Genomic DNA, 115,343 nt, shown 5'->3' on the forward strand with positions numbered 1-115,343 from the left:
AGCAAATGTCCGGATCTGTTCTTCCATCAGCTTGTCATTACTGCGGGCAGCAAGTGCCGCTACACTGAGTTTATCCGGATTGGATTTAACCACATCCAGTGTCTGCGTACCAATAGAACCGGTCGACCCCAAAATAGCAATGGATTTCATATTTCCTCCCGATTAGTGAAGCATCACGAATGTAATGAAATAGTAAGCAAGCGGTACAGAAAAAATCAAACTGTCGCAGCGGTCGAGTACGCCGCCGTGTCCGGGGAAGAAATTCCCCGAATCCTTGATTTCGCAGTTACGCTTAAGAATCGACTCCACAAGGTCACCGAGCGGTGCAAAGATGGCTACAACAAGGCTCAGTATAAAAACTTCCAGCACAGGAAAACGCAGCCAGCAGGTCCCCATGAGCATAATCATGACAACAGAACCAATGAAGCCCCAAACGGCGCCTTCAAGCGTCTTGTGCGGGCTGATGGCAGGTGCCAGAGGGTGTTTTCCCATAAGGCGGCCCCCGAAATAAGCAAAGGTATCGCTCGCCCAGGTGCCGAACATTACTGTCCACAAAAGGGCTTCCCCCAGGGACATGGTGCCCCATATCGGCACCTGATAAACAGCACCCGTGAGTTCCCGCATCATGATGACATGAGAAAAAGGCAGGCCGATGTAGACAATCGCAAGGCAGGATAAAGCTGAGTTTTCAGCCCACTTGCCGCGGGCATAGTGATAGAGGCCGTTCAACAGTACAAAGAGCACAGAAATCGTAATAATCGGCGTCAGAAGATCTGCTCTTCCAAACGCTGCAGCAACAATCTGACAGATAATCGACAACACAGCAAATTTTTCATAAAGCACGTACCCAATTTTCTTAAGCATGTGCTTGTACTCCAGCCAGGCAACGAGTCCCAGCAGCAGGACACCGGCCGCAAAAGGCAGACCGCCCAGCTTGATCAGAGCCAATGCGATAGGAATCGCAATGAGAGCCGTGCGTATTCTTTGTCCCATAACTTCTTTATTTCCCCTTCTTCTTAGACAGCCCGCCAAAACGGCGATCCCGTTTTTGGTAGCTTAAAATAGCCTCTTTAAAGAGAGCTTCTGAAAAATCCGGCCAGTAGGTCGGCGTTGTCCAGATTTCCGAATAGGCAATCTGCCACAGCAGAAAGTTGCTGACGCGCAGATCTCCGCCGGTACGGATCAGAAGATCCGGCATCGGCAGTCCTCTGGTATAAAGATGATTTTCAAAAATTTCTTTTGTTATCTGATCAGGCGCCAGCGAACCCTCTTTCACTTCCGCGGCAATTTCGCGCACGGCATGAAGAATCTCATCCTGACCGCCATAGTTGATTGCAACATTAAGCTGAATGCCCGTATTATTCTTTGTGTCTTCCACGGCTTCGTCCATCTTTTCAAGGACAACTTCGGGCAGGCCTTCCCGACTGCCAAGAAAACGCATCCGTACCTGATATTTCTTGAACTCATCCAGTTCTTTCGTCAGGTACTCAACGAGCAGGTTCATTATAAAACGGACTTCCGTAACAGGCCGTTTCCAATTTTCTGTTGAAAAAGCATATGCCGTAAGCGCTTCAATCCCGAGCGAATCGGCGTATTCTACGATGCGGCGCAGCACGCGGGCTCCGGCAGCATGACCGAAAGTTCTGGGTTTCCCTTGATTTTGTGCCCATCTTCCGTTGCCATCCATAATAATGGCCACGTGGCGTGGAATTTTAGCTGCATCCAAATCGGGGTCCGCACAATGGGGGACGAATGTTTGAGGAGTTTCCGCTCTTTGATTGCGCCTTAAAATTTTATTCAGCATGTTCTGTTTTCCCCTATAAAAAATGAGCGCAGCCTGCAAATGCGGGCTGCGCATTGCGCCTAAAGACTGAGATTAGTCAGCAGCTTTAATAGCGCCTACCGGACAACCGCCGGTGCAAGCATCGCAGTCGATGCAAGTAGCTTCATCAACTTTGTACTTGCCATTGTCTTCAGAGATTGCGCCTACGGGGCAGGTACCAGCGCAGGAACCGCAGCCGATGCAAGCGTCTTGATCAATCTTGTGTGCCATGAGCAGTGCACCCCCTTTCAAATTGACAACCGACAATTAATAGTAATTTATGGTCAGGCCCGATAATCTGCTTAAGTACATAAGCATGATTGTCAGACCAGACTAGCTCTTTGCGGCGGAAAAAAGGCTCCGCCCGTTTGACCTCAACGGTCCACCCTGCTTCTTCTGCCATTTTAAGGGCCAGAGGCAGCGGTCTTGCCAAAAGGTCAGGTACTTGGGATGCACTCATCAAACCGACATAACTTCCTTTTCTTTCTTCTCAAGGACTTCTTCAATCTGTTTGGTAAACTTATCCGTCATCTTTTGGCTGATGTCCGTAGCATCCTTGGCATCATCTTCCGTGATTTCTTTTGCTTTCAGAGCCTTCTTGACGCCATCATTGAAGTCACGGCGAATATTGCGGATTTCTACGCGGGAAGCTTCGCCCTTTTTGTTGACGACCTTCACCAGTTCTTTACGGCGTTCTTCCGTCAGAATCGGCAGACTGAGACGAATCACAGTGCCGTCGTTGTTCGGATTGATGCCGAGGTCACTTGTCATAATGGCCTTTTCAATGGCCTTCAGCAGAGATTTATCCCACGGCTGAATCATAATCATACGCGGTTCGGGAACCGAAACGTTGGCCAGCTGGTTTATCGGAGTCGGGGTTCCGTAATAGTCAACCTTGATTCGATCCAGCAAAGCCGGCGTAGCCCGGCCCGTACGAATGGCAGCCAGTTCAGAACGTAATGCCTTGACCGCATTCGTCATTTTTTCTTCACTTTTTGTCTTTAATTCTTCAATCGTAGCCATCAAAGTCCTCCTACCAGGGTTCCGATTTCCTCCCCTGCGGCAGCCCTCATAATATTCCCTTTCTGGTCGATATTAAACACGACAATGGGAATATGGTTGTCCATGCAGAGGCTGATTGCTGTGGAATCCATGACACCCAATTCTCTTTGGATGACATCCATGTAATCCAGATGATCAAACTTCTTGGCATTCGGGTTAACCTTTGGATCACTGTCATAAACACCGTCAACGCCCTTCTTTGCCATCAAGATAGCGTCGGCTTCAATTTCAGCGGCTCTCAGAGCTGCCGTAGTATCCGTAGAAAAGTACGGGTTACCGGTACCAGCCGCAAAGATCACGACACGGCCCTTTTCAAGGTGCCGTATAGCACGGCGGCGGATATACAGTTCAGCAATCTGTCGCATTTCGATAGCCGTCTGTACACGAGTAGGTACGCCGCGGTTTTCCAAAGCATCCTGTAAAGCCAGGGAATTGATAACTGTAGCCAACATGCCCATGTAATCGGCAGTGGCTCTGTCCATACCTTTGGAGCTGCCCGAAAGTCCTCTCCAGATATTGCCGCCGCCATTGACGACTGCGACATCCAGCCCACTTTCACGTACAGCTTGAATCTGACCGGCAATGCTGTCTACCGTTACGGGATCGATACCAAAGCCTTTATTTCCAGCTAAAGCCTCTCCGCTAAGTTTGAGAATTACGCGTTTGAATTTTCTTTTTGCCGACATCAAACTGTCCCTCCCATGGATTCTGACACGTGCAAAATAACCTAATGCCATTATATGAGAATTTGCCTGTTCATGCAAGGATAAATCACCTATCAGAACAATAATTCATCTGCTGTATCTTCTTACGGATTATGAGCTGTCCTTTGTCTTCCTGAAAAATATAGCGTGTCAGCCTGAAAATACTGCAGGCCATCTCCTTCTGCAGCAGCATGAATCCGGCCGAATCTTCTCAAAAAATAAGGGAACACCGTACAGTGTCCCCTTATATTGTGTTTTAAAGAAAAGCTTATTTGTTCATGAAGCTCTTCACTTCAGCAGCGAAGTCTTCCTTCTTCTTTTCAATGCCTTCGCCCAGCTGATAACGCACGAATCTCAGAGCCTTGGCACCATGTTCCTTCAGCAGGCCGCTGATGTTCTTGTCATTATCCATAATGAATTCCTGGTCAACGAGGCAGTTTTCCTTATAGAACTTCTGGAGACGGCCCATAACCATCTTTTCAATGATCTTTTCAGGTTTGCCTTCGTTTCTAGCCTGTTCGGACAGTACTTCTTTTTCATGGTTCAGTACATCTTCCGGAACCTGGGTACGATCCAGCCAGGAAGGAGCAGCAGCAGCAATCTGCATTGCCACGTGCTTAGCCACTTCTTCATCGCCGCCTTCGAGTTCAACCATAGCGCCGATCTTGCCTGCGCCATGAATGTAATGGCCCAGCGTATGATCGCCGTATTCATATACCGTGAAGCGGCGGAGATCAATCTTTTCACCAATCTTGGCAACAGCTTCGGTCAGTACTTCGCTGACTTTCTTGCCCGTGCCGTTGAATTCCTGATTCTTCAGGGCATCCATATCAGCCGGCTTGTTTTCGGCAATGTGCTTTGCCAGAGCCTTAACCATGTTCTTGTATTCATCCGTGTTGGCCACGAAGTCGGTTTCGCAGTTTACTTCTACGAGAGCAGCTACTTTGTTGGCTTCATCGATGTAGCATTCTACAATACCTTCAGCAGCTACGCGGCTTGCTTTCTTGGCAGCCTTGGAAAGACCTTTCTCTCTCAGATAGTCAATTGCTTTATCCATGTCACCGTCGGTAGCAGTCAGGGCCTTTTTGCAGTCCATCATGCCTGCGCCGGTACGACTACGCAGTTCTTTTACCATACTAGCAGTAATTTGCATGCTTATTCCTCCTAAAGATGATATCCCGTTATCCTAAAGTGGATTACTCAGCCTTTTCGTCCGTTTCTTCAACCTTGGCTTCTTCTTCAGCAGCGACTTCTTCTTCATCCACAGCGCTTGCCTTACCTTCCAGGATAGCGTCAGCCATCTTGCTGGTCAGGAGACGTACGGCACGGATAGCGTCGTCGTTTGCAGGCATCAGATAATCAATTTCATCCGGATCGCAGTTGGTATCAACCGTTGCAACCACAGGGATGTGGAGCTTACGGGCTTCCATGATTGCATTGTGTTCCTTGCGCGGGTCAATAACGAAAATAGCATCCGGCAGCTTCTTCATATCTTTGATACCGCCGAGGTATTTTTCCAGTTTAGCCATTTCATGGCGGAGAACGATGACTTCCTTCTTAGGCAGTACATCGAAAGTGCCTTCTTCTTCCATCTTTTCGAGATCATGCAGTCTCTTGATACGGGTCTGGATGGTCTTGAAGTTGGTCAGCATGCCGCCGAGCCATCTTTCGTTGACATAGAACATGCCGGCTCTTTCAGCTTCTTCCTTGATAGCGCTCTGAGCCTGCTTCTTGGTGCCGACGAACAGGACTTTACCGCCCTGGGCAGCGAGATCACGCAGGAATGCATAGCATTCTTCTACCTTCTTAACAGTCTTCTGCAGGTCAATGATGTAGATACCATTGCGTTCCGTGAAGATGTAAGGAGCCATCTTCGGGTTCCAGCGTCTGGTCTGATGACCAAAGTGAACACCTGCTTCTAAGAGTTGCTTCATTGATACAATTGCCATAATACTTCCTCCTGTTTTTACCGCCGCAGCTATTTTCCGAATTCCCTCCGAAAAGGACAGTAACGTCAAACGCTGCGTGTGTAGTGTATATTGCTGTGAGTTCACAGCCAAGTGAGATTATAGCACAAAATAGGAATGTCGTTCAAGGGGCAAATCAGCATCACGCGTAAAAGTGGGTGATGCTGCGAAGCTGTGGCCGCCGGAGGCGGCTTGTCGGCAAATTTGTAAGGACTGCGGCAAAATGGAATGGAAAACAAAAATCGCTTTTGGCCTTTGGCTTTTAGCATACAGCCCCAACGGTACGACCTGTCGGCCTAAATGAAATACAAAAACAGGAACTGTAAAGGTACTTTGTAGAAATTCTTCACAATTCCTGTTTTTTCATTAATTCACAGCAAACCGTTTACGGTTTGCTTCTTACAGAGCGACCCGCCACCTGGTGTGCTCCCCGTCAAGCGGAGACTAAAACATTTCAAAATCCTGCTTAAAAATGTATCATTTCTTACATATTCTTAAACAGCACTGGCATAGAAATTGTGGAACGCTATCGGGGACATTCTCATCAGTTTACGTTGAGTTCTCTTTGTATTGTAATATAGAATGTAATCCCGGATATCCCACTCCAGTTCTTCGATACTGTAGTATGTATGCATATAGATTCTTTCCCGCTTTAACATTCCCCAGAACCCTTCTATTGGGGCATTATCAAGGCATCTGCCGGTTCTGGACATACTTCTTGTTAAGTTGTACTGTTCCGCCATTTCCAGATATTCATTGCTTGTATATTGAAAACCCTGGTCTGTATGGACCAATGGATGTGCATTGGGATTCTGTTTGAAGGCTTTCCTGAAAGTCTCCATAACAAGAGGTGTATCATTACGGTCACTCATCGCATAGGATACAATTCTATGGTCATATAGATCTAAAATCGCGCTTAAATAGAGATGTTTAACAATATAAGTTCCACTGACAGGGCCTGGAATGTTAAGCCGGAATTCGGATACATCTGTCACCCACTTCTGGTCAGGCATGTCTGCATGGAATTTCCTGTTCAGTACGTTCTCTGCTTTGCGTGGACTGTCCTTACCCACACAGCTGTGGGTGCAGCCCTTTGGTCTCCACTTAATCTGGGAATGAATATGCAGCTTACGGAAAAGACGGTAACACCGTTTATCAGAGATATCGATGTTGCATTCTTCCCTTAATTTATCAGCCATCATGCGGTATCCCGCTTCAGGATATTTAATATGAAGCCTGAGAATATGGCAGCAGATCCCCTTGTTTATGAGCTCATTCAGGCTAAGGGGCGTCTTGCGCCAGCTATAGTAGGCAGAGGGGGAAACGTGCAGGATAGCACAACACTTTTGCACGGAAGCCCCATTTTCCTCGCAAACCTCTTGAATCGCTTCATACTGCTTACGATTACGAGTCAACGAAAGCGATTCCTTTTCGTCAACTCGTCCAGTTTTTTTAGAAGCAAAATCTCCAATTCGAGATCCTTGACTTTTTGTCTCAGGCGCACCAGTTCCTCATCTTTTGTTTCCTTGTGGGAAGGATCCATCGGTTTCTTCTTGGGTCTGCCCTGATGGTTGGCCAGTCCTGAATTCCCGTCCTTTTCGTAGCGTTTAACCCAGTTGTAGACCTGACGATAGGAATAACCGTATTTTTCGGCTACAGAACGGTAATCACGGTTGGATTCCAGACATTCCTTGACGATTTTGCAGCGTTCTTCAAGGGTACTTGCCTTACCTTTCATGGATTTATCACATCTCTCTTGATAAGCGTAAGAATCTAATTCTCCATGAATATTATAATGCTTAACCCAGTCTGCAAGAACCCTGGGGGAACGGATCTTGTATTTCTTACAGATTTGAATGTAGCTGCCTTTACCATTCAGATAATCCTCAACGGCATTTTCCATAAGGGAAAGGGGATAGGTTTTCTTTCCCTTTTTCGGGGAAAAGGCTTCTGCGCCCTCGTTCTTGTAATTCATTACCCAAACAGAAACGTTCTGCCGCCGGATACCAAGGTTTTTAGCCACTTGGTAGGTGTTGGATCTGTGTTCAAGGATATCTTTGACAGCATTGAGTTTAATCTCAGGAGAGATGAATTTATTATTGCTCTTTACCATGACATGCCTCCTTAAAACATTGACATAATTTTTTTCTCCGTCTTAAGGGGAGCATATCAACCGGCGGCCTGCGGGTTTATTGGATCTTTGCCAGTACTTCGTTTTTCAGGGCTTCTGCTTTTTCTTTCCAGTCTGCACCGGCCGTGCCGCCGCCCTGGGCAGTAGCATTACCACCACCGCCGCGGCCCTCAAAGGCTGTATTGGCCATCTGGCAGATTTCACGGCAGTTGATGGAAGAACCTTTCGGTGCCGCAAACTGATACATCAGACGATCGCCATTTTTGAGAATGATTCCTGCAAAGACATTTTTCTGGGCGGAAACGAGTTTCATTATGCTCTTGCCGTCCGCAGGAGATCCCGTCGTCTCAATCCAGACAAATTTAGTTCCGTCCGGAAGTACAGGAGCTTTTTCGAGAATTTCCGGAAGTTCGTGTTTAAACAGCGCCTGAGCTTTTTCTCTTACCTGGGAGTGCAGATCAAGGATTTCCTGGTGCATCTTCTTTACGGCATCAAGTACTTCTTCAGCCTTTACAGACAGCACATTGCTCGTTTCTTCCAGGATGTAATTCCGTTTGTACATTTCTTCCACGGCACGGCGTCCGCAGAGAAATTCTATCCGGCTGCCGCCTTTATGACGAACAAAACGAATGACCTTCACGCAGCCGACCATACCTGTAAAAGGAGGATGCGTACCGCAGCAAGTACAGGTATCACCGTTTTTAATGTCGACAAGGCGCACGGTGCCGCGCAGTTTATCGTTTTTCTTGCGAAGATTGAAGCGGCCAAGTTCTGTATGCTGTACGTAATGCAGGGTAATCGGATTATTTTCCCAGATGGCCTGATTCGTCAAAAGCTCTGCCTTTTTGACCTCTTCCTCAGTCACTTCTTTATCGAGATCGATAAAGACACTTTCTTCATTCATATGGAAACCGACATTGTTCGCTTTGCAGGAAGACCAGAACGCATAAGACAGCATGTGTTCCCCGCAGTGCTGCTGCATCCGGTCGAGGCGAATGTCCCAATTCAGTTTAACCGTAACTATCATACCTGTCTCTATTGCCTTATGGGTCCAGTGCCAGACGTTCTCGCCCTCTTCAGAAGCATAATACACAGGAACATCATTCAGCCATCCCTGGTCGGAGAGCTGCCCGCCGCCTTCCGGGAAAATGACGGTTTTATCCAGCAGAATTTCAAAATGATCGTCTTTCTGGCGGCATTCGGTCACTTTGGAAACACAAGACTTCAGCATCGAATCATTTTCATAAAGTTTCTCTGTCATAAAAATTCACCCCTACCTTATCTCCCTTTCGGAACTCCACATGGATGCGGCCGCTTGCTTCCCAGGCACGAATGTTGCAGCGATGCTGCCCGCGAAGAATGGAAGTAAGTCGTTCCGGACAAGTAATAATCATATTATAATTCCCATCGGGCTGCGCTTCAATAAGCGATTGGATAGAAATTCGATATTCATAGGATCGTACCAGTTCCCCGAAGGCCGGATGAAACGGCCCGTCAAGGATGTGCCCGGGAGCGCACAGTTCCTTATCGGGCTGCAGACCCATGCGAATGACTTGGATGTTATGTGCTTCCAGGCGTTCATGCAGATAGGCCGTCTGAACCACGGCTTCTTTCAGGGATAACGGTGTATATTCGCCTTTTTGATACCATGAAGCAAGCTTAGTTCCGGCAATGACAAGGAGCGGATAGATTCTTGCACAGTCTGGTGCCAGTTCACAAACTTCATGACACGTCCGGCGAAGACTTTCCCAATCCTGCCCGGGCAGCCCGACCATGAGCTGAAGCCCGACGGAAAAACCATACTGCCGGAGAAGCGCCGCAGCATCTTTTACGTCGCGTGCGGTATGGCCCCTTTCAGCGCGTTTTAAGACTTCATCATCCAGTGACTGCACACCAAGTTCTACGGTTTTCACGTGAAAAGCTTTCATCTGCTCCAGAATTTCCGGCGTAATGGCATCGGGCCGAGTGGAAAGGCGCAGTTCTCCAAAAAGGCCCTCCTTACGCTTATTATCAGCGAGAGTCAGTAACTCCTTCTGTCTTTCCAGAGGAAGCGCCGTAAAGGAACCTCCGAAAAATGCCAGCTCATTCCGGGAGCTTGGTTTCACCCACTGCTCCGCTTCGGCAATCTGCCTTTTGGCAGAAGCAAGGCTGTTATCCTGCTGACCATTGATGACCTGCTGATTACAGAACACGCAGCGATGGGGACAGCCGGCAAAGGAGATGAATACGGGAATAATAGTATGTTTATTTTCAGCCATGCCGTCTTTTCCTTTCTCTCCTATTTTAAAAAATACACCGCTAAAACGCATTGCTTCACGTTCTAACGGTGTATGGTTCATTTTGAAAAATTCTTAAAGGCGACTCTCGCTGCATACTGCTCGGCGGCTTTTTTGGTCCGTCCTTTGCCGGTACCACATTCCTTGCCGTTCACTAAAACTTTCATGATAAAGGTGCGGTTGTGCGGAGGCCCTTCCATGGCAGACAACTTGTATTCGATATCCACCGGGCCGTCTTTCTGGACCAGCTCCTGGAACTTTGTCTTGTAGTCGCGGCTGATGCCGCCGTCAGTGAGTTCCGGAATCCGCCGGATCAAAAGTTCGTAGAGGAGTTGAGAAGCTTTTTCATATCCCTCATCGAGGTAGTACGCCCCAATTACGGATTCAAAAGCATCAGCCAGGATGGAAGGATTCTTCTCCCCGTCAAGATGCTGCTCCCCTTTGCCAAGGAGCAGATACTGCCCCAGGTGCATATCCGCTGCCAGCTCGGCCAGTGTTTCCTCGCATACCAGAAAGGCACGAAACTTGGAAAGCCTGCCTTCATCCATTTCAGGATGCTGCTTATACAGATATGTGCTGACAACAAGACTCAGCACGGAGTCACCCAAAAATTCAAGACGCTGATTGAATTCCGGACGCTTTTCTGCCTTTACTTCGTACGCATAGGAAGAATGGGTCAGCGCCGTGTCCATAAGCGACAGGTCCTGCATCGTAATATGGAGACTGTTTAGAAATTCCGTCAGCGCTTCTTCACGCGCTTTCTTCATCAGCCTTTATATTTACGGAAGCAGATGCTGGCGTTATGGCCGCCGAAGCCAAAGTTGTTGGACAGAACCACATCCACATCTGCCTTGCGGGCGACATTCGGAACATAGTCAAGGTCAAGACCTTCTTCTACGTCTACATCTTCATAGTTGATGGTCGGAGGAATGATGCCGTTTTCAATGGTCAGCACGGAAGCAACGGCTTCCATACCGCCGGCAGCACCCAGCAGATGGCCCGTCATGGACTTGTTGGAGCTGATAGGCACCTTCTTGGCACGGTCGCCGAAAATCTTCTTGCAGGCAATCGTTTCGTTCCGGTCATTGGCATGGGTAGAAGTACCATGTGCGTTGATGTAGCTGACATCATCCGGCGTAATACCACCGTCTTTGATAGCAGCCATGATGCAGTCAGCCTGCATTTCAGCAGTCGGTTCAGGAGCAGTGATGTGGTAAGCATCGGAATTGAAGCCATACCCAATCAGTTCAGCATAGATATGAGCGCCTCTCTTCTTGGCGTGTTCCAGTTCTTCCAGTACGATGATCCCGGCACCTTCGCCCAGGACAAAACCGTTTCTTTTCTTATCGAACGGGCAGGAAGCTTTTTCCGGCTCGTCATTGTTGCGGGACAAAGCCTTCATGTTTTCAAAACCGGCAATGGCCAGTTCCGTAACGGCAGCTTCTGCACCGCCGGCCAGCATCACATCTGCATCCCCGTATTGAATGGTACGGAGAGAATCACCGATGCAGTTGGTACCCGTTGCACAAGCCGTGACAATAGCCGTGTTCGGGCCCTTAAGACCCAGGGTAATAGCAATCTGGGCAGCCGACATATTCGGAATTTCCATAGGGATGAAGAACGGGCTGATGCGGCTCGGGCCCTTTTCTGCCAGCTTCTGAGAAGCTTCCAGGAAAGTTTCCATACCGCCGATACCTGAACCTACGCAGACACCGATACGCTTCGGGTCTTCGTCTTCCATCTTCAGTCCGGAATCTTCAAAAGCCATCTTGCCGCAGGCTACAGCAAACTGAGTTACACGATCCATCCGTCTGCCTTCCTTACGGTCACCATAGTTGGCAAAATCAAAGTTCTTGACTTCACCGGCAATTTTTACAGCCGTCCGTTCCGGGTCAAAACGGGTAATCCGGGCGATACCGGACTTCCCTGCAATCAGGTTCTTCCAAAACTCATCCTTGCCGATACCAATAGGAGTGATGGCGCTGACACCTGTTACTACGACTCTACGCTTCAAAAGGATCACCTCATTATAAAGATTGACTTAATTCTGCTTTTAATCTTCTAAAAATTTCATGAACAGGAAGAATTTCTTTGATTTTCCACATATTGGCGCCGGTAAAAACAAGGCCAGTTTCCAAATCTCCCTGTTGAGCTCGCGTCAGGGCCCGGATGATGCAAAAACTCCGGGAACAATGCTTCAGGCAGCGGTCGCACTTTTCCGGTGCGGGAGCGCGCCCTTCCAAAATGGCCTTGGAGAAAGGACTGAGGACAGCTCTTCCCTTAAAACCAACCGGACTATCTATCTGAACCACGTCATCCTTGGTCATTTTCAAATAAAATTCTTTCAATGCCGGTGCACCGTTGGATTCCTCACTGGCTGCAAAACGGCTGCCCATCTGGACTCCGCTTGCTCCCATATGAAGAAGATCCGCCACATCCTGGCCTGTAATAGCGCCGCCTGCAGCGATCACTGGAATCTTCACAACGGATAAAATTTCCGGCAGAATATCTTTTATCGAACGCTGGGTTCCCAGATGACCACCGGCCTCTGTGCCTTCTACCACAATGGCGGAAGCGCCCAGGCGTTCAGCAATTTTCGCTAATTTAGCATATGAAACAATGGGAACAATGGGTACCCCATATTCCCTGCCGACAGAAAACATATCACGGGAAAAGCCTGCGCCGGCCACAATCAAATCGACTTTTTCCTCGGCTGCGGTTGTGATAAGTCCCTTAAACTCACGCGCCGCCACCATCGCGTTGATACCAATCATTCCCTTGCCGTTGGATAATTTCCTGGCAAGGCGGATTTCTTTGCGCAGTTGGTCAAACGGCAGACCGGAAGCAGCAATCAGGCCAATACCGCCTTCATTTGCCACCGAAGCCGCAAGTTTCGCCGTAGACAGGCGAATTGCCATACCACCCTGTACAATAGGCACCGTGGCAACTTTATCACCAATCTTAAGCTCTGGCAATTTCAAGAAAACTCCCCCAATCAGGATGAAAAAGATCATGGATAAAGTTCGGAAAGTCCCCGCAGGGACCTTCCGAATTCTGGTGACAAATTATTTGTCTGCTTTATCCAACAGTTCAACTGCATCTTTCACGGTACGGATCTTTTCAGCAACATCATCGGGGATTTCAGTATTGAATTCCTCTTCAAATGCCATGATCAGCTCCACAATGTCCAGGGAATCAGCTCCTAAGTCATCGATGAAAGTAGAGTCCATCTTTACATCATCAGGATCAACGCTCAGCTGATCAACGGTGATTGCCTTTACTTTTTCAAAAGTACTCTGTTCGCTCATTCCATTCACCTCCCTTCAATCTCCATCCATTAATCATACTACATTACCATGCCACCGTCCACATTTAAAACCTGGCCGGTTATATAAGCAGCTTCTTCCGAAGCAAAGAAAGAAACTGCATTGGCAACATCTTGAGGCTGGCCCTGCCGTCCCAGAGGAATGGCAGTCAGCATCTGGCTCTGCACTTCATCGCTCAGCACCTTCGTCATATCGGTTGCAATGAACCCGGGGGCTACGGCATTGACCGTAATACCGCGGGAAGCGACTTCCTTGGCTACCGCCTTGGTAAAACCAATGACACCGGCTTTGGCAGCGGCATAATTGGCCTGACCGGCATTGCCCATCTCTCCGACTACGGAGGCCATATTGACGATACGACCGCTCTTCTGCTTCATCATGGTCCGCATAACGGCCTTTGTGCAGTTGAAAACGCCCTTCAGATTGGTAGTCAGCACGGCATCCCAGTCTTCTTCCTTCATGCGCATGAGCAGTCCGTCACGGGTGATTCCGGCATTATTGACGAGGATATCCAGACGGCCCATCTCTTTAACGACGGATTTGACCATTTCCTGGCAGGCATCGGTGTCAGCAACGCTGCATTTGCACAGCATAACTTTGCGCCCGAGTTTGCGGATTTCTTCTGCCGTAGCCTCGGCAGCGGCCGTATTGCCGGCGTAGTTTACTGCGATATCGGCCCCAGCCTTAGCAAGGGTAAGAGCAATAGCCCGACCGATTCCGCGGGAAGCCCCCGTTACCAGTGCTACTTTGCCAATCAAAGTCATTTTATCTGACCTCCTTCAATTTAGCAAGAGATTTTTCCAAACTATCCATATCTTCCACGTTAAGCGCCGTGTAGGAACGGTCTACTTTACGAATGAAGCCGCACAGGGTCTTACCGGGTCCGACTTCCACAAACGTATCTACACCGTCTGCCATCATGTTGCGAACGGTATCTTCCCACAGAACGGGGCTGGCAGCCTGTTTTACGAGCTGCTTGCGGATTTCATCGCCCTTGGTTTCCGGTTTAGCCGTTACATTGGCATAGACAGGAATAGCAGCATCCTTGATATCAATTTTATCGAGTACTTCAGCAAGTCTGTCTGCGGCAGGCTGCATCAGGGCACTATGGAAAGGTGCACTGACGGCGAGCATAATGGCACGCTTTGCGCCAGCTTCCTTCATGGCATCAGCCGCTTTTTGAACCGCTTCCGTGTGGCCGGCAATAACAACCTGGCCCGGGCAGTTGAAGTTGACAGCTTGTACGCATTGACCGGTCTTGGCAGCGACATCGGCGCAGATAGCTTTGATTTTTTCCGTATCAAGAGCAATGATGGCAGCCATGGCACCCTGACCGACAGGAACCGCTTCCTGCATAAAACGGCCTCTTTGACGAACCGTACGAACGGCGTCAGCAAAGCTCATGGCACCGGCGGCCACAAGAGCGGAATATTCTCCCAGGCTATGACCGGCAGCCACAGCGGGTTTCACACCATTTTCTTCCAGAACTCTGAGAGCAGCAACACTGCAGGTCAGAATAGCGGGCTGTGTGTTATAGGTCAGACGCAGCTGATCCTCCGGGCCCTTGAAGATCAGGTCCGTCATAGAAAAGTCAAGTGCCTCATCAGCTTCCTTGAAAACATCTTTCACGACGGCATAGTTATCGTACAGTTCCTTCATCATGCCGACTTTCTGCGCTCCCTGTCCAGGGAACATAAAAGCAATTTTACTCATGATTTTGCCTCCTTGTTTTTTTGCCATCTTACAGCCAGTGATCCGTAGGTCAGACCGGCTCCAAAACCGACCATGACCACATGATCATCTTTATGGATGCGGCCCTTGTCCCATGCCTCGCAAAGTGCAATAGGAATGGAAGCCGCTGATGTATTGGCATACTCATTCACATTGACTACAATTTTCTCCATTGGGAAATTCAGTCTCTTTGCAGCGGATTCAATGATTCGCAGGTTTGCCTGGTGCGGAATCAGCAGATCAATATCCGCCACTGTCAGGCCCGCTTTCTTTAGAACATCCAAAGTGCAGCGGGGAACCGTCTTTACGGCAAATTTAAATACTTCCGAACCGTTCATATGAAGGAAATGTGCCCCCGCATCAACCGTCTCATGGGAGGCCGGTCTGCGCGATCCGCCGGCAGGAAGGTTCAGGAATTGTCCTCCGGATCCCTGCGCGCCGAGGCTTACCGCCAAGATTCCGTATCCCGGTTCCACACGGCCGAGAACAACGGCTCCGGCTCCGTCTCCAAAGAGGATGCAGGTACTGCGGTCCTTCCAGTTCAGAATACGGGAGAGAGTCTCCGCGCCTACCACAAGGATGTGGCGATAAAGTCCGGAAGCAATCATCTGGCTCACAACGGCGCAGGCATAGACGAAACCGGAACACCCTGCCGCCAGGTCAAAAGCGGCTGCATGGGATGCTCCCAAACGGTCCTGCAGCATGCAGGCCACGGACGGAAACTTCATATCAGGCGATTCGGTAGCAACAACAATCAGGTCAAGCTCCTCTGCAGTAATCCGGGCATCAGCAAGCGCCCGTTTTGCTGCTCTGAAGGCAAGATCAGAAGTGGCTTCATCAGGGGCGGCAATATGCCGCCGAACGATACCAGTACGGGTCCGAATCCACTCGTCACTGGTATCCATCAATTTTGCAAGGTCAAAATTCGTAAGAACTTTTTCCGGGACATCATATCCCATACCGAGAAATCCGACTCCAAATGGGGTCATTACTTTAGCTCACCACTTTCGTCTTCATCGTGCATGATTTCTTTGCGAATACGGCCTACTACATCTTTTTCCGTCAGTTCCATGGCCACACGAACGGCATTTTTGATGGCCTTGGCTTTGGAACTGCCATGACAAATAATAAACGGTGCACGGACGCCCAGTAAAAGAGCCCCGCCATATTCAGAAGCATCCATTTTGTGCTTCATCTTTTCAAGAGCAGGTTTCATCAGGAGCGCACCCAGTTTTGCCATGATGCCGCTCGAAAAAATGGTATTCTTGAAAATATCTACAATGGCAATGCCCAGGCCTTCCATGGTCTTCAGGACCACGTTCCCTGTAAATCCGTCACAGACAACCACATCGACCGTGCCCTTATTGATGTCACGGCCTTCCACATTACCAATAAAGTTAATATGTTTCTCCTGTTTCATCAGCGGATACGTGGCAAGTGTCTGTTCGTTGCCCTTCGTTTCCTCTTCGCCGATATTAAGGAGCCCGACGCGGGGATTTTTGATGCCAAGCTGAAGCTCTGCATAAACCGATCCCATAATGGCACTCTGCACCATCTGCTCCGGCTTCGTATCAACTTTAGCCCCGGAATCAAGCAGCACAGTAGCACCCGTAATACTCGGAATCACCGTTGCAATGGCCGGACGTTCAATGCCTCTGATACGGCCGAGGCCGAACAGGGCCGAAGCCACGGCAGCACCTGTACTTCCTGAAGAGACGAGAGCATCGCACTCCTTTTCATGGAGCAGATGCGTAGCCACCACGATGGAGGCATCCTTCTTTTTCTTGACACTGATGCCAGGGTGTTCTTTCATCTCAATTACCTGACTGGCATGATGGATAGAAACTTTCGGATTGTTTTCCTGGTGTTCCTTTTGCAGTTCAGCTTTGATGACATCCTGATCACCGACCAGGACGACCTCACAGCCGTACTCCCCTACTGCTTCCAAAACCCCTTTGATGATTTCAGCAGGACCATAGTCGGTCCCCATAACATCAACCGCGATTTTCATTTTCCTGATTCCTCTCTTCAGGCAAGGCTGTGATCAGGAACTTCGCTCTGAAAACTTCCTTTCGGTTGTTCCTGATTTTCACCCAGATTGTATACTTATCTTCTTGTTTCCTTTTTACTTCAGCTCGAGCAACGAGCACGGAACCACTGTAGACGGGGATCTTATACTTGACATTAGCCACCCCGGTCACTGCGGCCGGAGCATCGATCACGGCAAGTGCCAGTGAATTTGCCTGTGCGAACATATACTGCCCGCGGGCAACACCCGTCTTTTGCAGGACCATCTCTTTGGTGACAGTCATCATGGAAATCCCGCTGACTCCGATTTCCAGGTCAATCAGTTCACCGACAATATCGTCACTCGTGATGGACTGCAGCTTTTTCTGGGCATTCTCGGCCATATACCGCGTTCTTTCACGCAGTTCCGGAATGCCAAGAGCCAGCCTGTCAAGACGAATGGTCTGGATACTGACGTCAAACTGTTCGGCCAGGTTCTCATCAGTCAGAAAGGGATTCTTCGCAAGAAGCGTCTGCAATTTTGTTTGACGAAGCTTTTTATTTGCGGCAGAGCCCATAACTTTCACCTACTTTTAGTACCTAGTCCTAACAACAGACATTATTATAAGGTGATAAACCATAAATTGCAACTTTTCAGGCCTTATTGTCACATATAGTTTACAGTATGGAATAGAAAAAGGCCAGAGCGTGGAGAAAAAGTACCGGCAGTACGGCCTTTGGCCGAAAAAGCAGTTGGTGACTAATGCCGTAGTACAGACAGGGCCTCTGTAACGCAATGATGCAATGAAGCCATGAAGCTGCGGACGGCTTCACTTCTGACCTGCAGCAGCGCAATCCGACTTCTGTCGGGAATAAAATGAGAATTATAAACCGCTTTTGCAGGTTAGTCGAATTTAAGAACATGTTTTGTCAATATCGCTGCTCTCAGTGGCAATCTACGGCCAGCGGATTAATTAATAGTTTTTCTCCCCCCCTCTGTGGTTATTTCTTTTTCCGACTTCGTGGAAGGAGATTGCGTGCTCTTTTTCGCCGTAGTGATAACCGGATTTCCATCCTCCACCACTTCGTGGTTCTCCTTTTCAAAGCCACTGCGTGGCGTGAAAGGAGGTTGTAGAAGATAAGCAAACCTCCTTCGTCGGTTTCAGGATGGCCAAGCTTTGGCTTGGCCTACCAAGAAAGCTTTCCTCCCCCACTGCGTGGTCCTTCCTTCCGACTGCGTGGAAGGAGGTGGCAGAGGATAAGCAAACCTCCTTCGTCGGTTTGCTTTTAATAAAAAAAGCGTACCGCCAATCGACGGTACGCTCTTTTATTCATAGACTTATTCCTCTTCGGTCTTGACAACTTCCTTGCCATCGTAATACCCACATTCAGGGCATACATGGTGCGGACGCATCAGCTCGTGGCATTGCGGACATTCAACCAAGCCAGGAGCAGTCAGTTTCCAATTAGCGCGACGGGAATCGCGGCGAGCTTTAGACATCTTTCTCTTTGGTACTGCCATTGTTGTACACCTCCTACACTCAACCTATTTCTTGAGCAATGCCTCGAGAGCCTGTAATCTAGGATCAATGGATCTCGTTTCACAATGACACGGCGTCACGTTTCTGTCGGCTCCACAGACCGGACAGATACCCTTACAGTCCGGTTTGCACAGTGCTCGTGCAGGAACAGAAAGCAGAAGGGACTCCCTCAAAGCATCCGTAACATCAACCATATCAAACTTATAGGTCATGGCATCTTCCTCCAGGCCTTCCGTCCCTTCGGGATAATACCGTTCGTCAAGGTCTGCCGTCAGATTCAGCACAATGTCCTTGAGACACCGCGCACACTGCGTCTTCACGCGGAACTGCAGCTTACCCTCCAGAAGAATCATGTCTCCCCCGTTGGAAAGCGTAAAGTCAGCGGACACAGGCCCGTCAAGTTCAACGTCTTCCTTCTGAAGATCCAAATCCCCTGCTTCCAAGTCATAATGATAGGAAGCAGACCCGATAAGTTGTTTCTTGATTTCTGCTACATTGATCTTAATCATAATAATATCAACCGTTACATTATAACGGTGTGTCCATCCTTTGTCAAGAAATTACTTTCCGCAAAGCATGTTGGTGTCGCGGGCAATCACCAATTCTTCGTTGGTCGGAATCAGATATACCTTAACCTTGGAATCAGCTTTGCTGATTTCGGTAACTTTGCCGCGGACATTGTTGCGTTCAGGATCCAGTTCTACACCGAGGAATTCCAGGCCGGAGCAGATCTTAGCACGGGTTCCGATATCGTTTTCGCCGACACCGGCAGTGAAGACGATAGCATCTACACCACCCATAGCGGCAGCATAAGCGCCGATGTAACGCTTTACCTGATAGCAGAACATATCCAGAGCCAGCTGAGAGCGCTTGTCGCCTTTTTCTGCAGCTGCTTCGAGGTCACGGAAGTCACTGGAAACGCCGGAAATACCAAGAACGCCGCATTCCTTGTTCATGTACTTGTCCATACCGGCAGCATCCAGGCCCAGTTTATCCATCAGAATAGGAACGATAGCCGGGTCAATGGAACCGCAGCGGGTGCCCATCAGAACACCATCCAGCGGAGTGAAGCCCATGGAAGTATCTACAGACTTGCCGCCCTTGACAGCGGTGATGGAAGAACCGTTGCCCAGATGGCAGGTGATGATACGGCTTTCAGCAACCGGTTTACCCAGGAGCTTAGCAGCATATTCGGAAACATAACGATGAGAAGTACCATGGAAGCCGTATTTACGGATGCCATACTTCTTGTATTCGTCATACTTTACACCAAACATGTAAGCCACAGGAGGCATGGTTTGATGGAAAGCAGTGTCGAAAACGCCGACTTGCGGAGTATTCGGCATCAGTTTCTGGCAAGCTCTGATACCAGCAACATTAGGCGGTTGATGCAGCGGAGCCATATCGCTCAGGCTTTCAATCTTCTTCAGGACATCTTCCGTAATCAGAACGGACTTGTCGAAGATTTCGCCGCCATGTACGACTCTGTGGCCGACAGCGTCAATTTCATCCATGGATTTGATAACGCCATAGTTCGGATCAACGAGTGCAGCCAGTACCTTTTTGATACCATCTACATGATCAGGAATAACACTCGGCAGTACAACCTTGTCCTTGCCGGCAGGTCTGTGGGTCAGGCAGGAACCTTCGATACCAATTCTTTCTACCAGACCTTTTGCGATGACGGATTCGTCTTCCATGTTGATCAGCTGATACTTAATGGAAGAACTGCCACAGTTAACAACAAAGATCTTCATTATTTGCCTCCCAATTTTTTGCTGGTATAAAGCCAGTTTTTAATCTTGATATGGAATCATACCTTTTCATTTTAGCAAATCATGCCTTAATTGTCTAGAATCAGCGAATATATGAGTAAAACAGTGGTTAGTGAGTGGTTAATACAGATGTGCCGGCGCCCTCTTCGGCGGAATTTTGATAAAGATTATAACGGACAGTTTATTTCTATTGCTGCAAAACGCTTGTCGCCTTGCTTCCTAAAAGTACGGCCGGCGGCATTTTTCTTTACTCCATGGTATAATAGAGACAACAATGTACATAATAAGGAGGAGCTATGACTACTACACCCGTTGTCGGAATTGTGGCTGAGTATAATCCTTTTCATAAGGGTCATGCCCACCAGCTTGCAGAAATCAAGAAAGAACTCGGTGCTGTTCCTGTAATTGCCGTGATGAGCGGTTCCCTCACGCAGCGCGGAGAAGCGGCTCTGTGGGATAAATGGGCCCGTGCTTCCCTGGCGCTTGCCGGCGGGGTCGATCTGGTGCTCGAACTGCCTGTCTCCTTTGCCTGCCGCAGTGCTGAATATTTTGCCCGCGGCGGCGTTGAAACGCTGGCAGCAACCGGACTTGTCACCCACCTCTCTTTTGGCTGCGAAACGGAAAACTACGGTCTTTTGAAACAACTAGCCAATGAAAAAATTTCCCCGGAAGAATGGCAGGGTGCTTTGTCGGATGGTCATTCCTACGCCCAGGCTGCGCGTGCCATCCTGAAGCGCCGCAATCCGGCCTATAAAAAATTGCTGGAAGGGTCCAACAACCAGCTGGCCCTGGAATATCTCCGGACGCTCAATAAAGAATATCCTGCCCTGCACGTAATTGCAGTGCAGCGCAGCGGTGCTTCCTACAGTGACTCCAAACTTGAGAAAGAACTGCCAAGTGCTTCCGCTCTGCGTGCCGAATTAAAAGAGCATGGATTTTCCCAGGCGTTCCTCGATGGATTTACAAAAGAAGAACAACAACTGCTGCATGAACTTGCAGCCCGCTTTACGCGCGTCAAAGATAATTTGCTGAATGAACTGCTGCTCTATCGTCTGGAACTCTCGAGTGCCGGTAAGATTGCCTCTCAGGCAGATGTTTCGGAAGGATTGGAAAACCTTCTCTACAAAAACAAAAGGGCCGGCAGCTTTGAGAAAATTGTTGCGGCCTGCACGACGAAGCGTTATTCCAAGTCTCGTCTGCGCCGTCTCTTGTGGCAGGTCATGCTCTCCAACAGTGAAGTTTCCTTTGCGGAAACAAAGCGCCTGAAACCGGCCTACATCCGTGTACTTGGATTCAATGACACGGGACGGAAGCTGCTTGCGGAAATGAAAGATACGGCAGCCCTTCCGATTCTTACAAATGTTGAAAAGGATACGATGGCAAACCTTTCCGAGCGCGGGCGGAAACTGCTGCAGCTAGATATCCGGGCCACGAACCTCTATGAACTCATCACGCAGGAAAAAATTTCTGATCTGGATTATAAGATGGCGCCGGTAAAGGGTTAACCTTGAAACAGCCTTAAGGGTTTTATGACTCTACAAGTTCAATATTTACACACAAAAGGGGCTGTCGCATTTTGCGACGGCCCCTTTTGTATCAAAAACAAGGTAAAAGCAAGGCGCGGCCTCATTGAATGAGACCGCGCCTTGGTGTAGAATTTAAATATGCAAAAAAAGAAACCTACACAAAAGGATTATACAAAAATTGGCAGTTCTTATCAACTTTTTCTTCCTCTAAATTTTGAAGTACAAATCCCTAATGACGATCCTGTTCGCTTGGTGCGTGCCATGGTAGAAGGGATGGATGTAAAGGCATTGTATGACACGTATTCTCATGTCGAGAATAAATTAACGTCACCAATTCAGCTGCTGGAAATCGTCATTTATGCATGTATGGAAGGAATTCGTGGTTCGCGTAAGATAGAGCAATCCTGTAAAAGAGACACTCATTTCATGTTCCTCTTAGATGGGAAAAAAGCTCCGGATAATGCAACCATTGCAAGATTTTGTTCCCTCCATCTAAAACCATGTATCAAGGAGCTCATGATTCAGATGGATAAATGGCTGCTGGCTCGCGGTTTCATCACGCTGGATAGCCTGTTCATCGATGGGACAAAAATTGAATCTGTGGCAAACAAATACAAATTTGTTTGGAAAAACAGAGTCTTAGGCAGCCAGAACAAACTCATAGAGAAACTGGAGCAACTGGTTCCCGAAATCGAGGAACGTTTCGGGATCAAGGTCTGTTACGGAAACACTTTCCACATCCGTCATTTAAAGAAGCTCCTAAAAAAACTGCTTGTCATAAAGCGGGCTGAAGGGATCGAGTTTGTTCACGGATGTGGGAAAAGAAAGACCATTCTACAGAAGTACTATGAGATTTTAGCTAACTATCTCAAACGGCTTAAGGTGTATACGAAGCAGCTTCATATCTGTGGGGAACGGAACAGCTTTGCCAAAACAGACCCGGATGCTACCTTTATGAGGATGAAAGAAGACGCCATGCTTAATGGCGCCTTAAAGCCGGGATACAATGTCCAATATGCAAACAATTCCGGTTTTACCTTGTTTGCAGATGTGAGTGCGCATCCCACAGATATGCGGACACTCATTCCTTTTCTTGAAGGATTTGAAGCCCACTTCGGTCAGAAATTTGCAAACATTGTAGCCGATGCAGGCTATGAAAGCGAAGAGAACTTGGTCTGGCTGAAGAAGAATCAGTATACTTCATATATCAAGCCTAACAATTATGAAAGAAGCAAGAGGAAAAAGTATAAGAACGACATCGGCAAAGCAGAAAACATGACATATTTGCCTGAGCAAGACATGTATATCTGTAAAGGTAGGAGACTGCTGAAAGTCAGCAAAGTAACCCAGGTAAAGAACCGGTCAGGATATGTGTCAGAGAAAACATATTACGAATGTAAGGACTGCAGCGGTTGTCCCTACAAGGAACAGTGCATCCATGGGAACAATTGCAGGACACCCATGGAGAAAAGAAACAAGAAATTAGTGGTCTCGAAGAATTTTGCTGCATTGAGGGCAGAATCCCTGAAGAACATTACTTCCGAATATGGTAAGGAACTGAGGATGAACCGCAGTATACAGGCAGAAGGAGCCTTTGCGGATCTCAAGGATTCATTAAACGTCAGAAGACTAGAAACCCGAGGCAAAGGAAATGCCCTGGTAACAGTGGGAATATGTGCCATGGCACGGAATGTCCTGAAGGTCCATCACAAAGTTCAAGACGGCAAAGAGGATTTGCACTTATATCCGCTGAAAAAAGAGGCCTAAAAGATACAAAAAGAGCGCACGAAAAAAAGCAACTTAGAGTTGCTTAATTTCGTGCGCCCTTTTTTCATCTCAAAACATATTCAACTAAAAAGTAAGGCAATTTGGGGTCTTTAGCAAGTTATTTCAGGGATTAAAAATCGGTCACTTGCGACAGCCCCTTGTACATTTTCAAATTACTTATTTTCTTCGGAACCTTTTTCCAGGCGCTGATCCTCATCATAGGAGTTACGAAGTGCATCACCGTTTTCCTTGATGGCATTCAGAGTCTTCGTCAGATTATCTTCCAGATAGCTGAATACTTCCATAGCGTACTTCATGGATTCGCTGTGCAGCTTATCGGCATATGCATCAGCAGCAGCGCGCATATCGCGGTCGTATTGCTGCGTATCGGAAACAATCTCGGAAGCCTTCTGTTCGGCAGCCTTCACAACTTCTTCCTGCCGCACCAGACGGTCTGCTTCAGCCTTGGCCAGGTCAATGATCCGGTCACCTTCGGCATGGGCCTGTTCCACAATTTTATCAGCTTCAGCACGGGCCTTCTTCAGGGTCTCGTTCTGTTCATCCAGGAGCTCATGAGCTCTCTTGATTTCCAGAGGCACAGCCCCTCTCAGCTTTTCAATGATGATATGAAGCTCATTTTCATCTACAATCAGCTTATTGAGAAGAGGAATTCTCATTCCATCTGCCAGCACATTCTCCATTTCATCCAGATACTTTTCTATTTCCATATCTCTATCCATACCTCTCATCTATCCTTCCCTTTATTTTTTGGGACGTGCCATAATCTGGGCACTCCGCTCCATGATGTCTTTTTGGATGCATTCCGGGACAAACCCCGTAATATCTCCCCCGAAGTAGAGCATTTCTCTTACTCCGGAAGAACTCAGATAAGAATACCTTTCATCCGTCATGATGAAAACGGTTTCCAACTCTTTGTCGATTTTCTTCATCAGCAAAGCCCGCTGGAATTCGTATTCAAAATCTGTAAAAGCCCTTAATCCGCGGACAATGAATTTAGCACCCTGCTCGCGGCAGAACTCGTTCAACAGTCCCGAAAAACTGGTGACGACAAGATTCGGAATATGCGCGGTCGCTTTTTTAATCAAGTTGACCCGCTCTTCCATGGAAAACATGGCCTTGTCCTTTGTCGGATTCACAAACACGCTAACTATTACTTCGTCGAACATGACACTGGCCCGTTCAAAAATGTCCAGATGTCCCAACGTAACGGGATCAAAACTCCCGGGACAAACAGCTTTTCGCACGTCAGACCCTCCATCAAGGCAGAATTCTACGTCTCATTATAGCAGAAAACAAAACCTATTTCCACATGATTAACGAGATTTTTGTATCACCGTACTTCTCAGTACGAATTTGCGTACCCGGTTTCACATAGGATGCCGGGTCTTCATTAAGGGAATGTTCGAGCACAAGTATACCGCCGCTGCGCAGAATCGGGTGCTCACAAAGCGCTTCATAAAGTTTTTGATTGAGCCCTTTGTCATAAGGCGGATCGGAAAAAATAAGATCAAATGTCTCGCCCCGGGCCGCAGCCTTAGCAATACCGGCAATGGCATCCGTATGACGGATGTCCGCAGCCTCTTCGGCCCGTGCTTTCTTCACGTTCGTCCGCACAAGGCGCAGGCTTTCATTGCTTTTATCAAAAAGAATAATCTTTTTAGCACCGCGGCTCCAGGCTTCCAATGCAAGATTGCCCGTCCCCGCAAACGCGTCCAGCACCACCGCGCCCGGCACGTAGTCACGGATGATATTAAAGAGCGCTTCCTTGACGCGGTCCGCTGTCGGACGTACATCATAATTCTTAGGCGGCGTCAGTTTAAGTCCTCTGGCACGGCCTGTAATAATTCTCATCGGATTTTTACTCCCAATCTCTGAAAAATCGTTTATAATTAAAAACATATCATGATAGATACGGAAAGGAGGACACCCCGTGAACCTGCAGACACTGAAGCCGCATCGCAAGCTTATTGTTTTCGGTGCCGCCGTCTTTTCCGCAGCATGTGTATTGTACCATACATTTGCTCCGAAAGGCGTTATTTTTTCGCCTTCTCCTCTGCCGCCGAACGGTTCATGGGCCTTTGTCCCCCTGGATAACCGGCCGCCGTGCCGGGACTTTACGGTCGAACTTGCCGCACTGGGCGGGCTTTTTATGGAAACGCCGGAACCCGCCATTATGGACTGGTATGAAAATCCGGCAGATACGGCTGCCGTCCGTTCCTGGCTTACGACCCATATGGAAAATAAGGAAGGTGCCCTGCTATCGACGGATCTTCTTATCTTCGGGGGACTGCTGCACTCCCGGCAGGTTGCTATGACGCAGGAACTTTCCGGTTCTTTCTTCAACTATATGAGTAAGCTCCGCGAAGAAAACCCGGATAAGCAATTTTATCTGTTCACGGTCATTCCGCGCCTCCTCATCAACGATCAGATTATTCCTGACCGCTGGTACCAGTGGCATCTCATGACATGGGTTATCAACATGGATAAAAAAATCCGCGGCCTGCCTTACGACGAAGAACTCTATGAGAGAGTCAAGGCAGAGATTCCCATGGAACTCAAATGGAAGTATCTCATGCTGTACCGCAGCAACGACTTATTCAACGAAGAATTAATTCAGTTTGTTTCTGAAGAAGGCATGAACGATCTGGTCATCGGCCAGGATGATGCGCACCCCTACGGACTGCCCAACTACAACCGGACCAATATTCCCCATTATGTGGCGCACCACGAAACGCATCCACCGATTTACACGTCACAGGGTGCCGATGAACTGGGTACGCTGGCCGCTGCTCGTATCTATACAAGAAAGAAAGCCTGGCAGCCCCGTATCAAGATTATGTACGGTACACCTGCGATGAAGGATTATACCCTGCCTTTTGTGCCCTTGACGCTTGAACAGATTGCCTTGGAAAAGATTCACCTCGCCAACGGGATCACAACGGAAAACACAAAAGACGCCGACTTCATTTTATACCTGTACTGCGGCAACAAAGACACTGATAATGCTTCGGCGGCCGCAGACGAAGTCAAATCCCTGATGGAGCAAAAGCCGGTCGCCCTGGTCGATATGTCAAAACACTTTGCTGCGGGAGAATGTCTGCTGCCCCACCTTGCGGCAAACGGGACTCCCTTCGGCCGTCTCATTGCCTACGCCGGCTGGAATACAGCTTCAAACTCCGTGGGCACGGCTGTAGCGCAGGCGACGATTGTAACGGGTCAGGCACTCTTTTTACCAAAGGAAGCGCTGCCCGACCTTTATGCCAGAAACGTAACTTTTAATATGGCGCGCTTCCTTGATGACTGGGCTTATCAAAAAATGATCCGGCCGCACCTGTCGTCCCTGGCATCCATAAACGGTGCCAATCCGCCCGTCAGCGAATACTCACTGCCACAGGCCACGGCCTACACGGCTCGTCATCTTGCAGTCTACAAGACGCTGCTGACCCTTGCCATGCGGCGCCATCCCTATTACGAGCAAGACGGCATCGCTTACTACGTCAATGACATTGATTTCACTGTTGCCTTCCCGTGGGAACGCGCCTTTGAAATCGATCTGAAACTCTACCCGCATTTTGCAAAAAGCAGGGTGAATAACTCATAAGCTATGGCAGTCACAGTGGAAACACAGGAGCTTCCGCTAAAATATCACGGGATTTTTACTTGACTTCTCAATCCCCCTGATGTATACTAGAGGACGTGTTCGGGACGTAGCGCAGTTTGGTAGCGCGCCTGGTTCGGGACTAGGAGGCCGCAGGTTCGAATCCTGTCGTCCCGACCATCTGATTTGGATGGTCATTGCAAAAGCACTGTGAAGCAATTCACAGTGCTTTTTTATGTTCTAAATTCATTTCCCAAACAGATAAACAAAGAGACGGTTCCTTGTCTGCTGTACGCCGATAAGGAACCGTCTCTTTGTTTATCCCACATTATTCTTCTTTTTTACTATCTTCTTTATTTTCGTCCTTACTCTCGTCTCCCCGGTCAAACAGGGCATCCACGAAGGCCTTCGGATCAAAAGGTCTGAAATCCATCATGCCTTCACCGATACCAATCCATTTGACATCGAGACCGAGTTCTTCCTTAATGGCTACGACGACGCCGCCTTTGGCCGTCCCGTCAAGTTTAGTCAGGACGACACCGGTCACGTGCGCCGTATCCAGGAAAATCTTGGCTTGATTAATGGCATTCTGTCCGGTCGTTGCATCGAGAACGAGCAGAGTTTCATGCGGCCCGTCCGGAATTTCCTTGCGAATGACACGGTAGATTTTTTCGAGTTCCTTCATGAGGTTGGTCTTGTTATGGAGCCGCCCTGCCGTATCGACAAAGAGAACATCTGCATTGCGGGCAATAGCAGCCTGCACACCGTCATACACGACAGCAGCAGGATCAGCGCCTTCTTCCCCATGGGAAATGACATCGACCTGGGCTTTCTGGCCCCAGATCTTCAGCTGCTCTACGGCGCCGGCACGGAACGTATCGGCCGCAGCCATAATCACCTTATAGCCCATGAGCCGGTAATAATTACTGAGTTTACCAATGGTTGTAGTTTTACCGACGCCGTTGACGCCGACAACGAGCACAACGGACGGATGTCCGGTAAAATGCATCAGCGGTCCCTTGCGCGTCAGCAAATCAGAAATATATTTCTTGATAAAAGGAATGGCTTCCTGAGGGGACTTGATGACACGGCGGTCGGCGGCATCACGCAGGGCAGCCATGATTTTTTCCGTCGTCTTGATACCTACATCCCCGGCAACGAGAATCATTTCCAGCTCATCCATGAAGTCATCGTCCAGTTCTACGCTGGCTCCGACGAGATCTTCCATGCGCTCTGTAAAGTTTTTCCGCGTCTTTGAGAGTCCTTCCCTCAACTGATCAACAAAACTCATGATGCTACCTCCGACAATTTAACTGACAAGATCCGGGAGACGCCGGCTTCACTCATGGTTACGCCGTGCATAACATCAGCCGCTTCCATTGTCCCCTTTCTATGGGTGATGATAATGAACTGGGTCTTTTTCCCGTATTCTCTCAGGAATTCTGCAAACCGGTCAATATTGGCTTCATCAAGCGGAGCGTCTATTTCGTCGAGAATGACAAACGGTGCCGGCTGATACGTCAGCAGGGCAAACAGCAGGGCAATGACTGTCAGTGCCCGCTCTCCGCCCGAAAAGAGCGACAAATTCCGCATTTTCTTTCCCGGCGGCTGCGCTTCGATTTCGATACCGGCTTCCAAAAGATTCTGCTCGTTCGTAATCACGAGACGTGCCTTTCCGCCGCCAAAAAGTTTTTCGTAACATTCTCCGAAGTACTTATTGATCTGGTCGAAAGCTTCGCGGAACCGTTTGGTCATATCGGAATTGATGCCGCTGATAACGGTTTCGAGCTGCTCCTTGGCAGCGACCATATCGTCATATTGCTTAGTCAGGAATTCATAGCGGTCCTTAGCTGCCGTGTAATCTTCCTCGGCTGCCAGGTTAACCGGTCCCAATTCCTCGATTTTCTGACCAAGGAGGATTTCCTGTTTTTTCAGTTCTGGGAGACTGCCTTCGGCAAGACCATGCTCGCGCACTTCGTCCGCCGTCATATGATAGGTTTCGTTCAGCTGCTCCGCCACAGCTTCCGCTTCGGAAGCCTTCCGCACTTTATCCATTTCGATAGCGTGCTTCCGCTCATCAAGAGAATGCTGTTTTTCCGCAAGAACCGCCGCTTTGTGCTCCAGTTCCTGACGGGTCTTCTGCATTTCTTCTTTTTTATCAAGCATGGCCTGCGTCTCCTGGTCCGTGCCGGACAGTTCCTGCGTCAGGTCCTTGATTTTTCCGGCAAGGCCGCTCTGATCCGCCTTGGCTTTAGCAATCATGGCCTTGATTTCCTCAGCCTGTGCTTCCTGGGCCGCCATGTCGCTTTCCGTTTTTTCTCCCTGCTTATCGGTCTCCGCAATGCGTTCTGAAAGGGAGTCGAGCTGCGTCTTGATGGAGTTAAAGGAAATGACATCATTCTGGTACTGCCGGTTCAGGACATCCAGACGATTTCTATGCTTATTGAGAGCCTCTTCCTGCTTCAGCACATCCTGGTTGCCTTTTTCTTCCTGGGCTTCCATCGTTTTGACCTGCGGAGCAAGCTTCAGGACTTTCTGGTTCATTTCCATGAACTTCTTAGCTAGTTCAGCCCTTTCTCCGGCAATCAAATCGACTTTTTCCTGAGTCTGGGACACATCTTTTTTGAGTTGTTCAAGCTGCTGGGTGGCAGTAGCCAGCGAAACCGCGAGCTCCTGATATTTCTTTACGCAGTCATCGCGTTCCTGTGACTTCTCTTTCTGCTCTTTTTCAAGTGCGGCAAGTGCAGCCTGCTGCTTTGTGAGCTCAGCATCTGAAGTTTTGATTTCCACTTCCAAAGCGGATATTTCCTGTCGTCTGGAAAGGAAGCTCTTACTTTGCTGCTTCTGCCCGCCGGAAAGAGAACCACCGGGATAAATCACGTCACCGTCGAGAGTAACGACACGCACGCGCATATCGGCCTTGCGCGCTGCCTCAAAAGCATGGTCCAGATTGTCCGCTACGAGCACCTGTCCCAGAAGGAAAGTAATCGCCGGACGGATGGACTCATCACTCTGAACGAGTTCGGCAGCCGTTCCGATGATGCCCGGCATCTTCAGAGTTTCTTTTTCCCGTGCCGACAGATAACGCTGACGCAGGGTATCAAGAGGCAAAAAGGTAGCCCGTCCGCCCTGTTTTTCCTTCAGGTAGCGGATGGCTGATTTGGCGGCATCGGCATCAACCGTGATGATGTTCTGCAGGGCCCCGCCGAGGGCCGTTTCGATGGCCGTAATATATTCATTTTGTACCGTAATAAGTTCCGCCGTGACGCCGCAGATCCGGCTGCGCCAGCCTGCCCTGGCGGAAAGCACCGTCTTGACGCCGCGGCTGAAGCCTTCGTGTTCCTGCTCCATATGGCTTAAGACGGAATACCGCGTCTTTTTCTGTTCATGGCTGCGGCTGAGCTGCGTATAGGCTTCGCGCTGCTTCTGCCCTTTGGCAGCCAGTGCCGTCAGAGTTTCTTTTAACGCCGTTCCCTGGCGCGTCACATCTTCCTGCCGCCCCTTAAGAGAAGTCAATTCGGCTTCCTTCTGCTGCAGGGAGGCTTCGATTCCGGCTTTTTCCTCATCGGCCTCATTGGCGCTCTGTTTCATTTTTTCCAGGCGCTGATGCAAATGCTCCTGTTCTTCTTCCGCACTGCGAAGTTCGTTGCGCAGATTGACGAGCTGCTGCATTCGTTCAAAAGCATGGCTGCGATGCTCCTGGATTTCCTTTTCTTCACTTTTTACAGTGGCATCCATGGCATCTTTTTCGGATTCGGTCTTTTTGACCGCTTCCTCCATGACTTTGAACTGACTTTCCTGCTTATCGTACGCTTCCGTCAGGAGATTCAGCGTTTCCTTTTGCTGGGCCAGCTGCCCTTCCAGACGTTCCTTCATTCTGGCCGTCTGGGCCAGCTGCTTTTCACCCTGCGTAACACGTTCCTCAAAAACAGACTGCTGCCCGCGCAGGTTCGTCAATGCTTCACGGCGTTTGCGGACACTTTCCTGGTAACTGTCGAATTTCTGGTTATACGCATTAAGAGAAGCTTCAAAAGTTTCTTTTTCCGTGACCGCCTGCTCGACTTTGGCTGCCAGGGCATTTTCCTCGTCCTGCCACTGAGCAAGGCGGGCCGCGATGGCTTCCTGCTCCTTATCGAGCCCTTCCATACGGCGCACAAGCTGTGTCATTTTGACGGACTTGAAAGACTCATCCAGTTCACGATATTTGCGTGCTTTTTCGGCGGCCCTTTCAAGCGGCTGCAGCTGTCCATAGATTTCCGAACGGATATCGTGGATACGCAGCAGGTTATTGGACGTATCATCAAGTTTCCGCAGGGCTTCTTTTTTCCGCATGCGGTACTTGGCAATACCGGCCGTTTCTTCAAAGATACTGCGGCGCTCTTCCGGGCGGCTGTTTAAGATTTCATCAATCTTGTTCTGCCCGATAATGGACATGGATCCCCGCCCGAGCCCCGTATCGGCAAGAAGAGTCACAATATCCTTCAGGCGGCAGTTCTTACCGTTAATAAAATATTCACTTTCACCGCTGCGATAGACGCGGCGGCGGATGCTCACTTCATCAAAATCCATGGGCAGGGAGTGGTCCGTATTGTCAAAAATCAGTGTGACATCGGCCATTCCCATCGGTTTGCGCGCACTGCTCCCCGAGAAGATCACATCTTCCATCTTGGTCCCGCGGAGGTACTTGACGCTCTGTTCCCCCATGACCCAGCGGATGGCATCAGAGATATTGCTCTTGCCGCTGCCGTTTGGCCCGACAATCGCCGTAATTCCATTTTCAAAATTGACGCTGACTTTATCTGCAAAAGATTTAAAGCCCCGCGCTTCAAATGACTTTAACCGCACCTGATTCCATCCCTTTTACTCCGTCACATCGGACAAAGATACTTCGTCGATTCCGTCCAGTTCCTTAATGGCTACATCAACGGATTCGCTGGCACTTGTCGGCACATTCTTGCCGACATAGTCGGCCCGGATGGGCAGTTCCTTGTGGCCGCGGTCTACCATGACAGCCAGTTGGATAGCCTTCGGGCGCCCGATGTCAATCAGGGCATCAAGGGCGCAGCGAATCGTACGGCCCGTAAAGAGCACGTCGTCCACCAGTACGATTGTCTTGCCGTTAATATCAAAATCCACATCGGTTTCCTTCATCACCGGGTTATAGCCCAGCGTGGAAAGGTCATCACGATACATCGTGATATCCAGGGAACCGATAGGCACCTTTACATTTTCAATCTTTTCGATTTCCTTGCAAATGCGTTCTGCCAAAGGCACACCGCGGGTACGGATCCCGATAAGCGCCACTTTCTCTACGCCCTTGTTACGTTCCACGATTTCGTGGGAAATACGCACCAGCGCGCGGCGCATTGCATCTTCGTCCATAATTGTCTTCTTTTTTACCTGAGTCGTCATGACGGACTCCTTTCCCAGAAGTTTTCACTTCTGCGTTACTTCAGTAGATAAAAATACATAAATCGCTTATATTTTACCAGTTTTTATAAAGAAAAATCAAAAATTCGGCAATCAGCTGAACTGCCCGTTTCTGAGGCGGGTCAGAATGGTCTGCATATCCTGCGGCAGCGGCGCCGTAAAGGACATAATTTCACCCGTTCTCGGATGCCTGAAAGTCAGTGTCTCCGAATGCAGGGCCTGTCCCTTAATATTGAAGCAGGTCTTCTGCGGCTGGTATTTCGGGTCACCCACGAGGGGATGCCCCAGATAAGTCATATGGACACGAATCTGATGGGTACGCCCCGTCTGGAGCTTACAGCGCACCACGGTAAATTTGCCGTAACGTTCCAGGACTTCGTAATCCGTTATGGCATCGCGTCCTCCGGAAAAGACGACGGCCATTTTTTTGCGGTCCTTGGTATCGCGGGCAATCTGCGTTTCAATCCGCCCGTGATCTTCCTTGATATTGCCGCGCACAACGGCGATATACGTCCTCTTGGCTTCCTTCGTCCGAATCTGTTCGGACAGGGAAATATGCGCCGCATCGTTCTTGGCAGCTATCATCACACCTGAGGTATCCTTGTCCAGACGGTGCACAATGCCCGGCCGGACAACGCCGTTAATGCCCGACAAATCATGGCAGTGATACAGCAGCGCGTTGACCAGCGTTCCCGTATAATTGCCGGCACCCGGATGGACGACCATGCCGCGGGCCTTATTGACAACAATGACATCCTCATCTTCGTAAAGGATGTCAATCGGAATCGGTTCTGCTTTTGCTTCCAATGGAATTGCCGGCAGCTGCACTACCTCAAAAACGTCGCCGGGACGCACTTTGTAGCTTGCTTTGACGGCTTTGCCGTTTTTCGTCACAAGGCCATGCTCTACATCATGTCCGATACTGGACCGGCTCACGCCAAGCACTTCCGCCAGGTATTTATCGACGCGGTCACCGGCACCATCCTCGGGCACCGGATCCGTTATGATTGTATTTTCTGCGTCTGCTCGTTCCTGATCATACTCCATAAGATCAGCCCCACTCCTGTACAAATAAAAATATCGGCCACATTGAAAATCGGCCAGATTCGGAAATCAATGAAATCGATGACATATCCTGTCTGAATGCGGTCAATCAAGTTGCCAATTGCACCGCCGATAAAAAAAGCCATCCCCGTCTGGGTCAAACGGTCTTCCGCCGCGATGCGCCGTCTGAAAATGATCACGGCCGCAATGGCAATCACCGTAATGGCAATAAAAAAGACTCTTCTATATTCTAAAAGGCCAAAAGCGGCCCCGGGATTTAAAATGTAAGTGCAGTGTAAAATGCCCGGAATGATGGGAATGCTTTCTCCTTCCACCATAGCATGCTGGAGGAGAAATTTTGTCACCCGATCCAGGATAATCACAGCCAAAATGATGACTCCGTATGTCATCGTTCGGACACTTCCTATCGTTGTAAGATAAAAACACTTGCTGCCGGCCGCGCTGCTTTCCATTAACCGCAGCCCGGTTTACCGGAAAACTCTTCATGACGCAGCAGCCATGACCAGACTAACGAAAGGCAAAAGCACGCAGCTTTTGCCTTTAAATTCATAAAAAAAGAGCCCTACAATGCCGTATTCATCCCACGTTTTGAACCTGCAATTGCAGGTGGGTGCCCTCCCTGCCACATCCTGATTTCCCCCAGAAAGGGCGTATCATCGGCGACCGGAGTACACGGGCTCCCTTATAGAGAGTGTTGGCTCAAAACATGCGGGATATCTCTCGAACATCGGAGGGTTGCTCTTTACTTGTATTTTATCATAGATAGCGATGATGTCAACACAGAGATGCGGGAAAGGGCTTGTGGGGCGCTGTTTTTAGTTAAAAGTTATGAGTCCAATCTAACAGAGGGTATAATTCTTCACAGGCTGATAGCCGATAGCAGTCAGCTTGCCCTTTGGCAGAGCAATGCCATCCTCCACCACTTCGTGGTCATCCTTCCGACTACCTGGAAGGAGGCTGGAGAGGAATGCCAAACCTAACGGGCGACCAGCGTAAAAGGGGCTGTCGCATTTTGCGACGGCCCCTTTTGTATCAAAAACAAGGTAAAAGCAAGGCGCGGCCTCATTGAATGAGACCGCGCCTTGGTGTAGAATTTAAATATGCCAAAAAACAAACCTACACAAAAGGATTATACAAAAATTGGCAGTTCTTATCAACTTTTTCTTCCTCTAAATTTTGAAGTACAAATCCCTAATGACGATCCTGTTCGCTTGGTGCGTGCCATGGTAGAAGGGATGGATGTAAAGGCATTGTATGACACGTATTCTCATGTCGAGAATAAATTAACGTCACCAATTCAGCTGCTGGAGATCGTCATTTATGCATGTATGGAAGGAATTCGTGGTTCGCGTAAGATAGAGCAATCCTGTAAAAGAGACACTCATTTCATGTTCCTCTTAGATGGGAAAAAAGCTCCGGATAATGCAACCATTGCAAGATTTTGTTCCCTCCATCTAAAACCATGTATCAAGGAGCTCATGATTCAGATGGATAAATGGCTGCTGGCTCGCGGTTTCATCACGCTGGATAGCCTGTTCATCGATGGGACAAAAATTGAATCTGTGGCAAACAAATACAAATTTGTTTGGAAAAACAGAGTCTTAGGCAGCCAGAACAAACTCATAGAGAAACTGGAGCAACTGGTTCCCGAAATCGAGGAACGTTTCGGAATCAAGGTCTGTTACGGAAACACTTTCCACATCCGTCATTTAAAGAAGCTCCTAAAAAAACTGCTTGTCATAAAGCGGGCTGAAGGGATCGAGTTTGTTCACGGATGTGGGAAAAGAAAGACCATTCTACAGAAGTACTATGAGATTTTAGCTAACTATCTCAAACGGCTTAAGGTGTATACGAAGCAGCTTCACATCTGTGGGGAACGGAACAGCTTTGCCAAAACAGACCCGGATGCTACCTTTATGAGGATGAAAGAAGACGCCATGCTTAATGGCGCCTTAAAGCCGGGATACAATGTCCAATATGCCAACAATTCCGGTTTTACCTTGTTTGCAGATGTGAGTGCACATCCAACAGATATGCGGACACTCATTCCTTTTCTTGAAGGATTTGAAGCCCACTTCGGTCAGAAATTTGCAAACATTGTAGCCGATGCAGGCTATGAAAGCGAAGAGAACTTGGTCTGGCTGAAGAAGAATCAGTATACTTCATATATCAAGCCTAACAATTATGAAAGAAGCAAGAGGAAAAAGTATAAGAACGACATCGGCAAAGCAGAAAACATGACATATTTGCCTGATCAAGACATGTATATCTGTAAAGGTAGGAGACTGCTGAAAGTCAGTAAAGTAACCCAGGTAAAGAACCGGTCAGGATATGTGTCAGAGAAAACATATTACGAATGTAAGGACTGCAGCGGTTGTCCCTACAAGGAACAGTGCATCCATGGGAACAATTGCAGGACACCCATGGAGAAAAGAAACAAGAAATTAGTGGTCTCGAAGAATTTTGCTGCATTGAGGGCAGAATCCCTGAAGAACATTACTTCCGAATATGGTAAGGAACTGAGGATGAACCGCAGTATACAGGCAGAAGGAGCCTTTGCGGATCTCAAGGATTCATTAAACGTCAGAAGACTAGAAACCCGAGGCAAAGGAAATGCCCTGGTAACAGTGGGAATATGTGCCATGGCACGGAATGTCCTGAAGGTCCATCACAAAGTTCAAGACGGCAAAGAGGATTTGCACTTATATCCGCTGAAAAAAGAGGCCTAAAAGATACAAAAAGAGCGCACGAAAAAAAGCAACTTAGAGTTGCTTAATTTCGTGCGCCCTTTTTTCATCTCAAAACATATTCAACTAAAAAGTAAGGCAATTTGGGGTCTTTAGCAAGTTATTTCAGGGATTAAAAATCGGTCACTTGCGACAGCCCCTTTTAATACTCCCTCTTAATCCGCATCCCCACGGACAGAGTCTTGTTTTGCTTTTTCGTCATGTTTCTCGGTCTGGCTCATTTCCCACAGCTGTTCAGCTTTAGGAGCCCAATCCTTAGCGTAAGCATCACATTTGCCGCACAGATGATCTACGGATTCCTTGGACTGCAGATCCGTAGAAACGGCTCCGGACGCTTTGACCATAGCCCGCAGTTTCTCCGGATTTTCCAGCATCGGACACGGACGCAGCATATTCTTATTAAACGGCTGCCCATCGTGATAAGCCATGAAAAGCGGAGAACGCAGTGCTTCCAGAATCGTCTTATTGCGGATATTGGAATCAGAATAATGGATAAAGACACAAGGATCAATATCCCCATTGGCGTTGATATGCAGGTATCTGCGGCCGCCGGCAATGCAGCCGCCTACGTACTCGCCGTCGTTCTGGAAGTCAATGGCAAAGAGCGGTTTTTCCGTACGATATTTACGGATGCGGCGATAGATTTCCACACGCTGCTCGGACGTCGGCAGAAGTTCTGCGGAAGCATCGTTGCCGACAGGCATATAGTGGAAATACCAGATGAAGAAAGCGCCTTTCTCAATGAGCATATCAAAATAAGCTTCAGAAGTGATAGACTCAAAGTTAGCCCGCGTGTAGCAGGAAGAAATTCCGAAGAACAGCTTCTTGCGGTGCAGGATTTCCATAGCGCGCTGTACCTTTTGATATACACCATTACCACGGCGTCCATCGGTAGCTTGTTCAAAACCTTCCAGGGAGATGGCCGGGACGAGGTTTCCTACGCGCAGCATTTCATCAGCAAAAGCGTCATCGATCAGCGTGCCGTTGGTAAAAGTCAGGAACACGCAGTCAGGATGGCGTTCACACAGGGTAATCAGATCATGCTTACGGACAAGCGGTTCACCGCCTGTGTAAATGTACATATACACGCCCATTTCCTTGCCCTGCCTGATAATGTCATCAATTTCTTCAAGGGACAAGTTCAGCTTATGTCCGTATTCTGCAGCCCAGCATCCGGTGCAGTGCAGGTTGCAGGCACTCGTCGGATCAAGAAGGATCGTCCAGGGCACGTTGCAGCCATACTTCTTACGAATGGCGTCCTGTTTTCTCCAGCCGACAAGGTCAGCATTGATGAAGAAGTTAACCAGGATGCGCTTGGCAACCTTTTCATCGACGTTTTCAAGAATATGGCTGATATATTGACGATATGGATGTGCCGGATTTTCCAGCACTTCATGCAGTGCCTTCCGGGCCCCGGCATAATGGCTATCATCAAACGAATCCGCCCAGGAAAGAATTTTGTTCAGGTTCTTGATTGGATCGCGATACACGTAATGGACGGCCTGTTCCAGGCCAATCTTTTGTAGTTCTTCTTTGACATTCATTTCATACGCCCCCACTTGCACAACCTGTGCAATCTTTACGAAATAGCAGCTACAGGTGGAGACTGCTAAATCATCCTAATTCAATGCTAATACACTTTCTCATTAATTTCTATCAACATATTCTTAAAAAATGTGCGAATTCGAACATTTTGAAGTAATTTGTCTAAATTTATATATCATTTTACGCAGAATTGAGTTACAATACTCTTAATATAACATATCAGGGAAAGGAGGCTGCATCTTATGCGTATCACTGAAAAGTTAATCACGAATGCGATAATGGACCTGCTCCGGGAGCGTCCTTATAACAGAATTACCGTGACAGATATTGTAAAGCGGTGTGAAATCAACCGGAACACCTTCTACTACCACTATGCAGACATCCCTGACCTCATTCAGCATCTTCTGCAGGAACGAACCCGCGAACTGTGCCGCACGAACCGTCGTTTCCGCCGTCCTCTGACGTTTGTCTTTTATCTGGTTCTCGTCGCCGACAAATATAAGAAAATCCTCAACAACCTTTATCACTCAGAAATGCAGCCATACCTGGAAGACGTAATTATGTCTGTCTGCGCCCATTTTGCAAACCGGTATATCCATCAGTCCATGCAGGAAGCATCGCTGTCGAGAGAAGATTCCAAGCTGCTCATCCGCTACTGGAGTGCCATCATAAACGGCATGTTCAGTGACTGGCTGAAACACGATATGAAATACGACCTGCCTAAAGTGGTCAAGCGTATATGCTTCCTCACGGCAGCGCGCAAGACGCTGACAACACTGTAGAGCCGCCTTTACGTCGAAAGTAAAAAGTTAGTGACTCGTACAATCGTGTAGAATTAATCCTGGATAATTTTAAGAAAGAATTACATCAGGCAGTTGGTTTTTATTCACTGCAAACCAATTGCCAATTTAATTTTTATACTGCGGTCTGCAAATTTTACAAAAGAGCTGTGAAGCAATGATTGCTCATTGTTTCACAGCTCTTTTTATTGTCTTACAGCCGAATTACTTGTCTTCCTTTTTCAGTACCGTGCTGCGGATGTGCAGTTCTCTCATCTGCTTGTCTTCAACCGTATTCGGTGCCTGGCACATGAGGTCCATAGCACTCTGGGTCTTCGGGAATGCGATGACGTCACGAATGGACGGACGCTTTGCCATCAGCATAACCAGACGGTCAAGGCCGAAGGCCAGTCCTCCATGGGGAGGAGCACCATATTCGAAAGCAGTCATGAGGAAACCAAACTTTTCTTTAGCTTGTTCATCCGTCAGGCCGATTGCTTCGAAGACTTTCTTCTGTACTTCACGGTCATGGATACGGATACTGCCGCCGCCGATTTCGACACCGTTCAGAACCATATCATAAGCCTTTGCATAAACGTGGGCAGGATCCGTCAGCAGCTTGTCGATATCTTCATCGCAAGGAGAAGTGAACGGATGGTGCATAGCCACGTAGCGGTGTTCTTCTTCGCTGTATTCGAACATCGGGAACTTCACAACCCAGGTGAAGCAGAGTTTGTTCGGATCGATCAGGCCGCGTCTTTTGGCCATTTCGATACGGAGAGCACCCAGGGCAGCTGCCACGACGAGCGGTTTGCGGTCTGCCACAAAGAGCAGGACGTCGCCCGGTTCTGCCTTACCGGTCGTGAGAATACGCTTCATTTCTTCATCACTGAAGAACTTTGCAATCGGGGACTTGATGGAACCATCTTCGTTGTAGATGATCCAGGCAAGACCTTTGGCACCATAGATACCAACGAAATCAACAAGTCCGTCGAGTTCGCGGCGAGGGATGGAGCTGTAACCTTTTACATTGATAGCCTTTACGAGGCCACCTTTTTCGATAATGTCCTTGAAGACCTTGAATTGGGTACCCTTGAGGGCTTCGTTCATGTTGACGAGCTGCATGTCAAAGCGCAGATCCGGCTTATCGCTGCCATATTTATCCATGGCATCGTCCCAGGTCATGCGGCCGAACGGAACCTTCAGATCAACGCCCAGCGTCTTTTTGAAGACATAGGCAATCAGATTTTCCGTCAGGGTCATAATGTCATCTTCATCAATGAAGGACATTTCCATATCAAGCTGCGTGAATTCCGGCTGACGATCGGCACGCAGGTCTTCATCACGGAAGCAGCGGGCAATCTGGAAATATTTTTCCATGCCGGCAATCATGAGCAGTTGTTTGAAGAGCTGCGGGGACTGCGGCAGTGCATAGAACTTACCGGGGTTTACACGGCTCGGTACCAAATAGTCACGAGCACCTTCCGGCGTGCTCTTGCAGAGCATCGGGGTCTCGATTTCGAGAAAATCACGGTCATCCAGGAAATCGCGGACAGCCTTGCATACCTTGTGACGCAGAATCAGGTTCTTCTGCATTTCCGGTCTGCGCAGATCCAGATAACGGTAACGCAGTCTTACGTTTTCGTCTACGTCTACCCCATCCTGAATGTAGAAAGGAGGCGTCTTGGAGCTGTTCAGAATCGTCAGGTCCTTAACGACGACTTCTACTTCGCCCGTAGGAAGGTTCGGGTTGATTGTCTCCTCGGAACGATTGCGTACCAGGCCCGTTACCTGCAGAACGTATTCACTCCGGACGGCTTCCGCCTTATGGAAGTCCTTTTCATCGTGAGCCGGATCGATAACGACCTGTACAATCCCGTGACGGTCACGTAAATCGATAAAGATAATGCCACCGTGGTCACGTCTCTTGCTGACCCAGCCGCAGAGTGTTACCTCTTTGCCTGCATCCTCTTTTCTCAGATCACCACAGTGATGACTGCGTTTAAAACTCATTGTTTTACACCTCTGCCTTTTTGATATAGGAAACTACTTCAGAAAGTTTAACTTCCTGCTGGCTGCTGTCAGCCATATTTCTCACCGTGACAGCGCCTCTCTGTCTTTCATCTTCACCGAAGATGAGGGCATACTTGGCTTTATCACGGTCAGCTTGCTTCATTTGTGCTTTCATGCTGCGGTCCATGAAGTCCATGTCGCAGGCAAAACCTGCTTCGCGCAGTGCGTTTACAGTCTTGAATGCATCAACACTGCCGCCCTTGTCAGGTACAACGGCATAGATATCGATAGCATCCTTGGAATCCGGCAGCAGGCCCTGCTTTTCGAGCGTCAGGATAATGCGTTCGAAGCCCATAGCGAAGCCTACGCCCGGCGTGGAAGGACCGCCCAGTTCTTCAACGAGGCCGTCATAACGTCCGCCGCCGCCTACAGCGCTCTGAGCGCCCAGCGGGGAATATTGGATTTCATAAGCGGTCTTCGTGTAATAATCGAGGCCGCGAACCAGCGTGCTGTCAACTTCGTATTCGATGCCTGCTTCATCCAACAGCTTCTTCACGGTTTCAAAGTGCTCACGGCAATCGTCGCACAGGGAATCCGTAATCTTCGGAGCCGATGCCATGAACGGTTTGTCATGGTCTACTTTGCAGTCCAGGATGCGCAGCGGGCTTCTATCGAAGCGGCTCTGGCAGTCTTCGCACAGTTCAGCCAGATGCGGACGGAAATAGTCCTGCAAAAGTTTTCTGTGCTGCGGACGGCAGTTCGGGCAGCCGACGGAATTGATCTTCAGTTTCAATTCCTTCAGACCCATGCGTTTCAGCACGGTGACTGCCAGAATGATAGTTTCAGCATCTACTACCGGGGATTCGGAGCCCATGGCTTCGACACCGAACTGATGGAACTGTCTCATACGGCCGGCCTGAGGACGGTCATAACGGAACATCGGCCCGATGTAATAAACCTTGAGGGGCATCGGTTCCGCATACAGCTTGTTCTCTACAAAAGAACGAACGACAGCTGCCGTATTTTCAGGACGCAGCGTAATGCTTCTGCCGCTGCGATCGTTGAAGGTGTACATTTCTTTATCTACAACGTCCGTACCATCACCGATACCTCTTTGGAAGAGCTCGGTATGTTCGAAAATCGGCGTACGAATTTCCTGGTAGTTAAATTCACGGCACACTTCCCGCATCACATTTTCCACATAGCGCCAGCCATTAATCATGCCCGGCAGAATATCTTTCGTACCACGTGGAGCACCTGTTAACATAAAAATCCCTCCGTTCTATTTACTATCCCATAATAAGTAAGTTTACCACACTATTCCTGTATATTTCAACGTTTAACGGAAATTTGTAGGAAGAGAGCGTAAAAAAATGATTACATTTTTTACGCTCCCTTTTACACAGGTCGCCGGTCGCTGGCAATGGGCCGCCTGTGTATGAAAAATTGCCAGGGTATTTTTCATACAGATTTATAAAAATAAAACCTAAAATTTAGGTTATCTGCTAAATTTTAGGTTTCATTTTTATTTGAATCAAAAGACTTACCGCACTGCTGCAGGCAAAGCTTAATGCCATAAGCCAAAAGCGCCTTTTATTTTTTCACGTCCCCTTGCAGACGGCGGTCTCATTGCTTCTTTACAGTTTCTGTTTCTACTTTCTCTTCACCCGAATGCCAGAAGTAAGTATAGAGAATCTTGATAATGGCAAGAACCGGCACAGCAAAAAGCAGACCGATAGGGCCGCTGGACAATTTGCCGCCGATGATGACAGCCAGGATGACCAGCACCGGATGCAGGGTAATAGCCTTTCCCACGAGGTTCGGCATGATTACCTGCGCATCAATCTGATAGTAGACGATGTACAAAATCAGTACTTTGAGTGCCAGCGAAGGTTCCTGCAGAAGAGCAATCAGTACGGCCGTAATCGTACCGACCACAGATCCGACAAGAGGAATCATTTCCGTAACGAGTCCCAATACGCCGAGAACCAGAGTATACTGCACGCCCAGAATGTAGTTGCCGATAGTCAGACAGGCCGCTGCCACCAGGGACAGCTTGAGCATATTATCTACATAAAGGCAAAGCATATTTCCGATGTCTCCCAGAACCTGATTAGCGAGTGCCTGCTTATTATAAGGGAAGACGTCTACGAGCATGTCTTTCAGGGTTCTCCAGTCTTTCAGGAAGTAAAAAGTCAGGAAAGGTACGAGAGCCATACTGACCATACTTCTGGCAAACTGAACCGACTGAATGAGCATTTTCTGGGCGAGGCTCATGGCATACCCGCCAACCGTTGAAAGCGCCTGTTCCAGTAGATTTTTAATGTTCGGAGGCATCTGGCTCTGCGCCTCTTCACCAAAAAACATATGGATGGTATTTGACGCGGCCGCAGCAAGACCCGGCAGAGCTTTTGTTAAGGTATTGATCTGATTCATGAGAGGAATCATTAGTACATGGAGAGCAAAAGCGATGAAAGCGCCAAAAATGAGGAATGCCAGGAGCACGGCAATCACACTTGGCATAGCCTTTCCCTTGATACGAATTTTTTCCAGTCGCCGCACAATCGGGTACAGCAGGAAGGAAAAAGCGATAGAAACAAAGACAGGCAGCAAAAAGTCCGTCACAACACAAAATATGGCAAATGCACCAAGTGCAACCGCGGATTTAAAAATCAGACTGCGTGATTTTCCTTCTTCCATTGCAGCGCCTTCTTTATTGTAAAAATGGATTGCGTCTTCTCTCCCAGCCTACCGTTGTTTCAGGGCCATGTCCGGGATACAGGGTATAGTCATCGGGAAGCGTCAGAATCTTGGTTTTGATGGATTGAATAATATCGTCATAGGAACCGCCGGGCAGATCCGTACGGCCTATGGATTCCAAAAAGATCGTATCGCCGCAGAAAGCGAAGCCGTCACCGATAATGCAGACACCGCCTTCCGTGTGACCCGGAGTGGCAGCAATCTTAAAGGTCATGCCGGCTTCCGTGACGGTCATGCCGTCTTCGAAATAGACATCGGGCGGATCAAAGGTCTTATCCCGGTCCGTGGAATAGGACAGACTATTGTTCCAGACACGCAGCATAGGCGCGTCTTCACGGCTCATATAAACCTTGGCACCCGTAGCTTTTTTCACTTCGTCAAGTGCAGAAACGTGGTCGCCGTGACCGTGGGTAATGAAAATTGCAGGAACCTTCTTGATGCCTGCTTTTTCCACTCCCCGCATAATGCGGAGGGCTTCATCGCCCGGATCTACAATAATGCCTTCATTCGTCTTTTCATTCTTTACAAAATAACAATTTTCTTCAATAGGGCCAACTACGACCCGGTAAATTTTCATATGTTATATACTCTCCTTATTTGATGCAGATAAAAGCTAAAACCGCATTCAGCTTTTGACATTCAGCCATGCCGGCGGCAGAAAGTGCTTTAAGGTTTCGTCATTATATATATTGTCCGAATCCAGCAACCTATTTTACACGTTTAGCGCAAAATTGCCAATACAATTTTGCGCTAAACTCGTGAATCGTGATTAATTAGATTTTCTTCCTGCTGTCCAGGATAATGGTGACGGGACCATCATTGACAAGGGCTACTTCCATATGAGCCTGGAATTGTCCCGGTTTGGTCGGCACCCCATTTCCCCGGCACATCTCCATGGTCTTCTCGTAAAGGGACCTGGCAGCTACCGGCTCCATGGCTTCTGTAAAAGACGGACGCCGTCCGTGGCGGCAGTCCCCGCAGAGCGTAAACTGCGATACCATAAGAATCTCTCCGCATTTATCCGATACGGAGAGATTCATTTTATCCTGTTCGTCTTCAAAAATCCGAAGCCCGGTCACCTTGTCAGCAATATAACGGGCATCTTTTTCCGTGTCCCCGTTTTCGACGCCCAAAAGTACCATGAGCCCCGGCCCGATGGCACTGATGAGCGTTCCTTCCACACTGACGGAAGCGCGGGAAACACGCTGTACAACTGCTCTCATTCGTGTTCTCCTTCCAGCTTATACACCGGAAATTTTACGTTCGACTTTATAGACGCCCTTGATGCGGCGCATCCGGCTGATGATGTAGTTTAACTGATCCAGGCTCGAAATATCAAGTCCTAAATCGACATATGCCGTCTTATCCGGATTTGCATGTGCGTTCAGGGAGTTGATATTGACCTTCGTTTCGCTTGCCACCATCATGATATTAGCCATGACGCCGGGCTGATCGACAGCCGACAAGCGGAGCACCACTTTATATGTCGTATCGGTTTCGACATTCCACGACACTTCAATCATGCGGTCTGCTTCTTCCTTGTTGGCAAGGACATTCGGACAGTCGGCACGGTGAACGGAAACACCGTGACCGCGCGTAATGTATCCGATGATTGGGTCGCCCGGAATCGGGTTGCAGCATTTGGCGAGCTTCACCATGATATCGTCTTCGCCTTTGACGAGGATGCCATGGCTGGCTTTGTTCGTCTTGAGCGTCCGCGGCTTCAGTTCAGACAGCAGCTGGGACAGGTTCTTTGTCGTATTCTTGCGCTGCTGTTTCTTATAAATATCAATGAGCTTGACCATGACGGTATTAAGCATAATACCGCCGTAGCCGAGTGCTGCCAGCAGGTTCTCCTCGCTGCCGTCCAGATGACACCGGGAAGCCACGTCTTTCAGCGTTTCACTCGTCATGATTACAGTCGGGTCGTAGCCCAGGCGCCGGCATTCGCGTTCGAGCATATCGCGGCCCGTCGCAATATTTTCTTCTCTTCTTTCCTTCTTGAAGAACTGTTTAATCTTGTTCTTCGTCTGACTGGATCCGACGATATCAATCCAGTCGCGGGAAGGACCGGGCGACGTCTTCGACGTAATAATCTCGACAATATCACCGTTTTTCAGTTTATAGTCAAGCGGAACAATCTTGCCGTTGACCTTTGCACCGACGCAGCTGTTGCCGACACCCGTGTGGATGCGGTAAGCAAAGTCAATCGGTACGCTGCCGAAAGGCAGGTCAATGACATCTCCCTGCGGCGTAAAGACAAAGACTTCGTCGGAAAAGACGTCCATCTTGACCGTATCTACGAATTCATGAGGATCTCGCATATCGCGGTGCCATTCGAGGAGCTGACGGAGCCAGGCCATCTTCGCATCGACATTCTTGTCAGCCGTCGACGGCATCTTGGAACCGCCCGATTCCTTGTAGCGCCAGTGCGCTGCGACACCGTATTCGGACACCTTATGCATTTCAAACGTACGGATCTGTATTTCCAGCGGTGAACCGCTCGAAGAAACAACCGTCGTATGCAGGGACTGGTAGCCGTTGGATTTCGGAACGGCAATATAATCCTTGAAACGGCCCGGAATCGGTTTCCATTTGCCGTGGACAATACCCAGGACACCATAGCAGTCCTTCACAGTATCTACGAGGACACGTACCGCCAAAAGATCATAAATCTCGTTGATGGTCTTGTTGTCACGCTTCATCTTGCGGTAGATACTGTAAAAGCTCTTCGGGCGGCCCTGGATTTCACACCGGATACCGGCGTCGCTGCACAGCTGGCGCAGCTCATCCATAGCTTCCTGCACCATGGCTTCCCGTTCGTGCCGTTTAATTTTAACTTCTTCCACCAGCTCATAATAATGCTGAGGTTCAAGGTACCGGAAAGACAGGTCTTCCAGTTCCCACTTGATTGCGTAAATACCGAGACGATGGGCCAGCGGTGCATAGATTTCCAGTGTTTCATTGGAAATCCGTTTCTGCTTATGCGGCGGCATGTATTTCATGGTGCGCATATTGTGCAGCCGGTCCGCCAGCTTAATCAGCACGACGCGAATATCCTTTGCCATGGCAAGAAACATCTTGCGGTAGTTTTCAACCTGCTGTTCCTCGCGGGAAATATATTCAATTTTACCGAGCTTTGTCACGCCGTCTACAAGTCCTGCGACTTCGAGGCCGAAAATATCGGTCAGCTGCTCAAGAGTAGTGTCCGTATCTTCGACTACGTCGTGCAAAAAAGCAGCAGCGAGCGTCACATCATCCATCTTGAGCTGGGCAAGAATCGTAGCCACGCCAAGCGGATGAATAATATACGGTTCTCCGGAAGCGCGTTTCTGGGCCGCGTGTTTTTCAGCCGCAAAATTGTAAGCCTCACGCACAAATTCTACCTGACGCGGGGTCAGATATTCACTGATCATTTGATAAAATTCCTCCGCACTGATCGGAGTAGGGTCTAACTGTTCCATCGTCTCACCTCCTTTGATTCCAGATTTCTGCAATTTCTTCCGCCGAAATATGCCACAGTCGGTTGAGAGCCCTCAGGGCCTCTTCCCGTTTTTCCTGGATGGCCATGAATCCGACATCATGAACCATATCTTTTTTTGTCTGTTTCCCCAAGTAGATTTCCCTTTCCCTCATGATAAGAAGCCCCAGCGTCAGGAACACGTCCAGCACATCACTTGTAATTTCATACCCTTCGCGAGTGTGCTGTCCCAAAAGATATTCCCGGGACACATGGCCTTCCGCCTGCAGTAAATGAAGTATATGAAGATAGCAGTACCGCATCCCGACAAGATCGGGATACTTTCTCATGACCGCTTCCCGCCGTGCCACAAGCTCATCCCTGTTAAAAAGCAGATGCAGCTCGGCAGCCTGGCCGTTTAAAAGCGGAAATGCCGTCGGAGTCAGAACCTTTGCGGCTCCGGCATCATAGAAGACAACGGTTCTTGTACCCACAGGCAATGGATCCCCGTAATTCAGTACTGTTCCATCCATAGATGGCGGAACTGAAGAATTGTCTCCCTTATATGTTACAGTTTTTTTGTCTTTTTGTAAAATGGTATTTAAAAGTGTCTCTTTGTTCTTGCTTGAATAGCGCCAATCAACGACCATGTGCGGCGTTTCCACAGCCTTCACTTCCAGGTCGACACTCGTAATACCGCGAAACGTATTGAGCCGCGGTGCAAAGGCAATCTTGGCAATTTCACCGCTGTAAAAGTACGGGCTTGAGGGCCCTTCCTTCCACACAAGACCCTTAAAATCCTGTCCGGCATGGCGCAGGTCAAGGCGCAGATGGTTCTTTTCTTTTCCCATTGTGGAAACACGGGTAATCTGAGCTCTCGTAAAGCCCAGAACCGGTGCCTCGTTTTCGGCCCCGAAGGGAGCCAGTCTGTCAAGGGCTTCCACGTCCCTTACAGTCAGTGTCTCATCATCCGCAAGCAAGAGATCGGGCGTCACGACCGGTTCATAAGGCTCGTTATGAAGCAGTTCGGCAACTGTCTGTTTGAATGCTTCCCGGAAAGAAGCAATCTGCCCTTCCTCGATGGTGAGACCTGCTGCCTGAGCATGACCGCCAAATTGTACCATATAGCGGCTGCAGGATGCCAATGCGTTATAGAGATGAATCGGAGGAATGCTCCGGCAGGAACCGTGGGCCACACCATCTTTCAGACTCATGAGGATAGCGGGGACATGATACTTCTCAACAAGGCGCGAAGCCACAATTCCGATGACACCCGGGTGCCATCCTTCTTTCGCAAGCACGATGGCCCAATCTGCGCTGCCCGGTTCTGCAAGCATCATTTCAGCCTCTTCAAAAATCTTTTGGCTGAGATCCTGGCGCTTGGCGTTTTCCTCATTCAGGAAATGGGCCCGGCGTTTAGCCTCTTCCGGATCTTTAGCAAGAAGAAGGCGCACCGCGTCCATTGCGTCCCCCAGCCTTCCGGCCGCATTAATACGGGGACCGATGCCGAAACCGATTGTTTCGCTCGTTACGCGGGCGTCCTTGCTGATACAGGAATCCAGGAGAGCCTGCAAACCCACCAATTTCGTCCGGCGAATCTTGGCGAGCCCGATACGGACGATTTCCCTGTTTTCGTCCACAAGAGGAACCACATCCGCTACAGTCGCGACAGCCGCAAGCTCTATATATTCATGCCAGTACGGCCCGCTCGGGTCAATGGCTTTCTGCAGTGCCTGGCAGAGCTTAAAGGCCACACAGGCTCCGCAAATTGACTTACAGGGATATTTATCACCCGGTCTGTTCGGATTGACCACGGCACAAACATCGGGCAGTACAGTCGGCGGCAGATGGTGATCTGTCACGATGATATCCATCGACTTAGGAGCCTGTGCCGTTACTTCCGCCCCGGTAATACCCGTATCTACGGTCACCATCAATGTTGTTCCTCCGGCAGCAATTTTTTGAAGTGCCGGCAGATTAAGACCATAGCCTTCCGAATCCCGACGAGGAATATAAATGGAGACATCTGCTCCAAGTTCTTTTAAATATAAATACAATAAACTGCTTCCCGTCGTACCATCGACATCGTAGTCACCGTAAATTGTAATCTTTTCGCCGCTTTTAACTGCCTTGAGGATGCGCTGTACGGCGCGTTCCATATCCGAAAGCAGGAACGGATCATAAAAAGGGTCCGGTCTCCCCTTCAGGAAAATCTCAATTTTCTTCGGGTCTGTCATACCGCGGCTGACAAGTACAGCCATGACAAGCCGCGGCAGTCCCAACTGGTCCGCAAGCTGCTGTTCCCGCAGAGTCAGCTGCAATTCAGCAGAATCAACTTTTGTACAAATCATGGAATGTATTATTTCTCCGGATTAAAAGGTTTAATGATAGGATCTTTGTCATCGTCGCCAGGACGATAGGTGCTGTGCGGACGCGGTGCCGTAAAGCGAGGAACATCCGAAGCAGGTCTGTCTTTCGAACGCTGCGTGGCCTGTTGTTTCAGTTCCTTGATTTCTCCCTTGAGTTTCCGTTCCTTCATGTAGTGTGTCGTCTTAACCTTCAGGGCAATCAGACCGGAAATCATGAAACCGATTACAAGAGACCCCAGAATAATCACGGCGAGACTCATGGAAAAATGCCAGAACAGGAAAGATACTTCTACCATAACCGCGTTCTGTACTGCAAAAATTGCAATGCAAAGGGCCATGATCCCCATAACGATCAAATACAGCATAGTGAACTCCTTTCAGAAACAGTAGCTGACAGATCAAAGCTTCCGGCGGCGCTCTTTCTAACAACAAAAGAAGAAGCGGCCTGCGGCTGCAGAAATCTGCACGACAAGCGCGCACGCCGCTTTCGGCATCGGCTATTTGCTGTCAGGTATATTAAACCTGCGTCTTTATTTTTTATACCCCGTCTTCCGGTCTACAATATTCTCCAGTGGTTGACCGGCTGCGTAACGTTTCAGGTTGTCGCAGGCAATGTCCACAATTCTGTCCCACGTAATCTGCGCGTGGAAACCACCGCTGACGTGCGGCGTAATATGCAGGTTCGGAGTCTTCCAGAGAGGACTGTCCTGCGGCAGCGGTTCAGGCGTAGCCACATCAATGGCAGCACCGTTAAGATGTCCTGATTTCAGGGCTTCCATCAATTCTTCCTGTACGACAGCTACACCACGGCCTACGTTGATGAAGAAAGCCCCTTCCTTCATGGCTGCAAAGCGTTCCTTGTTATAGATGTGTTCCGTCTGCGGCGTGTCAGGCAGCGCCGAAATCACAATATCAGCCCGCGCCAGGTACTTATCAAGATCATCCAGTGTACCCATTTCATCGGCTTCCGGCAGCGGAGCTGTGCTGCGGCGGCGAATGCCGATGACATGCGCACCCATCGTCTTAAGGAGCAGGCCCGTCCGGCGTCCGATGTTGCCGAACCCGACAATGACAGCCGTGCTGCCATAAATGGTATGAACCGTGCCTTCATCGTGCCAAAGGCCCTGCTTCTGGTTAGCGTCGTATTTATAGAAATTCTTCATCATCGGCAGCAGCAGTCCCAGGATATGCTCGGCAATATTGATGCCATAGCCGCCCGTTGCGTTGGTAAGGAGCAGATCCTTTGGAAACGTCGGTTCCGAAGTATACGTATTAGCGCCTGCGGTTTCAAGCTGCAGCCACTTTAGTTTTGGCAGCGTGGCAGCCATCGGCGGTTTAATATTTCCGATGATGACTTCTGCTTCGGCAAGTTTGTCCGGATCTTTGCCATAATAGAAATCCGCATTCGGCAGAGCTGCTTCCAGCGCTTTCTTATGCTTGTCCAATACCTTCATTACTACTGCAATTTTCATGAGTTGCCTCCTTGAAGATACAATGTATTCTTGTCGAACTTTAATTTTATAAGATTTTCCTATTATAAACAATGGGTAAGCAGAAAGGATAGGAGAAATGCGCTTAAAAAGAGCTAAAAGTGTGAAAAAAGATACAAAAATCAGACAAAGTAGAAGCAGTGGTTAGTGAGTAGTGATTAGTACAGCCGTGCAGGCAGTTACCTCGGAGGAACCTTAAAATAGATTACATGTGCCACTTAGCTTTTTATTCATTACAAACTACTTATCGTTTTACCTCCGCGTGCGACCTGCGTCATATGAAACAGGCTCAGTCGATTTCAGGATGGCCAAGCTTTTAGCTTGGTCTGTCAAGGAAGCTTTCCTCCCCCACTGCGTAGTCCTTCCTTCCGACTGCGTGGAAGGAGGTGGCATATGTTCCTTCACTGCAGTAGTATCTGAATTTCTATCCTCCACTGCCTTCTCAGTTCTCCTTGCGACGCCACTTCGTGGCGTGAAAGGAGGTTGTAGAAGATAAGCAAACTTCCTTCGTCAGTTTGCTTTTAATATAAAAAAGACTTCTTATTCTCCAGCCACCCCTGTTGGAGAAAAGAAGTCTTTTTAACTGCACGAAGTAAGAACTTACAAAAATTATTTTGGTACAAAGAGGTAAAGATGATCCATCCGCGCGCACTCAGAACGGATACGTTGAAAACCCAAACATTTGCATATGACTTCGAGCAGATGGTTACAGCTTACAGTAAATTTCACTTCTTGTACAGGGAGGGGGGTCGTGAATGGACCAAAAGTGGAAGCGAAAGGGAATTTTTTTGGGAAGCGGACGGAAAACTGCAGATAACGACAAAAAACTGTGAAGGAACGGTGTGCATTCCTTCACAGTTTTTACTTTACTTTGCTTTTCCCTTTTTGCCCCCGTCTATTTCTTTATGCAGCATATTCTGGATTTCCTGCATGAAGCTGTTAACGTCGGCGAACTGGCGATAAACCGAAGCGAACCGGACATAAGCAATCTGATCCACTTTTTCGAGATGTTTCATTACGGTCTCGCCAATCAGTGAAGACTTGACTTCATTTTCTCCCAAAGTTCGGATCTCGGCTTCGACTTCCGAAGCAATTCCCTTGATCTGATCATAAGAGAAAGGACGCTTTTCAAAAGCGCGCAAAAGCCCTGCTATCAGTTTCTGACTGTCGAACATCTCGCGGCGGCCATCTTTTTTGATTACAAGCAGAGGAGCGACTTCGTACTTTTCATACGTCGTGAAGCGGCGCCCGCATTTAGGGCACTCGCGTCTGCGGCGGATAGCGGTTCCGTTATCACTGGAACGGGAGTCAATGACTCGACTGTCTTCGTAGGAGCAGAATGGGCACTTCATAGGCTATCCCTCGAGCTTATTTACGCAGCCAGGGCGGAATCTCGTTGGTCGGGCTGTTGAAGGAGCTGATCTTGGATGCAGCCGCATTTTCAGCGGACTTCGTCAGCTTGCTTTGCGGGGTCTCCGGCTTCTTGAAGTTCATCGGTTTCGGTCCCTTGGCACCAGCCGTACCATCGTCGATACCCGTGGCAATGACGGTGACGCGGATAGCGTCATCCATCTTTTCATCAATGGTAGCACCAAAAATAATGGTAGCATCCGGGTCTACAGCATCGGTAATAATCTTGGAAGCTTCGTTGACATCAATCAAGGACAGGTTCGGGCCGCCCGTGATGTTGAGCAGTACGCCCTTGGCACCGGAAATGGTGCTGTCGAGCAGCGGGCTCTTTACAGCAGCTTCAGCGGCAGCAGCAGCGCCTTCTTCACCGTTAGCCGTACCGATACCCATCATAGCGGAGCCGGCGTTGGACATAATGGTCTTTACATCATTGAAGTCCACGTTGATAAGGCCCGGCACACTGATAAGGTCAGAAATACCTTGTACGCCCTGACGCAGGACATCATCGGCAATCTTGAAGGCATCTACCATGGAAGTTCTTCTGTCTACCACTTGCAGCAGACGATCGTTCGGAATCGTGATGAGCGCATCAACTTTGGCTTTCAGGTTAGCAATACCCTGTTCAGCCACGTTGTAACGACGGCGTCCTTCAAACGTAAACGGTTTGGTAACAACGCCGACGGTCAGAGCGCCTGCTTCTTTTGCACATTCAGCGACAATGTGGGCTGCACCCGTACCGGTACCGCCGCCCATGCCGGCAGTAACGAAGACCATGTCAGCGCCCTTCAGCAGTTCGGCAATCTGGTCCTTGGATTCCTCAGCAGCCTGCTCGCCTTTTTCCGGGTCAGCACCGGCACCAAGGCCCTTCGTTACTTCTTCACCAATTTGCAGCTTGGTGGGAGCTTTGGACGTTTGCAGAGCCTGTGCATCGCAGTTGACAGCGATGAATTCAACGCCCTGCAGCCCTGTATCGATCATACGGTTGACAGCGTTATTTCCGCCGCCGCCGACACCGATAACTTTGATTTTTTCCAGGGGCTGTTGTGCAGCCTTTTCCTTCTCGGGTTCAAACATATCCATGGTCCTCCTCACATCAGTTAATTCGTGGAATAACTGGAAGATTTTATTTTAATCTGTATTATAGTATACCATCAGAAAGACAAGATTTCACGCCTTTTTATAGGAAATCTACGAAAACCTTTTATTTCTTCATAAACAAACGGCGAATAATGGCAATATTGTTGAAAATCCGCAGCCCGAACGCAACAAGGGCCACGTAGTAAAGGTCAATGCCGAGTCTCATTCCGAAATAACAGAGAAAAACAGCGAAAAGACCGTTCGCAAAAAAGCCACTGATAAAGATACTGCTGTCATAGGTTCCTTCTTTCACGGCACGCAGGCCGCCAAACGCGGCGTCCAGAGAAGCCATAAAGGCGACCGCCACCAGCTTGGTATAAAACTGGGGAAAAACCGGTAAATAGATGCCGATAGCAATACCGGCAGCAAGACCCAGGATGGCGTAAATCATGACTCACCACCCTCCTTCGGCTTGGCATATTCGTAATGACGTGTGCCCTTATAGGCCGGAATCGTAATATCGCTTTCCTGTTTCACGTCCACATCGATGCCCCAGAATTTCAAGGTTTCCACCACGCCGCCGCGAAGTCTCAGCGCGCTTTCCATGGTCTTCGGATCTCCGATGGCCCGGATGATATAGGGCGGTGAAAACCGGGTATTATTGACAGAGACGGTCGGCCCCGCACAGCGTACCTCGGACACATCAAGGATGCGTTCGTCGTTGAGGGCGATGGCTTCCGCCCCGCCTGCCCGCAGTTCGTTCAGGATGCGCAGCAGGTCATCGTCGTGAATGACGTGCAGGTTCGGGTCCTCCCCTTTTTTCGTCGGCAGCGGGCTGTCATTGAGAGTCACCGTGACACCCGGCCCGTGCAGGGCCGTTTCTCCTGCGTACATCTTCAGGTTCTGGATGGTCTTGGCATCTGCCGACCCAGCCTGCTCCTTCGCTAGCTGTTTCAGACGTTCCTGCAATTCCTTATTTTCTTTTTCCGTCGTTTTTAATTTTTCGACTAAGTCTTCCGCCCGCTGCTGATTAATTGACTGCCTGGCATGCTCAGCGCTGCGGAACTGCGTTGAGACCATCACACCGAGCACAAGGCAGACAAGGAACGTAAAGAACTTTTCCTTCCTATCTTTGTAATGCATAATGTCTCCTTCTACTCGAAGTAATTGAGAAAACCACGGGCCGCTTATAGCGGGTCATCCGTGGAAACGAAATGGCTGAAGCAATTCGTTTAGAATAAATAAAAGCAGTTTTTTAATTTAGATTATACGCTAAAAGCGATATTTGTTTTCCATTGATTCCGGCCGGAAGGCCATCATCATACTGCTTTATTCCACCTTGATATACGGTACGGCGTAAGTCATATCGATATACCGGGCCTTGATTTTCTTCTGTTCCAGATCATCGCACAGGGAAATAAAGGTATCGATTCGATTCAGCGCATTGACACCGGTTCCCACGATGAAAGGCACACCGCCTTCAATATAGAGGGTGATGCGCATCCTCTCATCAAGAGAAATCTCCGAGATGCGGTCTGAAATCCCTGCCGGAAGTTTGCCCAGGAAGGCGCACATGGCTTTCAGATTTTCGCCTGTAATCTCGTCCCCTTCCTCGAGTCCTTCGGCTGTAAAGCCGGTCACGAGCGGTGCCGTAGCATCTTCGATGGCTCCTTCTTTACTGATGACGTAGCCATCCTTGGAAATCTTGGCAAAGCTGCCGTCGTCGCAGCGCATATACATGACCGGTTCCCGTTCCTTCACATGCACAACAAGGTAGTTGGGCAGTCCGAACGAAAAATCAACCTTTTCAATGCGCGGATCCTTGGCAAGGGCCTGACGCAGTGCGCTGCGGTCGATGGTCAGGATGTTGACCGGGTCCTTGAGAGACCCGGCATCCATGACTTCTTCGAGCGTAACGTATTTATTCCCCGAAAGTTTCACCCGCCCGAAATGGAACCAGGGCTGGTGAATAAAAATATAAATACCGATTGCTGCGGCCACTACGCCCAGCACAGCTCCCGTCACGCGCGGCGAAATCCGCGGCAGGGAAATATGCAGGCGGGATTTTCTGCGCCGCCTTTTTTTAGGTTCTTCAGGCGGCTCCGGCGGCTTTTGTGTTCTTGTTTCCTGCTCCTTAATATACCGGCGGAAGGACGGCGGCGGAACAGGATGTGAATTTTCTTTGTGTTCAGGCACCACCGGTCGCTTGAACGGCTGCCTGTTCCATCTTGGCGTATCCATTTTAGCAGTGAGCCGTCTTCAGAATCTTTTCACACAAATCCGGGAAGCTCAGTCCCATGGCTTCCGCGGCATGGGGAACGAGGCTCGTCGGGGTCATGCCCGGAATCGTGTTGACTTCCAAAACGATGCAGGATTCATCTTTGGCCACAATGAGATCCACGCGGGCTACACCGCTGCAGCCGAGGGCCATGTAAGCATCTACACCGATTTTCTGCAGCTTTTTCGTCAGTTCAGCACTGATTGGAGCCGGACAGGTATGCTTCGTGGCGCCGGCCGTGTATTTATTGTGGTAATCATAGTAACCCTGGAGCGGTTCAATATAGACGAGCGGCATGGCAATTGGTTTGCCGTCTTCGCCCATCATGACGCCGGCGGCGACTTCCGTACCGGTAAAGAAGGCTTCAGCCAGGATCCGGTCATCATACTGGAAGGAGTTGTTCAGTGCTTCATCCAGTTCTTCTTCGCTGCGCACGATGGAAACACCGATGCTGGAGCCCTGCGTAGCCGGTTTGATAACAACAGGCAGACCAAGCTTATCCATAATACGCTTCTTGATATCGGCTTCGCCCCTGGTGATAAACAGGCAGGGAGCCGTCGGCACGTTCTGCTGAACGAAGAGACGCTTCGTGTAGACTTTATCCATGGCGAGGGCACTGGCAAGCAGTCCGGAGCCCGTATACGGAATGCCCATCATTTCCAGGGCGCCCTGCACGTGACCGTCTTCACCGTACAAACCATGAATGGCGTTAAAGACCACCGTGGCACCGCTCTCGGCAACTTGCTTCTGGAAGTTTTTCGGATCGAGGTCGATGGTAACGACATCATATCCTTTTGACTTCAATGCCTCTGCAATCGCATTGCCTGTGACCAGGGAAATTTCGCGTTCCTTGGAAGGACCGCCCATAACGACTGCGACTTTCTCATTTTTGTTCATTTTTCTGCCTCCGTTCCAAAGCCTTCACCAGATTCTCGCCCAGCTGCACAATGTTGCCGGCCCCGATGGTCATGACGAGGTCACCGGGCGCTACATGTTCTTCCAGATACTGTTCGATTTTATCAAAACCGGACATATACTTCACATCTTGTCCGGTAGTTTCCCGAATGGTATTCGCAAGCATTTCTCCGCTGACGCCGGGGATAGGGTCTTCGCTGGCGGCATAGATATCCGTCACAATCAGCTCATCGCACTTCTTAAAAGCAACGGCAAACTGGTCACGCAGCAGTTTTGTGCGCGTGTAGCGATGAGGCTGGAATACGGCGATGAGGCGTTTCGGCTGAGTCTGACGGGCTGCTTCCAGGGTCACCTGGATTTCTGTCGGATGGTGAGCATAATCGTCGACGACCCACACGCCGCCGACTTTGCCCTTGGTATCAAAACGGCGCTTTGCTCCGCGGAATTTTTCGAGGGAATCCAGAATGCTGTCAAGACCGATGCCGAGAACGCGGGCTGCTGCAATAGCCCCGAGTGCATTCAGCACGTTATGACGGCCCGGCACAACAAGGTGGCCGTGACCGATGACTTCATTGTGCAGCAGGATATCAAAGTGCGTACCATCGGGACTGTACACGATGTTTTCGGCCCGGTAGTCCGCATCCTTGCTGTCGATGCCATAGGAAATGACTTCCGTCGGCGTCTTGCTGCCGACCTGGCGCACCTTCGCGTTGTCATAGCAGAGGACCGCCTTACCGTCTTTCTTCGTCTGATCAACAAACTGCTGGAATGCTTTCTGGATATTTTCTTCATTGCCGTAATGATCCATATGGTCGTTTTCGATATTCGTCACTACAGCAATATACGGACGGAATTTCAGGAAAGAACCATCGCTTTCATCGGCTTCGGCGACCACATAATCGCTGTGACCGTTTACGGCGTTGGAACCGAGGTTATTGACGACACCGCCGACTACAACCGTCGGATCAAGACCGCCGTCGCAGGTGATGAGAGACAGCATAGAGCTCGTCGTCGTCTTACCGTGAGCACCGGCTACGGCAATGCCTTTATGCTTATTCATCAAATAAGCCAGCACATCGCTGCGGTGAATAATGGGCACGCGGCGGCGTTTTGCCTCAAGGACTTCCGGGTTATCATCGTGAATGGCCGTCGATACCACTACGGCCTCAGCCCTTTCAATCTGGCAGGCGTTATGCCCGATGAAAACAAGGGCGCCTTCTTCGGCAAGCTTTGTAGCCATGGGGCCCGGTTTGGCATCCGAGCCGGATACATGATAGCCGCGTTTAATGAGCACATGAGCCAGAGCGCTCATGCCGGCTCCGCCAATGCCGACAAAATGTACATTCTTGACTGTATCTAAATTCAACACTATGCATTCCTCCTGTTGCGGTACACCAATTCCAGTGCAGCCTTCGCAATTTGATCCGCCGCGTCAGGATTTCCGGCTTTGAGTGCTCCTTTATGCATCATGCGCAGCAAATCGGGGTCTTTAAATAATTTTTGGATGGTGGAAAGTAAAATCTCACCATTCAAGTCTTTATCCAGGATGACTTCCGCTGCTCCCATACCGGCAAGCGCGCGGGCGTTATATTCCTGATGGTTAGCCGTCGCGTAGGGATACGGAATCAGAATGGAAGGAACTCCTTTGACCATCAGTTCCGCAAGTCCGATAGCCCCGGCCCGTGAAACAGCAAGGTCAGCCGCGGCAAGGGCCAGCGGCATTTCGTGGAGATACGGAACCACATGGATATTGGTGCAGCTTTTGATAACCGAACCGACAGCATCCATATGGGCCGCATAACCGTACGTTCCCGTCGCGTGAAGAATCTGGATCTGGCGATTGCCGGCCAGAGCCTTTTCGACAGGAATCATGCTTTCATTAATCGTCCGAGCGCCGCGGGAACCGCCGAAAACAAGCAGCGTCTTCATGGACGGGTCAAGATTAAACTTGGCAATACCCTCTTCCCTCGTGGCTTCGGTAATTTCGGCACGGACAGGGTTACCCGTCACAATCTTTTCGGCACTTCCCGAAAAATACCGTTCACCCGCTTTATACCCCAAAAAGACCCTGTCCACAAAATGGGAAAGAATCTTGTTGGTAACGCCGGGCATGGCATTTTGTTCCTGAATGCAGGTCGCTACGCGCTTCATGGCGCCCCAGAAAAGCACAGGGCCGCACACGTAGCCGCCCGTACCCACTACGAGTTCCGGGTCAATCCGGTTAATCAGGGAATAGGCATCGCCCATTCCCAGAAAAAGCTCACCGGCACTCTTTAATGTACCCAGACCCAGATGGCGGTCAAAGCCTGCCACCCGGATAAATTTCAAAGGATAGCCGTAACGCGGCACGATATCCCTTTCGAGGCCTTTGCGGGTCCCGACAAAGGTAATCTCGGCCTCCGGTTCCTGCTTTTTGATGGCATCGGCAATGGTCAGGGCCGGGTAGATATGCCCGCCGGTTCCACCGCCGGCAATGACGACTTTCACGCTTGTCCCTCCCCTGCTTTAGCGGCAAGTCCTCTGACGAGTTTCTTAAAGACTCTTCCTCTTTCGGGGAAGTTGGCAAACATATCGTAAGAAGAGCAAGCCGGGGAAAGCAATACAACTTCCGGCGGACGAGCCACTTCAAAGGCCTTGTTTACGGCGTCTTCGAAGGATCCGTCGATCATAATGATATTCTTCACATGATTCTTTTTGGCAGCTTCATAAAAACGCTGGCGTGCTTCGCCGAGCAGAATCAAGGCATCGGTCTTCTGAGCGCAGGTCTGCATGAAATCATCAAGACCTGTCATCTTATCGTGGCCACCGGCAAGAAGTACCACGTGGCCGTCCTTGAAGGCTTCGAGGGCCTTGATGGCAGAATCGGTGTTCGTCGCTTTGGAGTCGTTGTAATACGGCACACCCTTGATGGTCGTTACGTATTCGAGACGATGTTCCACGCCTTCAAAGGCTTTCAGCACTTTAGCCATGTTTTCATTGGTAACGCCGGCAAAGTGAGAAACAAGAATAGCACCGAGAACGTTCTGTTCGTTGTGGGAACCGAAAATCTTCAAGTCGCTTACTTTGCAGATACGGTCCTTATGGCCTTCCACGTTGAGGACGAACCAGCCATCCTCGACATAAGCCCCTTCATCCAGCACCTTTTCCGTACTGAAGAAGTAAACACGGCTCTTTGCTTTCGGAGCAAGGTTTCTCGTATTCTCGTTATCGTAGTTCAGCACCAGCACATCATCGGGTGTCTGATTAGCAAAAATCTTAGCTTTGGCCGCGATGTAATTTTCCATGTTGCCGTGACGTTCGAAATGGTCCGGCGTAATATTGACAATGAGGGCAATCTGCGGATGGAACGTCGTCGTGCCTTCCAGTTGGAAACTGGAAAGTTCGGCAGCTACCACAGATTCCGGGCCCATGTGCTCCAGTTCCTTGGAGAGGGCAAATCCGATATTGCCGGCGACCGTCGTCGGTACGGGCAGTGTATCAATCATGCGGCCCACGAGCGTCGTCGTAGTCGTTTTGCCGTTCGTCCCGGTAATGCCAATCCAGGTACCCTTATAGAGGCGGCTTGCTTCTTCCGCTTCACCAATAATTTCCATATGAAGGTCACAAGCCTTCTTTACAGTTTCCGTCGTAAACGGAATACCAGGAGAAATGATGAAGAGGTTACTTTCCTTCAGGTACGGTTCCGGTTCAACCCCACAGACGTACTTTCCGCCCTTTTTCGTAAAAGCGTCCAAAAACTCGGGCGCCACATTTTTTTCCTCATCGTTATACAAAATGACGCGGTCTCCCCGGTCCGCCAGAACCTGGGCTACCCCCTGGCCGCTGATACCAGCGCCATAGACAAATACTGTCCGGCTGTTTTCCAATTTTTCTTCCTCCCTACTGCGTGTATGCAGATGTGATATTTAAGCTTGTGAAAACAAGGAATATGCAAAGTAAATGGCTGATAACATTGAATTGTGAGCTCTACAGCTCACAGGCACCAGCCGAAAGCGGTTCGAAAACCGCAGGTAACGAGAAGCTATAAATCAGTTTGCGATAAAATCAGAAAAATGAGTGGGAAAGATAGGAAAAACTATATTTTGTCTTTCCCACCCAGGCAGTTCATTCTTTTTGTATCGAATGTATTCAGGCAGCCATTGTATGCCGGCTGCAGGCATTAACTCTTATTTCAATAAGAAAAGTACAAAACCCGCCGCGGAACAAATCGCGCTGGCAAGGCAAAATCTTGCGACGACGGTCGTTTCGGGCCAGCCGCCAAGTTCGAAGTGGTGGTGAATCGGCGTCATGCGGAAAATCCGCTTGCCGCCGGTTTTCTTGAAATACAGAACCTGCATAATGACAGAAACCGTTTCAATGACGTAGACCCCGCCGATAAGAACAAGCAGGATTTCCGTGTGCGTCCCGATAGCTGCAGCAGCCACCGCACCGCCGAGAGCAAGGGAACCAGTATCACCCATGAAGACTTTGGCCGGAAAGTGATTGTACCGCAGAAAACCGATGCAGGCACCTGCGAGAGCCAGGGAAAAGAGCGATTCATGACGGAGTCCTTCAAACGAAGCAATGGCCGCAAAAGCAAGCATGACCGGAATCGTCACGCCGGCGGCCAGCCCGTCAAGGCCGTCTGTGAGGTTAACCGCATTGGTCGTCCCTACAAGAAGAAGCAGGATAAATACGGGATAAAAATACCCCAGGTCAATCACAGTGTTGATAAGCGGCACCCAGACTTTCGTGCTGTACACATCGCCCGGATAGAGCAGATAGACAGCCGCAACAAGAACCTGCAGCGCCATTTTCTGCTTGGCCGTAAGGCCGAGATTCTGTTTAAAGAAAACTTTCAGTCCATCATCAATAAAGCCGATGAGGCCATAGCCCACAAAGAGCCACAGGGCTACCACAATGTGCGGGTCAAATGGGATCCACATCAGGCAGGCCACCACGACGGCGATAATCATCATGATACCGCCCATGGTCGGCGTGCCGCTTTTCTTCATGTGTTCCTTCGGACCGCATTCACGGATGCTCTGACCAAAATGCCATTTGTGCAGTTCCGGGATGAGAAATTTTCCGATGATTACCGTCAGTGCAAACGAAGTAATGACGATCCAGAATTCATTCATGAGCGGTGCCGTCCTTCTTAAAAGCGAGTGCAATCACCTGGTCGACCGCCATGGAATGGGAGCCCTTGCAGAGCACCACATCGTAAGGGCGGACGACTTCGCGCAGCACCTTGGCCGCCGCTTCCTTGTCCGTCACATAATGTACGGAAACACCGAGCGTCCTGGCTTCTTCTGCCATGAACTTGCAAAGCGGTCCGTAACAAATGAGCTCGGATACGCCGCATTCAGCAGCCCATCTGCCGACACTGCGGTGACCTTCCTCAGAAGCCTGCCCCAGCTCCAGCATATCAGCGAACACAGCAATGGCACGGCCACGTCCGTGAGCTTTGACAACGCTCGTCAGCGTTTCAAGTCCCACTTTCATGGAAGCCGGTGCCGCGTTGTACGCATCATTAATGACCGTCACGTCACCGAATTCGAGGATTTCCTGGCGCATACCAGTCAGCTTGACAGTGCCGAGGGCATAGACGATATCATCATCATTGACGCCATAGAGCTCAGCCGTAGCAATAGCGGCAAGAGCATTCATCACATTGTGCCGTCCCAGGATCGGCAGCACCACATCGCGTGTATTGCCTGTAACCTTGCTCGTATAGGTAAAGCGGGTCAGAAGACCGTCTGTCGTAATGTTGCTGCCTCTGACGTCGCAGTCGTTATCAATGCCGTACGTTGTCACCTTTGCACCAGTCTTCATAGCCCGTACGCGGGGATCATCGCCGTTTAAAATGGCAAAATTCTTGTCCGTGAAGTTTTCGAGGATTTCACTCTTGGCTTTGGCAATATTCTCGATACTGCCCAAAAGCTCCAGATGGGTCTCCCCGACATTCGTAATGATAGCCGCGTCAGGATGCGCAATTTTTTTCATTTCGCGGATCTGACCAAGACCGCGCATGCCCATTTCCACCACGGCAAATTCCGTATCCGGGCGAATCAGGAACAGTGTCTTCGGCAGGCCGATTTCATTATTGAAGTTAGCCTGCGTCTTGATGACCTTATATTTGCTGGCAAGGAGTGCCGCCACCATATCTTTCGTCGACGTCTTTCCGTTGGAACCTGTAATCGCGATGACGCGCAGATTCTTCATGCTCATCCGGTAGGCCGAAGCAATCTGCTGATAGCCTGCCAGTGTATCTTTCACGATGAAACATTTATTTTCCGTACCCGGAATTTCATGATCGATCATGACTGCCTCAGCACCTTTTTCCAGAGCCGAAACGGCAAAATCATGGCCGTCAAACTTTTCGCCCCGCAGCGCGACAAAGAGCGTTCCCGGCTGAATCTCGCGAGAGTCAGTCGCTACGTCCGCAAACTCTACATCATCGGACAGGCGCGTCTGAGCGCCCGTTGCCGTCTTAATCATCTTTGCATTAAGCATTTGCTTTCCCCTTCCGGAAATAATCTCTGACCACTTCTCCATCATCAAAATGGATGGTTCTGTCTTTCAGGATCTGATAGTTTTCGTGGCCTTTACCGGCAATCATTATAACATCATCCGGTGCCGCATGGGAGATGGCAAATTCAATGGCACTGCGCCGGTCGGAAATCGTGTGGATTTCCTTGTCACCGGGCGCATCCTTCAGGCCTTCTTCGATATCTTTGATAATCGCGTCCGGATCTTCACTGCGCGGATTGTCGCTTGTCACGACGATTACATCGGCAAGATCCAGCGCAATCTTACCCATGATTGGGCGTTTCTTCCGGTCACGGTCACCGCCGCAGCCGAAGACACACCAGAGCTTGCCTTTTGTGATTTCCCGTGCAGTTTTCAGCACATTATCAAGGCCGTCCGGTGTATGGGCATAGTCCACAATAACCGTAAACGGCTGGCCGGCGTCAATGAGCTGGAAACGACCGGGCACGCCGCCGAAATCATCCAGACCGCGGACAATGTCGTCCCTGGAGAGACCTTCAGCCAGTGCGCAGCCCACGGCTGTCATCACGTTGTAGACGTTAAATTCACCCGTAATGTGAAGGGCCAGTTTCATTTCCCCGGCCGGAGTGGTCAGATCCAGCTTCATGGATTTGGCGCCGATTTCAAAAGAAATGGGATGAATATCGTTTGTCGCAGCTTTGCCATACGTAATGATCTTCGTTTTGACCCGGTTCATAATGAGCGGGGAGCTGGGATCATCCATGTTGAAAACCGCCGTCTTACGCGGCTTCTTGCCCTCATGAAGATGAGTAAAGAGCAACGCCTTGGCCTCGCGGTAATTTTCCATAGTCTTATGGAAATCGAGGTGGTCTTCTGTAATATTTGTCAGTGCGGCCGTATCGTATTCGATGCCGGCGACACGATTAAGGGCCAGCGCGTGAGAAGAGACTTCCATTACACAGTAGTCGCAGTGGGCTTCGGCCATGCGGTACAGCGTTTTTTGCAAATCGACGACATTCGGCGTCGTGTTATGGGAGACCTCTTTTTCGTCCCCGATCATAATATTAATGGTTCCGATGAGCCCGACCTTGTGTCCCGTATTGGTCAAAAGTTCGCGCAGAATATTGGTAGTCGTCGTCTTACCGTTCGTACCGGTCACGCCAATCATCCGCATCTTTTGAGCCGGATAATCGTAGAACCAGGGTGCCAGCGCCGTCATAGCTGCCGTCGTATCGTCGACGCGGATTGCCGCGACACCCTTCGGAACGTCTGCATCCTCTTCAATCAGAACTGCCGCCGCTCCGAGCTGTGCGGCCTTACCAATATATTGATGGCCATCCGTATGGACGCCTTTGATACAAATAAACAAGCTTCCCGGCTGCACCGTCCGGGAATCAATCGTGAGATCGTTTACCATTTTTCCCTCTGTATCACCCGTCACGCGGGCACCTGGAATATGGGCAATCACATCACTCAGCTTGCGATTCATGAAAATCCCTCCTTACCAGCATTTGGCATCATGGCATGACCCATGATTTTACACGCAAAAGGCAGCCTTGCGGCTGCCTCATTTTTCCATCCGAACAGAGTACAGCGCCCAGAATGCGTTCATTTTTTAGCCGGCGTAGTGACGCGCACGTAAATGTTGCTTCTGGCTGTACTGAGCCCTAAGTTTTTACTAGCAATCCCTGCAATCCGCTCCGGACTTCTGAGGCGTTCCACTTCCATCTTGAGCGCTTCGTTCTGGTCTAGCAGATCGGCTTCCTGCTGTTTCAGCTGAATCAGAGCATTGGTACTAGCCACGTAACGTTCACTCAAGGCAACGCCGCCAAAGTAACATAATACAACTAAAACAGCAATAAATTCAACTAGTCTCCGCAGAGATTTTTGATTTGCTCTTTCTTTTCTGACCCGTCTACGGATAACGACCTCTTCAGGTTCTTCCTGAAGGGCTTCGGAACCGTAGCTATAGGCTGTATGTGAAGGCCAGCGCTGTGGCTGCCGGCCATACCTTCTGCCGCTAATCATTGCTTATCCCCTTATCAAATCTTCTGTGCTCCCCGTAGTCTGGCACTTCTGGCTCTAGGATTCTCAGCCAGTTCTTCTTCCGTGGGTACAAATTCTTTTTGTTTTTTGAGTTCCGGTTTGTGCCCGCATACGCAGACCGGCAGTTCCGGCGGGCAGATACACCCGCGGGCCATGCGTTTGAAACTCTGCTTGATGATGCGGTCTTCCAGGGAATGGAAAGTGATGACGCCGATACGGCCGCCTTTTTTCAGGTGGTGTACAGCGGTTTCCATCGTACTGTCAAGGATTTTCAGTTCGTCATTGACTTCAATGCGAATCGCCTGAAAGGTTCTTTTTGCGGGATGCGGACCGCCTTCCCGAGCCCCCTTGGGAATCGCGGCCTTGATTACCGAAACCAGTTCACTCGTCCGCGTCAGTGGTTTTTTCTTACGGGCGGCGACGATAAACTGAGCAATCCGACGGCTCCACCGTTCCTCGCCGTACTTATAAATCACATCGGCAAGATCGTCTTCCTTGTAGTGGTTAACTACATCGGCGGCTGTCAGTTTGGCCTCCTGATTCATCCGCATATCGAGCGGGCCGTCCTGCATGTAGGAAAAACCCCGTTCCGGCGTATCGAGCTGATAGGACGACACGCCAAGGTCGAAGAAAATTCCGTCTGCCTCGGCGATGCCCATCCCATCCAGGATAGCACCGAGGTTGCGGAAATTATCATGTACAATTTTTACCCGGCACGGCACATCTTTCAGTCGTTCCGTAGCCGCAGCAATGGCATCTTCGTCCTGATCGATGCCGATGAGTAGTCCATCCGGCTGCAGCCGTTCGGCAATCGCATGGGAATGACCGGCTCCGCCGAGCGTGCAGTCTACATAGATGCCGGAAGGATCCCCGACAATCCAGTTCACACTCTCATTTAACAAGACACTCTTGTGTACGAAGTTCACGACAATTCCCCATTCCTGCCATCAATCAATCGAAAGGCGTTCCACGGCGTTTTCCACGTCTGCCGAAGCATCCTCCGCATAAGCGTTATATCTTTCCGTATCCCAGATTTCGGCCCTGCTGCCCACGCCTACAATTGTGACGTTTTCAGTAATGTGGGCATGTCTCCGGAGGTTGGCCGGCAGGAGCACTCTCCCCTGCTTATCGGTCTCTACCTCCACAGCGCCGCCTAAGAGGAAACGGCTGACATTTCTTGCGTCTTTTCCGGGCAGATCCTGCTGACTCATCCGTTCCGTCAATCGGTCCCACGCCTCTTTCGGATAAACGGTCAGACAGCCATCAAACCCTTTTGTGATATAAAATGGCTTGCCAAGCTCTTCTCTCATCTTGGCAGGAATAAACAGACGGCCCTTGGCATCAATGGTATGCTCAAATTCTCCCATCAGCATGGCCGTCACCTTCCTTTCCACTCGTGGGAAATTTCACCCACTTTTAACCACTTTTTACCACTTTCCCCCATTATAATGGTTATATTTAGAAAAATCAATGGAAATAGTGCCCTTTTGGAACAATTCTGAGAATTGTTTTCGATAAAAAATAAGGACTGTGAAAAATTAAACATTTTTCGCAGTCCTAAAACAGTGGGCAATTTGCAGTTAGTAAAGAGTCTGTAAAAAAATAAAAATAGCAGTGTGGTAAAGATTTTGATTCAAATAAAATATGATATAAAAGCTGAATTTAGCAGTTAACCTAAATTTCAGCTTTTATTTTTATAAGTTCGTAGAAAAATGCCCTGGCAATTTTTCTTCCACAGGCGGACGGCTGACAGCGGAAGGCAGGCGGCGTATTTTTACCAGAAAAAAAGCTGTGAAACAATGATCACTCATTATTTCACAGCCCTATTTTTATGAATGTATGATTTTGTTATTCTAATCCGGCAGTCCCATCAGCATGCCGATTGGAACAGTAATAAGGATAGACAGAACGACTCTTTCAAACCAGATAACAATGATATCGCGCATCTTGAGCGGAATATCCGTCCCCATGATGCATGGGATACTGGCTGAGAAGAAAAGAATTTCGGAAATACTGACAACAGCAATGACAAATTTTAAGAGCATCGTGCCGGAACTCTTGATCAGAATTGACGGCAGGAACATTTCAGGCAGGCACAGTGCCGCGGCCTTTCCGCCCATGACGGCCTGGGAAATGCCGAAAACTTTGAAGAACGGATAGAACAGATATCCGAAGTAGTCAAAGAGCGGCGTGAATTCAGCAAGCCACAAGCCCAGCAGACCAACGGAGGTAATGGAAGGAATAACGCTCAGGGCCATCTTGAGACCGGCCTTGAGGTTCTGCCAGCAAAGCTGGAATACCGGCGGCTGAGCGGCAGCAGTAGCAAGACCCAGGTTCCAGGCGCGCTGGAGACGAGTACCCTCTTCCTTCTTTTCTTCCGCCTTCTTGCCGGTGAAATACGTATCAGGAATGGATTTAAGCGGCCACAATCTTGCCGTAATAGCGGTTACAACAAAGGTCACAGCCATGGATACAAAGAAATAAGTAGACCACAGATCCATCAGTCCCAGCGTCCGGGCCACAACCAGAAGGAAGGTCACAGATACCGTAGAAAATCCCGTAGCAATGATAGCCGCTTCCCGCGCTGTATACCGGTCTTCGCGGTACACACCGTTCGTAATGATTAAGGCAATGGAATAACTTCCTACAAAAGAAGCGACAGCGTCGATAGCGGAACGTCCCGGTGTATGGAAAACCGGGCGCATGAAACGATCAACGAGAACCCCGATGAATTCCATCAGGCCATAGTTGGCAAGGAAGCAAAGAAATGCGGATCCGATAGGAATTACGAGACCTACAGGAATGGCTAATTTATTGAAGAGAAACGGCCCGATATCGCCGCGCCAAAGCCAGGCATTACTCTTCCAAAGGCCAAAATACATGATAGTACCGATAATAGCACCGCCAATCTTGGCAAAGGACATAAAAATATCCATCCCGCCCTTATTCCAGGTTTTCGTATAAAAAGGCCGGATGGCACCTACATACATGACAGCCAGAATAAAAATCTGCACCGCCGGCATACAGTACTTCTGCAAAGAAGTCACGATGAAATCAACGGGAACACTTTTGAGCGAAGGACTGAGCCATGAGAGGTTGAAGAAAAACATAAAGACCCCGAATAGGCTGAAGATCAGGAACTTCGGGAGAGCACCTGACTGATTGACGGTTTTCGGCTCTGCCATGGAGATCACCTGCTTTCTGAAAATTGCAAAAAAATACCGGAAGGGCATCCTCCCTTCATGATTCAGTATAGTACGAGTCTGCAGGCCAGGCAATTTTTGCAGAGATTAAAAATTAAAAGTAAAAATTATGTAAAAAGATTTACAAAGTAGTTGATTAAGCCTTCGGCAGAAAAGAACATCTTCCAGCGTAAGCGATTCCCCCTATTTTACTTTCCTCCCCCACAAAGCAGGCTACTCCTTCCAAACGGACGGAGGTAACAGAGGAATTCCAAGCCTTACGGTTTAGCTTAACTAATAAACCAAGAGGGCGCTGCGTCTATTTATTCGCTGCAAACCGCTCCGCGTTTTGCTTCTTTGGGGGAACGGCAGACTGCAGTCGGCAGTAGGCGTTTTTTCTTCTTTCTCCTATTGACAATCCATGCTATAATAAAAGCACAATCTTAAATGTAATTAAGGAGGATTCAGATGGAAAAAGTTACTGAGGATTCCGGTATCATTGAAACCGTTCAAAAACATCCTGAAATTCTTGAAATTTTCATGTCCTATGGTCTCGGCTGCGTTGGCTGCATGGCTGCCAACTTTGAAACCATCGGCCAGGGCGCCAGAGCTCATGGCCTCGATGTAGATGCCCTGATTGCTGACATCAATGAATGCATCGCCACGAACGAAGGCGGCAAAGAAGAAGCAAAGGACTAAGACATCAAAAACGAGCTGTGAAGAATTCCATTTCTTCACAGCTCGTTTTTTCGCAGGTCGCTGGCCGTGTGGGGCACCAGCAGAGTAGTCCATCACCTACCGCAAGCAGTCTCCCTTAACTTACTTTCCTCCCCCACTTCGTGGTCCCTCCTCGTTCCAGCGGACGGAGGTTGTAGAGGAATTCCAAGCCCTACGGTTTGGCTTAACTAGCAAACGTGCCAGGAGATTCTCCTGACACGCTTTTGCTATTTTGGAAAGGTGAATGTATTTCTTTATGATTAGCTGACTGTGCCTATTGCCTCAGTCTCTCCAGGCAATAGCCTTGATTTCGCACTTGATGCCTGCCGGCAATTCTTTGACGGCCACACAGGTTCTTGCCGGTTTGCTCGTGAAGTATTTCGCATAGACTTCGTTAAATGCCTGGAAATCTTTCATATCTGTAAGGAAGCAGGTACATTCGACGACATTGGCAAAAGTAAGGCCCGCAGCTTCAAGCAGGATGCCTACGTTCTTGCAGGTTTGTTCCGCTTCGGCCTGGACGCCGCCCGCGACAACTTTGCCCGTTGCAGGATCAAAGCCCCCCTGACCGGCGAAGAAAACCAGTTTTCCCAGATCCTTCCCTTCAGAAAAAGGTCCAATCGGTTCCGGCAGTTTGTTAGTTTCTACTGTTTTTACCATGTCCGTTTCCTCCTTTATTGCAGTGACATTTTAATATATCAGATAATTCTGATAGTCGTTACATCCATTATACGTGTAAAATAAAGTTAAGTCAATTAAATAAAATTATCAGTTCAGGAATTATGGCTTTCCTTCCCCTCTCTCATTGCTTTTTATCAATACCCTGCATTGTGTTTTCTATATTAGCGCTAACTATTATTTTTTTATATAATTTATATATGAAAAATTAAACTATAAATCTGTTCGATTCTATAAAGCGACAGGAGGATTTATACATGATTGATTTACGCAGTGATACGCTGACTAAACCTGACAAACCTATGTTGGAAACCATTCTTACGGCGCCGCTCGGTGACGATGGCCGTCTTGATGCTAAAGGACGCGGTGAAGACCCGACAGTGAATAAATTAGAAGACACGGCTGCCGCCCTTATCGGCAAGGAAGCTGGCCTTCTCTGCGCTTCCGGGACGATGGGCAACCAGACAGCGGTACTCACCTGGTGCCGTCCGGGTGATACAGCTCTCATCAATGATATGCAGCACCTGGACCGGAGTGAAAAAACAGCTTTTGATCCTCGTTTCGGTCAGCTCAAAAAGGCAACCTATCGCCTGGATGCCGATTTTCAGCCCAATCTCAAAGATATAGAAGCTGCCCTCAAAAAAGGCGGTATCAAGCTCCTTTGCCTTGAGAACACGCATAACTATTCCGGCGGTACCTGCATCACTACGGAGACACTGGCAAAAATCTCTCAATTGGCCAAGGCTTACAAGGTTCCCGTTCATATGGACGGCGCACGTCTTTTTAATGCAGCCATTTATCTTGGTGTCCCGGCGAAAGAACTTTGTCAGTATGTAGATTCCGTGCAGTTTTGCTTTTCTAAGGGGCTGGGGGCTCCTATCGGCTCTGTGCTGTGCGGCACAACCGACTTTATTCAGGAAGCGAAGAAAACGCGCAAACTTCTGGGCGGTGCCATGCGTCAGGCAGGCATCATTGCCGCTCCTGCACTCTACGCCCTCGAGCACAACATCCCCCGGCTGAAAGAAGACCATGAAAATTGTGCGCTCTGCGCCTCCCTTCTGGGATCTCTCAAAAAAGTGGGGCTTCAAAAGAAGGTTGAAACCAATATTCTCATGCTCGACATGAAAAACACCGGTATCACGCCGCAGGAATTCTGCGATCGTGCCCGCACCAAAGGTCTCTTGATTCGCCCCATTATCGATACGTGGGTTCGCCTCGTATTCTATAAGGGCATCACACGTAAAGATGCGGAAAATGCAGCCCGGATAATTCTCGAACTAGATTCGGAGCTATAGTGAAAAGGAGGAAGAAAGATGGTTATTCACGGGAAGAAAATTTCGTTGACGACGCAAATTTTTACGGCCATGATTTTGGGTTCCATTGCCGGGCTCATCAGTGGAAAAACCATGGTTCAACTGGGGTTCATCGGTGATATCTGGCTCAACTGCATCAAGATGATTGTAGTACCCATGGTAATCTGCACTATCGTTACAGGCATTATCTCCCAGGACAGTCTGACTTCCTTAAAACGGGTCAGTGCCAGAATCATTGCCTATTATGTCATTACGACGATTCTCGCCTGCATTGTCGGGCTGATTGTAGCAAGTATCCTGCAGCCTGGTCATTACGCCAATTTTGCAGGTCTTGCAGCCAAGAAAGTCACCGGTGAAATCAACGTCACGGTTGCGGGCTTTTTAAAAGGGCTGTTCTCCACCAACATGGTAGCCACTTTTGCCAAAGGGAATATCGTACAGACTCTCGTCATTTCCATTTTGCTGGGTGTTGCCATCCTGAAGATTAAAAACCAGGAACACAAAGAAACCATGAAACGCTTCTTTGAAGCAGCCAATAGCATGATTTTTTCCCTGATTGGAATGATCATGCAGGTTTCCCCTATCGGTATTTTCTTCCTGATGGGCAGTTCCTTTGGTAAGTACGGTGCCGGTATTTTCACCAGCATGGCCGTACTTGTCGGCACCTATTATGCAGCCTGCATCGCTCACGTACTGGTTGTCTACGGCACTTTCCTTATGGTCTTTGCTCATATTAATCCATTCCGGTTTATCAAAGACAGCGCCGAACTCTGGATTTATACCATTTCTACCTGCAGTTCCATTGCTTCCATTCCTATTAATATGAAGGTAGCCAAAGAAAAGTTTGGTATTCCTGACCGCATTTCCGGTTTTACGATTCCGTTAGGTTCCCAAATGAACACCGATGGTTCTGTTCTGCTTTACGCCTGCGTAATTCTCTTCATCAGCCAGATGATTGGCCAGCCTATGGCACTGCCCCAACTGATCAATACGATTTTCATTTCCACGATTATGTCTATGGGCGGCGGTGGTATTCCCGGCAGTGGCATTGTCAAGTTGATGGTCGTTGTCCAGGCAGTAGGTCTTCCTATCGAAGTGGTTGGTGTCATTGCAGCCTTCTACCGCCTCTTTGATATGGGCACCACGACCAATAACTGCATCGGTGACCTCGTTGGTACGGTAATTGTCGGCAAAGCAGAACTGAAAGCTGCCGAAAAAGAAAACGCTTAAAACGTTTAGAAGAGCCCTAATCCATTGTATAATGAACTAGGGTTCTTTTTTTATGCAGAAAACACGTGAGAGGAGAGGATACCGTGTTCCGCTATATGGATTACATTTATACGGTCTATGAAGAGCATAGCTTTAGCCGTGCTGCCCAAAAAATGCATATCTCTCAATCTTCGCTCAGTATTACTATTGCACGTGCCGAAAAAGAAATCGGAGCAAAAATATTTAATCGCGGCACGAATCCTATTTCCCTGACAGAGTTTGGTATTTCCTATATTGAAAGTGTCAAAACCATTTATGCTCTTAAAAATGACCTGGAAGAATACATTCGTCAGATGGGGGCGGCCCTTCGCGGACGAGTAGCCATCGGTGCCAGCAGTTTCTTTTCCACATACTTGCTGACGCATACCATCCAAAAATTCCGAAACACTTATCCCCATGTAAAAATTGAGCTTTTTGACCACATCATGCCGGAACTCGAAAAAAAGCTGGACAGCGAATTTATCGATTTTATTGTATCAAATACCAAGAAAACTGAAGAGCGCTACCGCAACATTTTACTCTTTCCCGATTATCTGTATCTCATGGTTGTTCCAAAGCTTTGCCCGCAGACGATTTCCCCTGCGCAGAGTGTTGCCTTTGAGGAAATAGGACACGAAAAGAACCCGCGTGCCAAAAGTATTGACCTTACCCAGTTTGCTGAAGTCCCTTTCCTTTTGCTTCACCCTGGAAATAACCTGCGTTATAGTGCGGATAACCTGCTTGAAAAAGCTGGGGTCCATCCGCCAATCGTCCTGGAAGTTGATGAAACAATGACGCTGTATCCTATGGTTAAAGCCGGACTCGGTGCGACCATCGTCGGGAGTTACGTCATCCGGATGCTCGGAAAACCAGGAGATGCACTTTTCTTTCCGCTTGCCGGAAAAGAAGCCAAACGCGGTACCTACCTCAATGTACTGAAAAACAAGCGCATGACCCCGGCTCTTCGGGAATTCATCAAAGAGCTCAGGAACTACTGCACAGATGTAGAAAAGAGATTGTCGGGGGTATGAGAAAATGCAAAACGGAGCTGCAAAGATTTATTTTTCTCTGCAGCTCCGTTTTTTTATATTACACGCTATTATTTTAACAAGGGGTGCCCTTACTTTCCAAAAAATTCCACAATGGCATGGATAGCCAGGGCCATATGCTGCGGATTTTGGAAGGGATGGTTAGCTCCTTCTACGGGGATGAATTCGATGACGTTATCTTCCGCAAATTTCCGCGTCAGTTCAATAGGAATCATTTCATCCTTTGTACCGTGAATAATGAGCATGTCATCGGCATAGTCAAAATATTCATGATTGCGCACGTCAAAGGCTTTCAGCGAATCCATAAAGGATTGGTCAATTTTCATCTTGCGTTCGAAACCGACCTGGATTTCCTTACCCTTCTCAAGGTTCTTCATGCCCACTGCATCGATATGATTCGACATGGATTCGTACATATTGACGCCGGGGCAGCGCAGGGCAATCTTTTTGAACGGGTTTCCGACTTCAATGATATACCGCAGTGTCAGATAGCCGCCAAAGCTCGTGGAATAGTTGTAAAGAGTTTTGGCACCCAGCGTATTTTTTGCATAGTCTGTCACGATTGTCAGATATTCCAGACACTCCTCTACGGAGAGTTTCTTGCGGGCGTCCTCCCCATGACAGGGCCAGTCAAAGGTGATGACGGCCCAGTCTTTATATTTAGAAAGAAGGTGCTCCGCAAAACTTTTCGTTCCGGCCGTATCCTTGCTGCTGCCGAACCCGTGCGTCATGATGACTACATTGTCAAACTCACGGGCCGACTTCGCATGGTCACCGACAAAGAAGCGGCAGCGGATGCTGTATCCTTCCGCATTAATCTGCAATTTCTTTTCTACCATAATTTCCCTTTCTCACCATCCTGCCATATAAAGCGTACCCAGGTATTCCTGCATTCCCCGGTGCTCCAGGTAATGATCCATATCATCTTCCTCCCAGTTGTACGGAGTACGGAAGATTTCTACAGATACATTATCGTAGGATTCCAGGAAATGGTCAAATTCGATTTTGCGTTTCAAATCAAGGAACCCATCTTCACCCGCCAAATCGATGAACGCGGAGAGCTCAGCCTCCTTATTCATAATGTCGAAGGAGTTCTTCCTATCCAGCATTTCAATCCGGTGTTCCCAGTCATCACGATGTCCGAATGTCACCGTGAAGCCATCCACCAGGTGTTTGTCATCCACGTAGTGAATCTGGGTAAAATCTTTGTTGGACGCGTCCCAAATGCTCTTGAGCCGCAGGATCTGCATGTTGCGGGCTCCGAGGAAGCGCTTCAGCAGCGGAGTATCCTCCATCAACTTCTTCTTGTAGAAGCGAAGGACTTTCAGCGTTGCCTCCACGGCAGGCTCTTCCACTTTTTTCGAAGTCGGGAGTTTTTCCAGATCAGGATTCGTAAGTAATTCCATTTGTTACCTCCTTAATGCCAGAAGAAAAACCAACAATCGAAGTCTGATAAGCCTGCGCGGCGGACCCCTTATGGTTTCATGTCAGACCAGATCCGCAGGCCGACGTAAACGCCGAGAGCAACCCCAATCAAGGCAGTTGTCAAAGAACGCTGCGTCACGCCAACCTCGCTGAGGCTGAATCCGAAGACAAGCAAAGCAACGACATCATCAAAGTGCATAAGCAGCCTCCTTTTCACCAGTTCCTTAGAACGTCGAGTGGCTCCTATTCTACCACAAATCAAAAAAATAATCAGTACGAAATTATGGATTGCATTTTGAGGCAGCAGCGGGTAAAATGAGGAGAATTATAAAATTCGTGTAAATTGGTGAAAAAATAGAAAAGTGCTTTTGGCATATGGCATTTAGCCCCATAAATGCGAATTTTGGGCTTTATCTGATAAAGCCATAAAAATCAAAACAGGAATTGTGAAGATACAAAAGTAAAATTTCTTCACAATTCCTGTTTTTTATTTACTGCAAACCGCTCCGCGGTTTGCCTCCGTAGGCGGGCTGCGGAATTTACATTATTGACGCCAAGAGTTCTTTCGTGTATGCCTCTTTCGGGTGTTCAAAGACATCGTCTGTGCTCCCCTGCTCCACGATTTTGCCCTGATGCAGCACGATAATCTGCGTACACAGTCGTTTTGCCAGGAGAAGGTCATGCGTGACAAAAAGACAGGTAATGCCATGACGCTGTATCGTATTCCGGATGAGCATGCCGATTTCAAGCCGCAGGCTGGCGTCGACAGCACTCGTAATTTCATCGCATATAAGAAGCTGCGGTCCGATACACAAGGCACGCAGGCAGGCCGCCCGCTGGCATTCGCCGCCGCTGACTTCATGAGGATAGCGTTTCAAGAGTTCCGGTGTGAGGTGACATTCCTCCACGAGCTGCCGAAACTCCGAGTCCGAAAGATGAATCCCATAATTCCGGATGCCTTCTTCGACACTGTGCTGCAAGGTAAAGCGGGGATGAAAGGAAGCCGCGGGATTTTGGAAAATCATCTGCACTTTCCGGTACAGTTCGCGCCATTCTTTGCGTGAAGCTCTCGTAATATCTTTTCCCTCCAGAAGAAAATTGCCGCTGTCAGCCTGCTCAAGACCGCAGAGAATGCGGCTCAGCGTACTTTTCCCGGAGCCGCTTTCTCCGACGATACCGAGAAAAGTGCCGCCGGGCACAGTAAAGGAAACGTCGTCCAGAGCACGAAAAGCATGCCCGCGCCGGCTAAAGCTCTTCACGAGGTGATTGACTTCAAGAAACATAGGACGTCTCCTCCTTTTCGCCGATACCACAGCGCTCGAGAAGCATCTGTGTATAAGAAGACTTTGGCGAAGCGATGACCTGTGCGGCAGGGCCGATTTCCTGGATGACGCCGTCTTTCAGGACCATCAGGGTATCGGCCATGTACCGGGCCAGGCGGATATCATGAGTGACGAGAACGAGACTCATCTTGTGATATTTCCGCACGCGAAGGAGTGCGTCGGCCATTTTTTTCTGGGTTACGCTGTCAACGGCGGAAGTCGGCTCATCGGCAAAAGCCAGCACAGGCGGCCGCAGCATTGAAAAGAGCAGCTGCGCCCGCTGCACCATACCTCCGGAAAGTTCCTGCGGATAAAGATTAAGTGCATCCGGCGATAAGTCCAAAAGCGAGGCTCGTTCATCCGTCAATTCATTAAATTCCTGCCTGGAAAGCTTTCCGTCTTTGCCTACGGCATCCCATAGCTGCTGCCTGATTGAGTAAACAAGACAGAAGGAAGACAGCGCATCCTGAAAGACATACTGGACAGCATGGCTTTGCCAGAGTTTTATCTTATCCGCGTCACGCAGAACTTGTCCGCAGAAAGAAATCGTACCGCCAGTCTGCGTCACGCCGCGCGAAAGAATGCCAGCGGCGGCCTTCAGGATCGTCGTCTTGCCGCTTCCCGAGGCACCGACAATGACAAAGATTTCTTCCTTATGGACGCTGAAGGAAATCTCCTTAACCAGAGGCCTTCCGCCTGCTTCGATGGTAACGTTATGAAGTTGTAGGATTGGTTCATTGTTTTCCATGGGAACTCCAAAAAAGCTGTGGCGCTATCGCGCGAAAAAAGCTGTGACGTTATAGCCGCCGTTGGCGGCTGACCTTTCCCTCGAAAGGCGTTTTTACTATTCTACATCCAACTCAGGCGTGATTTCGTAGTAGTCCGAGGGATGAGCCGTGAGGCCCTTCACATTTTTCTTCATGACAAAATTCATTTTGAGGAATGACACGTACAGTACAGCGTTATCGTCCAGGATCTGCTGCTGAACAGCAAGGGCAAGCCGATTTCTTTCCGTACGGTCAAAGGTATTGTGCAGTTTATCAATCAGGGCATCGACATTGGGATTGCTGTAATAACCATTGTTATAGGGCTCTTCGGAATAAATTTTGCTCATCAGATAATATTCCGGGTCACCGGTCGGCGCCGTCACCATCGCCTGTGCGTAAATATCGTATTCACCGCGCTTCAGGAAATCCTTATAGTTATCCGTGGCGTTGACGTCCAGTTTAATACCGATTTTCTTCAGCTGAGACTGGGCATATTCCGCAAGAAGCGGCAGTTCCTGCCGGGATACATAAGTAAGCCAGCGCAAGGTCAGCGGCTTTCCGTCTTTCATGACATAGCCATCTGCATTCTTCTCAGTGTAGCCGGCCTCAGCGAGAAGCTTTTTAGCGCCTTCAAGGTCATATTGGGGAGCCTTGAGTCCCCGGCCAAAATCCGTATGGGTTGGAAAAGCCCCTACTGCAGGTTCTCCGTTGCCGTTTAAGAGCACATCTACAAACTGCTTCTTGTCAATAGCCATGGCAATGGCTTGTCTCACACGGTTATCCTGCAGAACCGGCGTCTTAAAGTTCATAGCCGCCTGGTACACGCGGCTTGTTGCGCAGGAAGAGATTTTGTACCGATTTTCATCACTAAAGTCTTTCAAGCTGGCATAAGGCAGTCCCTGCACAGCGTCGAGTTCCCCACTCTGCATAGCCATGGAAAGAGTTCCGCCGTCAGTAATACTACGGACAATGATGCGATCCATTTTGGGTTTTACATCACCCCAGTAGGTTTCGTTTTTCTTCAGCTCTACGCCCTCGTCATCCGCGCGGATTGCCGCATAGGGACCCGTCCCCACGGCAATACGATTCCTGATGCCCGCTTCCATATCAATGATGGCACTATACGGGTCAGCAAGGTAGTTGATAAGAGCCGGTACTTTTTCCCGGGCATGAATCGTGACTTTCTGACCATCGGCAGCAATGCGGTCGATTTTAAGGTCGTGAGGTGCCCTGTCATGGCGCTTCAGAAGATCTTCAAAGCACGCTTTTACAGCTTCGCCGGTCACTTTTTTCCCGTTTGAGAAGGTGATATTGTCCCGAAGCTTAATTTCCAGCGTATAGTCGTCAATCTGCTTATAAGACTCCGCGAGCCAGGGCTGCACGTTCATATTCTGGTCAAATTTAAAGAGTGTCTCCCCGACACCGTATCTGACGGCACTCCAGCCACTATACGCTTCATGGGGATCCAGGCTGGCATTTTGCATAGCCGGGCCATAGGCCATTGTCCCGTAATGAAAAACTTTCCCCTTTTTCTGAGAAGAAGGACTACTGCCGCAGCCACTAAGTGCCACGGCTGCACCCAAAAGAAGGGTCAGACAAATTTTCTTCCATTTTTGTTTCATCATATCACCTCATGTTTCTATACTGTGGTCGACAACGTCGCGCAGCGCATCGGCAAAAAGCTGAAATATTGCCACGGTTACAAAAATGCCAAGTCCCGGTGCCAATACCGTCCATGGGGCCGACTGCAGTAGACTGCGGGAACCGCTCATCATGGATCCCCATTCTGCAGCAGGCGGCGCCGTACCGAGTCCCAGAAAAGACAGCCCGGCCAGTTCGGCGATGACCGTACCCACATCAAGGGCAGCCGTAACGACGATAGGCCCGATGACGAGCGGCAAAACCTCCAGTTCCGACGAACCGCTCATCCTTGCCGCTTCCATAAACGGTGCATGGCGCAGCGGCCGGACAAGGCCGCTGGCAAGGCGGGTGTATTTGGGCCACGCCACCAAAACGATTGCAAGCGCGGCATTGAGTGTCCCGCCGCCCAGAATGCCTGCCACGGCAATAGCAAACACCATGGTCGGAAAGGCCAGGAACACATCAGCGACGCGCATAAGAACAGTAGCCGCTTTGCCCGGATGGAGCCCGCACATAATGCCGATAAAAGAACCGAAAAGGGTGGCTGAAAGCACCACGGCAAGGGCGGAAAATACCGTCACCTTCCCGCCGGCAAGAACCCGGCTGAAGAGGTCGCGCCCATAGCGGTCCGTGCCGAGAATATGGACACCTCCCGGCGGCTGCAGCGCCTCATTAAGATTTTGGACATAAGGGTCAAAGGGTGTCACTGACGACGCAAAAAAGCAGAGCAGCAAAAGAGCAATTACAAGACCGAGACAAAGACAAAACCGCTTCCTTGTATGGAGTGTCATGTGTCTCTCCCCCTCTCTGCCACGCGGGGATCAATGGCTGAGCTAACGATGTCTGCTGCCAGATTCACACCGACGTAGATAAAGCACATCCAGATGACGTAAGCCTGAATGACAGGGTAATCCCGAAGCACAATAGCATCGACAGCCAGTTTGCCAATACCGTCCCACAAAAAGATGGATTCAACAATAGCCGCCCCGCCAAGAAGCGACCCGACAGAAATGCCTAAGATGGCAAGAAGCGGTGCCAATACGGAACGCAGAACGTAATGAGAGAGAATAAAACTTTCAGAAAGGCCCCGCACGCGGGCGGCCTGCACATAATTTTTGCTGAGCTCATCCAAAAAGACCGCCCGGATCTGCCGCACATATTTGGCAATCATGGCGATAGCAAGCGTCAGCGCCGGCAAAAGTGGAAACTGGGAATGCCCCAGAAATGAAAAAAAGTGCCATTTGACGGCGAAAAGGTAAAGCAGCAGCAGTGCCACAAAAAAGTCCGGCGTAGCGTTTCCAATAAAGGAAATGACGCGCACAATCTGATCCCAGATACTATCCCGATGTACTGCGGCCAAAATGCCAAGCGGCAGAGCCACAAGGAGGGTAATGGCAATGGCGAGAAGCATCAGTTCCAGTGTGGCCGGCAATTTGGCAAGAATCGCCGTAAAGACGGGCTGACCGGAGACAAAGGAACGTCCCATGTCGCCGTGCAGAATGTTCCAGAGCCAGCTGCCGTACTGGACAAAGAAAGACTGATCAAGGCCGAGTGAAGCCCTTTTAACAGCCGCAGCGGCTGCGCTGGTATTGCCGCTTAGGGTGTACAGCATATCTACTACATCTGTTGACACGACATGCATAAGCGCAAAAGAAAGAAACGTACTGCCAAACAGAATCGGTATCAGATGAAGCAGCCGTTCCAGGACATAGCGCCGCATGGTATTCCCTCCCTTCCCCTTGATTTGGTACTATTATAAAATTGAAATTTAAAGTATGAATATCCCCCGGGGAGGGATATAATGAAGGCAGTATTGCTGTGGCGCTGACGTGCGGAAGAAAATCTGTAGCTGACTGCGTCGGCGAGGTGCGGCCTTCGGCCGAAAGAGAAAAAATGAAAAGCACTTTTAGATTTTATCATTTGGCGTTTATTCTTTTCTGTGAAAAAAGTGGTAACTGAATAGGGTTTCACCTGCGGGATTCAGGGGCCATCTTTCACCTTTTCTCGTTAGCGCTGATATGGCGAACCTTCGGCAGAGAGGGACATCCTCCACTGCAAGCGGTTTCCGCTATTTTACTTTCCTCCCCCACTTCGTGGTCCACCCTCGTCCTAAAGGACGGAAAAGAAGCTATCCTCCACCGCTATCGTCAGCGCTTCCTACCGTCAGTGCTGACTGCGGTTCCCCTCCTTTCGAAGCCGCATGGCGGCTTGAAAGGAGGTCCTAGAGGAATTCCAAACCTGACGGTTTGGCTTAATTAGAGCGTCTTTTAAGAAAGGAAATCATCATGGATCATGAGCTTACTTACTTTGAAAATTATGCCGAGACATGGGATAAAGATAGGAAAGAAAATCCGGAGAAAATGACCCGGATTCTGCAGATGCTCTCTCTCCCACCGGACGCACACGTTCTCGACGTCGGCTGCGGAACAGGTATTCTCGTCCCTTACCTGCGAAAGATTCTGACGCACGGCGGCACGATTGAGGAACTGGATTATTCTCATAAGATGCTGGAAAAAGCCCGCGAGAAATTTGGAGCCCTGCCGGGCATTACTTTTACCGAGGGAAATGTGTTGAGACTTTCCCTGCCCGAAGCCGCTTATGACACCGTACTCTGTCTCAATTTCTATCCCCATATCGGTTCCAAGGGCGAAACTTTTATCAAGAAAATCACCCGCACCCTGAAGTCGGGCGGTTCACTTATTATTTTTCACGATGAATCGCGGGCTCACGTAAATCATATGCATCAGAACACCGACGGCATGGAATCGGCCCTGCTGCCGCCCGTTGACGTACTTGCCATGCTGCTTATCGGTGCGGGACTTACAATTGAAATCGCCTTTGACACTAATGACCTGTATCTCATCAAGGGAACAAAGAAAGTACCTGACTCTCCATTTGATGTAAATGGAAACACTGCAAACCGGACTTCTCTCCATACGGAAACGAAAAAAGTCATCCACCGGCTGGCCCGCATCAGTGGTCACCTTGAAGGAATCCGGAGAATGATTGAAGAAGGACGTGACTGCAGCGAAATTCTCATCCAGATTTCTGCCGTCGACTCGGCGCTCATCAGCACAGGTAAAGTTATCCTGCAGGATCATATCTCCCACTGCCTTGTCGATGCTGTAAGAAGAAATGATGCAGCAAGTATTGAGAATCTGCAGAAAGCAATTAGTAAGTTGATAAAGTAGAAGAAAAGTGGATAGTGGAAAGGTGATTAGTACAATCGTTGGAACATCTGCTTTGGCGGATTCTTAATAAGTAAGCTGTGGCGCTGGCGCGCGGAAAGAAAGCTATAACGCTGTGGCCGCCGTTGGCGGCGAGGTGCTGCCTATAACTGAGAGGATAGCCAAACCAGACGGTTTAGCTTAAAAAACTACCGCACCGGTTCTTTCGAATCGGTGCGGTAGTTTATGCTTTGAAAGAAGCCAAGCGTTCCGGACTCGGTAAATTCAGAAGAGTTGACTTTTCATCGCATACAGTCATATAGGCATTTGTCACAGAACCAGTCCGTGGCTCGAAGCAACAAGGTGTAATAGGAGGGTCGATAAGGCGCTTTGCTGGACTCAAACAAAACGCCGCCCACGGTCATGACCTGTGGCAAGTATTTATTATTTTACTTTTTCCAGGAGTCTCTGTGCAGCTCTGTATACCGGCACATCGACATATTTCCCATCGACAAAGACATGTGCTTTTTCTTCGTCGGAAGCATTTTCATACGCAGCAACTACACGGCGGGCAAAATCAATTTCGCTTTCGGGAATGCTGTAGACAGCGTTGATGATAGGCACGTGATTAAGATTGGTCAGGCCTCTGCCGGCAAAGCCCATCTTCTTATCATCTTCCGTATCAATGCGGACAAATTCCTCGATTTCCTTGTTGGAACCCTCTGGGCAGAACACAGCCGTGTCATAGGCTTCCACGCCGGCTGCCTTTGCATCCATGACGAGCTTTTCCTTAGCATAGACGAGCTGCAGGCATTTTTCGGTCAGATCCCGCTTAACGCCCATGGCCGTCGTAAGGTCCACAGCGCCCAGGGTCAGGCCGGTAACACGCTTGGTGCAGGAAGCAAGTTCGTAAGCATTGCGCACACCCAGCGGCGTTTCAATCATAAGCAGAAGTTCCATCGTGTTGCGCGGCAAATCATGAGTCAGTTCATACTGCGTAATGATAGCATCGACGTCGAGTACATCACGCGGATTTTCACACTTCGGCAGACGAATGAAGTTCGGATGGCATGGCAGAATTGCCTCCAGATCCTTACGGCCCCAGGGAGATTCAAAAGAATTGATACGCACGCCGACTTCCTTCTCACCAAAATCTACATGCTGCAGTTTATCGACAGCCCAGGCACGAGCACTCTCTTTAGCCTCAGCCGGGCAAAGGTCTTCCAGTTCAATGGTTATCGCGTCTGCTTCACTTGCCAGTACCTGCTGCAGTTTTGCATCGTCTCCGCCGATAACCCAAGCCAGTGTTCTGCGTAATTTTGCCATGCTAACTCCTCCATTCCCTTGGAAATCTGTGATGTTGCCGGACGGCACAGCCGCCGGTAAATAATTTCTATACCCATTCCATTCTATTGTAGGAAGTTCAGTCTTATCTGTCCAATATGAGTTTTTCATAATATTATAAGGGTGGCTTATAATTTTTAAAACATAGTGAGTAGTTGGAAATGGTTAGTACAACCGTGCGGGTACCTGTTTTGACTGATTCTTGAGTTAGATTACAACCGGTTTTATATTCGCTGCAAACCGTTTACGGTTTGCTTTCGACAGAGCGACACGCGACCTGCAACCTGGTGGTCCGCGTCTTTTATCAAACCGCCAGGCGGTTTGATAAAAGACAATAAAAAAGCCTGCTGCAATCTGCAGCAGGCGAATTTACGAATGGCGGAGTGGCAGGGATTTGAACCCTGGCGGGGTGTAACCCCCCTAACGATTTAGCAAACCGTCCTCTTCAGCCACTTGAGTACCACTCCAAAACAACTGACTTATTAAGGTTACACGATATTGCCTAAAAAGTCAAGTGCGATTTCAGTGAATCTTTCTTCTTACGGCCCAAGAATTATTTCACAGCCGCTTCGAAAACTTCCTTTACGTGATTCCGGATGAATTCATACGTATCGTCCGGAGAGGCTTCGTACATCTTCTTACCATCTACGAAGAAGGACGGCACATAATAATAATCATCGGCAAAAGGAACGATTTTATCCGGTTCTTCGGACTCTTCAATACTGACCATCGGAATCTTATTATATTCCGGATGTTCTTCCTTCAATTCCGCCATTGCTTTTCTGGCATTAGCGCAGTAAGGACAAGTTGATAAATGAATGAAAGTAATTGTTTTCATGGGATTTTCTCCTTTTTTATAAAAAAATGCATTTGGCTTTTGGCCTCATTGCGAAATAATCGGCAGATAGCACACCAGTTAGCCGGCAGCAGATAGCTGCCAATAGCTTAGCCTTCGGCATCTTGGCTTCCTATAGAGCGACCTGCGACACGCGTTTTTCACCACGCTGCTACGGTGCCGTCAGCTCTGGGCTCCGTGGCGCCGGCGAGGACGCCTTCTTTGTTTCTCAGAATCATCTGTCCGCGGCCGAAGCTAGTGAAATCTTTCTTAACTGTGATTTCATGCCCCCGCGCGCGGAGTGCTTCTGCGACTTCGGAGCCAAAGCCTGCTTCGATTTCAACCTTTTTGCCGCCGGTCCACTGCCACCGCGGAGCATCGAGTGCCTCCTGCGGATTGAGACCAAAATCGATGAGATTCATCATGACCTGCACGTGACCCTGAGGCTGCATGAAACCGCCCATGACGCCAAAGGGTCCGACTGCTTCCCCGTCTTTCATCAAGAAACCGGGAATAATAGTATGATAGGGTTTCTTTCCAGGCTTCAGCGTATTGGCGTGCGACGGATCGAGACTGAAGCTGCAGCCTCTGTCGTTTAAGGCAATGCCGCGGTGCGGAATCACAATGCCGCTGCCAAATCCTTTGAAATTGCTCTGGATGTAAGAAATCATATTGCCTTCTTCGTCTGCTGCACAGAGGTAAACCGTACCGCCGCAGTCGGGGCTGATTGGTTTCGGCATCAGTGCATCTTTTCCGATTTCTGCCGCGCGCCGGGCCGCGTATTGACGGCTCAGAAGATAGTCTACAGGCATCTTCATGTGACGCGGGTCCGTAATGTATTCGCGGCCGTCCACAAAGGCAAGTTTCATAGCTTCAAGCTGCCTATGAATGGTTTCGACATCATCTCTCCCCGTCATGCCGCTCATCTGCTGCAGAATATTAAGCGCCATGAGCGCGACAATTCCGTGTCCGTTCGGCGGAATCTCACAGATATCGTACCCATGGTAATTCAAATGCACCGGTGTCACCCATTCGGCCCGGTAGGAAGCAAGGTCTTCCTTACGGAGATAGCCGCCCGTCTTGCGGGAGAAAGCGTCGATTTCACCGGCAAGAGCGCCGCGGTAATAGCTTTCGCAGTGACTATCTGCCAAAAGCCGCAGCGTCTTTGCATGATCCGGCAGTGTAACCAGGTTCCCGGGCTGCGGAGCACCCTTGGCAAAAAATGTTTCAAAAAGAGGTGCAAACGAAGGGTCGCTCTTAAAAGGTGCAAAGGTATCCACGGAACGTTGCCAGAGAAGACTCGTAATCGGCTGGACAGGATAGCCGTTTTCGGCATAAGAAATGGCCGGTTCAAAAAGTGACGCAAAGGGCAGCCGGCCAAAACGTTGATGCAGTTCGGCCCATGCCGACGGAGCACCCGGCACCGTCACGGCAGCCCAGCCCCGGTCCGGCATTGCTGTATAGCCTTTTTGTTTCATAGCCTCCGGAGTCAGGGCCTGCGGCGCATATCCGCTTCCATTAAGACCGTAGAGCTGTTTTGTTGCAGCATCCCAGTACAGAGCAAAAGCATCGCTGCCGAGGCCATTGCTCGTCGGTTCCAGCACAGTCATGCAGATAGCCGTAGTCAAGATAGCATCCACAGCATTTCCGCCCCGCTTCAGTGCGTCAAGACCTGCCTGAGCCGCGAGAGACTGAGAAGTGCATACTATTCCCCGGCGGCCGTACACCACGCCCCGCCGGGAAGGATAACGATAGGTGAGACCATCAAACTTCATCGTAGTTTCCCTTTCCGCACCAAATGCCGGTGCTGATAAAGATTATTGCCCTCATTTTACAATAGAATCAAAATAAAAGGAAGCGTCCAGGATGAGAGAATAGTGATGACTTATATTGGCGCCTGTCCCTCCATTTCTTGACATTCCCGCGGAGTTCCGATATACTTTCTAATGTTACGGAGAGGTGGCCGAGCGGTTTAAGGCACCAGTCTTGAAAACTGGCGATCCCGCAAGGGACCGTGGGTTCGAATCCCACCCTCTCCGCCATTTGAAAAGGTAAGGGACTGTCGCATTTTGCGACGGCCCCTTTTGTATCAAAAACAAGGTAAAAGCAAGGCGCGGCCTCATTGAATGAGACCGCGCCTTGGTGTAGAATTTAAATATGCCAAAAAAGAAACCTACACAAAAGGATTATACAAAAATTGGCAGTTCTTATCAACTTTTTCTTCCTCTAAATTTTGAAGTACAAATCCCTAATGACGATCCTGTTCGCTTGGTGCGTGCCATGGTAGAAGGGATGGATGTAAAGGCATTGTATGACACGTATTCTCATGTCGAGAATAAATTAACGTCACCAATTCAGCTGCTGGAAATCGTCATTTATGCATGTATGGAAGGAATTCGTGGTTCGCGTAAGATAGAGCAATCCTGTAAAAGAGACACTCATTTCATGTTCCTCTTAGATGGGAAAAAAGCTCCGGATAATGCAACCATTGCAAGATTTTGTTCCCTCCATCTAAAACCATGTATCAAGGAGCTCATGATTCAGATGGATAAATGGCTGCTGGCTCGCGGGTTCATCACGCTGGATAGCCTGTTCATCGATGGGACAAAAATTGAATCTGTGGCAAACAAATACAAATTTGTTTGGAAAAACAGAGTCTTAGGCAGCCAGAACAAACTCATAGAGAAACTGGAGCAACTGGTTCCCGAAATCGAGGAACGTTTCGGAATCAAGGTCTGTTACGGAAACACTTTCCACATCCGTCATTTAAAGAAGCTCCTAAAAAAACTGCTTGTCATAAAGCGGGCTGAGGGAATCGAGTTTGTTCACGGATGTGGGAAAAGAAAGACCATCCTACAGAAGTACTATGAGATTTTAGCTAACTATCTCAAACGGCTTAAGGTGTATACGAAGCAGCTTCATATCTGTGGGGAACGGAACAGCTTTGCCAAAACAGACCCGGATGCTACCTTTATGAGGATGAAAGAAGACGCCATGCTTAATGGCGCCTTAAAGCCGGGATACAATGTCCAATATGCAAACAATTCCGGTTTTACCTTGTTTGCAGATGTAAGTGCACATCCAACAGACATGCGGACACTCATTCCTTTTCTTGAAGGATTTGAAGCCCACTTCGGTCAGAAATTTGCAAACATTGTAGCCGATGCAGGCTATGAAAGCGAAGAGAACTTGGTCTGGCTGAAGAAGAATCAGTATACTTCATATATCAAGCCTAACAATTATGAAAGAAGCAAGAGGAAAAAGTATAAGAACGACATCGGCAAAGCAGAAAACATGACATATTTGCCTGATCAAGACATGTATATCTGTAAAGGCAGGAGACTGCTGAAAGTCAGCAAAGTAACCCAGGTAAAGAACCGGTCGGGATATGTGTCAGAGAAAACATATTACGAATGTAAGGACTGCAGCGGTTGTCCCTACAAGGAACAGTGCATCCATGGGAACAATTGCAGGACACCCATGGAGAAAAGAAACAAGAAATTAGTGGTCTCGAAGAATTTTGCTGCATTGAGGGCAGAATCCCTGAAGAACATTACTTCCGAATATGGTAAGGAACTGAGGATGAACCGCAGTATACAGGCAGAAGGAGCCTTTGCGGATCTCAAGGATTCATTAAATGTCAGAAGACTAGAAACCCGAGGCAAAGGAAATGCCCTGGTAACAGTGGGAATATGTGCCATGGCACGGAATGTCTTGAAGGTTCATCACAAAGTTCAAGACGGCAAAGAGGATTTGCACTTGTATCCGCTGAAAAAAGAGGCCTAAAAGATACAAAAAGAGCGCTCGAAAAAAGCAACTTAGGGTTGCTTAATTTCGTGCGCCCTTTTTTCATCTCAAAACATATTCAACTAAAAAATAAGGCAAATTGGGGCCTTTAGCAAGTTATTTCAGGGATTAAAAATCGGTCACTTGCGACAGCCCCTTTACGCAGGTCGCCGGTCGCTGGCCGCGGGTCGCCCGTGGAAGCAAAATGACCAAAGCATTTTGCTTTAAACTTATAAAAATAAACCCTGAAATTTAAGTTAACTTCTAAATTTCAGGGTTTATATCATATTTTACTTGAGCCAAAAGCATCTTTTTATTTTTCACAGTCCCTTTTTCGCTGTCTACAGCTCCAAAAGCCGCGGGTGCTATGCAAGTATCAGTTCTGACGTACGATACCTGTCAAATCCTTCATACTGGTACGATGCGTCGATACCTTCCATATAAATCTTCCGGTCATTGATCCGGTCAGTCAGCGCCCCCTGCAGCAGTCTTTTGAGTTCCATGTCGCTAACAGGACTTTGTTCCATGACCTTGAGGTATGCTGCCTTATCGACACGGCTCCAGTCGACCACCTGATGGATTTCTTTTTTCAATATAGTATTCAGCCAGATGCGGCTGCTCCGTCCATTGCCTTCCCGAAAGGGATGGGCCACATTCATTTCCACATATTTCTCAATGATTTCGTTAAAAGTACTCTGAGGCATTCTGTCAATCTGCTGCAGCGATTCTTCCAAATACCGGCACGAGGCAAAACGAAAATTTTCTTTGGACATGTTAACAGTCCTCAGTTTTCCGGCAAACTCATAAATGTCCTGAAAGAGATACTTGTGAATGGTCTGCAGTCCTTTGAATGTTCCTGCTTCAACAGTGTTCAGCAACTTTTTATCATATAACTCCAAAGCACGCAGCTTAGAAAGTCGTTCTTCTTCATCAGCCAGTTTCTGGTCATCTGTAATATGCAGCTTATTTTCCAGTGTCATTTGAATCCTCATTTTCCCTGTGTGAATTTTAACCCTATATAACTATTATAAGAAATAAAGCAATTTCCTACAATTTATTATCTGATATAATAAACAAAGATAACAACATACACGGAAAGGATGGATGCCTCCATGATTCTCATCACTTGTGTCGATGATTCAGGCGGGCTTATGTTTAATCATCGCCGCCAGAGTCAGGACCGGGTTCTGCGCAGTGAAATCCTTGCTCTGACGGGCGGTAAGAAGCTTTGGATGGATGCCTATTCGGCCGCACTCTTTGAAGGAACAGATGCTCCGATCCAGGTCGACGAAGATTTCCTGGAAAAAGCCGGCTCTGGAGAGTATGCGCTCCTGGAAGACCGGGAAGCAGCTCCCTACAAAGACCGGATTGAAAAGATTATTCTGTACCACTGGAACCGGGCCTATCCGGGCGATTTATATTTTGACATCGACGTGACCAAGGGCTGGCACTGCACCTCTACGAGAGATTTTGCCGGTTCTTCCCACGACAAAATTACGGAAGAGGTATATGAAAAATGAAAAAATTCACAAGCCTTGCGGCATCCCTCCTGCTGAGTATTTCCCTGCTCTTTACGGCCTGCGGCAGTTCCGCCCAGACGAAAACACAAACGTCATCTGCCAAGAACAAAGCAGCGGTCACCCAGAAAGCACCTGCTGCCAAATCGCAGACGTCATTTGATCTTGCGAGCATCCCGGAATTTTCCGGGAAACCTTACGTTGTCATCAACAATAATGTGCCGTCCTTCTCTGACAAGGACAAGGCTTCGACAACTTCCTTCGAGCACTACAGCAAGCTCGATAGTCTGGGACGCTGCGGCGTGGCATACGCCAATGTCAGCCGTTCCACGATGCCGACGAAAAAACGCGGCGCTATCGGAAGCATCAAGCCGACAGGCTGGCACATTGCCAAATATGACGGCATCGACGGCAAGTACCTGTATAACCGCTGCCATCTGATTGGCTACCAGCTGACAGCAGAAAACGCCAATCGCCGCAATCTGATCACGGGGACACGGTACCTGAACGTCACGGGCATGCTGCCTTTTGAAAACATGGTTGCCGACTATGTCAAAGAAACAAATCACCACGTACTTTACCGGGTCACTCCGATTTTTAAAGGCAATGAGCTCGTAGCACGCGGCGTCCAGATGGAAGCCTACAGTGTGGAAGACAAAGGCGCCGGCGTGCAGTTTAATGTGTACGCGTATAATAATCAACCGGGAATCGTCATTAATTATCAAACGGGTACTAGCAAAAGAGAATAGCAACATAGTTCAAGGGGCTGTGAAAAATGAATTTATTTTTCACAGCCCTTTTTTCGCCTTCGGTAGCCCGCTGTCCGCCCGCGGAAGCAAAATTGCTGCGGCATTTTCGCTCTGAACTAATTTAAAACAACTTGTGTAAATGATCTGTAGCTGCCCTCTTATTTTCTTTCAGAAAATAAGGAAGGGCAGGACCGCTTGCGGTGGGTATTCAGTACGATAACAGGGATTAGTGCGATAAAGCGCCTGCAAAATCCATACTAAATCTTTATTTGTAGCACTAGCCCCCATCGCGACCTCCTTTCAAGCCGCTTTGCGGCTTCGAAAGGAGGGGAAACCGCAGTCAGCACTGACGTTAGGAAGTGCTGACGATAGCGGTGGAGGATAGCGTTTTTATTCAAGCCGTTTTGCAGTGAGCGATGGACATCCCTGCCGCCGAAGGCGGCCACAGCTTCATAGCTTTCTTTCGCGCGATAGCGCCAAAGCGCTGTATTGTTCCCCTTTCTTGTCCTCCACTATAAAATAAGGTATAATATTTGTGCTGTCCCTGCATGGCTGAAGATGAAAGGACTGCCGATGCAGGTTGATGATTTGATAACGAGGGTAACAGAATGGATATTGTGGAACAACTGAAAGAAAAGTCAACATTGTCTGAGGACGACTTTCTGGAACTCATCAAGACAAATGATCCGACTCTGCGGAATCGTCTTTTTGAGGCCGCCCAGGAAGCGGTCACGTATTTGCTGAACCGCAAAATCTATCTGCAAGGTGTGCTGCCTTTTACGAACCACTGCCCAAGAAATTGCTTTTACTGCAATCTGCGTGCCGAAAACAAAGATTTAAGCCGCTATCGTATGAACTGGGAACAGATCCGGGCGGCCTGCCGGGAAGGCTACAACATGGGACTGCGTACCTTTGTCCTGGAATCCGGGGAAGATCCGTATTACACGGATATGATTATGTGCAACATCCTGATGAATCTGAAGGATGAATTTCCGGACTGCGCCATCACCCTGTCCATGGGAGAACGCAGCAAGGCTTCTTACACGCGGATGTTTAAAGCCGGTGCCGACCGCTATCTGCTGCGCTTTGAAACAGCAGATCCCCTGCATTTTTCCAGGCTGCATCCTCCTTCCTATTCTTTGTCGACAAAAATCAACTGTCTCAATGATTTAAAAGAAATCGGCTATGAGACAGATACAGGGTTCATTGTCGGTGCCCCTTACGAGATGCCGGATTATCTGGTTCGCGATTTGACACTGATGCAGGAACTTTCTCCGCACGCTATCAGTCTTTCGCCTTTTGTACCGAAAGAAGGAACTTCCTTCCGTAGGCATCTGCCGTGCGGCGTGGAGACGTATCTGCGCATGGTTGCTATTCTGCGCGTCATGTTCCCGAAAGCCAACATCGCGGCTCCCTATTCACTCCGTCATATCCACCTGCAGGGTCAGATTATGGCCGTGCTTGCCGGCGCCAATGTACTGCGAATTCCGATTTTGCCGCCTAAAGATATGGGTGACCTGCCGCGGCTGCCGCGAGTATCGCTGCTGCGGACACTCCAGTCGCTCGATATGAGCCTGGAGCCACATGGTTTCCAGATGGTCGTGGATCGGGGCGATTCGAAACTAAAGAAAAAAGTAACTCTGAAATTATCTGAAATGCCGGAAGATCCGGAGATTTAAGGCGAGTAAGTTGTGAGTCTTGAGTTATGTTATGAGTTATGAGCTGTGAAATGGCGAGAGATCGCTGCTTCACAGCTCTTGTTGTTTAGCATAGTTTTTAGGCAGAAAGGGACATTTTCTCACGCAACGCGAATCCTTTTCCTTCCTAAGCCACAGAGTGGATTAGAAGAGGGTTAAGGGCTGGTGCGACTATTTTTGTTTACTTCTACGAGCGGCGAAAAAAAGACTGTGAAACAATGATTACTCACATTATTTCACAGTCTCTTTTTTATTTCTTTACATGATCCCTTACGATATCAAGGATCAGATTTCCGATGTCTTCTTTCGACATCATGCCGATATTCTGTACGGTACCATCGGGGAAGAGGAACTTCACTACGTTGGTATCGGTACTGAAACCGGCACCGGCCATGGTCACGTCGTTAGCGACAATCATGTCCAGATTCTTCTTTTTCACTTTCTCGGCCGCGTTCTTCACCAGGTTCTGTGTTTCCGCGGCAAAACCGACGAGGAACTGATGCTTCTTTTCCTGTCCGAGACGCTTCAGGATATCCGGCGTCTTATCCAGTTCGAGTGTCAGCTTCTCATCGTTCTTCTTAATCTTTTGTTCTGCCATATGATGCGGCTTATAGTCTGCCACAGCGGCAGCTTTGATGACGGCATCCACGGAAGGATACACCTCCAGGCACGCCTTCATCATTTCTTCGGTCGATTCGACTCTCTGCAGGCACACGTGATCCGGTACCTTGAGTGCCGTCGGACCGGAAATGAGCGTCACATCGGCACCGCGGCGCACAGCGTCACGGGCAATGGCGTAGCCCATTTTCCCACTGGAACGGTTGCCGATAAAACGAACCGGGTCAATGGCTTCGCGCGTACCGCCAGCCGTCACCAGAATGCGGATTCCCTTGAGATCCCCATATCTTTGGGCCAGGTAGTGGTCGATAAAGCTCTTGATTTCTTCCGGTTCAGGCAGCCTTCCGTCGCCGCTGATTCCGCAGGCCAAATGCCCGCAGGCACTGTCCATGATGACGATACCGTCTTTTTTCAGTGTCTCCAGGTTTCTGACTACGGCCGGATTGTGCAGCATGTTAGAGTTCATAGCCGGGCAGATGATTTTCGGCTTATCGCAAGCAATAAGCGTTGTCGAAAGCAGGTCATCGGCAATGCCGCCGGCCATCTTCCCGATAATATTGGCAGTAGCCGGAGCAACGACTACAAGGTCTGCCCAACGGCCCAGTGCCACATGTTCGACGTTGAATTCGTCATTGCCGGCCCACATATCGTGAGCTACAGGATGACCACTGATTTCCTTAAACAGGAGCGGCGACACGAGTTTCGTAGCGGCTTCCGTCATGACGACGCGCACCTCAGCACCCGCCTGTACCAGGCGGCTTACGAGGGTTACAACTTTGTAGGCCGCAATACCGCCGGCCACACCTACGACAATCTTCTTGCCTTCTAGCACGATATGCTCCTCTTACTTTTTAGCTGGTTCAGCAGTCACGAGACCTGCATCAATTTCATGCAGGGCAATGGAAACCGGCTTATTGGAATCGCATTCAACAAGAGCCGGAGCTTTATCCACGAGCTGACGGGCACGTTTAGCCGCCATAATCACAAGACCATACTTGGAACCTACTTTGTCATACAATTTATCAATGCTTGGTTCAACTAACGACATAATGACACACTCCTTTACTTACAACTGCAAGTGCCATCCCCATTGGGTTGGCAATGGCAGATCTCATCGACTATATAATAAGTGCGGCCCACCTTGAGGTGTTCCACATCGATGATCTTACTGACTTTGTCGGTAGCCTTTTCGACTTCGTCATTGACTACAATATAGTCATACTTGGAAGCATAGGCCAGTTCAGACGTAGCGGCGCTCAGGCGGCGTTTGATTACGTCCACGGCATCGGTACCGCGTTTATAGATGCGCTTTGAAAGTTCATCCAGGGAAGGCGGCACGATGAAGACGAATACGCCGTCAGGATAGTTTTTCTTGACCTGCAGGGCACCCTGAGGATCGATTTCCAAAATGACATCCTGACCTTCATCCAGACGGTCCAGTACGTACTGGCGCGGCGTACCGTAGTAGTTGCCATACACGGACGCATGTTCCAGCAGGCCGCCGCTGCGAATCATTTCTTCAAACTCATCACGGGTCTTGAAGAAGTAATTCTTGCCGTCTACTTCACCCCTGCGGGGAGCGCGGGTTGTGCAGGATACGGAATAGGCCATATCCTTTCTTTTTTCCAAAAGCCGGCTGCAGATTGTTCCTTTACCGGCACCGGAAGGCCCGGATAACACCAACAAAATACCTTGTGGTTTATTCATCTTCGGTTTCCTCCTCATCCTCGTCTTCCCCGTTATCATCCTGATTGAACCGGTTTGCTATGGTCTCCGGCTGCAGGGCAGACAGCACGATATGACCACTGTCCATAATAAGGACTGCACGGGTCCGGCGTCCATAAGTGGCGTCAATGACCACACCCTTGTCCCGTCCGTCCTGAATGATTCTTTTGATAGGAGCCGATTCCGGCCCGATAATCGTAATCACACGCTGGGCAGAAACAATATTCCCAAACCCGATATTGATTAATTTGATATCCATACAATGCTCCTTCATTATTGGATGTTCTGAATCTGCTCCCGAACTTTTTCGATTTCGCCCTTCATGTCCACTACTGTCTGAGTAATGACGGAATCATTAGCCTTGGAAGCAATCGTATTTGCCTCACGATTGAATTCCTGTACTAAAAAATCCATCCGTCTGCCTACCGGATGAGCGGATGCAAGCATTTCACGGAACTGCTTGATATGGCTGTGCAGACGGACAATTTCTTCTGTAATATTCACGTGGTCGGAGTAAATGGCCACTTCCTGGATGAGCCGGCTCTGATCGATTTCACCGGCATTGTTCTTGTCGAGAAGTTCCTGGATGCGCTCTGTGAGTTTTGCTTCGTAATCTGCTACGGTCTGCGGGGCTTCCTTTTCGATTTCACCCAGTTTTTCTTCAATAAGATCGACCCGGTGTGCCACATCCCGGGAAATATTCGCACCTTCGGCTTCCCGCATGGCATCGCAGTGATCCAATGCTTCATTGATGGCAGGTTCCATCTTGAGCCACAGGGCTTCCGGATCAATGGCTGCCTCTTCGAGCGTCAGTACATCCGGCTGGTTGGAAATAAAATACAATTCCCGTTCGCCGCCTACGTTATCCTTGCCGACACCCAAAAGGTCCGCCGTATCTTTCAAACTCTCATGATAAGCTTTTACCAGACCTTTGTCAATCTTTATGCGCCTTCCCTCCTCCGCTGTATAGGAAGCGGTAATGAAGACGTCTACATGGCCCCGGGCAATTCTTTTCAGGACGGTCTGCCGAATGCGGCTTTCCAGAGGATTCAGAAACCGCGGCAGACGAATAGCGACTTCTGCATAGCGATGATTGACTGTTTTTAGTTCAAAGATAAATGAGAAAGCATCATCCTGATACTCCCCCCGGCCGTAGCCGGTCATGCTTTTTACCACGGGGACACACTCCTTAGTTTACTTTAGTCAGATTAATGACAAACTCCCGCGTTCCGCCGGCTTTATCAGTAACGGCAAAGACCATGGGACGCTGCGCGTTAAGTTTCGTCAAATCAAAATAGACGAAATACTGCAGATCCCAAACATTGACCTTCTGCAGAGCCTGTCCCTGGCCGGGGCTGACCTGCATGGAACGCTGTTTGGCAGAATTCAAATTCGTGTAATAAGGGTCGATGACATTCGTTCCCTGATACATACGCACTCTCAGATTCTTGGGTTCCAGCTTCGACGTGGTGCTTACCGTCACGGCAAGAGCCAGCACGCCCTTGTAATCCTTGGCAACCTTCATTCCCCGTGCGAGACTAGCCGTTGTCCCGCCTTTGGCAGCAGACTGGGCATCCAGTGCCGCCATGAGGTAAGGAGTATAGACCACGGTCTTTTCTCCAAGGCCATACTTATTAAGAAGTTTCCGGTCGTAAATGGTCCAGGGAGCGACCAATTCAAGTGTCGAAGCACCCTTCCTCTCTACGCCGTATTGCTGAGCACGCTCGATATTGTTTTCCGTTATAGGGAGCATAGCGTAGGCTGACTGCGTCAGACAAAGAAGAGCTGTAACAATAAAACCAATTTTTTTCATGAGTTCCTCCTAGCAGTTTGACCAACCCGTTCTCTTCCATTATACTGGAAAGCAGACAAACGAATTCTTGTATAACTTTATCTTAATATTATATATGATTATGAGGTTGGGTGCAAATTTGTGCCGCCTGCTTTGCAGGCGGACAAGTGATAAAGTGGTTAGTGAGTAGTGGTTAGCACCATAGTGCGGATAGCTACTTAGACGGATTCTTGAGAAAGAATGCTGCTGGCAGAAAGTTATAGCCTTCGGCAGAGAGGGACATCTTCCACCGCAAGCGGTCCCCCTCGTTCAATTTCACTCCGTGACGTTGAAGGAGGTCACTATAAGGCTAGTGCCCCAATTAGAGGTATAGTTTGGATTTAATAGGCGCTTTTTCGTACCCATTCCTGTTATCGTACTGAATACCCACCGCAAGCGGTCCCCCTCTTATTTTCTGAAAGAAAATAAGAGGCTGGTGCTTCTATTTTTGTATATTCTGCGCAAACCGCTGCGCGGTTTGCTTCCTACAGAGCGACCGGCGACCCGCGACCAACCTGCGGCCTGCGTTTTTTACAAAGGAGATTTTTATTATGAACCTGGAAGGTCTTACACTGCGTGTCCTTGTCCATGAACTTGCCAAAGCTCTGGTCAGCGGCCGTATCTATAAAATTTTCATGCCTGGTAAAAGTTCCCTTCTGATCCAGGTCAATCAGATTTCCCATACAGTCAATTTTCTCATTGATATGAGCGGTGACACACCCCTCATTACGCTTCCCAAAAAGCTGCCGGAACGGCCGAACATGCCGCCGTCTTTCTGTATGCTGCTGCGTAAGCACCTCGAAGAAGGCCGCATTACCCAGATCATGCAAAAGGACCTCGACCGTGTCATTATTATCGATATTGACCTCATCGGAGCCGAACGCAAGATTATCACCAAAAAGCTGATTCTCGAAATGACGGGCCGCAACAGCAATATCATCTTTGTGAATGAAGATGGCATCATCCTCGACGCACTGCGCCATATCGGCAAAGCGCAGAGCCGGGTAAGACAGATTCTGCCGAATACGCCGTACGAATTTCCGCCGGCCCAGGAGGGGCTGAATCTTCTGGAGAGTACACCTCATGCCATCCGGGAAGCCTGCGCTGCCTCCAGTGCCGAAGACCTGACAGGAGCGCTCATTGCCGTAACCCAGGGCATCGGCAAACAGACGGCCATGGAAATTGCCGCCCGCAGCGGGTTCGGAGGCGCGCCTAAGCTTATGGACGTGACGGCTGCCGCCAGGATTGAAAAGGCCATTGCCTCCCTGCAGGAAGAAGTACAGGCCCGGCTGGAAGATAAGGACACGACGGTCTACGCCCAGATTGATAAGCGCAACCGCATGAAAAACCTTGTTCCTTATAAACCTGTCATCCATCCGGAAATGAAGACGGAATCCTTCCCGGCACTGCTCGATGCCCTCGCCTACAGTGCTTCCCTCATTCCGGTACAGATTCCGGAAAAAGATACGCTGCAAAAAATTGTTCAGGCGCAGCAGGCCAAAACAGAAAAGAAAATCAAGGCACTCGCCCAGGATCTGGCCCGTGCGGAAAACGCCGACGCTCAGAAAATTAAAGCTGATACGCTCATGGCCTATCACTATCAGTTAAAAAAAGGCGATACCACATGTACTCTTAGCAATATCTACGACAATACGCCTCTTGTCATCGCCCTCGCCCCGCAGCTCACGCCGCTTGAAAACGCCCAGGCCTACTATAAAAAATACAATAAATATAAGCGGGCCATCGGCGAAATCAAGGAACAGCAGCAGGAAGCGGAAGAATTGCTGCAGTATCTGGAATCTCTCGACGCGTCGCTCGATACGGCCATGACGCGCGGAGAAATTGAGGAAATCAAACAGGAGCTCATCAGCATCAAGGTCATTCCTGCTCCCAAAAAGAAAATGCCTGCAGCCGGTAAGTCAGAGCCGCTAAAAATCACCCTGTCGGAAGATACCTACCTTTATGTAGGCAAGAACAATAAGCAGAACGACTTTGTGACCTTTAAACTCGGCCGCGGCCACGATCTGTGGTTCCACGCCAAAAATATCCCCGGTTCCCATGTCATTATGAAGACGACGCTCCCCGAACCGCGGGAAGAAGATATCCTCAAGGCAGCACAGATTGCTGCCACTTTCAGTAAAGGCAAGAACGCCGACCGCGTCCCTGTCGATTATACGGAAAAACGCTTCGTCAAAAAACCGAACGGGGCAAAGCCGGGGTTTGTAATTTTCACGAACCAAACTACATTATACGTGAAACCGGATAAGGACGCTGTGAAGGCATAAAAATTGTTCAAAAAAGCGCTTTTAGCTTTTGGCATTCAGCCTGGCAGCAGGGTGGATAGTGAATAGTATCTGCTGGTTAACACAGTCGAGCAAACAGCTGCTTTGGCGAATTCTTTAGATAGTTTGAGACAACAGTTAGTTTTGAATTTCGAAATACAAAAAAGAGACTGCGAAATAATGAGCAATCATGTTTTACAGTCTCTTTTAGTTATATAAGGAATTGAATTTGTTTATCGTATCACCTTTCGAAAACTAAATCAAAGATTTAGATCAATTAAACCTGGACCCCCTTTATCGAACTCATCTCTGCGTTCTTACTGAACACCCGCCACATAGTGCCCCCTCTTATTTTTCTGACGGAAAACAAGAGAGCCTGCTGCACCGTTTTTTTGTCTTTCTTTTGAAACGTGTGCTCGGCTACACAAATGCTTTTTATTTTGTTTCTGATGGACTCTGCTGCAAGACAGCCGCAGGGACGCGAAGGGCCAGGCTGAGGCCACGAAGTCGTACAAAAAAACGTACGTCGAGTGGTCGCAGGCTGGTCCGACAAAGTCCATGCCGCTGGATTCTGCAGAGGACAGCGGAAACGTCCTTAGAAAAAACTCTGCCTCACGATGCGTGCGAGACATGTCGAACACCATCGTGAGGCAGGTGCCTTTAATTATTTACTTTCGAAAAATACCTTATACGCCAAATAAGTCTCGTACGCATCCGCCTTGCTCAACAAATCATACGGTGAATGCATGCTCAGCATAGCCGTGCCGCAGTCCACGACTTCGCAGCCCCAATCGGCCATCATGAAGGCGATGGTGCCACCGCCGCCCTGGTCGACTTTACCGAGTTCGCCGATCTGCCAGGCTACGCCGTTCTTATCAAAGAGCGTGCGGATTTTCTGCATGAATTCGCTGTTGGCGTCGTTGCTGCCTGCTTTACCGCGGATACCGGTAAATTTGGTCAGTGCAATGCCGTAGCCGCAGAGAGAAGAGTTATCCTTTTCCGTGACTTCCGGGAACATAGGATCGAGGCAGCTGTTGACGTCGCCGGAAAGCATCTCACTGTTTTCCATGGTTTCGTAGAAATCAAGCAGAGATGGTTTGCCCTGCAGGGACAGCATCTTCATGACAAATTTCACAAAGTAGGAAGACTGCATGCCCGTATTGCCGTAGGAACCAATCTCTTCTTTATCCGTAAAGAGCGCTACCTGCGTCTTTTCGCCGGGTGCGGCGTTCATAATGCCTTCCATGTTTGCGTAAGAGCAGACGCGGTCATCCTGGCCATAGGCAGCAATGAGGGAACGGTCAAAACCTACATCGCGGCTTTTCATGGCCGGTACAAGTTCCAGTTCAGCCGAAGTGAAGTCTTCTTCTTCAATGCCATAGGTTTCCTTGAGAAGCTTCATGACAGCATCCTTGACTTTCTCATCCTTATCGGAATTGGAGCCGATGACAGCCTGCAGCTGTTCGCCAGTCACACCTTCGGCAAGGGTCTTTTTCATCTGGTCCTGTGCCATATGGATAAGCAAATCCGTAATATAGAAGACCGGGTCGTTTTCATCCATGCCGATGTTAATATTCAGTTTCTTTCCGTCCTTGGTATAGATCACACCAATGAGGGCCAGCGGAATGCAGGGCCACTGGTATTTCTTGATGCCGCCGTAATAGTGGGTACGGAAATAGACAAGTCCATCCTGCTCATGGACAGGATTACCTTTGAGATCGAGGCGCGGTGCATCAATGTGGGAGCCCACGATTTTCATGCCATCGTGAACCGGCGCTTTGCCGATGACAGCCAGGATAATGGACTTGCCTTTCTGGTTCCAGTATACTTTGTCCCCTGCCTTGAGTTCCTTATAATCATAGAGAGGACGGAAGCCGGCCTTTTCGGCACGCTCCTGGATGAGGCTGACGGCCAGCCGTTCCGTTCTTGCCGTATCAAGAAATGCTTTATATTTTTCACCGTATGCCATAACGGCATCGCGTTCTGCCTGATCCATTCTTGCCCAGGCAGATTCTTTTCTGCTATAAGGTTCTTTCATGCTTACTTCCTCCTACATTTAAAAGTCAACTGCTGTACGCTAATCAGTATAACATAATGAGGCATCTGGATAAAAGACCAGTCCTCAGGCTCACGGATAACAAAAAGGCTGTGAAGGAGCGATGACTCACTTCTTCACAGCCTCTTTTCGATTTGACTTATTTACCCGTAAAGGTCGGTTTCCGCTTCTCAAGGAAAGCTTTCATGCCTTCCTTCTGATCAGCCGTAGCAAAGCAGATGCCGAAAGCCTGAGCCTCGTAATTGAGGCCGGATTCGAGGTCCATATTGAGACCCGTATTGATGGCATCCTTTGCCTGTGCGATAGCCAGAGGACCCTTCTTCAGGATCTTCTTCAGTACTTCTTCGCAGGCAGGAATCAATTCTTCCGGCTTTGTAACTTTGTTGACCAGACCGATGCGATAAGCTTCCTTAGCGTCAAACATAGAACCGGTATAGATTGCTTCTTTGGCAATCCCGGCACCTACCAGACGAGCCAATCTTTGCGTACCGCCGAAGCCGGGGATAATCCCATAGTTGACTTCAGGCTGACCAAATTTAGCTGTTTCGGAAGCATAACGGAAATCGCAGGACAATGCCAGTTCGCAGCCGCCGCCAAGGGCATAGCCGTTCACAGCTGCCACTACCGGAACCGGCAGATGTTCGATCATGTCAAATACTTCGTGTCCCAGTGCAGAGAAAGCTTTGCCTTCGGCAGCACTCAGCTTGCTCATTTCAGCAAGGTCAGCACCGGCTACAAAGGATTTCGTGCCAGAACCGGTCACGATAACTGCCTTCGTAGCAGCATCAGATGCCAAACGCGTGAAACAATCTTTCATCTCGTTCAGCGTTGCAGAATCAAGGGCATTCAAAGCACTCGGACGATTGATCGTCACAGTGGTAATACCAGCGTCGGACGTCGTTACGAGCAAATTCTTGTAATCGACCATTCCTCACACCACCTATTATTTCTTAGGATATTCGTAGAAGCCTTTGCCAGACTTACGGCCCAGATAGCCAGCTTCAACCATCTTGCGGAGCAGCGGGCACGGACGATACTTCTGATCGCCGAACTGATCATAGAGAACTTCCATGATAGCCAGAACCGTATCGTTACCAATCAGGTCGGACAGAGCCAGAGGCCCCATCGGATGGTTAAATCCGAGTTTAGCAACAGCATCGATATCTTCTTTGCTGGCTACGCCTTCCATCAGGGTGAAGATAGCTTCGTTGATCATCGGGATCATGATTCTGTTGCCGACGAATCCGGCGGAGTCATGAACAGCAACCGGAGTCTTGCCGACAGCGGAAGCGAGGTCTCTGATGACGGTGAAGGTTTCATCGGAAGTAGCCAGGCCCTTAGTAACTTCAACGAGCTTCATAACAGGAGCCGGGTTGAAGAAGTGCATGCCGATGAATTTTTCAGGTCTGCCGGAATAGTTGCCCAGCAGGGTGATGGATACGGAAGAAGTGTTGCTGGCGATAATCGTGTCAGCCGGAGCCAGTCTTCCAACCGTGCCCAGGGTATCTTCCTTAATAGCCAGGTCTTCAGCAACGGATTCAATAATGAGGTCAACGTTGCAGGTTTCTTCGGTCAGTTCAACAACGCCATGCAGATGAGCCATGGTGTCTTTCTTTTGGTCTTCGGTGATGCGGCCTTTGGTCACATTGCGTTCCAGGCCCTTTTCGATTCTAGCCAGAGCTTTTTCTACAGAAGCTTGTTTTCTGGAACGTAAATAAGCTTCAATACCGTGGCTTGCAAATACCTGAGCGATACCACTGCCCATTTGGCCAGTACCCAGAACCATAACCTTCTTAATTTCCATAGCGATGATCTCCTTTTCAAATTTATTTTATTCGAAGAAAAATTTAGACAATTCGAGCCTAAAGAAATACTGATTAGCTCGGCAGCCCTTATGCAGGGCTACCGAACTGAATCAGCGTATTTCTCAGGACAGAATTATTTCTTCTTGTCATCCTTCTTAAGCAGAGCTCTGGAGATAACCAGACGCTGTACTTCGTTGGTGCCTTCGTAGATTTGGGTAATCTTTGCGTTGCGCATGAAGCGTTCAACAGGGTAATCAACCGTGTAGCCATAGCCGCCGAATACTTGTACAGCATCGGTGGTAACCTGCATGCAGGTATCGGAAGCGAAGCACTTAGCTTCAGCAGCCGGAGCGCTGTAGTCGCCGTGTTGATCCTTCAGATAAGCTGCGCGGTATACCAGATAACGAGCAGCATCAATCTTCATCTTCATGTCAGCCAGTTTGAAGCTGATAGCCTGGAACTTGCTGATAGGACGACCGAACTGTTCACGTTCTTTGGAGTACTTCACAGCAGCATCCAGAGCGCCTTCAGCAATACCAAGAGCCTGAGCGCCTACGCCGATACGGCCGCCGTCCAGGGTTTCCATAGCGATCTTGAAGCCTTCGCCTTCCTGACCGAGCAGGTTTTCTTTAGGAACTTCGCAGTCTTCGAATACGAGTTCTGCAGTGATGGAGGTATGACCGCCCATCTTGTCTTCGATCTTACCGAACTTGAAGCCAGGCATGCCTTTTTCCAGAATGAAGGCGGAAATGCCATGTACGCCTTTGCTCTTATCGGTCATAGCAAATACTACATAAGTATCAGCTTCTTTACCGTTGGTGATGAAGATCTTGGAGCCGTTCAGGATGTATTTGTCACCCTTCAGAACAGCCGTGGTCTGCTGACCAGCAGCATCGGTACCAGCACCCGGTTCGGTCAGGCCGAAAGCGCCAAGCTTTTCGCCGCGGCAGATCGGAGCCAGATACTTCTTCTTCTGTTCTTCAGTACCGAACATATAGATAGGAGTTGCGCACAGGGATACGCAGGCGGAAAGGGTGATACCGGCACCATCATCAACCTTGGAGAGTTCTTCTACAGCAATGATGTAGCTCAGAACATCCATTCCCAGTCCATCATATTCTTCAGGGAAGCAGATACCGAAGAAACCATTTTCAGCCATTTGGTTCATCAGGTCACGATTGAATTCATGGTTCTTATCTCTTTCAGCAACGGTCGGAGCTAAGAATCTCTCAGCAAAATCATGAGCCTGTTGTTTAATCATTTCCTGATCTTCACTCAGTTTAAAATCCACGACAAATTACCCTCTTTCTTTAAATTCTCATTATCTCAATTAAGGGAACACTGATTAATCCACGAGGGATCAATCAGTGTTTTCCGCTTGAAATTAGAGCATTTCAATAACGGTAGCAGTGCCCATGCCGCCGCCGATGCACAGCGTAGCAAGACCATACTTCTTGTTTCTGTGTTTCAGAGCATACAGCAGGGTTACGAGGATACGAGCACCGGAAGCACCAATCGGGTGACCCAGAGCAATAGCACCGCCGTTAACGTTAACTTTTTCAGGATCGAAGTTCAGTTCTCTGCCGACTTCTACGAACTGTGCAGCAAAAGCTTCGTTAGCTTCGATGAGGTCCATATCTTCAACCTTCATGTTGATCTTGCCCAGAGCTTTGCGGCTTGCAGGAACAGGGCCGATACCCATGATAGCAGGATCTACACCGGCGGAAGCATAGGACAGAATCTTAGCCATCGGTTTCAGACCCAGTTCCTTAGCCTTGTCAGCGGACATAACAACGAGGGCAGCAGCGCCGTCGTTCAGGCCGGAAGCGTTACCAGCAGTAACGGTACCGCCGTCTTTCTTGAAAGCAGGTTTCAGTTTAGCCAGAGCTTCCATGCTGGTGCTTTCTCTCGGGAATTCATCCGTATCGAAAGTAACTTCGCCCTTTTTCTTTACAGTATAGGTAACAGGAACAATTTCATCCTTGAATGCGCCGGATTTGATAGCGGCAACGGCTCTCTTCTGAGAACGCAGGGAAACTTCGTCCTGTTCTTCTCTCGTTACATGGAATCTTTCTGCAACGTTTTCAGAGGTGATGCCCATGTGGTAGTTATTGAAAGCATCCCACAGACCATCTTTAATCATGATATCAACGAGTTTTGCATCGCCCATGCGCAGGCCCCAGCGAGCTTTGCTGGTAGTTGCGAACGGAGCGTTCGTCATGCTTTCCATACCACCTGCTACAACGATGTCGTTGTCGCCGGCAATAATGGACTGTGCAGCCAGTTCAACACTCTTCAGACCGGAACCGCAGACCTTGTTGACGGTAAAGGACGGAACTTCTACAGGAAGGCCGGCTTTGATAGAAGCCTGTCTTGCAGGGTTCTGGCCCAGACCAGCTTGCAGAACGTTGCCCATGATAACTTCGTCAACCATTTCAGGTTTAACGTTAGCTCTCTTCAGGGCTTCTTTGATCACGACAGCACCCATTTCCGGAGCAGACAGAGGAGCCAGAGAACCACCGAATTTACCGATGGCCGTTCTAACAGCACTTACAATTACTACTTCGCGCATAACACTATCACCTTTCCATTTTGTATTTCGGTGCAGGACACCGAGAGAAGACACCCTCCATTCACCACGAACAGCGAGTTCTTCTTTCTGACAGGCAGAGCCCATCAGTTTTTACTTACATCACAAACTACGTTTCAATTATACACTATTTAACATTTAAATTAAAGAGATTTTTTGCGCAAGAATTCACTATTTACTTACTTAACAAGAAATTCAGTCCAAATACAAGAATCCCGACAAATACAGCCAAGCCAAGCACCGGGAGCAGGAAGAACAAAGCGCCTATAATGACTAATGCAAAGAACACAGCCCGAAGAATCCAGCCGTAGTGCGAAAACAGGCTACTGATGGTCTGAGACCATCTTCCGGCTCCTTCCGCGCCTTTTTGGTTTTCATTCTGTACCGTAAAACGGTCTGAATCGGGGCTGTCGGTATTGATGGTCACACCTTGGAAAGAGTCCCTTTCCGCGTCCGACATCACTTGTGCCTCGACTTCTTCATTTACAGTGTGACAATTCGGACATTCCGTCATATCGTCGGGATATACCGATCCACAGTGACTGCAAATCATGCCTTACTCCTGCCTTCCTTACACATACGGTGAAAATAGCATCAAATACCCGCGTTCATTCAAATAGCGGGGATCCGATGGTTTCAGTTCCAATTCCGTCCGCAGATCCATATAAGCGCCGGTGAGGTTATACCGGGAAAGTCCCATCGTCTCCAGGAGAAATGGCTGGAAACGCGCTGCCCGTTTCTCATTGATTTCAAGGAAATTCTCCATGAGTGCGGACGCCCAGACTTCGGACGGATATTCGCCGGTGCAGCCGCCTTCCTTCACAAAATCATTCCACATCCGCCGCATCAGCATAAAGTCATACGTACTGAAACGCGTAACGGCAAGCAGCTCCTTGAGCAGTTTCTCTACCTCGGACAGATCCTTGCCGAGTTCAGGTGGACGATAGTTCTTCAGCCGCTCCGTCAGTTCATAGGGAAACACAACGGCTGCCGGATTGGCCTCCACCTTGCGGATGACCTTCTGGGGCACCAGGGGATGACGCGCCATAAAGTCACGCCAGATGGCACCCGGATGCTGCACCCTGTACCACGCAAGACATGCACTCAGCACTTCCCGCAGGCGCTTCTGGGCCATCGGTTTCAGTGCGTACTGCTGCAGATAGTTCATGCCGAGGCTGCGGTTATCAAAAAGATTCTCCATAAAGACAAGATGCCTGGGGTCATCCTCCGGGCGCACCGAGAAAACGAGCAGATAAGAATTATAATCCATAAAATCATGACAGAAATACCGATCGACATCCACTTCGTTCTCGATGGTAAAAAGACTCAGATGGGCGCCGCACATCTCTCGGAGAAGATTGGGATACCGGCTGATGTGGGAATCACGGAAACACTCGAGCGGCGTATAGTCCTCCAGACGCATCCGGTAGTCAAAGAGAAAATAATCCCAGAAACCGCGCCAGTACTCGTCTGCATTAGGGCCTTCCGGATCCACGCGGCCCGTCGCGTCGTTATAGAAATTGACGGCACGGTCCAGATCCAGGTTGAAGCGGCTGTTCTGGAAAAATTTATGAATTTCATTCATCAAGCCTTCCAGAGCTCTCCCTGCATTCAGGAAAATTCTCCCCATCGGCGGCGGTGCAGAGTTCTCCTCTCTGCCCTTTTCCCCGGGCAGAAAAGAACCGTCACTATCCACAATAGCGACGGTGCCATCATCGTTGAGCAGCATCTGTTCAGCCAGATAAGGGGCAACACTGCTCTCCAGTTTGCCTGCATCCTTCATGAACACGAAGAACTGCCCGATCGTATCCAGAAATGCCTTTACTTCCCGATACGTAATTACAAAATCAACCACATAACGGGCGCACCAGGACACGGCGTCCACCAGCGTGTCAGCCGTGATTTCCTCGAGCACCACATCCGCATTTTCCATGTAGATGCAGAGCATCATCATATGCACCCAGTGCTTCTTTAGTTCCTGGTCGGTTTCACCCTGCCAGGCAAGTTTCCTGAGAAAAGCCTCCACGTCGCTGTGAGAGAGGATATAATCCCAACCTTCATCATTCTTATAAAATTCGTTGACTAAGTCATACACGTTTTCCATGGGATTCTCACTTCACCAATCACATCTGATTACACTTTATAAAGCCATTTGTGACGGGCAGAGATCTGCCAGCGGGCATTCCCCGCATTTTGGTTTCGGAGCCTTGCAGACTCTCCGTCCATGCCAGATCAGCCAATGATGGGCTTCTCCCCACTTGGCCTTCGGAATCTGTTTCTGCAGATCCTGTTCCACTGCAAGCGGCGTAGTCCCGTTTGACAGTCCCAGCCGGTGCGATACGCGGAACACATGCGTGTCGACAGCAATGGCCGGTTTCCCGAAGCCTACGCTCAGGACGACATCCGCTGTCTTGCGCCCCACACCGGGAAGGCTCAAAAGTTCCTCCATAGTCTGAGGAACTTCGGAGTGATATTCATCAATCAATTTGCGGCAAAGACCGAGCAGGTTCTTTGCCTTCGAACGGAAAAGACCACAGTCGTGAATCAGGACTTCCAGCTGTTCCTGTGTCAGCGTGCTCATCTTTTCCGGCGTATTGTACGCGGGGAATAAGCGGGCCGTTACTTTATTGACCCGCTCATCCGTGCACTGGGCCGAAAGGACAACAGCAACAATAAGCTCAAAAGGGTTCGAAAAATGCAGTGCCGGTTTGGCGCCCTTGTACACTTTCTCCAGACGCGCTACAATCTGCTGGTTTCTTTCCTTTTTTCTCATCAGTTCGTCAGACTCCTTACCGGAGCCGGAATCCGGCCGCCTCTGTTAATAAAGACATCCGGTTTAAACGTATTGACCGGCATAATCGGGGCATAACCCAGAAGCCCGCCAAATTCAACCTTGTCGCCTACGCCCTTGCCCGGTACCGGGATAAGACGCACGGCTGTCGTCTTATTATTGATCATACCGACAGCCGCTTCGTCGGCGATAACTGCGGAAATCGTGGCCGCCGTCGTATCGCCCGGTACGGCAATCATATCAAGACCTACGGAGCAGACACAAGTCATAGCTTCCAATTTTTCAAGGCAGAGACTGCCCTTTTCCACGGCAGCAATCATGCCGGCATCTTCACTTACCGGAATGAAGGCACCGCTCAGGCCGCCGACATAGCTGGAAGCCATGAGGCCGCCTTTCTTAACAGCATCGTTCAGCATAGCGAGAGCCGCCGTCGTGCCGGGGCCGCCGCAGGATTCCAGACCGATTTCTTCCAGAATATGAGCCACACTGTCACCGATAGCCGGTGTCGGAGCAAGCGACAAATCGATGATGCCAAACTGCGTGTTGAGGCGCTTTGCTGCTTCCTGAGCAACCAGCTGCCCCACACGAGTAATCTTGAAGGCCGTTTTTTTGATGGTTTCCGCCACCTGGCCGATATCCTTGCCGCGGACAGCTTCCAATGCATGCTTTACCACGCCCGGGCCGGAAACGCCCACGTTGATGACACTCTCCGGTTCCGTTACACCATGGAACGCGCCTGCCATAAAAGGATTGTCCTGGACAGGATTACAGAAAACAACGAGTTTCGCACAGCCGATAGCATCCTGGTCCGCCGTCAGGGCTGCCGTCTTTTTGACGATTTCACCCATTTCCTTGACCGCATCCATATTGATGCCGGCTTTCGTCGAGCCGATGGCCACGGAGGAGCAGACCAGATCTGTTGTGGCAAGTGCTTCCGGAATGGAACGAATCAAAATATGATCGCCCTTGGTATAGCCCTTTTCTACGAGAGCGCTGAAGCCCCCGATGAAGTTGACGCCGACTTGTTTAGCCGCGTCATCAAGGGCCTTGGCAAGAGCCACGTAACTATCTGCCTCACAAGCTTCCCCGACAAGGGAAATCGGCGTGACAGAAATTCTCTTGTGGATAATAGGCACGCCCAGTTCCGCTTCCAAATCTTCGCCGACCTTCACCAGATGCTCGGCTTTGTGAGTAATTTTATCGTAAATCTTACGGGCGCACTTCTTAATGTCCGGATCGGCACAGTCGCGCAGGCTGATGCCCATTGTGATGGTCCGCACATCAAGATTGTTCTGCGTAATCATGCGGGTCGTTTCTAAAACGTCGTTGATATTGTACAGCATAGGGCAGCCTCCTAAATCCGGTGCATAGCCGTGAAGATTTCTTCACTCTGGACGCGGATCTGCAGACCGAGTTCATCCCCCAGTGCAGCGGCCTTCTTTTTCAGTTCTTCCAGGCTGATTGTCGCTTTTTCCATATCGCCGATCAATACCATGTTAAAGAAGGTATCCGTTATATTTTGATTGATGTTCAGGATATTGACCTGATTTTCTGCCAAAAGTGCACTGGCTTTCGCAATAATTCCGACTTTGTCCAATCCGACAATTGTCATTACAATACGCATAGCTCCCATCCTTCCTCCAGTAAACTTCAACTTCACTATACGACATTATACGATATCCCTCGCATTCGTTCAATGGAAGGTGAACATTGTTCGAAATAACGTCAAACATTTTTCACCAGGGACACAATCATTATAACAGACATTGTAACGAAACTCTAACCCCCATTTAGGATTTTGTGTCTGCTTCATTTATTACAAACATTAATAGGTAAACTCCGAATTTCATTCGACAAAGGATAATGCTTGTGATATGATAAGGATACTAAATCAAGCATCTAAGGAGGATGTAACATGCAGGAGTATAAACCTTTCAAATCCGGTAAAGTCCGCGAAGTCTATGATATCGGTGACAGCCTGATTATGGTCGCTTCCGACAGAATCTCTGCCTTTGACCACATCCTGAAAAACACCATTACCGATAAGGGTGCCGTCCTGACCAGACTTTCCAAATTCTGGTTTGACTATACCAAGGATGTCATCCCCAACCACATGATTTCCGTGGATCCGGCCGACATGCCTGAATTCTTCCGTCAGCCTCAGTTCGTCGGCAAGAGCATGAAATGCCGCAAGCTGAACATGATTCCGGTAGAATGCATCGTCCGTGGTTATATCACCGGCAGCGGCTGGGAATCCTACAAGAAGAATGGTACCGTGAACGGCATTCCGATGCCGGCCGGCCTCAAGCAATGCCAGAAGCTGCCTGAACCGCTCTTCACGCCGAGCACAAAGGCAGACCTGGGCGACCATGATGAAAACATCACGGAAGCTCAGTGTGTTGATTTCCTTGAGAAAAAATTCCCGGGCCACGGTGCTGAATATACCAAGGCCATTAAAGACGCTACCATCGCCCTCTACAACAAATGCGCAGATTACGCTTATAAGAGAGGCATCATCATCGCCGACACGAAGTTTGAATTCGGTCTGGATGACAAAGGCAACGTCGTTCTCGGCGACGAAATGCTGACGCCGGACAGCTCCCGCTTCTGGCCGCTTGATGGTTACAAAGTCGGTCAGGATCAACCCTCCTACGATAAACAATTCGTCCGCAACTGGCTGCTTGCCCATCCGGACAGCGATTATCTCCTGCCTCAGGATATCATTGATAAGACGATCGAAAAGTACAAGGAAGCATACGAAAAGCTGACGGGAGAAAAGTTCTAAAACAATTAAATAAATGAAGCAGCGGTGAAGAAATGAATGATATTTCTTCACCGCTATTTTTGTGCGTTATATCGCCTTTCGCAATCCGCTGCCTGTCCGCCCATAGAGACAATCTATCAAGCACCGTGGGCGAGGCTTAATGCCATATGCCAAAAGCGCTTTCCGCTATCTGCAGCTACCTGCTATCTGCAAACTGCTAACTGCATTGTTCTTTGCCTAACATTTTGCCCGCACTACGGTACTAACCCCTAGACACTTTCCACTATCCCTCCTCCTATGCTTACAAAAAAGTAACTAACTGAGAAAAAAGTGCATTCTTGCTTTACAGGGGACTATCGTCTACAATGCAGTCAACATTGAGATGAATCCACTGTATGGGAGGAGAATGTAACATGAAATTACGTCATCTTTTTTTAGGTACCCTTGCTCTGTTAACGATTGCAGGAGGCGGCGGTGTAAGCAGCGCTGCTCCGTCCAAAGGAAAAATCCTCGTCATCGCGTCCCAGCAGGATAAAATGACCCTGAAAAATGGGAAAGAAATGAACGTTGGCTTTTTCCTGAATGAATTTGCCGTACCGTCCCTGTACCTGGCTGACCACGGCTACACGATCCAGCTGGCTACGCCGGAAGGCAAAAAGCCGCCTATGGACAAAGGTTCCAACGACGCCAAATTCTTTAAGGGCGGCGAAACAGAACGGGCCAGAGCCGAAAAGTTTGCCGCCGGCCTGAAGCCGATTTCCTTTGCACAAGCCATTTCCGATTTTGATTCCTACAAGGCAGTGTTTGTACCGGGCGGCCATGCTCCGATGACCGATCTGATGCAGAACAAAGAGCTTGGCACGATTCTGCAAAAAGCACACGCTGCACAAAAGCCGACCGCTTTCATCTGCCACGGTCCTGTCGCTTCTCTGGCAGCACTGCCGGAAGCAGCCGCATACCGTAAAGCTCTCGTCAATGATGATGTAGCCGGTGCTATGCAGTACAGCAAGAACTGGATCTACAACGGCTACCGCATGACCGTCCTTTCCGATGCGGAAGAATGGCCGAATGAAGTGGGGCTCGGCGGAGAAATGCCGTATCATGTAGAACAGGCTCTGCAGATTGCCGGCGCCAATATGGAAGTATCGGCACCGCTTTACGCCAGCCACGTCGTTCACGACCGCGAAGTCATTACAGGCCAGAACCCTGCATCTGATATCGCCCTCGCAGAAGAACTGATGAAGGCTATTGAAAACAAATAACCCAGCCACTCAGGACATTTGCCTGGTGGCCCATACCCCCACCTTGGCATCCCTATTGGCAACTCGAGAAAATAATCGCCGTTAGCAGGTGACAGCAGTTCGCAAAAATACGCCATGTTCGCTTTCATCTCCCTTCAACATGGCTTGAGACTCCCTCTTCACGGGCGAACCGCTCACTGTTAGCGGCGATTTTAAATGTAATCAAAAAGTGGTTGTGAAATAAAGCGTGCGCTTTATTTCACAGCCACTTTTTCACCCTTTCCGCATCCCGCCATCCAAGAAAAATGACAAAAGCATTTTTTTGGAACTTATAAAAATAAAACCTGAAATTCAGATTAACTGCTAAATTTCAGGTTTTATATCAAATTTTACTTGAATCAAAAGTTTTAACACACTGTCGCAGACAAGGCTAAAAACCATAGTCCAAAAGCCAAAAGCGCTTTTTATTTTTTCTCAGCTACTTTTTAGCATAGTCTGCAGTCAGCCGAGATACTCCTTAATCATCCTCCGAAGGCAGGATATATTGACTCATGTGCTTTTTTCCCCACTCACACATGGCCTCCATAATGGGTGACAATGTCTTTCCGAAATCAGTCAGGGAATATTCCGTCTTAGGCGGCACAACGGGATACACTTTGCGCTGGATGATACCGTCTTTTTCCAGATCATGCAGCTGCTGTGCCAGCATTTTGGCCGTAGCCTGCGGCATGAGGCGCTGCAGCTCACTGAACCGGAGTGTGCTCTGTCCCAGGTGGTACAGGATGATACATTTATATTTGCCCCCGATGCGGCTCAGCGTCGCCTCCACGGGGCAATGATACATGGTGTCTTTCATGGTTCCCTCCTATGCTAACAATCAGCATGGCTTAGGCAAGGCCCAAACTCTTTGACAGTGCTTCCGCCAGGGTTTCGCAGACAGACGAATCAAAGGGCAGGCCTGTTCTGTTATTGTTGGACAAAATGCGGATGAGTCCGCAGGGCACGTTAAAGCGTTTTGCCGTCATAAGTACTGCTGCTGCTTCCATTTCTTCACAAAGTGCTCCCGTCGCTTCTACCCTCCGGGCAATCACCGCTGGATCGGCATTCCACTCGTCACTCGATGCAATCGTACCGATGAGGACATTTCCTCCCAAATAATTGGAAAGACCCTTTTTTAGCCAGGAAGTCATTCCTGCGTCCGCATGCATGAGCGGCGGTTTTTCCGGGAAAATGGAAGCTGCAACCGATTCATGTTCGATTCGTCCCAGATCCATATACCGCGTATGCCCGTCACCCGTATAAAGAGCATTGCCGTTATAAACGGTTTCGCCGATGACGATGTCTCCTACCCGGGCGTCAAGGCCATAACCGCCCGCTGTGCCCTGGTTCAGTACGGCCGTGGGATGAAATACCTGACAGCCCAGAGCGGTAGCGGCACCGGCGGCCGCTGTTCCGATTCCTGTTTGGGAAATGACGACAGGCACCCTGCCCAGTTTGCCCTGCCAGAAAAGGAAATCTCCCATGACACTTTTTTGAGGCTTTGTTAGCCTTGCCAGATAAGGAGCTACTTCCAGTTCCATGGCACCTTGAAGTAAAACCGGCCCTCCCGAAAGGAAGGCCGGCATATTAATAAGTTTCTCCATTGCTTACTCCATGGCAAAGACGGTATTCACCGTCACACTGATGGTGTAAGGTTTCGGAACAAGTTCCGTAGGAGCGGAGCCTGCCGTATCATTTGCTTTAGCGAGCATGATGCGCGGGGAAGCCTGCATTTCGAAGTTGGACTGCGTAACACTGGCCTGACGCAGCGCCCCAAGACCGCGGCCGCCGGCATTAGCAATAGCCTGCGCATTCAGTCTGGCATTAGCCACTGCTTCCGACATAAGCTGACGGCGGTACACATCAGCCTGCTGCACACCGTACGAAATGGAATCGATGCGGTTCACGCCGATACCCAGCAGGCTATCGGTCACCGTACCGAGTTGTTTCAGGTCCTTTACTTTAGCTGTCCAGGTAGCGTACAGACGATAACCGTTTAGTTTCTGACGGCCATTTCTCTCATACGTATAATACGGAGCTACATTGTAACGGGTCGTTGCCAGGTCTTCCATCGGAATTCCCATGGAAAGGACTTTAGAAATGACGCGATTGGAAATCACAGCCCCTTCCTGGCGGACTGCTTCTACTGTATCGCCGGTTGTTTCATACGTAAAAGTGACCGTAGCCATATCAGGAGCTACAGTACGTGTCGCATAACCTGAAATGCTGACCGTATCCAGAGGCTGTTCCGCCATCACTTTCGGCGTAGAGAACCCGAATACGCATACAAAAAAGGCTAGGACAAGTGCTGCTTTTTTCATATTTATCACCTCAAAAAAAATTTTCTTCATTATAACATAAAAGTAGTGAGTAGTGGATAGTGGGCTGGTGCGGGCAGCTGCTTTGACGGAGTCTAAACAAGCTAGCTGTGGCGCTTCGCGCAAAAAGAACGACGGAAAGCTGTGACCGCCGCTGACGGCGAAAAGAAACTATCTTTCCCCGCAAAGCGATTCTCCTTCCGAAGCCGCAAAGCGGCTTGGAAGAAGACTTTCTCGTAGCCAATGCTTCGCATTACCTCAATAAATAAGTAAAAGAGATGCAAATATTTACTGTTGCCTTGCATTGTTTTGTTTCTACTGACTGTCACAAAAGAAAAAATTAAGGGACGTCACCCACCGCTTTCCGGAAGGCCCGATGACATCGGGCCTTCCTGCGGTTCCCCCTCTTCAATGTCGCGGAGCGACGTCGAAGAGGGTCTCTAGTGCCCCAATTGGGGTGTTAGTTTGGATTTTACAGCGTTTCAGTCGGACCAATTCCTGTTGTTCGACTGAATATCCACCCCCTCTTATTTTTTTAACAAAAAACAAGAGGGCTGGTGCGATTATTTTTGTTTATTCTGAACGAACTGCTTGTCGGTTCGCCTCCTACAGAGCGACCTGCGTAAAAAATGGGAATGTCGCCAAGTGCGGCATCCCCATTTTTTAATTACCTTCCATATTTTTGATTAAATTTCTCCCAGGCCGGGCAGTCACAGTTAGTTTCACCGTGACAAGGATTCGTTCTGTTCCTTTCGTTCCGGACGATTTGGAGCGTGATTGCTTCCAGCGTAATATTCTTTAATTTTTCACGGCAGGCTTGATTCATCTCTTCATAGAGCTTGTCGAAAAATTTGCCCATGCCGCTGCTGATGAAACAGTCCATATCTTCCGTCCCGCTGTGCCATTTCGTATCCACAAAGGAAATGCCCAGACAGTCGGCAATCTGCAGGAGGTTCGTCTTTTCGGCGCCAGGTTCCGTGCAGTATCCACCTACATGGCCTTCTTTGGTATTCACAAGTCCGCTCGCCTTGAGCTTTCCCATGATTTTACGGACACGGGCCGGGTTTGTGCATATGTTCTTTGCCAGTTCGTCACTGGATACAAGGCAGTCCATATGGGTCAGATAGACCATGGCATGAACAGCCACAATAAAATCGCTCTTCACAATCAAAACCTTCTTTGCTGCTGAATTGGTGATTTATTGTTCGCTCAGATAAAGTTCCGCTGCATTAGCCGCGCAGGCTCCGTCAGATGCTGCCGTAACAATCTGCCGCAGCGCTTTTGTCCGGATATCTCCGGCTGCAAAAACACCGGGTACGGACGTCTTCGTGTCTTCGCCTGCCACGATATAGCCGGCCTTGTCAAGCTCCACCTTACCGGCGACAAGCTCTGTCTGAGGCTTACGTCCGACAGCAATGAACAGTGCATCACAGGGAAGAAGCTCTTCACTGCCGTCCTTGACGTTCTTCAGTCTGACACCAGTCACCTTCTTATCGCCCTCAATGCCGGAAACCACACGGTTCCAATGGATCTTAACGCCGGCATCCTCCAGGCGTTTCAAATAGATAGGTGTCGCTCTAAGTGTATCACGTCTATGGACCAAATGCACCTCTTTACCAATCCGGCTGAGGTAGATGGCATCGCCGACGGCACTATTGCCGCCGCCATTGACGACAATCGTCTTGCCTTTAAAGAAGTTGCCGTCGCAGTGAGCAC

At 49.1% G+C, this 115,343-nt stretch carries 110 protein-coding genes, 3 tRNA genes and 1 other RNA gene (2 of these 114 only partly in view); 19 read left to right on the forward strand and 95 right to left on the reverse strand.

The features are described 5' to 3' along the window. The 25 genes from LKE33_10930 to LKE33_11050 all read right to left on the reverse strand — a co-directional run. Window positions 1-150: the start of a 1-deoxy-D-xylulose-5-phosphate reductoisomerase gene (locus tag LKE33_10930; protein ID MCH3951432.1), read on the reverse strand. Its footprint begins 1,017 nt before the window's first position; the window shows 150 of its 1,167 coding nt (coding positions 1-150); the start codon lies at window positions 148-150; the stop codon falls past the left edge of the window. A 12-nt stretch (window positions 151-162) separates the two neighbouring features. Further along, window positions 163-993, reverse strand: a complete 831-nt coding sequence (locus LKE33_10935) for a phosphatidate cytidylyltransferase (GenBank protein ID MCH3951433.1) — start codon at window positions 991-993, stop codon at window positions 163-165. Window positions 994-1,000: 7 nt separating this feature from the next. Further along, a complete protein-coding gene (locus tag LKE33_10940; GenBank protein ID MCH3951434.1) occupies window positions 1,001-1,804 on the reverse strand; it encodes an isoprenyl transferase in 804 nt (267 codons plus the stop codon). Window positions 1,805-1,876: 72 nt separating this feature from the next. Then, window positions 1,877-2,053 (reverse strand): 4Fe-4S binding protein, encoded by a 177-nt coding sequence (locus tag LKE33_10945; protein ID MCH3951435.1) that lies wholly within the window; start codon window positions 2,051-2,053, stop codon window positions 1,877-1,879. Continuing rightward, window positions 2,037-2,282 (reverse strand): hypothetical protein, encoded by a 246-nt coding sequence (locus LKE33_10950; GenBank protein ID MCH3951436.1) that lies wholly within the window; start codon window positions 2,280-2,282, stop codon window positions 2,037-2,039. The genes LKE33_10945 and LKE33_10950 overlap by 17 nt, the downstream gene beginning before the upstream one ends. Continuing rightward, window positions 2,282-2,845, reverse strand: coding sequence for a ribosome recycling factor (frr, locus tag LKE33_10955; protein ID MCH3951437.1), 564 nt, complete (start codon window positions 2,843-2,845; stop codon window positions 2,282-2,284). Before frr ends, LKE33_10950 begins: the two co-directional genes overlap by 1 nt. Further along, the gene (gene pyrH, locus LKE33_10960; GenBank protein MCH3951438.1) at window positions 2,845-3,570 is read right to left on the reverse strand and encodes a UMP kinase; all 726 of its coding nucleotides are present in this window, start codon (window positions 3,568-3,570) and stop codon (window positions 2,845-2,847) included. The genes frr and pyrH overlap by 1 nt, the downstream gene beginning before the upstream one ends. A 286-nt stretch (window positions 3,571-3,856) precedes the next feature. Continuing rightward, window positions 3,857-4,741, reverse strand: a complete 885-nt coding sequence (gene tsf / locus LKE33_10965) for a translation elongation factor Ts (protein MCH3951439.1) — start codon at window positions 4,739-4,741, stop codon at window positions 3,857-3,859. A 43-nt stretch (window positions 4,742-4,784) separates the two neighbouring features. Further along, window positions 4,785-5,537: a 30S ribosomal protein S2 gene (gene rpsB, locus LKE33_10970; GenBank protein MCH3951440.1), complete on the reverse strand. Its 753-nt coding sequence runs from the start codon at window positions 5,535-5,537 to the stop codon at window positions 4,785-4,787. A gap of 512 nt (window positions 5,538-6,049) precedes the next feature. After that, on the reverse strand, window positions 6,050-6,970 hold the full coding sequence (locus LKE33_10975) for an IS3 family transposase (protein ID MCH3951441.1): 921 nt from the start codon (window positions 6,968-6,970) through the stop codon (window positions 6,050-6,052). Continuing rightward, the gene (locus LKE33_10980; GenBank protein MCH3951442.1) at window positions 6,967-7,668 is read right to left on the reverse strand and encodes a transposase; all 702 of its coding nucleotides are present in this window, start codon (window positions 7,666-7,668) and stop codon (window positions 6,967-6,969) included. Before LKE33_10980 ends, LKE33_10975 begins: the two co-directional genes overlap by 4 nt. 76 nt (window positions 7,669-7,744) lie before the next feature. Continuing rightward, the gene (locus LKE33_10985) at window positions 7,745-8,947 is read right to left on the reverse strand and encodes an alanyl-tRNA editing protein (protein MCH3951443.1); all 1,203 of its coding nucleotides are present in this window, start codon (window positions 8,945-8,947) and stop codon (window positions 7,745-7,747) included. After that, a complete protein-coding gene (locus tag LKE33_10990; GenBank protein ID MCH3951444.1) occupies window positions 8,928-9,944 on the reverse strand; it encodes a radical SAM protein in 1,017 nt (338 codons plus the stop codon). The genes LKE33_10985 and LKE33_10990 overlap by 20 nt, the downstream gene beginning before the upstream one ends. Window positions 9,945-10,021: 77 nt before the next feature. Further along, window positions 10,022-10,729 carry a ribonuclease III gene (gene rnc, locus LKE33_10995; GenBank protein MCH3951445.1) on the reverse strand — a complete coding sequence of 236 codons (708 nt, stop codon included), beginning with the start codon at window positions 10,727-10,729 and terminating at the stop codon, window positions 10,022-10,024. Continuing rightward, a complete protein-coding gene (gene fabF / locus LKE33_11000) occupies window positions 10,729-11,976 on the reverse strand; it encodes a beta-ketoacyl-ACP synthase II (GenBank protein MCH3951446.1) in 1,248 nt (415 codons plus the stop codon). The genes rnc and fabF overlap by 1 nt, the downstream gene beginning before the upstream one ends. A gap of 13 nt (window positions 11,977-11,989) precedes the next feature. Then, the gene (locus LKE33_11005; GenBank protein ID MCH3951447.1) at window positions 11,990-12,943 is read right to left on the reverse strand and encodes a nitronate monooxygenase; all 954 of its coding nucleotides are present in this window, start codon (window positions 12,941-12,943) and stop codon (window positions 11,990-11,992) included. Window positions 12,944-13,027: 84 nt separating this feature from the next. Beyond that, a complete protein-coding gene (locus LKE33_11010; protein MCH3951448.1) occupies window positions 13,028-13,270 on the reverse strand; it encodes an acyl carrier protein in 243 nt (80 codons plus the stop codon). A 38-nt stretch (window positions 13,271-13,308) separates the two neighbouring features. Continuing rightward, window positions 13,309-14,052, reverse strand: a complete 744-nt coding sequence (fabG, locus tag LKE33_11015) for a 3-oxoacyl-[acyl-carrier-protein] reductase (protein MCH3951449.1) — start codon at window positions 14,050-14,052, stop codon at window positions 13,309-13,311. 1 nt (window position 14,053) lies between these two features. Next, window positions 14,054-15,001, reverse strand: coding sequence for an ACP S-malonyltransferase (gene fabD, locus LKE33_11020; protein MCH3951450.1), 948 nt, complete (start codon window positions 14,999-15,001; stop codon window positions 14,054-14,056). Further along, window positions 14,998-16,008, reverse strand: a complete 1,011-nt coding sequence (locus LKE33_11025; GenBank protein ID MCH3951451.1) for a ketoacyl-ACP synthase III — start codon at window positions 16,006-16,008, stop codon at window positions 14,998-15,000. The genes fabD and LKE33_11025 overlap by 4 nt, the downstream gene beginning before the upstream one ends. Then, entirely contained in the window at window positions 16,008-17,030 is a 1,023-nt protein-coding gene (plsX, locus tag LKE33_11030; GenBank protein MCH3951452.1) for a phosphate acyltransferase PlsX, read from the reverse strand. Before plsX ends, LKE33_11025 begins: the two co-directional genes overlap by 1 nt. Then, window positions 17,014-17,604 (reverse strand): transcription factor FapR, encoded by a 591-nt coding sequence (gene fapR, locus LKE33_11035; protein ID MCH3951453.1) that lies wholly within the window; start codon window positions 17,602-17,604, stop codon window positions 17,014-17,016. The genes plsX and fapR overlap by 17 nt, the downstream gene beginning before the upstream one ends. A 761-nt stretch (window positions 17,605-18,365) precedes the next feature. Continuing rightward, window positions 18,366-18,548, reverse strand: a complete 183-nt coding sequence (rpmF, locus tag LKE33_11040; GenBank protein MCH3951454.1) for a 50S ribosomal protein L32 — start codon at window positions 18,546-18,548, stop codon at window positions 18,366-18,368. A gap of 24 nt (window positions 18,549-18,572) precedes the next feature. Next, window positions 18,573-19,076 (reverse strand): DUF177 domain-containing protein, encoded by a 504-nt coding sequence (locus LKE33_11045; GenBank protein MCH3951455.1) that lies wholly within the window; start codon window positions 19,074-19,076, stop codon window positions 18,573-18,575. Between the two features lie 51 nt (window positions 19,077-19,127). Beyond that, complete coding sequence (locus LKE33_11050; GenBank protein ID MCH3951456.1) at window positions 19,128-20,327, reverse strand: acetate kinase; 1,200 nt, start codon at window positions 20,325-20,327, stop codon at window positions 19,128-19,130. A gap of 311 nt (window positions 20,328-20,638) precedes the next feature. Here LKE33_11050 and LKE33_11055 point away from each other — a divergent pair, with 311 nt between their 5' ends. Together LKE33_11055 and LKE33_11060 are read left to right on the forward strand one after the other, a co-directional pair. Then, the gene (locus LKE33_11055) at window positions 20,639-21,847 is read left to right on the forward strand and encodes a nucleotidyltransferase family protein (GenBank protein ID MCH3951457.1); all 1,209 of its coding nucleotides are present in this window, start codon (window positions 20,639-20,641) and stop codon (window positions 21,845-21,847) included. Between the two features lie 159 nt (window positions 21,848-22,006). After that, window positions 22,007-23,635, forward strand: coding sequence for an IS1182 family transposase (locus tag LKE33_11060; protein MCH3951458.1), 1,629 nt, complete (start codon window positions 22,007-22,009; stop codon window positions 23,633-23,635). A gap of 173 nt (window positions 23,636-23,808) precedes the next feature. Here LKE33_11060 and LKE33_11065 read toward each other — a convergent pair whose 3' ends face one another. Genes LKE33_11065 through rsmD form a run of 3 tightly spaced genes read right to left on the reverse strand, consistent with a single transcriptional unit; the run spans window position 23,809 to window position 25,507 of the window. Then, a complete protein-coding gene (locus LKE33_11065) occupies window positions 23,809-24,375 on the reverse strand; it encodes a hypothetical protein (GenBank protein ID MCH3951459.1) in 567 nt (188 codons plus the stop codon). A 21-nt stretch (window positions 24,376-24,396) separates the two neighbouring features. Continuing rightward, window positions 24,397-24,900, reverse strand: a complete 504-nt coding sequence (gene coaD, locus LKE33_11070; GenBank protein ID MCH3951460.1) for a pantetheine-phosphate adenylyltransferase — start codon at window positions 24,898-24,900, stop codon at window positions 24,397-24,399. A 55-nt stretch (window positions 24,901-24,955) separates the two neighbouring features. Beyond that, window positions 24,956-25,507: a 16S rRNA (guanine(966)-N(2))-methyltransferase RsmD gene (gene rsmD / locus LKE33_11075; GenBank protein MCH3951461.1), complete on the reverse strand. Its 552-nt coding sequence runs from the start codon at window positions 25,505-25,507 to the stop codon at window positions 24,956-24,958. A 79-nt stretch (window positions 25,508-25,586) separates the two neighbouring features. On the opposite strand from rsmD, the gene LKE33_11080 reads away from it, so the two are divergent. After that, complete coding sequence (locus tag LKE33_11080) at window positions 25,587-27,257, forward strand: DUF4127 family protein (GenBank protein MCH3951462.1); 1,671 nt, start codon at window positions 25,587-25,589, stop codon at window positions 27,255-27,257. 100 nt (window positions 27,258-27,357) lie between these two features. Then, a tRNA-Pro gene (locus LKE33_11085) sits at window positions 27,358-27,434 on the forward strand. Window positions 27,435-27,582: 148 nt separating this feature from the next. On the opposite strand, the gene ftsY is transcribed toward LKE33_11085, so the two are convergent. The 6 genes from ftsY to ssrS form a co-directional block, all read right to left on the reverse strand. Continuing rightward, window positions 27,583-28,545, reverse strand: coding sequence for a signal recognition particle-docking protein FtsY (gene ftsY, locus LKE33_11090; GenBank protein MCH3951463.1), 963 nt, complete (start codon window positions 28,543-28,545; stop codon window positions 27,583-27,585). After that, a complete protein-coding gene (gene smc / locus LKE33_11095; GenBank protein MCH3951464.1) occupies window positions 28,542-32,099 on the reverse strand; it encodes a chromosome segregation protein SMC in 3,558 nt (1,185 codons plus the stop codon). The genes ftsY and smc overlap by 4 nt, the downstream gene beginning before the upstream one ends. Window positions 32,100-32,114: 15 nt before the next feature. Beyond that, window positions 32,115-32,666 carry a bifunctional pyr operon transcriptional regulator/uracil phosphoribosyltransferase PyrR gene (gene pyrR / locus LKE33_11100; protein MCH3951465.1) on the reverse strand — a complete coding sequence of 184 codons (552 nt, stop codon included), beginning with the start codon at window positions 32,664-32,666 and terminating at the stop codon, window positions 32,115-32,117. Between the two features lie 111 nt (window positions 32,667-32,777). Then, window positions 32,778-33,731 carry an RluA family pseudouridine synthase gene (locus LKE33_11105; protein MCH3951466.1) on the reverse strand — a complete coding sequence of 318 codons (954 nt, stop codon included), beginning with the start codon at window positions 33,729-33,731 and terminating at the stop codon, window positions 32,778-32,780. Continuing rightward, on the reverse strand, window positions 33,686-34,138 hold the full coding sequence (lspA, locus tag LKE33_11110; GenBank protein MCH3951467.1) for a signal peptidase II: 453 nt from the start codon (window positions 34,136-34,138) through the stop codon (window positions 33,686-33,688). The genes LKE33_11105 and lspA overlap by 46 nt, the downstream gene beginning before the upstream one ends. A 166-nt stretch (window positions 34,139-34,304) precedes the next feature. Continuing rightward, a non-coding RNA gene (ssrS, locus tag LKE33_11115) (6S RNA) lies at window positions 34,305-34,488 on the reverse strand. 361 nt (window positions 34,489-34,849) lie between these two features. Between ssrS and LKE33_11120 the strand changes: the two genes are divergently transcribed. Next, window positions 34,850-36,478, forward strand: a complete 1,629-nt coding sequence (locus LKE33_11120) for an IS1182 family transposase (protein ID MCH3951468.1) — start codon at window positions 34,850-34,852, stop codon at window positions 36,476-36,478. 173 nt (window positions 36,479-36,651) lie between these two features. Here LKE33_11120 and LKE33_11125 read toward each other — a convergent pair whose 3' ends face one another. Beyond that, the gene (locus tag LKE33_11125; protein MCH3951469.1) at window positions 36,652-38,040 is read right to left on the reverse strand and encodes a radical SAM protein; all 1,389 of its coding nucleotides are present in this window, start codon (window positions 38,038-38,040) and stop codon (window positions 36,652-36,654) included. A 243-nt stretch (window positions 38,041-38,283) separates the two neighbouring features. On the opposite strand from LKE33_11125, the gene LKE33_11130 reads away from it, so the two are divergent. Beyond that, window positions 38,284-38,823 carry a TetR/AcrR family transcriptional regulator gene (locus tag LKE33_11130; protein ID MCH3951470.1) on the forward strand — a complete coding sequence of 180 codons (540 nt, stop codon included), beginning with the start codon at window positions 38,284-38,286 and terminating at the stop codon, window positions 38,821-38,823. Window positions 38,824-39,045: 222 nt separating this feature from the next. On the opposite strand, the gene aspS is transcribed toward LKE33_11130, so the two are convergent. The 25 genes from aspS to LKE33_11255 all read right to left on the reverse strand — a co-directional run bounded on the left by aspS (window position 39,046) and on the right by LKE33_11255 (window position 68,315). After that, window positions 39,046-40,833: an aspartate--tRNA ligase gene (gene aspS / locus LKE33_11135; GenBank protein ID MCH3951471.1), complete on the reverse strand. Its 1,788-nt coding sequence runs from the start codon at window positions 40,831-40,833 to the stop codon at window positions 39,046-39,048. A gap of 4 nt (window positions 40,834-40,837) precedes the next feature. Next, a complete protein-coding gene (gene hisS, locus LKE33_11140; protein ID MCH3951472.1) occupies window positions 40,838-42,100 on the reverse strand; it encodes a histidine--tRNA ligase in 1,263 nt (420 codons plus the stop codon). 359 nt (window positions 42,101-42,459) lie between these two features. Further along, window positions 42,460-43,533, reverse strand: a complete 1,074-nt coding sequence (locus tag LKE33_11145; protein MCH3951473.1) for an AI-2E family transporter — start codon at window positions 43,531-43,533, stop codon at window positions 42,460-42,462. Window positions 43,534-43,546: 13 nt separating this feature from the next. After that, on the reverse strand, window positions 43,547-44,170 hold the full coding sequence (locus LKE33_11150) for an MBL fold metallo-hydrolase (GenBank protein MCH3951474.1): 624 nt from the start codon (window positions 44,168-44,170) through the stop codon (window positions 43,547-43,549). A gap of 196 nt (window positions 44,171-44,366) precedes the next feature. Beyond that, window positions 44,367-44,816: a D-aminoacyl-tRNA deacylase gene (dtd, locus tag LKE33_11155; protein MCH3951475.1), complete on the reverse strand. Its 450-nt coding sequence runs from the start codon at window positions 44,814-44,816 to the stop codon at window positions 44,367-44,369. An 18-nt stretch (window positions 44,817-44,834) separates the two neighbouring features. Next, window positions 44,835-47,057, reverse strand: coding sequence for a bifunctional (p)ppGpp synthetase/guanosine-3',5'-bis(diphosphate) 3'-pyrophosphohydrolase (locus LKE33_11160; GenBank protein MCH3951476.1), 2,223 nt, complete (start codon window positions 47,055-47,057; stop codon window positions 44,835-44,837). A gap of 4 nt (window positions 47,058-47,061) precedes the next feature. Continuing rightward, window positions 47,062-49,404, reverse strand: a complete 2,343-nt coding sequence (recJ, locus tag LKE33_11165; protein MCH3951477.1) for a single-stranded-DNA-specific exonuclease RecJ — start codon at window positions 49,402-49,404, stop codon at window positions 47,062-47,064. An 8-nt stretch (window positions 49,405-49,412) separates the two neighbouring features. After that, entirely contained in the window at window positions 49,413-49,787 is a 375-nt protein-coding gene (locus tag LKE33_11170; GenBank protein ID MCH3951478.1) for a LapA family protein, read from the reverse strand. 165 nt (window positions 49,788-49,952) lie between these two features. Then, on the reverse strand, window positions 49,953-50,894 hold the full coding sequence (locus LKE33_11175; protein ID MCH3951479.1) for a D-2-hydroxyacid dehydrogenase: 942 nt from the start codon (window positions 50,892-50,894) through the stop codon (window positions 49,953-49,955). Window positions 50,895-51,778: 884 nt separating this feature from the next. Then, a complete protein-coding gene (gene nrdR, locus LKE33_11180) occupies window positions 51,779-52,264 on the reverse strand; it encodes a transcriptional regulator NrdR (GenBank protein ID MCH3951480.1) in 486 nt (161 codons plus the stop codon). Between the two features lie 16 nt (window positions 52,265-52,280). Then, on the reverse strand, window positions 52,281-53,396 hold the full coding sequence (ftsZ, locus tag LKE33_11185) for a cell division protein FtsZ (protein ID MCH3951481.1): 1,116 nt from the start codon (window positions 53,394-53,396) through the stop codon (window positions 52,281-52,283). Between the two features lie 127 nt (window positions 53,397-53,523). After that, window positions 53,524-53,850, reverse strand: coding sequence for a small basic family protein (locus LKE33_11190; GenBank protein ID MCH3951482.1), 327 nt, complete (start codon window positions 53,848-53,850; stop codon window positions 53,524-53,526). Next, window positions 53,847-54,542: a DUF881 domain-containing protein gene (locus LKE33_11195; protein ID MCH3951483.1), complete on the reverse strand. Its 696-nt coding sequence runs from the start codon at window positions 54,540-54,542 to the stop codon at window positions 53,847-53,849. The genes LKE33_11190 and LKE33_11195 overlap by 4 nt, the downstream gene beginning before the upstream one ends. A gap of 186 nt (window positions 54,543-54,728) precedes the next feature. Then, complete coding sequence (locus tag LKE33_11200; GenBank protein ID MCH3951484.1) at window positions 54,729-55,640, reverse strand: FtsQ-type POTRA domain-containing protein; 912 nt, start codon at window positions 55,638-55,640, stop codon at window positions 54,729-54,731. Between the two features lies 1 nt (window position 55,641). Beyond that, window positions 55,642-56,574, reverse strand: coding sequence for a D-alanine--D-alanine ligase (locus LKE33_11205; protein MCH3951485.1), 933 nt, complete (start codon window positions 56,572-56,574; stop codon window positions 55,642-55,644). Then, window positions 56,561-57,961 carry a UDP-N-acetylmuramate--L-alanine ligase gene (murC, locus tag LKE33_11210; GenBank protein MCH3951486.1) on the reverse strand — a complete coding sequence of 467 codons (1,401 nt, stop codon included), beginning with the start codon at window positions 57,959-57,961 and terminating at the stop codon, window positions 56,561-56,563. The genes LKE33_11205 and murC overlap by 14 nt, the downstream gene beginning before the upstream one ends. Continuing rightward, entirely contained in the window at window positions 57,961-59,079 is a 1,119-nt protein-coding gene (murG, locus tag LKE33_11215; protein MCH3951487.1) for an undecaprenyldiphospho-muramoylpentapeptide beta-N-acetylglucosaminyltransferase, read from the reverse strand. The genes murC and murG overlap by 1 nt, the downstream gene beginning before the upstream one ends. Continuing rightward, window positions 59,076-60,458, reverse strand: coding sequence for a UDP-N-acetylmuramoyl-L-alanine--D-glutamate ligase (gene murD / locus LKE33_11220; GenBank protein ID MCH3951488.1), 1,383 nt, complete (start codon window positions 60,456-60,458; stop codon window positions 59,076-59,078). Before murD ends, murG begins: the two co-directional genes overlap by 4 nt. A 300-nt stretch (window positions 60,459-60,758) precedes the next feature. Further along, entirely contained in the window at window positions 60,759-61,712 is a 954-nt protein-coding gene (gene mraY, locus LKE33_11225) for a phospho-N-acetylmuramoyl-pentapeptide-transferase (GenBank protein MCH3951489.1), read from the reverse strand. Next, window positions 61,705-63,087, reverse strand: a complete 1,383-nt coding sequence (locus LKE33_11230; protein MCH3951490.1) for a UDP-N-acetylmuramoyl-tripeptide--D-alanyl-D-alanine ligase — start codon at window positions 63,085-63,087, stop codon at window positions 61,705-61,707. The genes mraY and LKE33_11230 overlap by 8 nt, the downstream gene beginning before the upstream one ends. Further along, entirely contained in the window at window positions 63,080-64,573 is a 1,494-nt protein-coding gene (locus LKE33_11235; protein ID MCH3951491.1) for a UDP-N-acetylmuramoyl-L-alanyl-D-glutamate--2,6-diaminopimelate ligase, read from the reverse strand. The genes LKE33_11230 and LKE33_11235 overlap by 8 nt, the downstream gene beginning before the upstream one ends. A 119-nt stretch (window positions 64,574-64,692) precedes the next feature. Next, a complete protein-coding gene (gene ftsL / locus LKE33_11240; protein ID MCH3951492.1) occupies window positions 64,693-65,112 on the reverse strand; it encodes a cell division protein FtsL in 420 nt (139 codons plus the stop codon). A 14-nt stretch (window positions 65,113-65,126) separates the two neighbouring features. Continuing rightward, complete coding sequence (gene rsmH / locus LKE33_11245; protein MCH3951493.1) at window positions 65,127-66,056, reverse strand: 16S rRNA (cytosine(1402)-N(4))-methyltransferase RsmH; 930 nt, start codon at window positions 66,054-66,056, stop codon at window positions 65,127-65,129. A gap of 21 nt (window positions 66,057-66,077) precedes the next feature. Next, window positions 66,078-66,503, reverse strand: coding sequence for a division/cell wall cluster transcriptional repressor MraZ (mraZ, locus tag LKE33_11250; GenBank protein ID MCH3951494.1), 426 nt, complete (start codon window positions 66,501-66,503; stop codon window positions 66,078-66,080). 480 nt (window positions 66,504-66,983) lie between these two features. Next, complete coding sequence (locus tag LKE33_11255; GenBank protein ID MCH3951495.1) at window positions 66,984-68,315, reverse strand: YjiH family protein; 1,332 nt, start codon at window positions 68,313-68,315, stop codon at window positions 66,984-66,986. A 465-nt stretch (window positions 68,316-68,780) separates the two neighbouring features. On the opposite strand from LKE33_11255, the gene LKE33_11260 reads away from it, so the two are divergent. Continuing rightward, window positions 68,781-69,011, forward strand: a complete 231-nt coding sequence (locus LKE33_11260) for a DUF1858 domain-containing protein (protein MCH3951496.1) — start codon at window positions 68,781-68,783, stop codon at window positions 69,009-69,011. 300 nt (window positions 69,012-69,311) lie between these two features. Here LKE33_11260 and LKE33_11265 read toward each other — a convergent pair whose 3' ends face one another. Next, window positions 69,312-69,689, reverse strand: coding sequence for a Rid family detoxifying hydrolase (locus tag LKE33_11265; protein MCH3951497.1), 378 nt, complete (start codon window positions 69,687-69,689; stop codon window positions 69,312-69,314). Window positions 69,690-69,964: 275 nt separating this feature from the next. On the opposite strand from LKE33_11265, the gene LKE33_11270 reads away from it, so the two are divergent. The 3 genes from LKE33_11270 (at window position 69,965) to LKE33_11280 (ending at window position 73,299) form a co-directional block, all read left to right on the forward strand. Beyond that, on the forward strand, window positions 69,965-71,002 hold the full coding sequence (locus LKE33_11270; protein MCH3951498.1) for an aminotransferase class I/II-fold pyridoxal phosphate-dependent enzyme: 1,038 nt from the start codon (window positions 69,965-69,967) through the stop codon (window positions 71,000-71,002). An 18-nt stretch (window positions 71,003-71,020) separates the two neighbouring features. Beyond that, on the forward strand, window positions 71,021-72,250 hold the full coding sequence (locus tag LKE33_11275) for a dicarboxylate/amino acid:cation symporter (protein MCH3951499.1): 1,230 nt from the start codon (window positions 71,021-71,023) through the stop codon (window positions 72,248-72,250). Window positions 72,251-72,333: 83 nt separating this feature from the next. Beyond that, window positions 72,334-73,299, forward strand: a complete 966-nt coding sequence (locus LKE33_11280; protein MCH3951500.1) for a LysR family transcriptional regulator — start codon at window positions 72,334-72,336, stop codon at window positions 73,297-73,299. Between the two features lie 89 nt (window positions 73,300-73,388). Here the strand turns inward: LKE33_11280 and LKE33_11285 are convergent, their stop codons facing one another. The 8 genes from LKE33_11285 to LKE33_11320 all read right to left on the reverse strand — a co-directional run bounded on the left by LKE33_11285 (window position 73,389) and on the right by LKE33_11320 (window position 80,192). Further along, window positions 73,389-74,156, reverse strand: a complete 768-nt coding sequence (locus LKE33_11285; GenBank protein MCH3951501.1) for an alpha/beta hydrolase — start codon at window positions 74,154-74,156, stop codon at window positions 73,389-73,391. A 12-nt stretch (window positions 74,157-74,168) separates the two neighbouring features. Continuing rightward, entirely contained in the window at window positions 74,169-74,723 is a 555-nt protein-coding gene (locus LKE33_11290; protein MCH3951502.1) for a hypothetical protein, read from the reverse strand. Between the two features lie 68 nt (window positions 74,724-74,791). Then, the gene (locus tag LKE33_11295) at window positions 74,792-74,941 is read right to left on the reverse strand and encodes a hypothetical protein (protein MCH3951503.1); all 150 of its coding nucleotides are present in this window, start codon (window positions 74,939-74,941) and stop codon (window positions 74,792-74,794) included. A gap of 340 nt (window positions 74,942-75,281) precedes the next feature. After that, window positions 75,282-76,025 (reverse strand): ABC transporter ATP-binding protein, encoded by a 744-nt coding sequence (locus LKE33_11300; GenBank protein ID MCH3951504.1) that lies wholly within the window; start codon window positions 76,023-76,025, stop codon window positions 75,282-75,284. Further along, window positions 76,015-76,812: an ATP-binding cassette domain-containing protein gene (locus LKE33_11305; GenBank protein ID MCH3951505.1), complete on the reverse strand. Its 798-nt coding sequence runs from the start codon at window positions 76,810-76,812 to the stop codon at window positions 76,015-76,017. Before LKE33_11305 ends, LKE33_11300 begins: the two co-directional genes overlap by 11 nt. Window positions 76,813-76,908: 96 nt before the next feature. Beyond that, window positions 76,909-78,456 (reverse strand): ABC transporter substrate-binding protein, encoded by a 1,548-nt coding sequence (locus tag LKE33_11310; protein MCH3951506.1) that lies wholly within the window; start codon window positions 78,454-78,456, stop codon window positions 76,909-76,911. A gap of 6 nt (window positions 78,457-78,462) precedes the next feature. Continuing rightward, entirely contained in the window at window positions 78,463-79,263 is an 801-nt protein-coding gene (locus tag LKE33_11315; GenBank protein ID MCH3951507.1) for an ABC transporter permease, read from the reverse strand. Next, on the reverse strand, window positions 79,260-80,192 hold the full coding sequence (locus LKE33_11320) for an ABC transporter permease (protein MCH3951508.1): 933 nt from the start codon (window positions 80,190-80,192) through the stop codon (window positions 79,260-79,262). The genes LKE33_11315 and LKE33_11320 overlap by 4 nt, the downstream gene beginning before the upstream one ends. Window positions 80,193-80,757: 565 nt before the next feature. On the opposite strand from LKE33_11320, the gene LKE33_11325 reads away from it, so the two are divergent. Continuing rightward, a complete protein-coding gene (locus tag LKE33_11325) occupies window positions 80,758-81,663 on the forward strand; it encodes a metal-sensing transcriptional repressor (GenBank protein ID MCH3951509.1) in 906 nt (301 codons plus the stop codon). Between the two features lie 420 nt (window positions 81,664-82,083). Here LKE33_11325 and LKE33_11330 read toward each other — a convergent pair whose 3' ends face one another. The 4 genes from LKE33_11330 to LKE33_11345 all read right to left on the reverse strand — a co-directional run bounded on the left by LKE33_11330 (window position 82,084) and on the right by LKE33_11345 (window position 85,593). Next, a complete protein-coding gene (locus LKE33_11330) occupies window positions 82,084-82,965 on the reverse strand; it encodes a CoA ester lyase (protein MCH3951510.1) in 882 nt (293 codons plus the stop codon). A gap of 394 nt (window positions 82,966-83,359) precedes the next feature. Further along, window positions 83,360-83,450: transfer RNA gene (locus tag LKE33_11335), tRNA-Ser, on the reverse strand. Window positions 83,451-83,536: 86 nt separating this feature from the next. Then, window positions 83,537-83,821 (reverse strand): glutaredoxin, encoded by a 285-nt coding sequence (locus LKE33_11340; GenBank protein MCH3951511.1) that lies wholly within the window; start codon window positions 83,819-83,821, stop codon window positions 83,537-83,539. Between the two features lie 158 nt (window positions 83,822-83,979). Then, window positions 83,980-85,593 carry a gamma-glutamyltransferase family protein gene (locus LKE33_11345; protein MCH3951512.1) on the reverse strand — a complete coding sequence of 538 codons (1,614 nt, stop codon included), beginning with the start codon at window positions 85,591-85,593 and terminating at the stop codon, window positions 83,980-83,982. Between the two features lie 178 nt (window positions 85,594-85,771). On the opposite strand from LKE33_11345, the gene LKE33_11350 reads away from it, so the two are divergent. Then, window positions 85,772-85,860: transfer RNA gene (locus tag LKE33_11350), tRNA-Ser, on the forward strand. A 115-nt stretch (window positions 85,861-85,975) separates the two neighbouring features. Then, entirely contained in the window at window positions 85,976-87,604 is a 1,629-nt protein-coding gene (locus LKE33_11355) for an IS1182 family transposase (GenBank protein MCH3951513.1), read from the forward strand. A 365-nt stretch (window positions 87,605-87,969) separates the two neighbouring features. Here the strand turns inward: LKE33_11355 and LKE33_11360 are convergent, their stop codons facing one another. Next, window positions 87,970-88,584, reverse strand: coding sequence for a Fic family protein (locus LKE33_11360; protein ID MCH3951514.1), 615 nt, complete (start codon window positions 88,582-88,584; stop codon window positions 87,970-87,972). A 132-nt stretch (window positions 88,585-88,716) separates the two neighbouring features. On the opposite strand from LKE33_11360, the gene LKE33_11365 reads away from it, so the two are divergent. The 3 genes from LKE33_11365 to hydE all read left to right on the forward strand — a co-directional run bounded on the left by LKE33_11365 (window position 88,717) and on the right by hydE (window position 91,549). After that, entirely contained in the window at window positions 88,717-89,124 is a 408-nt protein-coding gene (locus tag LKE33_11365) for a hypothetical protein (protein MCH3951515.1), read from the forward strand. Then, entirely contained in the window at window positions 89,121-89,870 is a 750-nt protein-coding gene (locus LKE33_11370; GenBank protein ID MCH3951516.1) for a DNA/RNA non-specific endonuclease, read from the forward strand. Before LKE33_11365 ends, LKE33_11370 begins: the two co-directional genes overlap by 4 nt. A 608-nt stretch (window positions 89,871-90,478) precedes the next feature. Continuing rightward, window positions 90,479-91,549, forward strand: a complete 1,071-nt coding sequence (gene hydE / locus LKE33_11375; GenBank protein MCH3951517.1) for a [FeFe] hydrogenase H-cluster radical SAM maturase HydE — start codon at window positions 90,479-90,481, stop codon at window positions 91,547-91,549. Between the two features lie 268 nt (window positions 91,550-91,817). Here the strand turns inward: hydE and coaBC are convergent, their stop codons facing one another. Genes coaBC through LKE33_11405 form a run of 6 tightly spaced genes read right to left on the reverse strand, consistent with a single transcriptional unit; the run spans window position 91,818 to window position 95,723 of the window. Next, entirely contained in the window at window positions 91,818-93,017 is a 1,200-nt protein-coding gene (gene coaBC / locus LKE33_11380) for a bifunctional phosphopantothenoylcysteine decarboxylase/phosphopantothenate--cysteine ligase CoaBC (GenBank protein MCH3951518.1), read from the reverse strand. Between the two features lie 12 nt (window positions 93,018-93,029). After that, a complete protein-coding gene (rpoZ, locus tag LKE33_11385) occupies window positions 93,030-93,233 on the reverse strand; it encodes a DNA-directed RNA polymerase subunit omega (GenBank protein ID MCH3951519.1) in 204 nt (67 codons plus the stop codon). Between the two features lie 14 nt (window positions 93,234-93,247). Then, window positions 93,248-93,892 carry a guanylate kinase gene (gmk, locus tag LKE33_11390; protein MCH3951520.1) on the reverse strand — a complete coding sequence of 215 codons (645 nt, stop codon included), beginning with the start codon at window positions 93,890-93,892 and terminating at the stop codon, window positions 93,248-93,250. After that, window positions 93,885-94,169, reverse strand: a complete 285-nt coding sequence (locus LKE33_11395; protein ID MCH3951521.1) for a DUF370 domain-containing protein — start codon at window positions 94,167-94,169, stop codon at window positions 93,885-93,887. Before LKE33_11395 ends, gmk begins: the two co-directional genes overlap by 8 nt. Before the next feature lie 14 nt (window positions 94,170-94,183). Beyond that, complete coding sequence (locus tag LKE33_11400) at window positions 94,184-95,086, reverse strand: YicC family protein (protein MCH3951522.1); 903 nt, start codon at window positions 95,084-95,086, stop codon at window positions 94,184-94,186. A 13-nt stretch (window positions 95,087-95,099) separates the two neighbouring features. Next, entirely contained in the window at window positions 95,100-95,723 is a 624-nt protein-coding gene (locus LKE33_11405) for a hypothetical protein (protein MCH3951523.1), read from the reverse strand. A 569-nt stretch (window positions 95,724-96,292) separates the two neighbouring features. Here LKE33_11405 and LKE33_11410 point away from each other — a divergent pair. Then, window positions 96,293-98,026, forward strand: a complete 1,734-nt coding sequence (locus LKE33_11410; GenBank protein MCH3951524.1) for an NFACT family protein — start codon at window positions 96,293-96,295, stop codon at window positions 98,024-98,026. A 661-nt stretch (window positions 98,027-98,687) separates the two neighbouring features. Here the strand turns inward: LKE33_11410 and LKE33_11415 are convergent. The 10 genes from LKE33_11415 to LKE33_11460 all read right to left on the reverse strand — a co-directional run bounded on the left by LKE33_11415 (window position 98,688) and on the right by LKE33_11460 (window position 108,889). Further along, a complete protein-coding gene (locus tag LKE33_11415; protein ID MCH3951525.1) occupies window positions 98,688-100,061 on the reverse strand; it encodes an aminopeptidase in 1,374 nt (457 codons plus the stop codon). A gap of 157 nt (window positions 100,062-100,218) precedes the next feature. Beyond that, window positions 100,219-101,007: an enoyl-CoA hydratase-related protein gene (locus LKE33_11420; protein MCH3951526.1), complete on the reverse strand. Its 789-nt coding sequence runs from the start codon at window positions 101,005-101,007 to the stop codon at window positions 100,219-100,221. A gap of 15 nt (window positions 101,008-101,022) precedes the next feature. Beyond that, on the reverse strand, window positions 101,023-101,883 hold the full coding sequence (locus tag LKE33_11425; protein ID MCH3951527.1) for a 3-hydroxyacyl-CoA dehydrogenase NAD-binding domain-containing protein: 861 nt from the start codon (window positions 101,881-101,883) through the stop codon (window positions 101,023-101,025). Window positions 101,884-102,017: 134 nt separating this feature from the next. Further along, complete coding sequence (locus LKE33_11430; protein ID MCH3951528.1) at window positions 102,018-103,175, reverse strand: acyl-CoA dehydrogenase; 1,158 nt, start codon at window positions 103,173-103,175, stop codon at window positions 102,018-102,020. A 93-nt stretch (window positions 103,176-103,268) separates the two neighbouring features. Further along, window positions 103,269-104,456: an acetyl-CoA C-acetyltransferase gene (locus LKE33_11435; protein MCH3951529.1), complete on the reverse strand. Its 1,188-nt coding sequence runs from the start codon at window positions 104,454-104,456 to the stop codon at window positions 103,269-103,271. Between the two features lie 193 nt (window positions 104,457-104,649). Further along, window positions 104,650-105,027 carry a hypothetical protein gene (locus tag LKE33_11440; GenBank protein MCH3951530.1) on the reverse strand — a complete coding sequence of 126 codons (378 nt, stop codon included), beginning with the start codon at window positions 105,025-105,027 and terminating at the stop codon, window positions 104,650-104,652. A gap of 18 nt (window positions 105,028-105,045) precedes the next feature. Beyond that, window positions 105,046-106,578 (reverse strand): hypothetical protein, encoded by a 1,533-nt coding sequence (locus tag LKE33_11445; protein MCH3951531.1) that lies wholly within the window; start codon window positions 106,576-106,578, stop codon window positions 105,046-105,048. A gap of 36 nt (window positions 106,579-106,614) precedes the next feature. Then, a complete protein-coding gene (nth, locus tag LKE33_11450) occupies window positions 106,615-107,247 on the reverse strand; it encodes an endonuclease III (protein MCH3951532.1) in 633 nt (210 codons plus the stop codon). Further along, a complete protein-coding gene (locus tag LKE33_11455) occupies window positions 107,247-108,605 on the reverse strand; it encodes a PFL family protein (protein MCH3951533.1) in 1,359 nt (452 codons plus the stop codon). The genes nth and LKE33_11455 overlap by 1 nt, the downstream gene beginning before the upstream one ends. 14 nt (window positions 108,606-108,619) lie before the next feature. Then, window positions 108,620-108,889, reverse strand: coding sequence for an ACT domain-containing protein (locus LKE33_11460; protein MCH3951534.1), 270 nt, complete (start codon window positions 108,887-108,889; stop codon window positions 108,620-108,622). Window positions 108,890-109,180: 291 nt separating this feature from the next. Between LKE33_11460 and LKE33_11465 the strand changes: the two genes are divergently transcribed. Next, window positions 109,181-110,050 carry a phosphoribosylaminoimidazolesuccinocarboxamide synthase gene (locus LKE33_11465; protein ID MCH3951535.1) on the forward strand — a complete coding sequence of 290 codons (870 nt, stop codon included), beginning with the start codon at window positions 109,181-109,183 and terminating at the stop codon, window positions 110,048-110,050. A 392-nt stretch (window positions 110,051-110,442) separates the two neighbouring features. Further along, on the forward strand, window positions 110,443-111,291 hold the full coding sequence (locus LKE33_11470; protein ID MCH3951536.1) for a type 1 glutamine amidotransferase domain-containing protein: 849 nt from the start codon (window positions 110,443-110,445) through the stop codon (window positions 111,289-111,291). A gap of 496 nt (window positions 111,292-111,787) precedes the next feature. On the opposite strand, the gene LKE33_11475 is transcribed toward LKE33_11470, so the two are convergent. The 5 genes from LKE33_11475 to trxB form a co-directional block, all read right to left on the reverse strand. Then, entirely contained in the window at window positions 111,788-112,126 is a 339-nt protein-coding gene (locus LKE33_11475; GenBank protein ID MCH3951537.1) for a helix-turn-helix transcriptional regulator, read from the reverse strand. Window positions 112,127-112,157: 31 nt separating this feature from the next. Further along, the gene (locus LKE33_11480) at window positions 112,158-112,913 is read right to left on the reverse strand and encodes a 5'-methylthioadenosine/S-adenosylhomocysteine nucleosidase (protein ID MCH3951538.1); all 756 of its coding nucleotides are present in this window, start codon (window positions 112,911-112,913) and stop codon (window positions 112,158-112,160) included. Between the two features lie 3 nt (window positions 112,914-112,916). Beyond that, complete coding sequence (locus tag LKE33_11485) at window positions 112,917-113,630, reverse strand: SIMPL domain-containing protein (protein MCH3951539.1); 714 nt, start codon at window positions 113,628-113,630, stop codon at window positions 112,917-112,919. A 664-nt stretch (window positions 113,631-114,294) separates the two neighbouring features. Next, a complete protein-coding gene (locus LKE33_11490; protein ID MCH3951540.1) occupies window positions 114,295-114,792 on the reverse strand; it encodes an Rrf2 family transcriptional regulator in 498 nt (165 codons plus the stop codon). Window positions 114,793-114,825: 33 nt separating this feature from the next. Then, window positions 114,826-115,343: the 3' portion of a thioredoxin-disulfide reductase gene (gene trxB, locus LKE33_11495; protein ID MCH3951541.1), read on the reverse strand. 400 nt of this gene lie beyond the right edge of the window; the window shows 518 of its 918 coding nt (coding positions 401-918); its start codon lies beyond the right edge, outside the window; its stop codon occupies window positions 114,826-114,828.

This window comes from Acidaminococcus sp. (assembly GCA_022482815.1).
Classification (GTDB): Bacteria; Bacillota; Negativicutes; order Acidaminococcales; family Acidaminococcaceae; genus Acidaminococcus.

What these genes read in the sequence shown, in the direction of transcription:
- LKE33_10935 (MCH3951433.1), bottom strand. Translation starts at nt 993, where the DNA reads ATGGGACAAAGAATACGCACGGCTCTCATTGCGATTCCTATCGCATTG.
- LKE33_10940 (MCH3951434.1), bottom strand. Translation starts at nt 1,804, where the DNA reads ATGCTGAATAAAATTTTAAGGCGCAATCAAAGAGCGGAAACTCCTCAA.
- LKE33_10945 (MCH3951435.1), bottom strand. Translation starts at nt 2,053, where the DNA reads ATGGCACACAAGATTGATCAAGACGCTTGCATCGGCTGCGGTTCCTGC.
- LKE33_10950 (MCH3951436.1), bottom strand. Translation starts at nt 2,282, where the DNA reads ATGAGTGCATCCCAAGTACCTGACCTTTTGGCAAGACCGCTGCCTCTG.
- frr (MCH3951437.1), bottom strand. Translation starts at nt 2,845, where the DNA reads ATGGCTACGATTGAAGAATTAAAGACAAAAAGTGAAGAAAAAATGACG.
- pyrH (MCH3951438.1), bottom strand. Translation starts at nt 3,570, where the DNA reads ATGTCGGCAAAAAGAAAATTCAAACGCGTAATTCTCAAACTTAGCGGA.
- tsf (MCH3951439.1), bottom strand. Translation starts at nt 4,741, where the DNA reads ATGCAAATTACTGCTAGTATGGTAAAAGAACTGCGTAGTCGTACCGGC.
- rpsB (MCH3951440.1), bottom strand. Translation starts at nt 5,537, where the DNA reads ATGGCAATTGTATCAATGAAGCAACTCTTAGAAGCAGGTGTTCACTTT.
- LKE33_10980 (MCH3951442.1), bottom strand. Translation starts at nt 7,668, where the DNA reads ATGGTAAAGAGCAATAATAAATTCATCTCTCCTGAGATTAAACTCAAT.
- LKE33_10985 (MCH3951443.1), bottom strand. Translation starts at nt 8,947, where the DNA reads ATGACAGAGAAACTTTATGAAAATGATTCGATGCTGAAGTCTTGTGTT.
- LKE33_10990 (MCH3951444.1), bottom strand. Translation starts at nt 9,944, where the DNA reads ATGGCTGAAAATAAACATACTATTATTCCCGTATTCATCTCCTTTGCC.
- rnc (MCH3951445.1), bottom strand. Translation starts at nt 10,729, where the DNA reads ATGAAGAAAGCGCGTGAAGAAGCGCTGACGGAATTTCTAAACAGTCTC.
- LKE33_11010 (MCH3951448.1), bottom strand. Translation starts at nt 13,270, where the DNA reads ATGAGCGAACAGAGTACTTTTGAAAAAGTAAAGGCAATCACCGTTGAT.
- fabG (MCH3951449.1), bottom strand. Translation starts at nt 14,052, where the DNA reads ATGACTTTGATTGGCAAAGTAGCACTGGTAACGGGGGCTTCCCGCGGA.
- fabD (MCH3951450.1), bottom strand. Translation starts at nt 15,001, where the DNA reads ATGAGTAAAATTGCTTTTATGTTCCCTGGACAGGGAGCGCAGAAAGTC.
- LKE33_11025 (MCH3951451.1), bottom strand. Translation starts at nt 16,008, where the DNA reads ATGACCCCATTTGGAGTCGGATTTCTCGGTATGGGATATGATGTCCCG.
- plsX (MCH3951452.1), bottom strand. Translation starts at nt 17,030, where the DNA reads ATGAAAATCGCGGTTGATGTTATGGGGACCGACTATGGTCCTGCTGAA.
- fapR (MCH3951453.1), bottom strand. Translation starts at nt 17,604, where the DNA reads ATGGGCTCTGCCGCAAATAAAAAGCTTCGTCAAACAAAATTGCAGACG.
- rpmF (MCH3951454.1), bottom strand. Translation starts at nt 18,548, where the DNA reads ATGGCAGTACCAAAGAGAAAGATGTCTAAAGCTCGCCGCGATTCCCGT.
- LKE33_11045 (MCH3951455.1), bottom strand. Translation starts at nt 19,076, where the DNA reads ATGATTAAGATCAATGTAGCAGAAATCAAGAAACAACTTATCGGGTCT.
- LKE33_11055 (MCH3951457.1), top strand. Translation starts at nt 20,639, where the DNA reads ATGACTACTACACCCGTTGTCGGAATTGTGGCTGAGTATAATCCTTTT.
- LKE33_11060 (MCH3951458.1), top strand. Translation starts at nt 22,007, where the DNA reads ATGCAAAAAAAGAAACCTACACAAAAGGATTATACAAAAATTGGCAGT.
- LKE33_11065 (MCH3951459.1), bottom strand. Translation starts at nt 24,375, where the DNA reads ATGGATAGAGATATGGAAATAGAAAAGTATCTGGATGAAATGGAGAAT.
- rsmD (MCH3951461.1), bottom strand. Translation starts at nt 25,507, where the DNA reads ATGAGAATTATTACAGGCCGTGCCAGAGGACTTAAACTGACGCCGCCT.
- ftsY (MCH3951463.1), bottom strand. Translation starts at nt 28,545, where the DNA reads ATGAGTTTTGTTGATCAGTTGAGGGAAGGACTCTCAAAGACGCGGAAA.
- pyrR (MCH3951465.1), bottom strand. Translation starts at nt 32,666, where the DNA reads ATGACGACTCAGGTAAAAAAGAAGACAATTATGGACGAAGATGCAATG.
- LKE33_11105 (MCH3951466.1), bottom strand. Translation starts at nt 33,731, where the DNA reads ATGGAGTATGATCAGGAACGAGCAGACGCAGAAAATACAATCATAACG.
- lspA (MCH3951467.1), bottom strand. Translation starts at nt 34,138, where the DNA reads ATGACATACGGAGTCATCATTTTGGCTGTGATTATCCTGGATCGGGTG.
- LKE33_11120 (MCH3951468.1), top strand. Translation starts at nt 34,850, where the DNA reads ATGCCAAAAAACAAACCTACACAAAAGGATTATACAAAAATTGGCAGT.
- LKE33_11125 (MCH3951469.1), bottom strand. Translation starts at nt 38,040, where the DNA reads ATGAATGTCAAAGAAGAACTACAAAAGATTGGCCTGGAACAGGCCGTC.
- LKE33_11130 (MCH3951470.1), top strand. Translation starts at nt 38,284, where the DNA reads ATGCGTATCACTGAAAAGTTAATCACGAATGCGATAATGGACCTGCTC.
- aspS (MCH3951471.1), bottom strand. Translation starts at nt 40,833, where the DNA reads ATGAGTTTTAAACGCAGTCATCACTGTGGTGATCTGAGAAAAGAGGAT.
- hisS (MCH3951472.1), bottom strand. Translation starts at nt 42,100, where the DNA reads ATGTTAACAGGTGCTCCACGTGGTACGAAAGATATTCTGCCGGGCATG.
- LKE33_11145 (MCH3951473.1), bottom strand. Translation starts at nt 43,533, where the DNA reads ATGGAAGAAGGAAAATCACGCAGTCTGATTTTTAAATCCGCGGTTGCA.
- LKE33_11150 (MCH3951474.1), bottom strand. Translation starts at nt 44,170, where the DNA reads ATGAAAATTTACCGGGTCGTAGTTGGCCCTATTGAAGAAAATTGTTAT.
- dtd (MCH3951475.1), bottom strand. Translation starts at nt 44,816, where the DNA reads ATGAGAGCAGTTGTACAGCGTGTTTCCCGCGCTTCCGTCAGTGTGGAA.
- LKE33_11160 (MCH3951476.1), bottom strand. Translation starts at nt 47,057, where the DNA reads ATGGAACAGTTAGACCCTACTCCGATCAGTGCGGAGGAATTTTATCAA.
- recJ (MCH3951477.1), bottom strand. Translation starts at nt 49,404, where the DNA reads ATGATTTGTACAAAAGTTGATTCTGCTGAATTGCAGCTGACTCTGCGG.
- LKE33_11170 (MCH3951478.1), bottom strand. Translation starts at nt 49,787, where the DNA reads ATGCTGTATTTGATCGTTATGGGGATCATGGCCCTTTGCATTGCAATT.
- LKE33_11175 (MCH3951479.1), bottom strand. Translation starts at nt 50,894, where the DNA reads ATGAAAATTGCAGTAGTAATGAAGGTATTGGACAAGCATAAGAAAGCG.
- nrdR (MCH3951480.1), bottom strand. Translation starts at nt 52,264, where the DNA reads ATGAAGTGCCCATTCTGCTCCTACGAAGACAGTCGAGTCATTGACTCC.
- ftsZ (MCH3951481.1), bottom strand. Translation starts at nt 53,396, where the DNA reads ATGTTTGAACCCGAGAAGGAAAAGGCTGCACAACAGCCCCTGGAAAAA.
- LKE33_11190 (MCH3951482.1), bottom strand. Translation starts at nt 53,850, where the DNA reads ATGATTTACGCCATCCTGGGTCTTGCTGCCGGTATTGCTATCGGCATC.
- LKE33_11195 (MCH3951483.1), bottom strand. Translation starts at nt 54,542, where the DNA reads ATGCATTACAAAGATAGGAAGGAAAAGTTCTTTACGTTCCTTGTCTGC.
- LKE33_11200 (MCH3951484.1), bottom strand. Translation starts at nt 55,640, where the DNA reads ATGGATACGCCAAGATGGAACAGGCAGCCGTTCAAGCGACCGGTGGTG.
- LKE33_11205 (MCH3951485.1), bottom strand. Translation starts at nt 56,574, where the DNA reads ATGAACAAAAATGAGAAAGTCGCAGTCGTTATGGGCGGTCCTTCCAAG.
- mraY (MCH3951489.1), bottom strand. Translation starts at nt 61,712, where the DNA reads ATGAATGAATTCTGGATCGTCATTACTTCGTTTGCACTGACGGTAATC.
- LKE33_11230 (MCH3951490.1), bottom strand. Translation starts at nt 63,087, where the DNA reads ATGCTTAATGCAAAGATGATTAAGACGGCAACGGGCGCTCAGACGCGC.
- LKE33_11235 (MCH3951491.1), bottom strand. Translation starts at nt 64,573, where the DNA reads ATGAATCGCAAGCTGAGTGATGTGATTGCCCATATTCCAGGTGCCCGC.
- ftsL (MCH3951492.1), bottom strand. Translation starts at nt 65,112, where the DNA reads ATGATTAGCGGCAGAAGGTATGGCCGGCAGCCACAGCGCTGGCCTTCA.
- mraZ (MCH3951494.1), bottom strand. Translation starts at nt 66,503, where the DNA reads ATGCTGATGGGAGAATTTGAGCATACCATTGATGCCAAGGGCCGTCTG.
- LKE33_11255 (MCH3951495.1), bottom strand. Translation starts at nt 68,315, where the DNA reads ATGGCAGAGCCGAAAACCGTCAATCAGTCAGGTGCTCTCCCGAAGTTC.
- LKE33_11260 (MCH3951496.1), top strand. Translation starts at nt 68,781, where the DNA reads ATGGAAAAAGTTACTGAGGATTCCGGTATCATTGAAACCGTTCAAAAA.
- LKE33_11265 (MCH3951497.1), bottom strand. Translation starts at nt 69,689, where the DNA reads ATGGTAAAAACAGTAGAAACTAACAAACTGCCGGAACCGATTGGACCT.
- LKE33_11270 (MCH3951498.1), top strand. Translation starts at nt 69,965, where the DNA reads ATGATTGATTTACGCAGTGATACGCTGACTAAACCTGACAAACCTATG.
- LKE33_11275 (MCH3951499.1), top strand. Translation starts at nt 71,021, where the DNA reads ATGGTTATTCACGGGAAGAAAATTTCGTTGACGACGCAAATTTTTACG.
- LKE33_11285 (MCH3951501.1), bottom strand. Translation starts at nt 74,156, where the DNA reads ATGGTAGAAAAGAAATTGCAGATTAATGCGGAAGGATACAGCATCCGC.
- LKE33_11290 (MCH3951502.1), bottom strand. Translation starts at nt 74,723, where the DNA reads ATGGAATTACTTACGAATCCTGATCTGGAAAAACTCCCGACTTCGAAA.
- LKE33_11295 (MCH3951503.1), bottom strand. Translation starts at nt 74,941, where the DNA reads ATGCACTTTGATGATGTCGTTGCTTTGCTTGTCTTCGGATTCAGCCTC.
- LKE33_11300 (MCH3951504.1), bottom strand. Translation starts at nt 76,025, where the DNA reads ATGTTTCTTGAAGTCAATCACCTCGTGAAGAGCTTTAGCCGGCGCGGG.
- LKE33_11305 (MCH3951505.1), bottom strand. Translation starts at nt 76,812, where the DNA reads ATGGAAAACAATGAACCAATCCTACAACTTCATAACGTTACCATCGAA.
- LKE33_11310 (MCH3951506.1), bottom strand. Translation starts at nt 78,456, where the DNA reads ATGATGAAACAAAAATGGAAGAAAATTTGTCTGACCCTTCTTTTGGGT.
- LKE33_11315 (MCH3951507.1), bottom strand. Translation starts at nt 79,263, where the DNA reads ATGACACTCCATACAAGGAAGCGGTTTTGTCTTTGTCTCGGTCTTGTA.
- LKE33_11320 (MCH3951508.1), bottom strand. Translation starts at nt 80,192, where the DNA reads ATGCGGCGCTATGTCCTGGAACGGCTGCTTCATCTGATACCGATTCTG.
- LKE33_11325 (MCH3951509.1), top strand. Translation starts at nt 80,758, where the DNA reads ATGGATCATGAGCTTACTTACTTTGAAAATTATGCCGAGACATGGGAT.
- LKE33_11330 (MCH3951510.1), bottom strand. Translation starts at nt 82,965, where the DNA reads ATGGCAAAATTACGCAGAACACTGGCTTGGGTTATCGGCGGAGACGAT.
- LKE33_11340 (MCH3951511.1), bottom strand. Translation starts at nt 83,821, where the DNA reads ATGAAAACAATTACTTTCATTCATTTATCAACTTGTCCTTACTGCGCT.
- LKE33_11345 (MCH3951512.1), bottom strand. Translation starts at nt 85,593, where the DNA reads ATGAAGTTTGATGGTCTCACCTATCGTTATCCTTCCCGGCGGGGCGTG.
- LKE33_11355 (MCH3951513.1), top strand. Translation starts at nt 85,976, where the DNA reads ATGCCAAAAAAGAAACCTACACAAAAGGATTATACAAAAATTGGCAGT.
- LKE33_11360 (MCH3951514.1), bottom strand. Translation starts at nt 88,584, where the DNA reads ATGACACTGGAAAATAAGCTGCATATTACAGATGACCAGAAACTGGCT.
- LKE33_11365 (MCH3951515.1), top strand. Translation starts at nt 88,717, where the DNA reads ATGATTCTCATCACTTGTGTCGATGATTCAGGCGGGCTTATGTTTAAT.
- LKE33_11370 (MCH3951516.1), top strand. Translation starts at nt 89,121, where the DNA reads ATGAAAAAATTCACAAGCCTTGCGGCATCCCTCCTGCTGAGTATTTCC.
- hydE (MCH3951517.1), top strand. Translation starts at nt 90,479, where the DNA reads ATGGATATTGTGGAACAACTGAAAGAAAAGTCAACATTGTCTGAGGAC.
- rpoZ (MCH3951519.1), bottom strand. Translation starts at nt 93,233, where the DNA reads ATGTCGTTAGTTGAACCAAGCATTGATAAATTGTATGACAAAGTAGGT.
- gmk (MCH3951520.1), bottom strand. Translation starts at nt 93,892, where the DNA reads ATGAATAAACCACAAGGTATTTTGTTGGTGTTATCCGGGCCTTCCGGT.
- LKE33_11395 (MCH3951521.1), bottom strand. Translation starts at nt 94,169, where the DNA reads ATGGATATCAAATTAATCAATATCGGGTTTGGGAATATTGTTTCTGCC.
- LKE33_11405 (MCH3951523.1), bottom strand. Translation starts at nt 95,723, where the DNA reads ATGAAAAAAATTGGTTTTATTGTTACAGCTCTTCTTTGTCTGACGCAG.
- LKE33_11410 (MCH3951524.1), top strand. Translation starts at nt 96,293, where the DNA reads ATGAACCTGGAAGGTCTTACACTGCGTGTCCTTGTCCATGAACTTGCC.
- LKE33_11415 (MCH3951525.1), bottom strand. Translation starts at nt 100,061, where the DNA reads ATGAAAGAACCTTATAGCAGAAAAGAATCTGCCTGGGCAAGAATGGAT.
- LKE33_11420 (MCH3951526.1), bottom strand. Translation starts at nt 101,007, where the DNA reads ATGGTCGATTACAAGAATTTGCTCGTAACGACGTCCGACGCTGGTATT.
- LKE33_11425 (MCH3951527.1), bottom strand. Translation starts at nt 101,883, where the DNA reads ATGGAAATTAAGAAGGTTATGGTTCTGGGTACTGGCCAAATGGGCAGT.
- LKE33_11435 (MCH3951529.1), bottom strand. Translation starts at nt 104,456, where the DNA reads ATGCGCGAAGTAGTAATTGTAAGTGCTGTTAGAACGGCCATCGGTAAA.
- LKE33_11440 (MCH3951530.1), bottom strand. Translation starts at nt 105,027, where the DNA reads ATGATTTGCAGTCACTGTGGATCGGTATATCCCGACGATATGACGGAA.
- LKE33_11445 (MCH3951531.1), bottom strand. Translation starts at nt 106,578, where the DNA reads ATGGAAAACGTGTATGACTTAGTCAACGAATTTTATAAGAATGATGAA.
- nth (MCH3951532.1), bottom strand. Translation starts at nt 107,247, where the DNA reads ATGAGAAAAAAGGAAAGAAACCAGCAGATTGTAGCGCGTCTGGAGAAA.
- LKE33_11460 (MCH3951534.1), bottom strand. Translation starts at nt 108,889, where the DNA reads ATGCGTATTGTAATGACAATTGTCGGATTGGACAAAGTCGGAATTATT.
- LKE33_11465 (MCH3951535.1), top strand. Translation starts at nt 109,181, where the DNA reads ATGCAGGAGTATAAACCTTTCAAATCCGGTAAAGTCCGCGAAGTCTAT.
- LKE33_11470 (MCH3951536.1), top strand. Translation starts at nt 110,443, where the DNA reads ATGAAATTACGTCATCTTTTTTTAGGTACCCTTGCTCTGTTAACGATT.
- LKE33_11475 (MCH3951537.1), bottom strand. Translation starts at nt 112,126, where the DNA reads ATGAAAGACACCATGTATCATTGCCCCGTGGAGGCGACGCTGAGCCGC.
- LKE33_11480 (MCH3951538.1), bottom strand. Translation starts at nt 112,913, where the DNA reads ATGGAGAAACTTATTAATATGCCGGCCTTCCTTTCGGGAGGGCCGGTT.
- LKE33_11485 (MCH3951539.1), bottom strand. Translation starts at nt 113,630, where the DNA reads ATGAAAAAAGCAGCACTTGTCCTAGCCTTTTTTGTATGCGTATTCGGG.